A 93,578-nucleotide genomic window follows, 5' to 3' on the forward strand; every position below is an offset into this window, starting at 1 on the left:
TAACTAAGCATAAACAAGGCCTGTAACGGCAAATTTAAAAGGCCGTCAGCATACTGCGCATTGAGAAAAATACAAGTCGTTTTACGTTGTTAGCCATTTCAAATAAGTAACAAACACCATATAAAAAGAGGCGGCAAAAGCCAAATAATTTAAGGTGTTCATCAGGGTTTTAATTCGCAACGAGGTAAGCTTAGGCTCGATAAGCGAACTGTAAGATATAAAAAACAGCCCGAATAGATAAGGAAACCAATATACAACCAGCGGGGGTTTATAAAAGTAAGCATCTATATATAAAGGCTTGTTTAAACACCAAAATACCAGCCAATGGGCCCCCAGCCAGAAAGCGTACATAAATGCAGCCATCAGTACCTGAGTAAGTAAGCCAGCAATGGCAGAGGCTAAAGGTGGCAGTGGCGCTGGCGAATTATCAGGTGTGGCTTGTAAAGCCTGCTGTTGTATTAACTTAAACTGTAGCAGCATGAATAGGGCCATGATGGGGGTGAAAGCATTGAGCACATACATCCACCAGCTAACGGTTAGCTCCATTAAATCACCCTCGCGAATAGCCACTGCACATGGTTTATCAGCAGCAATATTGTTGCTATAAAGATAAATGGTGCAAAAATAAAGCCGCCAACATTCCCTTCCAGGCCATGGCGTGATGCCAGCGCCGCCAGTGTAAATGCCGTTACGATATAAGCGTACAGCCAGCTCCAGCCGGGCTGCACCAGCGCTATATCTTCGACCGTGAGCGGTTGCTCGGCTAAAGGCTGCAACAGCATAATTTTAAGCCCGATAAAAGCACTACAGGCTACAACGCAAAAGACAGCGTAAAGCACAAGGTTAATGCGTTGCGAGTTTCCACCAAGATCGTAAAATGCATTAAGTTTCACGTAGCGCAATGCACTATCTTCAGAAAAGGCAAACATGTATACCAGCAGGATGATTGGGTTTAAAAAGGTATAAGGAATTAAATTAACTAGTGTCAGGGAGTCCATACTGTGCCAGTCCAGGCTGGTGCAGAATGATTCTGACCAGCCTTAGTAACGAGTTGAGTTAGCTTACCATTTCAATTGCCTGGCGAGCCACGCGATACATGGCTTCCAGCGTAACTTTAAACACCCAGCGGATAAAGCGCACACTAAGTTCGGTAATTGTGGTTGCCACTTTACCGGCAAATACCAGCATATGGCCAAGTAAGCCCATTACCTGTGTTTCAAATTGCGGCGACATAAGCGCGATTTTCTCAATAGTGGCCGCCAGGTGATCATAAAATGTCATTACACCGCTTACGCCCATTTGCACTGATACGGCCGTTAAAAACCCTGCATCCTTTAATAAGGTTATAAGCGCATGAGTTAGTCGTTCTTGCCAGTGAGTGCTAAAACTGCATTCAAAGCGGCGGTCGTACGCTAAGCGCACTGCTTTGACAACATCGCCCCGACGTTGCAGATCTTCCCACTGTCCGCGAGATGTTGTGACATAACCCGGATTTTCCATCATTGAGTGCGATGAAAAATTAATACCGGTTGCTGCCGTTAACAGTACGCTACTACCGTTTAGCGGCGCATGATAAAACGGCCATACGGGCACCATTGGTACAGGATCATCACCATGTAAGCACCGAAATATCTTATCTATACTGCCGGACGATTTAAGTGCAAAATCATTTAACCCGACTCGTGGCGCGCCATAAGTATACAGCGCAACACGATTACCAAAATGTTGTTTAATCCAGATGGCGGCAAGGCTAGCTAATGCACCACCTAAGCTGTGGCCAGCACAATGTACTACGCCATTGCTGTTTGTATTCAGTAGCGGAGCCAACTGTTTTTCCAGCGCTGGCTGCATACTCTTAAACACTTTTTGAAACCCGGAATGCACGGCACTGTTATTGTCAGCGGTGACTAAGCTAGCATTAGCGTTACTAAACCAGTCACGGCCGCTTTTCATATTTGTGCCACGAATACCCAGTGCTACATCACCGGTAAAATGACCTTTACCTTTGCCTATAATGGCAAAGCCAGTTGTGCGATTAAACAGAGTAGAGATTACACTGCCTGAGGTGCCATGAACCACGCCTCCGGTCTGGTTAAAGTCAAAATGCTCAGTGATAAACCTTTTCCCGGCAGTGTAATTTTGTCCTGCTTTTATATCCTGAGCTTCGTAAGGGGCTCGTGCCAGCCATACTGCGGTTTTTGGGGTAATAGTCTTCATAGTCCGTCCTTGTATATGGATTTGGCGTTAAAGGCTCTCAATATTTTTTGCGTCTTCATCTATCAGCCGTTGCAACTCTTCATCTGAGAATACTGCTGTGCCAGAGTGGGTAAATCGACATTTTGATGAAAATGCGGGTGCAATGTCTGCCAGTTCAGGATTTTCCAGATACTTAAGTTGTTCTGTTTTGGTGGCGGTGGCTAATTCGCATTGCATATCACTGAGTATTAGATCGAGGCTCTTATAATTCAGGTGATTAAGGTTCGCGATACGAAAGACCAAATCTTGCTCATCTTTGCTTGGATAATCTGTAACATACAGCTCCATTGATACGCTGACATCAAATAAGACACGGCGAACTTTTTTGGTTTTCTGCGGGAAATGAAAACGTCCGTTGTCATCAGTACTTGTGCTGTCGTAACGTTCTTCACCTTCATAGTAAGATCTGCGTTTAATTTCCCTGTTTACCACAGGCTTGCCTTGCTCAGTCACTACACCATTTATTTCCGGTGACCATTTAATTTCTGTTCGTTTTAACCAATCAAACACACCTGCCTCCACGTTTGTTGCTAACACAGAAAGTACCAGCGCTACGCCAGCGGCCATCGCCTTGTTGCAAAGAGGCTGCCATCCAAGCATTACTGCAGTCCTGTTGTTTATTTGTGGCTAATATTTTAGCTATTTACTAAATGATGTCAAACTTGTTTTTTTAAAGTTAATTTTTGACAATGTATCTGACTTTTTGGAGGAACTGTTTTTCTTGATTATCTATGATCTGTTCAAGCTCCAAGCGTTGTTGCTATATTTCTTCAGCTGAGTACAAGGCAATCTCTGCGTGAGCGAAGGTGCACTTAGAGCGAATGTTAGGGGCAGAATTGCCGGGGATTTCGAGGTTTTTTAACTCATCTACTTTTGCTTCAGCTGTCAGATCACAACGTATATCAGATGTAACCAAGTCAAGACTTCTGTAATCCAGATCATTCAAAAAGCTAACATCAAAAATCATGTCCTCTTCACCAAATTTAGGAAAGTCCACAACATAAAGTTCCAACGCTATGCTGACATCAAATAGGACGCGGCGTACCTTAAGCGTTTGTTTGGAGAAGTAAAAATGACCACTGTCATCTGTTGTCGCGCTGTCGTAGCGCTCTTTGCCATCATAATAAAGGCGGCGTTTGACCTCTTTATTCGCAACCGGTTTACCGTGTTCGGCAATAACACCATGTATTTCCGGTGACCACTGAATTTCTGTTCGTTTTAACCAATCAAACACACCTGCCTCCACGTTTGTTGCTAACACAGAAAGTACCAGCGCTACGCCAGCGGCCATCGCCTTGTTGCAAAGAGGCTGCCATCCAAGCATTACTACAATCCTGTTATTTATTTGATGGCCGATATTCTAGTGTTTTACTTAATGATGTCAATTATGTTTTTTAAATGTAAAAAAGTCACCAAATCTTATCTTCTATCTTGAGCTTCATAAGGTTCTCTGGCTAACCAAACTGCTATTCTTGGTGTTAATGTATTCATGATTTACTTTCCTTGTTTTGTTCATTAAGAATACGATCCTGTTCATCAAGTTCTCGCTCACGCTCGAGGCGTTGTTCTTCTAGCTCTTCATCTGAATACACTGCAATACTGGCATGAGTGAAGGTACACTTTGCGCCAAACCAAGGTGCTGCGCCCTCGGGTGTTTCTAAGTTTCTAAGGCTAAAATTCTTTTCTTCTGCGGTCAGTTCACACTGCATATCTGACATCAATAAATTTAGCGCTTTGCCATCCAGTCGGTTACCCCAGCGGATATCAAAAAAACGGTTTTGTTCACCTGCAATGGGATGATCAGACACGGATAAAAATAACCCTATGCTGTAGTCAAATAAAACCCGACGTGTTCTTAATGTTTTGCGTGGGAAACTAAAGCGACCTTCATTATCGGTTACTGTACTGTCGTTAAATTCGTCATCTTCGTAGTAGAGTTCCCGTACTACTTTTAAACCGGAAACTGGTGTGCCATTTTCCGTAATGATCCCGCGTATTTCAGGTGACCATTGGATTTCTGTTCCTTTTAACCAATCAAACACACCTGCCTCCACGTTTGTTGCTAAAACAGAAAGTACCAGCGCTACGCCAGCGGCCATCGCCTTGTTGCAAAGAGGCTGCCATCCAAGCATTACTGCAGTTCTGTTGTTTATTTATGGCAGATATTCTAATGCTTTGCTTAATGATGTCGAATTTGTTTTTTAAATGTAAACTTAATCCTGCGGGCAGCACTAGCTCAATGCTGCTGTGGTATTCGTAAATCTTCTTTACTTACTTCGTCAGTCAGTAATATTGGCCAGGGAACTGCGCGGAAAATACAAGTATTGTTGCCACGCAGCTGGTAAAATCCGCCGCATTATTGATTTACCGCGTCTTAGGGCGCACGCAGGAAGTTTTATGTCACAACACAAAGCCAAAGGCGGCAAAGCGGCCAATCCACTGCACAAGCCCTGGACCAAAGAGATTGGCGCGAAAAACGCCAGGCCGGTAGCCAATAAAGCGAAACGCCCTGCACCTGATAAAGCGCAGCCGGTTAAAGCTGTGCGTAGCGTGCAGGAAGATGAAGGGAAGGTGTACGGCGAGAACGCTTGCCGGGTGCTGTTTAGCCAACGGCCGGATGCACTGATCCGGCTGTATGTATCTGCGCAAATGGCGCCGAAATTTGCCGATGTGATGAAATATTTAGCTGCGGCTAAAAAGGCCTACCATATTGTTGATGACGCTGAGCTGGAAAAAGTAGCCGGTAGCGGCCATCACGGCGGCGTGGTGCTGCTGGTAAAGCGCAAACCACAGCAAAGCCTTGCAGCGTATTTGCAGCAAAAAGGCCGTAAACGCGACTGTTTGCTGGCACTGGATGGCGTGGGTAACCCACACAATTTAGGCGCGATAATGCGCAGCTGCGCGCACTTTGCTGTCGGCGGCATTATTATGAAGCAACCTGAACTGCTGCAATCGGGCGCTGCCCTGCGCACGGCTGAGGGCGGCGGTGAATTTGTCGATGGCTTAAGTTGCGATAACCTGCCATTGGCATTACAGCTGTGCAAGGAAGCCGGTTATACACTAATTACCACCTCCAGCCACGCCGGCACCTCGCTGTACCAAAGCACGCTTCCGGCCAAGGTGGTGATCGTATTTGGTGAAGAGATGTTTGGCGTGTCAAAAAACGTCGCTAAAAGCGCCGATATTGCGCTGCAAATTCCGGGCTCGGGCAAGGTAGAATCGCTGAATGTCAGCGTCGCGGCCAGCCTGATCTTAGGCGAATGGTATCGCCAGCAGCTTTAGTGGTCAAAACGTTAGCGGCTAAAACGCAGTAAACTGCTGTTTCAGCTGCTGCGCCTGGCGGCGGCTGACATCTACCTGCTGGCCATCTTGCAAGATGGCAACCAAACCGCCGTCGGCTATCGCCGGCTCAATATGGCTGATGGCGCTGATGCGCACTATATCGGCACGGCTGGCTTTGAAAAACAGCGCCGGGTCGAGCTTTTGTTCAATCTTTGCCAGTGAGCTGTGAATAAAGCTTTTGCCGTAGGGCGTATACACCGCGGCATGGTTACCGATGCTTTCAAAGCGGCTGATTTCATTCAGTCGCACCACACGCTGGCTGTCGCCGAATTTAAGTAAAATGCCGTGTTGTTCAGCCAAAAAGTGCGGCGCTGCATCGGCATTTGCCGGGCGTAGCTTTTGCAGTGCTTTAGCCAGCCGCTCTGGTGCTATTGGTTTTAGCAGATAATCTACTGCGTTTAGCTCAAATGCATCCAGTGCGAAGCTATTAAAGGCGGTGCAAAAGATAAATTGAGTATTGGCCGGAATATGCTCTGCCAGTTGCAGGCCGGTTAAACCCGGCATTTGGATATCAAGAAACACCAGGTCAATTGGCATAGCAGCCAGATGCTGTAAGGCTTCTTTGCCACTACCAGCTTCTGCCACAATAACGCATTGTGGGTGAGCTTTAAGCAGGCGTTTTAATTCGCTGCGGGCCAGGCGCTCATCATCGACCAACAGGCAGTTATACATGGCCAAACTCCAACTGCGCATTAAAATGATTTTCAGCCTGCTGTAGCTGCAATACGGCTTTGCCGGCGTACATTAACTGCAGGCGCTGGCGTAAATTACTCAGCCCGGTTGCGGTGCATGCTTGCTGCGTTGCACCGGCGGTGGTGTTGGTTACGCTTAGTTGCCAGCCTTTACCGGTCGCTTTAGCGCTGATGCACAGCTTACCCGGTGCGATATTGGGCGCAATGCCATGTTTTACGGCGTTTTCTACCAAGGTTAGCAGGCTTAGCGTGGGCAGCTTGTATTGCCAGAGGCTGATATCTATATCGCAGCTAAATTGCAAACGTTGCTCCAGCCGCACTTGCTCAATAGCCAGATATTGCTCTGCTAACTGCCATTCCTGCGCCAGGGTAGACTCGGGCTGTAAATGCGCCTGCAGGTGAAAACGAAACAGTTCAGATAACCGCGTTACCGTGTCGGCGGCTTTATGCTGATCCTCAAAAATCAGCGCACGGATGCTGTTAAAAGCATTAAATAAAAAGTGCGGGCTAAGTTGGTTAGTTAGCTGTTGCAGCTGCGCCTGTTGCATCTGTTGTTGTAATGCTTTACGTGCCTGCCGACTTTGCCAGGCGATATAGCAGGCCCCCCAAACCAGATACATCACACTGAAAGAGGTCATTAGTGCCACCAACATAAAACTGGTGCTAAAGTTCATTTGTAACGGAGTATCGCTCTTGTCCGTTACTACGGTTACCTTGCTCATATCGGTATCTTTAAGTACTTCAATGCTGGATAGAAAATAGGAAACGATGGTTTGGAGTATTGCCGCTATCAGCAGCAGCAAAATAAATACTGACCAGCGCTTTAGCGTGGTGATATTGTCGGCTTTCAGCACGGGGCGCAGCAACATATGGCTTAGCAACACAAAGCAGGCGGCTTCAATGCTGTATTTTACTAAAAACAGCCAATATAAGCGGGATTGTTCAGGAGCCAGCAAGGGTAGGGTGTAGGCCACAAAGTAGCCGACATAAATCAACATTGTAAGCAGCTGCGCCCATAAATAGGCGCTGCTGCAATTGTCTGGTGCGATGCTCCGGCGAAATGTTGTGAGTGTTGTCATAGCTGCTGTTGTAATACCTGTACAAGCAAAAAGCTGAATAAACACAGTGTACTATCTATTGTGTGACTTGTTCAGCCGCTTTTTTCTGTTTGCCGGTAAAGGCCCAAACAATAAGTGCTATCCAGGCTATCAGGGAAAATCCAGCCGGTATATTCGCCAGAAATATCTTACCCAAATGCCGGCGGTTGCAAAAGCCGGCAATAATGCTGGGTAAAAAGTAAATCGCCACAAAGGCGGGTATAAAGACTACCCATAGTAACGGGTTCATCTGGCTTAATTGGTGAAAAAACTCAGTTTGTTCAAACATGTTGCTGTCCTCTTGTTGGGTTGATGTAACAAGAGTACTTGCCTGTAACACTGTGTGGATTAGAAAAGTGACAGGCGGTAAAAAACGGTGATAACAGGTTGCCGTGCAGACACTGGCGGACTATTCAGCCAGTTGTTGTGGTTCAGTTTGGCCCAGATACTGAAAGCGTGGCAGCAATTCACCGGCAATTTCAACGTTTTGAATAAACATGTCCAGGGGGCGTGCCCACAAGCCAAAATCGCCGTACAGCGCGCGGTAAATTACCAGCCACTGTTCGGTTTCGCTGTGACGGGCGCATTCAATGACCTGATAGTACGCCCCTTTATAATGCTGATAGTAACCAGGCTGAACGGTTAATTTAGGCGCGTTGTTCATACCAGCTCTCGAAGATAATTTTTGCAGATAAACTATCCACTTTGTCTTTAGCCAGATTACGGTAGCCGCCGTCGGCAAACAGCATACTGCGTGCTTCAGTGGTGGTAAGGCGTTCGTCATGCAGCTCCACCGGTAAACCAAAACGGCCATGCAGCCGGTTGGCAAACTTACGCGTGCGTACGGTAAAGGGTTGCTCGGTGCCATCCATATTCAGTGGTAAACCCACCAGCAATAACTGAGGTTTCCATTCGTTAATCAGCTTTTCCAGCAATGCCCAGTCCGGGGTGCCGTCTTGTGCCTTTAGTGCGCTAAGCAGTGAGGCGGTGCCGGTAAGTTCCTGACCTACCGCCACGCCGATGCTTTTGGTACCGTAATCAAAGGTTAAGATGGTGCGACTCATTAAGCGTGACCGGCCTCGTTAGTTAGCTGCCAGGGTTTAATGCCGATTTTAGCTGTGGCGCTTTGCCATTTTTCGGCGTGGGTTAAGTCAAAAATAATATCGCTGTCGGCCGGAATAATTAACCAGGCGTTATCAGCAATTTCCTGCTCTAGCTGGCCGGCAGTCCAGCCGGCATAACCCAGCGCCAGAATAAATTTTTCCGGCGCGTTGTCGGTCGTCAGATCAAACAGAATATCTTTTGATGTGGTTACCATCAGGCTATCGTTCAGCCGCATACTACTGGCATAGCCTTCTTTGGCTGTATGTAAGACAAAGCCTCTGTCGTGCTGCACCGGGCCGCCGGCGCAAACATGGGCCGTTGCTGCCGGGCTACTGGTGTTGTATTCAATTTGCAGTTGTTTCAGCAAATCGGCTACTTTCACATCCAGCGGGTGGTTAATCACAATACCCATTGCTCCTTCATCATTGTGCTCACAAATATAGGCGACACTGCGTTTGAACAGTGGATCATCTAATGACGGCATAGCAATTAAAAAATGATTCTGAAAACTCTGCATAGTGACCTCGTTACAACGTGGTTGTCACTGGCGGGCTGCCAGCAGCTGTTCAATTTCATCAAATAACAAACCGGTGATGCTGATTGGAAACGCCGCTTCAATTTCGCGGATACAGGTTGGGCTGGTAACGTTAATTTCAGTTAACTTGTCGCCTATTACGTCCAGACCGACAAAAATCAGGCCTTTGGCTTTTAGCGTGGGTGCTACCGCATTGGCAATGGACCAGTCAGAATCTGACAAAGATCTGGCTTCACCACGACCACCTGCTGCGAGGTTGCCACGGGTTTCACCACTTGCCGGAATGCGTGCTAAACAGTATGGCACGGGTTTACCGTTTACTACCAGTATTCGTTTATCGCCCTCGCTTATTTCGGGGATAAAGCGCTGCGCCATAGCATAGCGGCTGCCATGCTCGGTTAGCGTTTCAATGATCACACTAACATTAGCATCACCCGGCTTTAAGCGGAAAATAGAGGCGCCGCCCATGCCATCCAGCGGCTTTAAGATCACATCCTGTTCGGCCTGATAAAAAGCTTTTAAGCGTTTGGCATCGCGGCTAACCAAGGTCTTTGGCGTGTGCTGGCTAAACCAGCTGGTGTAGAGCTTTTCATTGGCATCGCGCAAACTTTGTGGTTTATTCACAATCAGCGTGCCATGATCTTCTGCTCGCTCAAGAATATAAGTAGCGTAAATGTATTCGGTATCAAACGGCGGATCTTTACGCATTAAGATCACATCCAGCTCGCTAAGGTTAATGTCCTGCTCGGTGCCAAACTGATACCAGCCGGCCAGGTCTTCTTGCACTGTCAATAATTTAGTGGTGGCGCGGGCCTGACCTTCCAGCAAATATAAATCGGCCATTTCCATATAATGAATTTGATAACCGCGTTGCTGTGCCTGCAGCAACATAGCGAAGCTGGAGTCTTTTTTAATATTAATGGCAGAAATAGGGTCCATCACTATGCCAAGTTTTATCGGTTTACTCATGCTGTATCCTCAGGCCAGATCGCCAAATTGCAGTTGTAACGCACTGATAGCGGTAAGTGCTGCCGTTTCGGTGCGCAGTACGCGTGGCCCCAACTGAATGCCGCTAAAGCCAGACGCCGTGGTGTGTGCCATTTCCTGTTCACTGAAGCCGCCTTCAGGGCCTATTACTAACCGGATATTGTGGTTGGGTATAAGCGTCTTAATGGTGTCTTTTGCCCAAGGATGCAAGGTTAGCTTTAATTCTTTTGTGCTTTGGCTAAGCCAGCTATCCAGTGAAATGGCCGGATGTACCGTTGGCACTATACTGCGGCCACTTTGCTCACAGGCACTGATGGCGATTTTTTGCCATTGCTCGTTACGTTTAGCCAGGCGCTCGCCGTCCAGCTTTACGCCGCAGCGCTCGGTAAATAGCGGGGTAATTTCAGTAACGCCAAGCTCTACCGCTTTTTGAATGGCAAAATCCATTCTGTCACCGCGCGATATACCCTGGCCCAGATGGATCTTCAGGGGCGACTCAACCGGGTTTTCCAGCTGTGCTGTGGCAATAACATTAACGCGCTTTTTGTCGCTGCTGCTGATGCGGGCAGGGTAGTTAAAGCTATCGCCGTTAAACAGCAACAGCTCGCTGCCAACCGGCATGCGCAGTACGCGGCCAACATGGTTGGCGGCATCGTCATTCAGGGCAAACTCGTGGTTAAGTGCAATAGCACCATGGTGATAAATTCTTGGGATACGCATAAAAACTTCTGCAACTAAACAATGCCGTTATGGTAGCAGGCGGCAAAGACAAGCGACAGAAAAAACAAACCCTGCCGAAGCAGGGTTGTTAAAGGCTCAAGCGGATTAGTTTACCGCCGGGTAGCTGTAACTGGCGCCAACGCCCAGTGGAATATCCAACGCCCAGAAACCGAGCAGGAAAGCAGTCCACAATACCAACATGGCGATAGAGTAAGGCAACATCAGCGCGATAAGGGTACCAATACCGGTTGATTTAACATACTTCTGGCAAAACACCACGATTAACGGGAAGTACGGCAGCAGCGGCGTAATAATATTGGTAGAAGAATCACCCACACGGTAAGCCGCCTGAGTTAAATCCGGTGATACGCCAAGCTCCATCAGCATAGGTACCATAATGGCACCAATCAGCGCCCACTTAGCTGACGCTGAGCCAACTAACAGGTTAACAAAGCCTGATAAAAACACGATACCAATCAGCGTAAAGCCCATAGGAAAGGCCATTTGCTGCAGCCAGTTTGCACCTTTAATTGCCATTAAGGCGCCAAGGTTAGACTGGCCAAAAGCATAGATAAACTGAGCACAGAAAAACGCCATAACAATGTAGTAGCCCATGCCGCTCATGGCTTTGCTCATGCCTTTGATAATGTCGCGGTGGTTTTTGGCATTACCGGATACATAGCCGTAAACCACTCCAGGGATTAAAAAGAACACAAAGATAATGCTGACAATAGATTGCATTAACGGCGCTGCGAAAACCAGCAGGTTGCTTTGACCTTCTGCCAGCACTGTGCCGGCAGGTGCGCGCCAGGCTGAGGTTTCCGGCAGGGCCGACACAATTAACAGGACTATGCTTAACAGCATGGAAAAGCTGGCCCAGCGCAAACCTTTACGCTCGTTGGGTTTTAAGTCGTCCATCTTCGGCATATCGGCCGGGTCGCCGTCTACCACAGTAGATTTAAGCCTTGGCTCAATAAACTTGTCCGTGATTATCCAACCGACAATAACCACCAAAAAGGTAGAGGCGGTAGTGAAGTAGTAGTTGTTCATCGGGCTGACAAACAGCTCAGCTGCAGCAGGGTCAGATGATAAACGCGCCGACACTTGTGTCAGGCCTGACAGCAGCGGGTCAAGGCTTGATGGCAGTATAGTGGCAGAGAAACCACCCGATACACCAGCAAAGGCTGCGGCGATACCGGCCAGCGGATGGCGGCCGGCAGCATAGAAAATAACGGCGCCCAGCGGAATAACCAGCACATAACCGGCATCTACCGCCATATGACTGGCAACACCGACAGCAATCAGTACTGGCGTTAACAGCATCTTCGGTGTAACCGACAGCACAGAGCGTAAACCGGCATTAATAAAGCCGGTATGCTCGGCGACACCTAAACCCAGCATGGCCACCAACACCACGCCAAGCGGGGCAAAGGTAACAAAGGTATTGACCATTTTGGCCATAAAGGTAGTCATGGAATCGGCGGCCAGCAGATTGTTCACCTGAATAGCGGCGCCGGTGCGCGGATCTACTTCATTAAAGCTGACACCGGCCAGAGCCCAGGATACTACCCAGACCACTACCATCAGCAGGGCAAATAATACGGCTGGGTCGGGTAATTTATTACCGACCACTTCTATGGCATTAAGCGCACGGTTAAGCCAGCCGGTTTTAGCGGCGTTGGCAGTTTGTTCAGACATATTGGTTCCTTTCTTATAGTTTTTGTTTCACTGTGCAAGGCAACACAGGACCCCGGATGTTACTTAACGGCTTATCATACACAAAAAGTGCCGGATGATAAGGCGAAATTGTCACTCTGCATGGATAACTGCAGGTGTGAAAAAGGAGAGCCGGGCTCTCCTTTTTCTATTTAACTGACCAGCGATGTTTATTTCGCGTACTGGCGCAGTAACTCCGCTTTGTCGGTTTGCTCCCACGGGAACTCATCACGGCCAAAGTGGCCATAAGCCGCAGTTGGCAGGTATATTGGCCGTTCCAGCTGTAACATTTCAATCAGGCCGTAAGGACGCAGGTCAAAATGTTCACGCACCAGCTTAATCAGCTGATCTTCACTCAGTTTGCTGGTGCCGAAGGTTTCCAGGCTGATAGAGGTAGGCTCTGCTACGCCGATAGCGTAAGACACTTGCAATTCGCAGCGATCAGCTAAACCGGCAGCTACAATGTTTTTTGCCACATAACGCGCAGCGTAAGCGGCTGAACGATCTACTTTTGACGGATCTTTACCGGAGAAAGCACCGCCGCCGTGACGCGCCATACCGCCGTATGAATCAACAATAATTTTACGGCCGGTTAAGCCGCAGTCACCCATAGGGCCGCCAATCACAAAACGTCCGGTCGGGTTGATAAAGAATTTGGTTTTAGCAGTTAACCATTCTGTCGGCAGTACCGGTTTAATAATGGTTTCCATTACCGCTTCACGCAGGTCTGCCGTGCTGATGGTGTCGCAGTGCTGGGTAGATAATACTACCGCATCAATACCCACTGGTTTGCCGTCTTCATAAATAAAGCTTAACTGGGATTTTGCATCCGGGCGCAGCCATGGCAGGGTGCCGTCTTTACGCACTTGCGCCTGGCGCTGCACCAAACGGTGTGAATAGGTAATAGGAGCTGGCATTAACACGTCAGTTTCATTACTGGCGTAACCAAACATTAAACCCTGATCGCCTGCGCCTTGCTCTTTTGGATCAGCTCGGTCTACACCCTGGTTAATATCAGGTGATTGTTTACCAATGGCATTTAATACTGCGCATGAATCGGCGTCAAAACCCATATCTGAGTGTACGTAACCAATTTCGCGCACGGTTTTACGGGTAATTTCTTCAATATCAACCCAGGCAGTAGTGGTGATTTCACCACCTACCAGCACCATACCGGTTTTGACGAAGGTTTCGCAGGCTACACGGGCTTTAGGATCTTGTTCCAGGATAGCATCCAGTACGGCGTCAGAAATCTGATCAGCAATTTTATCCGGATGTCCTTCAGATACTGACTCAGAAGTAAAAATGTGTTGTGCCATTGGTTGTATTCCAAAAATAAGGTTAATGCAGTTAAGTTCGATCTGTCTAAAAATGCCATGACGAACCCAAAAAATAGGCGGCTATTCTAGAGAAAGTACGTTGTCTTTGCCAGAAAAATCTGCCACCCAGACGTCTTTAATGCTATTTTACCTTGCCTATTACGTTAGTAAAGCAAGTTAGATCTGAGCGGCTGAAAATTGTTTCTGTCAGTGGATTTAAATTTGCCATCCAGCGGGGGCTCTGTGAAAATAGTGCTACTTTGAGCCTTAACATTTCAGCTTAACAACAATCTGCTTCGTTACAAGAAGCCGCGCAATGTCAGGAGTGAACATGCCATCTCGTAAACAACTCGCCAATGCGATCCGTGCGCTAAGCATGGATGCGGTGCAAAAAGCTAAATCAGGACACCCGGGTGCCCCTATGGGTATGGCCGACATTGCCGAAGTGTTATGGCGTGATTTTCTCCGGCATAATCCGCAGGATCCAAAGTGGCCTAACCGCGACCGTTTCATCTTATCCAACGGTCATGGCTCAATGCTGTTGTATTCTTTGTTACATTTAAGCGGTTATGACTTAAGTATTGAAGACTTAAAACAATTCCGTCAATTACACTCCAGAACGCCTGGCCACCCGGAATACGGTTATGCGCCAGGGGTAGAAACCACTACGGGCCCGCTGGGGCAGGGCATTACCAATGCAGTAGGTATGGCGATTGCTGAAAAAGCTCTGGCGGCGCAGTTTAACCAGCCGGGTTATGACATAGTTGATCATCACACTTACACCTTTTTAGGTGACGGCTGCTTGATGGAAGGTATCTCACACGAAGCCTGTTCTTTAGCTGGCACTTTAGGTTTAGGCAAGCTGATTGCTTTTTGGGACGACAATGGTATTTCTATTGACGGCCATGTTGAAGGCTGGTTCACCGATAACACTCCGGCCCGGTTTGAAGCCTACGGCTGGCATGTCATCAGTAATGTGGATGGGCACGATGCGGCAGCTGTAGAAGCGGCCATTAAACAGGCAAAAGCCGAAACCGGCAAACCTACCCTGATTTGTTGCCGTACCGTTATAGGCTATGGCGCGCCGAATAAAGGCGGCAGCCATGATAGCCACGGTGCGCCGTTGGGTGATACTGAAATTGCCGCTGCACGCGATTTCCTGCAATGGCCACATGCGCCGTTCGATATTCCTGCTGATATTTATGCTGATTGGGATACTAAAGCCAAAGGCAGCGCACAGCAGCAAGATTGGCAGCAGCTGTTTGCCCGTTACAGCGCAGCATTTCCTGAGCAAGCGGCTGAATTCAGCCGCCGTGTAGCAGGGGATTTGCCATCAGACTGGTCAGAAAAGTCTCAGGCGTATATTAACCAACTGCAAGCTAACCCGGCCAATATAGCCAGCCGTAAAGCGTCACAAAATGCATTAAATGCTTTTGGCCCTATATTGCCAGAGTTTATGGGCGGTTCGGCGGATTTAGCTGGCTCCAACCTGACTATCTGGTCTGGCTCTAAGCCACTTACCAACACAGATGCCAGCGGTAACTACATTTATTATGGTGTGCGTGAATTCGGTATGTCGGCCATTATGAATGGTATTGCACTGCATGGCGGCTTTGTACCTTACGGTGCGACCTTCCTGATGTTTATGGAATATGCCCGTAATGCGGTGCGTATGGCAGCGCTGATGAAGCAGCGGGTGATCTTCGTTTACACCCACGATTCTATCGGTTTAGGTGAAGATGGCCCAACGCACCAGCCGGTAGAGCAATTAGCTGCACTGCGCGCTACACCAAATTTAATGAACTGGCGTCCGTGCGATCAGGTCGAGTCTGCCGTAGCCTGGAAAGCGGCGATTGAGCGCACTGATGGCCCGAGTACCTTAATTTTTACCCGGCAAAATCTGGCACAGCAGCAGCGCAATACGCAGCAACTGGCCGATGTAAAACGTGGTGGTTATATCCTGCGTGACTGCAACGGTACGCCAGAATTAATTATTATTGCCACCGGCTCTGAAGTTGAACTGGCGATGCAAGCCGCAGCTAAGCTGACCGAGCAGGGTAAAGCGGTTCGGGTAGTATCTATGCCATCAACCGATGTGTTTGAGCAACAGGATGCCGCTTACCGCGAAGCGGTATTACCCGGCTCAGTAAGCAAACGGATTGCCGTAGAAGCGGGTATTACCGATTGTTGGTATAAATATGTTGGCTTAACCGGCAAAATTATCGGCATGACCAGCTTTGGCGAGTCGGCACCGGCAGAGCAGCTATTTGAGTACTTTGGTATCACCACCGCAAAAGTACTCGAAGCGGCAGAGCAGCTACTGGCGTAATAGTTAATATAATGGGACCAGGTTTGGTCCCATTTTCTTATGTCTTTTTCTATGTCATGTAGCGTGGTGTTATGGCAATCAGACTGGCAATAAACGGCTTTGGCCGTATCGGGCGTAATATTTTGCGCGCTATTTATGAAAATGGCTGGCAGCATGAACTTAATGTTGTCGCTATTAATGAGTTGGCCGATGCTAAAGGGGTCGCACATTTACTAAAGTATGATACCTCACATGGACGCTTTGGTTTCAGCGTCAGTTCATATCAGGGTGGTATTAACGTTGATGGTAAAGATATAGCGTTATTTGCAGAAGCCGATCCGCTGGCACTGCCCTGGAATGAGCTTGAAGTAGATGTGGTTTTAGAATGTACCGGGGTATTTCACAGCCGCGAGCATGCAAACTGGCATTTAGCTGCAGGCGCCAAAAAGGTGTTGTTTTCACACCCGGCAGATACCGATATTGACGCGACCATTATCTATGGTATTAACCAGAGCAGCTTAACGGCGGATATGACAGTGGTGTCGGCAGGGTCTTGTACCACTAACTGCATAGTGCCGGTTATTCAGGTGCTGGATCAGCATTTTGGCGTAGAAAGTGGCACTATTACTACTATCCACGCTTCAATGAATGATCAGCAGGTAATAGATGCTTACCATCCGGATTTGCGCCGTACCCGCGCGGCCAGCCAGTCGATAATACCGGTAGACACTAAGCTGGCACTGGGTATTGAGCGCATATTGCCGCAATTTGCCGGCCGTTTTGAGGCGATTGCAGTGCGGGTGCCAACAGTAAATGTGACGGCGATGGATTTAAGTGTGACACTGCATCAGGATGTCAGTATCAGCGCGGTGAATCAGGCGCTGCAGCAAGCCCGTTTGGGTGAGCTGGCCGGTATTCTGGATTATACCGAGGAGCCTTTGGTGTCAGTGGATTTCAACCACGATGCGCATTCATGCATTGTCGATGGCTCACAAACCCGTGTCAGCCACAAACGGCTGGTAAAATGCCTGGTGTGGTGTGACAACGAATGGGGTTTTGCCAATCGTATGCTTGATACGACGCGAGCCATGATGCAACCGACTTTATAATAAGGAGCTTGAAATGTCTGTTATTCGCATGAGCGATTTGGATCTTAACGGCAAACGCGTGCTGATCCGCGAAGATTTAAACGTACCGGTTAAAAATGGCAAAGTAACCTCGGATGCCCGTTTAAAAGCGGCAATACCTACCATTGAACTGGCACTGAGCAAAGGTGCTAAAGTGATGGTGATGTCGCATCTGGGCCGGCCAGAGGAGGGCGTGTATGACGCTGAATCATCGTTGCAACCGGTGGTCGATTATCTGACTGAGGCTTTAGCAGCTCCGGTGCGTTTAGCTGCCAATTATCTGGATGGTATCGACATCAATGCAGGTGAAGTAGTGGTGTTTGAAAACGTGCGTTTTAACAAAGGCGAAGGCAAAAACGATGATGCTTTAGCGCAAAAGCTGGCTGCACTGTGCGATGTGTTTGTCATGGATGCCTTTGGTACTGCCCACCGCGCTCAGGCCTCTACCCACGGTGTAGCCAAGTTTGCCCCGGTCGCTTGTGCTGGCCCCTTGTTAGTGGCGGAGCTGGATGCTTTAGCGGCAGCACTGAAGAACCCGAAACGGCCGTTAGTTGCTATTGTAGGCGGCTCTAAAGTGTCAACCAAACTGACAGTACTTGAGTCATTGTCGGGTATTGTCGATCAGTTAATCGTTGGCGGTGGTATTGCCAATACTTTTATTGCTGCTAATGGCAATAATGTGGGTAAATCCTTGTATGAGGCTGATTTAATCCCTGAAGCACAGCGCTTAATGGCACAAGCCAGAGCCCGGGGCGGTAATATTCCGGTACCAACCGATGTTGTCGTGGGGCAGGCATTCAGTGAAACCGCCGTTGCCACATTAAAACAGGTAGCTGCGGTAGACGATGCCGATATGATTTTTGATATCGGCCCGGATACAACAGCACAACTGGTTAAGATCTTAAAATCAGCCGGTACTATCGTTTGGAACGGCCCGGTGGGTGTGTTTGAATTCGATCAGTTTGCTGCCGGTACTAAAGATCTGGCGCAGGCAATTGCAGACAGTGATGCTTTCTCAATTGCTGGTGGTGGCGATACACTGGCAGCAATAGATAAATATAATATTGCAGACAAGATTTCATATATATCGACAGGTGGCGGGGCCTTTCTGGAGTTTTTAGAAGGCAAAACCCTGCCAGCAGTAGCTATACTGGAACAACGCGCAACCACAAAATAATAAAAATGTCATACTAAAACTGTACCCTAAAAGATTAAGAGAGGATTTCATGGCCCTTATTTCCCTACGTCAAATGCTGGATCACGCCGCTGAGTTTAGTTACGGCATACCCGCTTTTAACGTAAACAACCTTGAGCAAATGCGCGCTATTATGCTGGCTGCGGATAAAACCGACAGCCCGGTTATTGTGCAAGCTTCAGCCGGGGCCCGCAAATATGCCGGTGCACCGTTTTTGCGCCACCTTATTCTTGCTGCAGTAGAAGAGTTTCCGCATATTCCGGTAGTTATGCACCAGGATCATGGTACTTCACTGGGTGTTTGCCAACGCTCCATTCAATTGGGTTTTTCTTCTGTAATGATGGATGGCTCCTTAGGTGAAGACGGTAAAACACCAATGGATTATGCTTACAATGCCAATGTAACGCGCAAAGTTGTAGAAATAGCGCATGCTTGTGGTGTGTCTGTAGAGGGCGAGTTAGGTTGTTTAGGCTCGCTGGAAACCGGCGCTGCCGGTGAAGAAGATGGCATAGGTGCAGATTGCATACTAAGCCATGATCAAATGCTGACTGATCCGGAAGAAGCAGCACAGTTTGTGCGGGAGACCCAGGTTGATGCCTTGGCAATAGCTTGTGGCACGTCCCATGGTGCTTATAAGTTCAGCCGGCCACCGACAGGTGATATCCTGGCGATAGACCGGATTAAAGCGATCCACGAACGTATTCCGGATACGCATCTGGTGATGCATGGTTCGTCTTCAGTACCGCAGGAATGGTTGCAAATTATTAACGAAAATGGCGGTAAAATTCCGGAGACTTATGGCGTGCCGGTTGAGCAAATTCAGCAAGGCATTAAATACGGAGTGCGTAAGGTCAATATTGATACCGACTTACGGCTTGCCTCTACCGGCGCTATCCGTCGCTATATGACGCAGCACCCGGCAGAATTTGACCCGCGTAAATATTTACAGGCATCGGTAAAAGCGATGACAGAAATTTGTATTGCCCGGTATGAAGCGTTTAACGCTGCAGGCCATGGCAGTAAAATCAAAGCTATATCACTGGACGATATGGTGGCTTTATATGTGTCAGGGAAACTGACGCCGAACATAAAATAAGCTAAAAAATTAATGAACTATAGCAAATTGATTCTTATTTGTTTAATAGTGCATAAATTGGGTGCTAAGCCATATAAATAGCTGCATCAGAGCAGACATTCAGACGCCTGTGTTGTATTGACAAGGGCGTTTTTACCTGTAATGATGCTGATGGTTTACCCTCTAACCGAGGGCCTTTTCTGTCTGTAAGAACGGCAGGGTCCTTACAACTTCAGGTTACGTTAATCAGCAATAATTGGTTGGGAACTATGTTTAACAATAAAATTCGCAAGAGTCTTGTTGCAACAGCTCTGGCCGGTACTTTCGCCCTTTCGGCGAGCGCACTGGCAACAGATTTAAAAGCTTTGCACCAGGAAGGTAGTCAGATCCAGCGCGCAGCAGTGCAGTCTCAAGAAAAAATTAACACTATATATGAGCAGTCTCAGGAATTGTTAGGTGAGTACCGTCAGGTAACTGATCAAACTGAGAACCTGAAAGTTTATAACGACTTCTTAGCAACTCTGGTTACTGACCAGAAGCGTCAGATTGACTCTGTTCAGCGTCAGATTAATACTCTGGAAGATACCCGCAAAGGTACTGTTCCTTTGATGTTCCGCATGATTGATGCACTGGAAGAGTTTGTTAAAGCTGATATTCCTTTGCGAACTGAGCGTCGTATCGCCCGTGTAGAGAATTTACGCGAACTGATGGGCCGTTCAGATGTGCAATTATCTGAGCAATACCGTCAGATTCTGGAAGCTTACAGCATTGAAGTGGGCTACGGTTCAGAAGTGGCATCGTTCCAGGGCACACTGCCATTGAATGGTCAGGAAATTACTGTAGATTTCGTTCATGTTGGTCGCCTGTCATTAATGGCTTTGTCATTAGATGGTAATGCCGGCTGGGTGTGGAACAAGCAAACATCAAGCTGGGATGAGCTGCCAGGTTCTTACCTGACATCAGTATCTCAGTTTATCAAGATGGCACGTCGTGAAGCCACGCTTGAGATGGATCGCGTACCACTTATCGCAGCGGAGTAAGAACACATGAAACAAGCATTTAAGTCAATGTTAATTGCCGCAGCGGTAACTCTGTCCGCTGGTATTGCATTTAACGCATCGGCCAATACTGAGAAGTTGGACCAATTACTAGAACAACTGAAGAAAGAACGTACTGTCGAAGGTCGTGTTAATCAGGAGCGTGAGCGTGCGTTTTTGGCAGAACGTGCCGACAAGCAGGCGTTACTGAATACTGCTAAAAGACAATTCACTGAAGAAGAAAACCGTGGTAAGCGTTTACAAAAAGAATACGCTGACAACGATATTCTGATCGGTCAGAAACAGCAGGAATTAGAAAGTGCGCTGGGTACAATGGGCGAGTTGTTTGGTGTTGTTCGCCAGTCAGCTAACCAGTCTATCGGTACTATCACTGGCTCAATCGTTAGTGCGCAGTACCCTGGTCGTGATGTCCCTCTGCGTGCAATAGCGTCAGCAACAGAGTTGCCTACGCTAGGCGAAATGGAAGACTTGTGGATGGCTTTACTGACCGAGATGACTGAGTCAGGTAAAGTTGCCAAGTTTGATGCTCAGGTAGTTAAGCTGGATGGTGGTGTAGAAACGAAGCGTGTAACACGTTTTGGTACTTTCCATCTGACCACTGATTCTGAATATCTGATCCTGAACAATGATACTGATCAGGTGCAGCCATTAGGCCGTCAACCACAGTCTAAAATTCATGATTCAATTTCTGCATACCATAATGCCAACAGCGGTGAAATTACCGGCATTTACTTAGATCCAACTAAAGGTAATAGCTTACTTCGCTTAAACCAGCAGCGTTCAACTTTGTTTGAATACTATCAGGCCGGTGAAGAAGTTGGTTACATCATTACTGCAGTGTTCTTTATCGGTATGTTAATCGCTCTTGAGCGTATTATTGTTCTGAGTGTTGTTGGTGGCAAAATCCGCTCACAGCTGAAGAACCTGGCTAACCCGTCTGATAACAACCCGCTGGGCCGTATTTTGCGTGTATACCACGAGAACAAATCAGCTGATGTTGAAAACCTTGAGTTAAAACTGGACGAAGCGATTTTACGTGAAACACCAAAATTAGAGCGTGGTATTGGTTTAATTAAATTATTCTCAGCAGTTGCCCCGTTACTGGGTTTGTTAGGTACCGTTATCGGTATGATTCTGACATTCCAGCAAATTACGTTATACGGAACAGGTGATCCGAAGCTAATGGCCGGTTCAATCTCTCTGGCGCTGGTAACAACTGCTCAGGGTCTGGTTGCAGCTATACCGTTATTATTCGTTCACTCTATTGTGGCGTCAAAAGCAAAATCTATTCTGCACATTTTAGATGAGCAGGCTGCTGGCATTATTGCTGCGCATGCGGAGAAGGAGAAAGCCTAATGATACTCCAGCTAGTAGAGCTGTGGGAATCTGTTCAGGATTTTATCCATACTGGTGGCAACGTATTATACGTTGTCGCCCTGGTACTCTTCATCATGTGGGTATTGATGATAGAGCGGTTCTGGTTTCTTAAGGCTGAATATCCGAAGCTAAAAAAGGATATTATTGCCCGCTGGGATGCCAGAGCAGATACCACATCATGGTATGCGCATAAGATCCGTGATTGCTGGATTTCCGAGGCGTCAGATAAATTAGATCAGCGTATGCTGCTCATTAAAACCTTGGTTGCACTGTGTCCACTGGTTGGATTGTTGGGAACGGTTACCGGGATGATTGCTGTGTTCGATATTATGGCGACACAGGGAACTGGTAACCCAAGAACCATGGCAACAGGTATCTCTATGGCGACTATACCGACAATGTCGGGTCTGGTTGCGGCGATATCAGGTGTATTTTTCAGTGCGCGGTTAGACGTTCAGGTGAAGCGAGAAAAAGCAAGCCTGGCCGATAGCTTACCGCATCATTAAAGAGAGTTTTTTATGGCCCGCAAACGTATTCGCGAAGCTGAAACGGCAGAGATCGATATTACGCCGATGATGGATATCGTTTTCATCATGTTGATCTTCTTTATCGTTACCACGTCTTTCGTAAAAGAGGCTGGTATTGATGTAAATAAACCTGAAGCTGCTCAGGCACAGAAGAAGCCAAGCGCAACTATCTTTATTGCTATCCGTGCAAACGGAGAGATATGGATGGATAAGCGTGTAGTTGATGTTGAGCGTGTTTCAGCAAACATTGAACGGCTAAGAGCAGAATCACCAACAGATACTATTATCGTACAGGCTGATGAAGAAGCTAAACACGGTGTAGTGATGGAAGTTATGGATCAGATTAAAGCTGCTGACCCATCGCTGGTGATTAGTATAGCCGGGGAGACTAAGTAATTATGGTACGTTTCCTGACATCGTTAATAATCGGTGGTGTGGTAACGTTTCTGTTGTTCTTAATGATGGCCACTTTACTTAAGTCTAGTGGCGATCGTAAAGCGGTTGAGCAAGAGCGTATTGTTATTGAAATTAACACTACGCCGCCTGACTCAGAGACACAGACCCGGCGGCCACCACCACCACCACCACCGCCACCACCGGCTCAGCCGCCTAAAGCGCCTCAGCCAGAGCCAGATACCGCTAACGCTGCGGGTGCGATAGGTTTTAATATGCCTGGGCTTAACTTGGGTGCAGGTGCCGGTGCCTTAGGCGATCCATCCGGCATGATGCGTGATGGTGATGCAACGCCTATCGTTCGTATTGAACCGCGCTATCCGGTACAAGCTGCTCGTGATGGTTTACAAGGCTGGGTTAAACTTCGTTTCAGCATTATGGAAGACGGTAGTGTTGATGAAGTTGAAGTAATTGAAGCTGAGCCGCGCAGGGTGTTTGACCGCGAAGCTATCCGTGCACTGCGTCGCTGGAAATACAGTCCGAAAGTGGTTGACGGTAAGCCGTTAAAGCAAAGCGGCCAACAAGTTCAGCTGGACTTCACACTAGATATGGCAGGGGGTTAACATGAAGAAGTTTAAAAAACTTACCTCAGCTCTTGTCGTAATGACAGTTTTAGGGGCTTGTTTACCGGTTTCTGCAGCTGTACAGCCTAATATGGCAAAAGTAGAAGAACGTAAAGCACGTAAGACGCAAATTGTTGGCGAGCGTGTTGGTAAAGTTCTGGTTAGCGCCTTTGAGCTGTATAACGAAGAGAAATTAGACGAGGCAATTGCTTTGCTGCTTGACGCTAAGTCTAGCAACGAGTTTGATACTGCTACGCTAAATCGCTTTTTAGGTAACTTATACGCTACCAAAGACGAAAAGCAGGCGATAAAGTACCTTACTCTGGCGGTAAAGCCAGATGTACTTACTTTTGCTGATCAGTCTGCGTCTATGAAGCTGTTAGCTGACATGTTATTGCAGGATAAGCAATATCAAACGGCAATAAAGGCATATGAAGACTGGATGATGTTCACTGGTGAGCAAAATTCAGATGCTTATATGCGTATAGCTAATGCTTACTATTTAATGGACCAGCATGCTAAGGTTTTAGCACCGGCAGATGATGCAATTCGTTTTGCGCCTAAGCCAATTGAAGGGCCTTATCAGCTTAAGATGGCAGCATTGTATGAAACGAAACGCTACAAAGAATTAGTAGCAGTAGTGGAAACAATGGTGCAGCTGTTCCCGGAGAATAAGCAATTCTGGGTCTATCTGGGTAACTTTTATACCTTGACTGAAGAATTTGGCAAATCACTGTCAACATTACAACTAGCCTATTCGCAGGGGTACCTGGAAAAAGACTCTGAAATAAGAATGTTGGCGCAGATGTATGCCAATAATAACATTCCTTATAAAGCGGCTACGGTGATGGAAAAGTACATGAAGAGCGGTTTGGTTAAGAAAGACAAAACCAATCTGACTTTTATTGCTTCCAATTATCAGGCTGCACGTGAGTTTTTAAAGGCTGCTAACTACTATGGTGAAGTTGCTAAGCTGACGAATGATGCTGATTCGTACCGTCGTCAGGGTTCTGCTTATTCTGCTGTGCAGAAGTACAATGAAGCTATTGCTGCTTATGACAAAGCGTTATCAATGAATGTTGATAAACCAAGCGGTGTCTATATGAGCTTAGTGGATGCGTATTTCTATCAGAAGAAATATAAAGAAGCTTATGCTGCGTTGATGAATGCGAAGAAAGATCCTGCTATGTCGCGTCAGGTACGTGGCTGGGAATCTTACATCAAAGATAAAGCGAAGCAAAAAGGCATTACGCTGTAATAAAAAACCCCACTGAAGTGGGGTTTTTTTTAACTATCATATGCAGATTTCAGCTTCAGCAGTTCAGATTTCGGCTTCAGCATTTCTTAAATCGTGCAGGCGATACTTATCTATTAACGCATAAAGTGTTGGTCTGGTGATACCCAGTAAGTCAGATGTTTTAGATAAGTTGCCGTTCGCCAGGGTGTAAGCCTGGCGTATTGCCTGTGTTTCTGCTTGTTCTCTTACTTTACGCAGCGTGCTGGTCTTGACCATTTCTTTGCTACTAAGACCAAGATCGTCAGCAGTAATCAATTTGCTATCTGCCAAAATTACGGCTGATTTAAGTTTATTTTGCAGTTCACGAATATTACCTGGCCACGGGTGTTGCAACATAGCTTGCATAGCACAGTCTGAAAAGCCCTGAACATGGCTGTTAAACTCAATATTGAATTTTGTCAGTAAGGCTTTAGCAATAACGATAATGTCGTGGCCACGCTGGCGTAGCGGTGGGATTGCCAGGGTGATTTCACTCACCCGGTAGTATAAATCTTCGCGGAAACTTTGTGCTGCTACCATTTCAGCCAGATTTCGGTGTGTTGCACATATTACCCTGACATCGACTTCTATTTCCTGACGTCCGCCCACACGCTCAATAACCCTTTCCTGCAAAAAGCGCAGCATCTTGGCTTGCAGGCTCAGTGGCATGTCGCCGATTTCGTCCAGCAGCAGTGTACCGCCGTTAGCACATTCGATTTTGCCTAAGGTGGTTTTATTGGCGCCGGTAAATGCGCCTTTTTCATAGCCGAATAGTTCACTTTCCAGCAGATTTTCTGGTATAGATGCGCAGTTAATGGCTACAAAAGGTTTACTTATCCTTGGACTTTGTCGGTGAATCGCTCTGGCAAATACTTCTTTACCAGTACCACTTTCTCCAAGCAATAAGGTGGTAATCTCTGTCGGGGCTATTTTCTCTACTGTGCGACAGGCGCGCATAATGGCATCACTGTTGCCAATAATATCGCTGCTTGTCATTCCGGCGGCTTTTAGTGCCTGATTTTCTGTTTCTAACTGACTAAGTTTAAAAGCTCTGGTCAGAATCACATTTAACACATCGATATTAATCGGTTTTTGATAGTAGTCATAAGCACCCAGCGCGACAGCTTTAAGCGCATGATCGTTATCATTACTACCGGTGATGACAATAACTTTGCAGTTTGGCTGCATTGACAGTATTTCACTTAAGCAGGCTAAGCCCTCTGTCGCATTGGCAGGATCGGGAGGTAAGCCAAGATCGAGTGTGACAACCTCTGGCTCATATCGCCTTAGTTGTGTCAGTGCTGAAGAGCGATCCTGAGCAAACACCAGTTCATAATCCGGTAAACTCCATTTCAGCTGCTTCTGGATGCCAATATCATCTTCTATGACCAATAAGGTCTTCATAAAACAGTCCTTGTATTTACATCAATAAACGTGATTAGTGTAAAGGAAGAATAAGCGTAAAGGTAGTTCCGACACCTTCTGTACTCTCTACCTGCAATTGGCCATTATGTTGTCTGGCAAAGTGTAGCGCATCATAAGCGCCTACGCCCATACCCGCATTACCTTTTGTTGAGTCAAATGGCTTAAATAAGCGCTCGCTGATAAATTCGGCTGACATCCCGCAGCCAGTGTCCTGAATGCTGATATAGAGCTGTGAGTTATCACAATTCACATCGACCAGTATTTTACCCTCGCTGGCTGTCGCATGCTGGGCATTGTCAATCAGGTGGTAGAGCACACTGGAAAAACGTTCTTTGTTTACCAGTAACTGAGCATCACGGCTGACGGTATATTGAGGTACTGGTTGTTTGGCTGCACAGCGCTGGTTAATGACCTCGTGCACAACGGTTGAGATACTGACCATAGTATCCTGATTGGACTCTGCACGTTTGCTGCTCAGCTGTGACAGCATATTCTGTAAGCGTTGCTGCATAGCGGCGAGAGTATCGAAGCTGTCATTAATAAACTCAGGATTAGTCCGGTGCTTTATACTGTTTGTCAGCATTAAATCGATTTGTGCTTTGATATTTTTCAGATCGTGTACAACAAACGCTGACATGCGGCTAAATGCCGCGAATTGGGCGTTTTCGCTAAGTTTCTGGCTGGCTTGCATTAACTGCAGATAGCTGGATATTTGCTCTGCCACCAGCATCAGGTAATCACGCAGTTCCCAGTTGAGGAATTGGCGATCGACATCCGGTGCGTTTATCAGGCACAGACCCCAAAGTTCATTGTCGGAGTGGATGGGGATGATTAATTGGATATCAATGTCACTTAAGTTATGTTTTTGACAAAAGGGGTCTTTTCTATCTGCCAGATCGACTATCCAGTTTTTGCCGGCAAATTGCTGTACATAATGTTGCAGTAATTCCGTTTCACCGTTATTCAAAGCCGGGCGGTTGATACGGGCCAGGGTTGTCAGGGCAGAAGTTCCTTCCAGTTTGATCAGGCAGCCCCGGCTATAACTGACAGAGTTTAGCCAGGTTTGCATAATAGTTTGGTATTGATCTGACTTGGTAATATCAACCAACTGCAACTGTCTTGTCAGCTCAAGCCACTTCACACGATAATCAAACTTATTGGCAAAGAAATGTTTTTCAATAAATACTTTGAGTTTGCGTCTTACTGCACCGGAAAACAGCAAAACGGCTAACATAGCAAAACCCAGCACTAAAAAGGTAGTTTGCAGCAGGTTTGACCAGGTACCGCCGATATAACGAATATAAAAGCCTGCAACTGCGATAAGGCACAGATAGATACCTGCAGCAAGCACCAGCGAGCTTTGTAGCACAATATCGCGTGACACATAAACATTGATGCCCCAGGCTTGCACGCGTCTGACAGAAATAATCAGCAGTGGCACTATGGCAGCGTAAACAAAACCACGGGCTGACCAGAGCTGGTTATCTACCTGCCCGAATAATGCCGACTCAGCCAGCAAAACGAAGTCAAACAATGCGCAAACGGTTATGCCCAGTACCAGGGGTTTATATTGCCAGCGGTTAGCAGCGGCTTTACGGTACATTGTTTCCAGCAGTGCCAGTTGTAATACACAGATAGCCAGGCTGCCGGTAAAAATCAGGTTCATCGAGAGCAGCTGCAAATAGCTCAGTAAACCCCAACAGCTGATAATTAAGACTAGCAACTGCACAGAGCGCTTTTTTAACAGCAGGCTTAGTGATTGTTCGGCACTGCCAAGTGCCGCCAGTAAAAATAACAGCAGCACCAGGTTTCGGCTGAGCTCTAGTAGTAGCGATACAGGTGTAACGTAGGGGGCAAATCCTGTCAGCATATAATAGGCCGCCCAGACTGTGTTAAACAGTGACCAGGCAAGCAGCAAGGAGCGTGGCAGGTTTTTAATCCGGGTGGCCAGTGTCAACAGAAAGAAAAACAAGTTAGCAACGCAGGCGAAACCAAAGCCAATCCGATCCAACGCTAATTCTGTCAGTAAATCCATCTGCGTCTATCCATAAAAGCTGAAAGTGTATTTGGAGCGGCTTATTGCGTTAGCAAAGGCAGCAAAAACTTTACCGGAATAGCATAAGTAATGCCACTTGGGTCGCTCAGTACCGCTTCCCGTGTCGATTTTACATAAACCTTATTAATAATACCGATCACCTGAGCTGTATTGGCATCAAACAAAGGACTACCGCTATTGCCCGGATAAGCTGTTGCATCTAACTGATATACCATAAAAGGTTGTCGCAATTGGCGCAGCGCAGACGCTTGCAACTGACCAGAGTGATCGGCAGGGATAGCAATGGGTGTTACGGCAGAAATGATACCTCTGTGAGTAGCGGGGTATAATCCCAGTACTGCGGTAATAGGGAAACCGGTAAAGGCGATTTCAGTGCCTTCGTTGATAAAGTCAGCGTCAGCCAGAGTCGCTGCAGGCAATTTAGCTTCTATCGTCAATACCGCTAAGTCATGCACTGTTTGGGTTTTAGTGTCGGTAATCTGGTGAATTTGTATATTGTCTGCCTGGCCGGATAACACAACATAGGATTCGTTGCGTTTTACATCAGGTGCTTTAGCAATAACATGGTAATTAGTAATGATTTTACTGCCATCGGCAACAACAAAACCGGTGCCAACCAGCCGGACGCGGGGCGATGCGAGCGGGCTAAACACGCCTATAGCCACTACAGAGGGTTTTATTTTTTTGATGCTATCCTGCAACGCAGCTTGAGCCGGTAATGCCAGATGCCACAGCAGTGCAATACACAATAGTGCTTTATACATCATTCAGACATTCCTTATCTAAGTTATTGTGTTAGGGCACTATACTAGCCCAATTTATTTGAAATAGCTGCAGTGTTATATGGCAACCGGCAGAATTTGCCCCATACTAAGGAGCGGATGTTCAGGCAAAGGATGCTGTATGCCAATCAGTACAGGTAAAGAGATAGTGCCCATATTCTCAGGTGGCGGTACCCGGCTGAGTTGTTATATTGGCATATTACAGGCGTTGCAGGATATGCAATTTCGTTTCCGGCATCTGGTTGGCGTATCTGGCGGTAGTATTGTGGCGGCGCTTTATGCAACCGGCTGGGACCTTGCCAGCCTCAAAGCACTGGCATTACAAACTGATTTCAGGCAGTTCTGGAGTTTTTCAGTTACATCATTATTACGCACCGGCGGTTTATGTAACGGTGATAAATTTGAAGCCTGGTTAGACAAACAGTTACAAGGTGTAACCTTCGCTAATTTGCCATATGACTTACATGTGCTGGCGACTGATATTAACGGTGGTGGCCCCGTGGTGTTTAACCGGCTGCATACGCCGCACCTTAAAGTGTCAAAGGCCGTGCGCTTCTCTATGTCTATTCCGCTGTTTTTTTCGTTTCAGCCGTTTAAAAATCATATTATGACAGATGGGGTGATATTGTCTGAAGATGCCTTGCACCATGACTGGTCTGGCTCTGGGCTGCCGCTTATTTGCTTTCGGTTAAAAAGTGATGCCGAAGCCAGGCCTGTGCAAACCAGTCGTTATTTCCCTCTGGTATCATATATTTACATGCTGATCCGCACCTTTATGAGCGCGGTATCACGCGAGTATGTGCATGCCGAATACTGGCATAATACGATAGTGATCAATACCGGCAGCATTTCAGCAGTAGATTTTGCCCTGACGGTAGAGCAGAAGCTGGAACTGTTTAATACCGGTTATCAGACAGCCAGCACTATAGTGCCGTTAAAGTTGGCAGGGTTATTTGATACGCAATAAAAAAGCCACTGCAAAAGTGGCTTTAAGGTAGATTGCGTTGAGTGATTATTGCTTGCCGCGACGAATAATTTCCTGCGCCATTAAGTCAGCCACCAGGCTGGTAGCTTGATTTTCGGCATCAGCACGCTGGAAAATATTCAGCAGAGTATCGTAGATGGCGTTTACTTTCGCTGTGGATTCTTCAACGCTGTAACCTTGCGGCCGCATTTCAGAGGCAACATTAATAATACCACCAGCGTTAATCACATAATCCGGTGCATATAAAATACCTTTTTCGCGTAATACATCACCGTGGCGGTCTTCTTTTAACTGATTATTGGCACAACCAGCAACCACGCGAGCTTTAAGCTGCACTATGGTGTCGTCGTTAATTGTGGCACCCAAAGCGCAAGGAGCATAGATATCGGCATCCGCAGCATATATCTCATCCAGAGCTACAGCCACAGCGCCAAACTGGCTTACAGCGCGCTGTACGGCATCCTGATTAATGTCGGTAACAATTAATTTAGCGCCTTCTTTGTGCAAGTATTCACATAAATAGAAACCCACACTGCCAAGGCCCTGTACCGCGACAGTTTTACCGGTTAAATCGTCAGTACCAAACTGATGTTTTGCCGCAGCTTTAATACCACGATAGGTACCCAGAGCAGTAAACGGTGCGGGGTTGCCGCTTTTACCTTCCAGACCGGCAACATAAGGGGTTTCTTTATTGACGATCATAATGTCGCCAGTAGTGATATTGACGTCCTCTGCACTGTAGTAGCTGCCGGATAAGCGGTGGATCATACGGCCAAAAGCACGGAATAATGCTTCGGATTTGATTTTTTTTGCATCACCAATAATAACGGATTTGCCACCGCCTAAAGGTAAGCCTGCCATGGCATTTTTGTATGTCATACCGCGGGATAAACGCAGAACATCATTCAAAGCAGCTTCGTCGGATACATAGTCCCATAAGCGGCAACCGCCTACAGCCGGGCCAAGTGCAGTGCTATGCACGGCAATAATTGCTTTTAAACCGGTTTCTGCATCGCTGCAAAACACAACCTGTTCATGATGATCGAATTCAGAATGATTAAATACTGCCACGACTGATTTCTCCGTTTTTTGATAGCCTGAAATACTCAGGCCACTGTGCCTGGTTAGTGGCCGCGCTGCCGGCGGCATTTTTGCGCGGCGAAATGTAGCATTTCAACCTGGGTTTCACCAGAATCAAACCAAAAAAATATCTGGTCAGTCCAGGCGATTGTCGACAATATATGACAACACTTGATTGTCGGTGGCGAGTCACCTAAAGTAGCAAAAATTTAAAAGCAGGAAGTCTTATAATGAGCGAGCAGTTAACTCAGCAACAAATTGAACAAGCCCGCGCGGAATGGGTAAGAGCGCAGTTCCAAAAAGCCAACGAGTATTTAGCCAGCAAAGGTATTTTGCCAGACAACGTTGCAGCGTCAGAAAGCCGCTATTTGCCACCTTATATGGCGGTATGGAAGTTAAATACGAAAGATAAACAATCATATTGGGTAATAAGCGGCGACTTGCCGACTGATCATTTAGCTTTTGCTGCAGCCCCTAACGCCAGAGATGCTGTCAGAGCGTTTTCCATGCATTGGCAGCTAAAAGCCCAGCAAATTATTGATGCTGGCATCACGGATAAAACCCAGCAGGATTTTGCCAACTTACTGATTAACCGTGCGCACAACCTTTACGATATGTTCAACGAAGATCAGCTTTGGCAGGCCGAAGCTGTAAGTTAACTGTATTTATTACTTTACGAAGAATAAAAAACCGCATTATCTGCGGTTTTTTATTAGCTTTTTAAGATGCTTTGCATTTACTCGCTAAAATACCAATAGCCTTGGTTAATTAAGCTGGTCAGCAGCATCAGCCGCTCGGCTGAGTGATTAAAATGCAGGTTTTGTTCTGATTGTAACTCAGTGTAGTCGCATAGTAGCTGTGCAGTTAGCAGCTCATTTGGCGGCAAGGTGGTCTGGTCACCGTTAAGAAACAGCAGAATATCGCTATTGGTATTTTGCTGATAGTAACAGCAACGCAAGCCCCCAGTGCGGCTTAATACTGAGCCTTCTTCCAGGTATTCGCCAATTTCGTCGACGCCGTAATGTGGGTCAGGCTCGTTTAAATCCAGCTCATGTTTGGCTCGGGTAATTAAACTGCCAAACCAATGCGGTAGCATGGTTTTATCACTTACCAGCTGTTGTAATAACTGCTGCACTTTGCTCAGATCATCATCTGTAATAACACCAACCGATTGCGCACTGCTGCGCCCTGCATCGGTGAAACGCTTACCCGTGATATCATGATCAATCAGATGATCGGCCAGGCCGGTAAGCAGATCTTTTTGTGCCGGAGCACGAAAACCAACAGAATAATTCAGGCTGTTTTCAATGCTGATACCCTCATGCGGGCAGCCGGGCGGAATATACAGAATGTCGCCAGGCTCTGTAATAACGTCGATACAGGCAGTAAAAGGGCTAACCTGCAGCAAACGCGGGTGAGGGCACAATTGCTTCAGGCTGGTATCTGGCATACCAACACGCCAGTGACGTTTGCCTTCGCCCTGAATAATAAACACATCGTACTGGTCTAAGTGGGGGCCGACACCGCCGCCTGGAGCTGAAAAGCTGACCATCAGATCGTCAATACGCCAGTTGGGGATAAAACGAAACGGGTCCAGTAGCTTAGCGGCTTGTGGGTGCCAGTGATCAACGGCCTGCACCAATAAGGTCCAGTCTTTTTCGCCAAAAGCAGAGAAATCTTCAAACGGGCCGGTTTGCATATCCCATTGTTTATCAACACAGCTGACTATGCGTGACTCAATTTCTTCTTCCAGTGCCAGGCCAGCCAGTTCATCTGCTGTTAGCGGGTCGGCAAAATGTTTAAAACCGCCTTTAATCAGCAATGGTTTTTTTTGCCAGTATTCATTAAGAAATTCAGTGATGCCAAGTTCAGCCAAATTTAATTGATACATTTGATATTCCTGAGAAAAAAGGCGCTGAATTCAGCGCCTTTAGCCTGTTACTGTAGCGTGTCGGTTATTTCTACCGCAGCGCCAATATAATTGGCGGGAGTCAACTGCTTAAGTTGCTCTTTTACCTGGTCGGGCAATGCCAGCTTGTCAATAAACATATGTAAGTCTGCTTGGGTAATACGCTTGCCGCGGGTTAACTCTTTGAGCTTTTCATACGGCTGTTCAATAGCGTATTTACGCATAACAGTTTGTACCGGCTCGGCCAGTAATTCCCAGTTGGCATCCAGTTCGGCGCGCAGGTTAGCTTCGTTTACTTCCAGCTTGCTGATGCCTTTTAACGTGGCCTGATAGGCAATAACAGTATAACCAAAACCCATACCCAGATTACGCAGCACGGTAGAGTCGGTCAGGTCACGTTGCCAGCGTGACACCGGCAATTTAGCTGACAAATGATTAAACAGCGCATTCGCAATACCCAGATTACCCTCAGAGTTTTCAAAGTCGATCGGGTTGACTTTGTGCGGCATGGTAGAAGAGCCAATTTCACCGGCAATAGTGCGCTGTTTAAAGTGCCCCAGCGCAATATAACCCCAAACATCGCGATCAAAGTCGAGCAAAATGGTATTAAAACGGGCTACAGCGTCAAACAACTCGGCGATATAGTCATGCGGTTCAATCTGGGTGGTGAACGGGTTCCAGCTTAAGCCTAAACCGGTAACAAACTGCTCTGACAGTTGATGCCAGTTAAGCTGTGGGTACGCGGATAAGTGTGCATTGTAATTGCCCACTGCACCATTAAGCTTGCCAAGAATTTCTACAACGGCAATCTGATCACGCTGACGTTTTAAGCGCATATACACGTTAGCCATCTCTTTACCCATAGTAGTAGGGGAGGCTGGCTGACCATGCGTGCGCGCCATCATCGGCACCGTTTTATGCTCATTAGCTAACTGCTTAATCGCTTCTAACAGCGCATCGCATTGCGGCAGTAATACGTTGGCGCGGGCTTCGCTTAACATCAGGCCGTGTGACAAGTTGTTGATATCTTCTGAGGTACAGGCAAAGTGAATAAATTCACTGATTGCAGAGAGCTCAGCGTTTGCGGCCACTTTTTCTTTTAACAGGTACTCAACCGCTTTAACGTCATGGTTGGTTGTGCGTTCAATTTCTTTTACCCGCTCAGCGTCGCTTAAGCTGAAATTGTCGACAATGTCATTCAGGACACGGTTAGCCTCGGCAGATAAGGCGGGCACTTCAGCAATCTGGGTTGTCGCGGCAAGTTGTTGTAACCAGCGCACTTCTACCATCACGCGATACTTAATTAAGCCAAACTCACTGAAGTAGTTGCGTAAATCTACAGTTTTGCTGCCATAGCGCCCGTCAACGGGGGAAATAGCGGTTAGGGCATTCAGTTGCATACAGGCTCCTATAAGCTTGATGAGGGCAGTTGCGCAAGCATGTCTTTTGCTTGTGCGACCAGCTTGCGACGTTTAAAGATAAAATTAAGACGGCTACCACCGGCCTGGCGCCATAATACGGCTGAGCGGATGGCTGCTAGTAACAGCGCTCTCACTTTGTGCTGTACGGCAGGTAGTTTAAGTAATTCGGGTTGGCCATAGATCTGAATACGGCCACCTAAACTGCTGATGCAATCAGAGTAAATATCGGCCAGATTGGCCAGCATATTGTCATCAGTAATACTGAAATGCTGTAACTGGCGCTCTAAATGCTGCAGTTTATCGCCCAGCTTTTTTAGATTAGCCGGTGTTTTGCTCAGCTTACGCTCCAGCGCCAGTACGCCGACAATATAGCGTGTCAGCTCGACATCTTTTTGTGGTTTGTCGCCTAATTGGTCAACAATAAGCTGTAAACCGGTTTTCAGGTTGGCAGGTTGATTGCCATATATTTGCAGCGGATCTTCAGCATCGACAACGGCAACGCTGTGAAGCATGGTGCTCAGAAGCTCTTTATCTACGGTGGTGCTGCGGGCGACCGTTTGCACCAGTTTCAGCGCCTGAGTTAACCCGGCCAAAGCGATAATTTGTGTTGAAAGAGAATATTGCATATCAGTTCAGAGCCACATCAATAATGCCGCCGCCAAGGCAGACATCGTCAAGATAAAATACGGCCGACTGGCCAGGCGTTACTGCTTTTTGTGCTGCATCAAACAGTACCGTTACCGTGCCGTCGGCATTGGGAGTTAAATTGCAGGCAATATCCGTTTGGCGATAGCGGGTTTTAACCGTGCAACGCAGCACTTGCTGCGGGCCTTTACGGTCGGTCCAGTGCAGCTGGTTAGCGATTAAACCTTTAGACAATAAACCCGGATGGTCATGGCCCTGAGCCACAATTAGCTGGTTGGTATCCAGATTTTTGCCAACCACATACCAGGGTTCATCGCCACCATCGCGCAGGCCGCCGATACCCAGGCCTTTACGCTGGCCCAGGGTGTGGTACATCAGGCCTTCATGACGGCCAATAATGTCACCGTCGACCGAAACGATATCGCCCGGTTGTGCGGGCAAGTATTGCTGCAGAAAATCTTTAAATTTACGCTCGCCGATAAAACAAATACCGGTGCTATCTTTTTTATCGTGGGTAACTAAACCCTGCTGTTCGGCAATGGCGCGTACGGCGGGTTTTTCCAGTTCGCCCACCGGAAACAGCGTTTGTGCCACATGCTCTTCACCAATGGTGTAAAGGAAATAGCTTTGATCTTTATTGTTGTCCAGTCCGCGCAATAACTGCCAATGGCCATCAACATAACGCCGCTGTACATAGTGGCCGGTGGCAATATAATCTGCGCCCAGCGCTTCGGCAGCAAACTCCAGAAAGGCTTTAAATTTAATTTCTTTATTGCACATGATGTCTGGGTTAGGGGTGCGGCCGGCTTTATATTCAGCCAGAAAGTACTCAAAAACATTGTCCCAGTACTCTGCAGCAAAATTCACCTTATGCAGCACTATACCCAGTTTGTCACAAACAGCCTGTGCATCGCGCATATCTTCAGCGGCAGCACAGTATTCGTCGTTATCGTCTTCTTCCCAGTTTTTCATAAACAGGCCTTCAACCTGATAACCCTGTTGTAGCAACAGGTAGGCTGAAACGGAAGAATCTACGCCGCCGGACATGCCGACGATGACTTTTTTACTGCTGTTAGCTGAGCTGTCAGTTAAGCGGGTATTTGGCATAACACTGCACTTTTGAAGGCCGGAAAAACAAGGCGCGGATTATACATTAAATTTATCCGCTGCGCATGTTATCGCGTTGGTTGAATCAGTGACAGCGGCAGGCGTACCCCTTGTGTATATAAGCTGATAGCATCACTGACTAAACGGCTGCGCAGCGGCAATGCTGCTTGCAACAGTTCAGTTGCGCTATACCAGTGCAGAGCCAGAATATCGCTGTCTTGTGGCTGGTACTGTGCTGGCAGGTTGGTGGGCTCAAACACTATGTTCAGCCTTACATAGCGATGACCATTAGCCGCTTTTAACTGCGAAATACCCAACCAGGCTGAGGGCTCAAGCGCCAGGCCGGTTTCTTCAAACAGTTCGCGTTTTACTGCGCTAAGCAAATCTTCATCCTGCTCAACATGGCCTGCCGGCTGGTTCAGTACCCGCTGTCCGGTTAGTTTATCGCGCTCTTCTACCAGTAAAAATTTGTGCTCAAAATACACGATGGCAGCAACGGTAAGATGTAGCAGTTCTCTGCTCATGGGTTGGTGGCTATCCTTATTTAAGATCCATTACGGTAAATTGGCCTGGTGCTAACTGGTTAAGGTGCCAATCGCCAATTTGTGCGCGGATTAGGCGCAAGGTGGGAAAACCCACCGCAGCAGTCATCCGTCGTACCTGACGGTTACGGCCTTCGGTAATGGTCAGACTTATCCAGCAGGTAGGAATATTAGCGCGCTGTCGCACCGGTGGCTGACGCGGCCAGACAGCTGGCTCAGGCAAACGTAGTGCTGTTGCGGGTAAAGTGGGGCCATCATTTAACTGCACGCCTGCGCTTAACTGTGCCAGAGCGTCGTCGCTGATATTACCTTCAAGTTGTACCCAGTAGGTTTTGGCCATTTTATGTTTAGGGTCGCTAATCTGATGCTGGGTTTTGCCACAGTTAGTTAGCAGTAAAAGCCCTTCGCTGTCGCGATCAAGCCTGCCAGCCGCATACACGTCAGGTATAGTGATATAATCTGCCAGCGTAGCGCGTGGTGGCGTGCTGTTATCGGTAAACTGACACAGTACGTCAAACGGTTTGTTAAACAGTACTAATACCGGTTGTCCGACCTTGGTCGTATTGCGTTTTTTCGCATATGGATTATTTTGCAAATTCGGCCTGCTTCGCAACGGTTTCACTGTATTTTTGTCTCTGAAATTCATAGGATCCGGCTGCCTATTTTATTGAATGTCATGCTGCTATACTACCGCCGCTTAGCAACAAATGCGTTTAAAACATCAACATCGCCCGAATGAAGGTGCGAACTGGCCAGCATAAGCCAGCTGATCGCAAACACATTACAGGAACTAACATGTCAAACGAAATTGCAAAAATTATCTACACTGAAACAGACGAAGCACCAGCACTTGCCACCTATTCATTTCTACCTATCGTGCAGGCGTTTTCTGCTGCGGCCGGTATCGCGGTAGAAACCCGTGATATTTCTCTGTCTGGCCGTATTATTGCCAACTTCCCTGATTTCTTAAAACCTGAGCAACGCATTGCTGACGCCTTAACTGAGCTGGGCGAGCTGGCAAATCAGCCTGAAGCAAATATCATCAAGCTGCCGAATATCAGTGCGTCTATTCCACAGTTAAAAGCAGCGATTAAAGAATTACAGCAGCAGGGTTATGCTCTGCCGGATTATCCTGCTGAAGCCAAAACTGAACAAGAGCGTGATGTTAAAGCGCGCTACGACAAAATTAAAGGCAGTGCGGTAAACCCGGTACTGCGTGAAGGTAACTCTGATCGCCGTGCTCCTGCGTCGGTTAAGCAATATGCAAAGAAAAACCCACACAGTATGGGCGCCTGGGCGTCGGGCTCTGAATCTCATGTTGCTCATATGACACAGGGCGATTTTTACGGCAGCGAAAAGTCAGCCACTTTTGCCAATACTGATACGCTGAAAATTCAGCATGTCGCCAAAGATGGCACTGTTTCGGTATTAAAAGACAAAGTTGCCGTACTGGCCGCTGAGGTAATTGATGCTGCTACGATGAGCAAAAATGCTCTGCGCGACTTTTATCTGCGCGAAATTGCCTCGGCTAAACAGCAGAACGTGCTGTTGTCATTGCATTTAAAAGCCACCATGATGAAAGTGTCTGATCCTATTATGTTTGGCCACGCGGTAACGGTATTCTTCAAAACGGTGTTTGATAAACACGCTACGCTGTTTGCTGAGCTGGGTGTTGATGTTAACAACGGCGCCGGCGATATGTTTGCTAAGGTTGCCACGCTGCCACAGGCTAAGCAAGACGAAGTGCTGGCAGATATTAAAGCCTGTTACGCTGCACAACCTGCACTGGCGATGGTTAATTCAGATAAAGGCATCACCAACCTGCATGTACCAAGCGATATTATTATCGATGCTTCTATGCCGGCAATGATCCGCAGTTCAGGCCAGATGTGGGGCCCGGATGGTAAGTTAAAAGACACCAAAGCGATGATCCCGGATCGTTGCTACGCTGGTGTGTATCAGGAAACTATCGACTTCTGTAAGAAAAACGGTGCCTTTGATCCGCGCACCATGGGCTCTGTACCAAACGTGGGCCTGATGGCGCAAAAAGCTGAAGAATACGGCTCGCACGATAAAACCTTTGAAATTGCTGCTGACGGTAAAGTACAGGTGCTGAACAGCAAAGGTGACGTGGTGTTTGAACACAGCGTAGAGCAGGGCGATATCTGGCGTATGTGTCAGGTAAAAGATGCACCAATCCGCGATTGGGTTAAGCTGGCTGTAAATCGCGCCCGCTTAAGCAACACGCCGGCAATATTCTGGTTAGACAGCAATAGAGCGCATGATGCTCAGCTGATTACCAAGGTAAAAGCGTATCTGCAAGACCACGATACCAGTGGTCTGGATATTCAGATCCTGTCACCGGTTGAAGCAACCCGTTTGTCACTACAACGGATTAAGCAGGGGCTGGATACCATTTCAGTAACCGGTAACGTACTGCGTGATTACTTAACTGATTTATTCCCGATTTTAGAACTTGGCACCAGTGCTAAGATGTTATCGGTAGTACCTTTAATGAATGGCGGTGGTTTATTTGAAACCGGCGCTGGTGGCTCAGCTCCGAAACACGTTGAGCAGTTTATTGAAGAAGACTATTTACGCTGGGATTCGTTGGGCGAGTTTTTAGCGCTGGCGGCGTCACTGGAGCATTTAAGCCAGGTTACCGGTAACAGCAAAGCCAAAGTACTGGCTGATGCGCTGGATGCAGCAACGGCTAAGTTCCTCGATAACGATAAGTCACCACGGCGTAAGCTGGGTGAACTGGACAACCGTGGTAGCCACTTCTATCTGGCGATGTACTGGGCAGAGGCTTTAGCCGCGCAAACGGCTGACACAGAGCTGCAGGCCCGCTTTGCTAAATTGGCCACAGTCCTGCAGCAGCAGGAAGCCACAATCGTTGCAGAGCTCAATGGTGCACAAGGTAAAGCGGTAGATATTGGCGGTTACTACAAACCCAATCCGGAGCTGGCCGCTAAGGCTATGCGGCCAAGCCACACCTTTAACCAGGCACTGGCTAAAGCCTAAGTTAAACTTGTCGGATAAGCAAAAGCAGGCATGATGCCTGCTTTTTTGTTGGTCTGGGTTACAGCAAAGCAAATATATTATTCTGTCAGATCGCCGGGCAGTTTAATATTCACAGCGTGTAAGCCTTTAGGGCCTTCAGACAAGTCAAACTCAACGTCTTGTCCTGCCTTTAGCGTGCGGTAGCCATCCATACTAATGGTTGAATAATGAGCAAAGATATCTTCATCACGGCCATCTTCACGGATAAATCCAAATCCTTTGGCGTTATTGAACCATTTCACTTTACCGGTAGCCATACAACTTACTTCCTTCTCTAAGTTAGCTAAATTCTGTATTCTTAGTCTTTACGGCGGGATTGTTGTTGATCCCAACAACTAATGTAGATAATTTGACCATGTAGTCAAGTTATTTGCAAAATTAAACTAAAATTTTACCAATATTTAACCCAAAGCTCCTTTGATGGAATACGCAGGCATGGCTATAGTTTATGAGCGGAAATAAAGAAGGTAACGTACAACATGGTGGTTTAGAGGAACTGACACGGCAACGTGTGGCTCCGCCACCGATGTATAAGGTAGTACTGCATAACGACGATTACACCCCGATGGATTTTGTCATCGATGTGTTAAGCCGCTTTTTTAATATGCAGTACGAACAGGCAACGGAAGTAATGTTAAAAGTGCATTACGAAGGCAAAGGGGTATGTGGTGTTTTTACCGCAGAAATTGCGGAAACTAAAGTGCAGCAGGTGACGCAGTATGCGAAAGAGCATCAACACCCGCTGCTCTGTACCATGGAGCGCGCTTAAGGTAAGTCCTGGCATGATTCTGGTGTCGTTACTCAGGTGGATTAGGAGTGGTGTATGTTAAATAAAGATCTTGAGTTAACTCTGAATTTGGCTTTCAGGTTTGCGCGTGAGCGCCGTCATGAATATATGACGGTAGAACACTTGCTGCTGGCGTTGCTTGACAACCCGGCCGCAGGCGACGCGCTGCGATCTTGTGGCGCAAATATTGAAAAACTACGGTTGGAACTGGGCAGTTTTATTGATTCAACCACGCCAGTGTTACCTGACGGTGAAATGGAGCGTGATACCCAGCCTACATTGGGTTTTCAGCGCGTGCTGCAGCGTGCGGTGTTTCACGTGCAGTCATCCGGTAAAGCCGAGGTGACAGGTGCTAATGTGCTGGTGGCAATTTTTAGTGAGCAGGAATCACAAGCGGTATATTTACTGAAGAAAATTGATATCAGCCGTCTGGATGTGGTGAATTTTATTTCCCATGGAGTAACCAAAACTGAAAAGTTAGAGCAACATGATGAACACTCGGCAGAAGAGGCCGGCGAAACACTAAGCGACGAAAGTAAGTATCTGGAAAACTTTACCGCTAATTTGAATGTTCAGGCCAAGAACGGCCACATTGACCCATTAATTGGTCGTGAACATGAAGTTGAACGGGCCATTCAGGTATTGTGCCGGCGTAAGAAAAATAACCCGCTGCTGGTAGGGGAAGCCGGTGTAGGCAAAACCGCTATTGCCGAAGGCCTAGCGTACCGTATTGTGCACAAAGAAGTGCCGGAAGTCATTGCTAACGCCACTATTTACTCGCTGGATATGGGCGCCTTGCTGGCAGGTACCAAATACCGTGGCGACTTTGAAAAACGGCTGAAGTCTTTGCTAAAAGAGCTGGAGCGTGAAAAGGACGCGATTTTATTTATTGATGAAATTCATACCGTTATCGGCGCCGGTGCCGCTTCCGGTGGTGTGATGGATGCGAGCAACCTGATTAAACCACTCCTGTCCAGTGGCCGTTTACGTTGTATGGGCTCGACTACTTATCAGGAATTTAAAAGCATTTTTGAGAAAGACACTGCACTGGTGCGTCGTTTCCAGAAAATTGATGTGGCTGAACCCAGCGTGGAAGATACCACCCGTATTTTGCTTGGCTTAAAAGAGCGCTACGAGCAACACCACAATGTGCGCTATACACAAAAGGCAATCCGCGCGGCGGCTGAATTGTCGGCCAAATATATTAATGAGCGCCATTTACCGGACAAAGCTATCGATGTAATAGATGAAGCCGGTGCCAGCCAGCGGTTATTGCCGGTATCTAAGCGGAAAAAAGTCATCAATGTGCCGGAAATTGAGCATGTTATTGCCAAAATGGCCCGTATTCCGGAGAAGTCAGTATCGGCATCAGATAAAGATGTGCTGGCGAATTTAGACCGTAATTTAAAACTGGTGGTGTTTGGCCAGAATGAGCCAATTGAAGTGCTAACCTCGGCTATCCGCTTGTCACGCTCAGGCCTTGGCAACGAAGAAAAACCAATAGGTAACTTCCTGTTTGCCGGCCCAACCGGTGTAGGTAAAACGGAAGTAACCAAACAGCTGGCTAAAGCACTCGGTGTAGAGCTGCTGCGGTTTGATATGTCGGAGTACATGGAGCGCCATGCTATCAGCCGCTTAATTGGTGCACCACCAGGTTATGTTGGCTTTGAACAGGGCGGTTTACTGACTGATGCCGTGTCAAAACAACCGTATTCCGTGGTGTTGCTGGATGAAATCGAAAAAGCACATAGCGATATTTATAATATACTGCTGCAGGTAATGGACCACGGTACTTTAACCGACAATAACGGCCGCAAGATTGATTTTCGTAATGTTGTACTGGTAATGACCACCAATGCCGGGGTACAGGAAACCATTCGTAAATCGATTGGCTTTAAACAGCAAGACCATAGCCATGATGCCTTGTCGGAAATAAACCGGACCTTTAGTCCTGAGTTCAGAAACCGCTTAGATGGCATTATCTGGTTTCAACATCTGGGTGCGGACATTATTCTGCAAATTGTTGATAAGTTTATCTGTGACTTACAGGTACAACTGGATAAAAAGCAGGTATCAATGGAGCTCAGCAGCGCCGCAAGACAGTGGCTGGCTGATAAAGGGTACGATCATGCAATGGGTGCTCGGCCAATGGCGCGGGTTATTCAGGAGCAGCTGAAAAAGCCACTGGCGAACGAAATTCTGTTCGGCCGTTTACTGCATGGTGGTGATGTGCGGGTAGATCTGGTTGATGGTCAGCTAAGCTTTGTTTATCAGACCACTGAAGAAGCTGCACTGGCAGATTAACGCTAACGCAAATCGCTTTGCAGCAAAACAGTAAACCCGGCCAAAGCCGGGTTTGTGTTATCTGGCATAATGCAAAAAAGCCGGCTTAGCGCTGGCGGAACACGATACGGCCTTTAGTTAAGTCGTAAGGTGTTAATTCTACGGTTACTTTATCGCCGGTTAAAATACGGATATAGTTTTTACGCATTTTACCTGAGATATGAGCGATAACGACATGGCCGTTTTCCAGTTCAACTTTGAACATGGTATTTGGCAGGGTATCCAAAATGGTACCTTGCATTTCAATTACGTCTTCCTTCGCCATTCAGCGTACTTGCCTCTTAATATTGGGTGAACCATAAAAAAACTGCGCAGATTGTGCCGAAATCATCGGCATAAGTAAAGCAACAAGCGCTTTTTTAGCCAAATGAATGCCATTGTCCCTGAATAAAACGTTGTTGTGGCAAAAAAGCGGCCTTATAGGCCATTTTCTGACAGGCATTAATCTGATATCCCAGATACAACCAATTTTTTTGATCCCGTCTTGCACATTGCAATAAATACAATACGGCTAAAATACCGGGAGACAATGCACTGACATCGGGATGAAAAAAAGTGTACACCGCCGAGTATGCTTCTGCTGTTTCATCTACAATCGTTACCGCCACCAATTGCTGCTGATAATATTGTTCCAGATACCGTACTTTTAACCATGAGCAATTTAACATGGCATCCAGTTGGTCCTGTGCAGGTGGATGCATAGTGCCATCAGCATGTTTATGACAGATATAAGCGGCAAACAGCGGGAAATAATTTGTGCTGGCACGGGTACAAAGTGTGTATTGCCAATCCATGCGCTTGGCTTTGTTGAGCAAACGGCGCTGACTGCGGCTGGCAATAAAATCAATATGGCTGATGCGTACAGATTCACAGGAGCGGCATGCCGGGCAGTGTGGTGTGTAAACCTGCTCACCGCTGCGACGAAAATTAAGTTCAAGCAATTGCTGATAAAGTGCGGCGCTAACGGGCTGCTCCGGCAGCAGAAATACCAACTGCTCCTGTTGTAGGTCCAGATAGCTGCAGGGGGCAGGTGCTGTCAGGCCAAAACGTAGCTCATGCATTGGTACTGTCCAATTCGATCGTGCGTGCTTGCCAGTGAGATGGCGGCGTTAATTGCAGCCGATAGTGCTGTAACAGTTGCACATAGTCACTGCGAGGCATCTCTTTTGCCCCCAGTTGCATAAGAAACGGATTAGGTAACTGGCAGTCAATCCAGCCCGGAGCAACCTGTTGCAAATGTTGTTGCAGGGCAACTAATGCCAGTTTGGCGGTATCCGGTAAACGGTTAAACATGGATTCACCACAAAACAGGCTGCCTACCAGCACACCGTATAAACCGCCAACTAAGGTGTCTTGTTGCCACACTTCAATACTGTGGGCGTGTCCCTGCAAGTGCAATTGTAAATAAGCTTGCTGCATTTGGGGCAGGATCCAGGTTGCAGGTTGGCGTGCTCTGGGGGCCGCGCACTGAGCTACTACCTGGGGAAATGCGGTATTGATACTAAAGCTTAACTGATGGCGGTTAATTTGTTTTCTTAGTGTGCGGTTTAGTTTAAGGCTATCTGGAGCAAAAGCAGCGCGTACAGATGGGCTCCACCATAAAAGTGGATCGCCTTCACTAAACCAGGGGAAAATAGCATGCGAGTAAGCGTTGATAAGACGGGGTACAGACAAATCACCGCCCATTGCCAGCAAGCCGTCAGGCTCGGCCAGCGCACGATGCAGCGCTGGAAAGCTGACATCGTGTGCTGATAACTCCGGTAAGTAAATGGTCACAGGCGCGACCTGTTTACTTACTCAGCGCATCCAGATAACGCTCGGCATCCAGCGCGGCCATACAACCGGTACCGGCAGACGTAATGGCCTGACGGTAAATATGATCCGATACATCACCGGCAGCAAATACTCCGGCAATACTGGTTTGCGTGGCATTGCCGTCAGTACCGCTTTGTACTTTCAGGTAGCCACCATTCATTTCCAGTTGCCCGGCAAACATGTCGGTGTTGGGTTTATGGCCAATGGCAATAAATACGCCCTGTAATGCCAGATCTTTATCGGCTTCGCCTTTGGTTGATGTTAACCGCACGCCGGTCACACCCATGTCATCGCCCAGCACTTCGTCCAGTTCACAATGAGTGTGCAGCACAATATTGCCGCTGTTTACTTTGGCCATTAAACGGTCGATCAGAATTTTCTCGGCTTTAAAGCTGTCACGCCGGTGCACTAAATGCACTTCAGCAGCAATATTAGACAGGTACAATGTTTCTTCTACGGCGGTATTACCACCGCCCACTACCGCGACTTTCTGGTTACGGTAGAAAAAACCATCACAGGTGGCGCAGGCTGATACACCGCGGCCACTGAATGCCTGTTCTGACGGCAGCCCCAGGTATTTAGCTGAGGCACCGGTACAAATAATCAGCGCATCGCAGCTGTATACGGCGTTATCACCGGTAAGCGTGAAAGGCCGCTGCTGCAGGTTTACTGTATGAATATGATCAAACACAATTTCAGTATTAAAGGTTTCAGCATGTTCACGCATGCGGTCCATTAAGGCTGGGCCGGTTAAACCATGCGCATCGCCCGGCCAGTTCTCTACTTCCGTAGTGGTGGTCAGTTGGCCGCCTTGCTGCATGCCGGTAATTAAAACCGGCTTAAGGTTAGCGCGTGCAGCATAAACTGCAGCAGTATAGCCAGCAGGGCCTGAACCTAGAATAAGCAGGCGGCTGTGTTTAACATCAGACATGAATTTCTCCGAAAACTACGTAATTAACAGCGGTAATGGCGACGATTCTAAAAGAATGCAACCCCAAGCGAAAGTGGCGCCTGACATTTAATCTGCGTCGTACTGTAAAGCCTGGCTTGCTATGCTATGGTTAGTTTGCGCCGCTTACTTTAACTGCTTTAATATTAGCTGCTTGGATTGTCAGATAGTGTCGGGGGGCATTTTGCACGGTCAGAAAATAGGGATAGTTTTCATTGTGCGCTGTATGTTGGTGTTGCTGGCGTATTGCACCGGCGCATCGGCTGAACAGCACTATGTTCGCATCGGTGTTGACGATGGCCTGCCCAATGCCACTATCTACAGTGTTAAACAAGATAGCACCGGCTTCTTGTGGCTGGGTTCTACTAACTCGGGTTTACTGCGCTACGACGGCTACCGCTTTGTCGAATTTGCGGTGCTCACCGATACCGAATTACAACGTCATCAAACACCTGATGTTGGTGTTGTACTGATCGATCACGCTGATAATATCTGGGCCGGCACCTGGGGGCTGGGGCTGTCAAGGCTGGATGCCCAAACCGGGAAGTTAACCCGTTACACCAGCGATAACGGATTGGCTGGAAACCAAATTCAGGGTCTGATGCAGGACGCCGATGGCAATATCTGGGTGGGCACTACATCTGGTTTGAGCCGGATAGATGCTCAGTTTCAGATCACGAATATCGGCCAGGCAGGGCTTGAGCAATCACTGGCAGATCAGCGGATCTGGAGTTTAACCCAAACACCTGATGGCGTGATCTGGATTGGTACCTCTGCCGGTTTACACAGTTGGCAGCAAAATGACGGTTTGAGTAAGGTATATCAGTTAGTTAATCATGCAGATAAGGCACTACCCGGTAATTTTAGCCGGGATAATGAAATACGAGCGGTGTATGCCCTGGGGCAGCAGTTATGGATTGGCAGCCGCCAAGGGCTGTTTCTGTTCAACGACCAGCAACAGTTTGTGCCGGTGGCTTTATCTCAACGCGGCGAAGCCGAGCCATTGATTAACATCCTGTCATCTGACGACACAACCAACGATCTGCTGATAGGCAGTTACAGCGGCTTGTACCGTTTGTCGCCAAGTCATCAACCAGGGCATAGCGTACAAAAAGCAGAGCTGAGTAATGTCAATATACGCAGTATTTTGCATGATAGCTCCGGTGTGTTGTGGCTGGGATCGCGGGAAAGCGGTTTGTTTCGCAATATTTTATCCACTAAGGCATTTGATGATATCAGTGCCTTCTCTGCAGCGCTTGGCGCACAAAAAACATTTTCTGTTACCGCTATTTTTAAACAGCCAGATGCGCTTTGGCTTGGTAGTCCCGATGGTATATACCATGTTAACCTGCCGGAAGGAGATTTTCAGTTCTTCCGAATAGGTAGCAGAGTTAATGCTATAGCTGCCACTGCGCAAGGCGATGTTTATGTTGCCTCTGATATTGGCTTACTAAAGTATAATGGCACGGCGGAACTGGAAAAAATCGATGAGCCATTTGAATTGGCTAAAGTTGTCAACCGCAATGTAAGAGATTTACATATTGATTCTGCCGGTAGGTTTTATCTGGGTATGTGGGGAGAGGGAGTCATAGCCTGGCAGCCTGAAACTCAGCAAGCCAAACGTTGGTTAACCCGGTTGTCAGATAATATGGTGGGCAATACAGTACAAAAACTGTTTATTGGTTCTTCGCAGCAGCTATGGGTGGCAACACGTTACAGCGGGCTGTTTCAGATAGATCTGGCTACAAATAAAGTCACACAGCACAGCACAACGGCTACATCAGGCATAAAGCTGCCGCACAATGATATTCACTGTGTTAGTGAATATGCTGAGCAACTGGCGGTTTGTACCCGTGAGGGGTTATTGCTGGTAAACCTGGCGACAGATGAGCAGAAGTTGCTGACAACACAGGACAGTTTACCGGACAATGATATTCTGGGGGTGTTGCAGCAAGAACAAAAACTGTGGGTTATGACGCCGAAAGGTTTGGCGTTAAGGCCGGCCGGACAGCAGCATTTTATTCACTATAACCGCAATGATGGCATGGTAAGCTCTGAGCTAAATACCAGCGCGGTATTTGCCGACGACAGCAGTATTTTATTTGGTGCTATTGCCGGGTTAGTAGTGGTAAAACCTGATCAGTTGCAGAGCAACCAGAGAATACCAAATCCGGTGCTATCAGCGTTGGTGATTGACTACCAGCTATTGCAAACAAAACCGCATAAGCAACCTTGGGATATCATAAGTTTGTCGCCGGATCAGCATACGATGAACTTTGAATTCAGCGCTCTGGACTATCAGGACCCACAGCGTAACCAGTTTCAATATCAGCTTGAGGGTATTGATAAAGGCTGGGTTGTTACTAATGAACGCAATAGTGCATTTTACGCTAACCTGCCGGTGGGCACTTATCCGTTGTGGCTTAAAGCGTCCAATAACCATGGTGTTTTCAGCGAGCCCGTTAAAGTGGCAACCTTAAGTGTTATGCCGCACTGGTGGCAGCAAAACTGGGTGATTTATTCGCTTGTGGCACTGGTAAGCCTGCTGCTGTGGTTGATGCATCAATATCGTTTACGCCACGTGCGGCAAATAAACCGCTTGCTTCAGGCCGCAGTAGAGAATAAAGCTAAAGCACAAACCGTGTTAGAAACCCGTGTTACTGAACGAACCCAGGCACTGGAGGAAAGCTCTGTTACGCTGTCGCTGCGCACACGGCAGCTGGAGCGTAGTCTGGATGAGCTGGCTAAAACCAATCAGGAGCTGAAACGGCTGGATAAACTAAAAGATGAGTTTATTGCCACCGTAAGCCATGAATTACGCACACCGCTTACTGCGATACGGGGCGCTATAGGGCTGATAGCGCAAAAGGTGGTCGCTGCCGATTCTGCGCTTTACCAGGACATGCTGCAAACTGCCCAAACCAACAGTGAGCGGCTGGCTCAGTTGATTAACGACTTACTGGATTTACAAAAATTTGCTGCAGGCACCTTCACGCTGAATATCACCCGGCTTGATATTAGCGCGCTAACCCGGCACGCCGTCAATGCTATGCAGCCTTATGCCAGCCGGTATCAGGTTGAACTGCAACTGGCATCAGAGCCCGAGCAACCTTTGTGGGTAGAAGCCGACGCATTAAGGCTCCGGCAGGTAATTGACAACCTTATTTCTAATGCGGTGAAGTTCTCACCTGTGTTAGGTGTGGTAATGGTGCGCCTGATTGAGGTGCAGCAAAACATACGGTTTGAAGTTGAAGATTTTGGCAATGGTATTCCTATAGAATTTCAAAAGCATATCTTTGGTAAATTTTCTCAGGCAGATTCCTCTGACAGCCGGGCAAAAGAAGGCTCAGGGCTTGGCCTGGCTATTTGTAAAAAAATTATCGAAAATCATCATGGTCAGATTGGCTTTACCTCTTCAGCCGGGCAAGGCAGTGTGTTTTGGTTTAAATTAGCCCAGCAGCATCAACCAGTGTTAACAGACTAAACTATTAACAAACGTATTTATCACTGTTCTTCACTTTATAGCTGTACCCCAAAAAACCATTTTGTTTCTGATAGTTGTCTATTTTTTCTGGAATGGGTTTATCTCATACATTTGTAAATTATTTATAAGACCTTTGTAATGGTGACAACGGCGGTTATCTGGTTAATTGCTAAGCAGCAGGATGCGGAACGTACAACATGGACCTTAACTTATAATCCAAGGGTACTATAATGAAAAACACGATGAAAAAAATGACAACTATACTGGCAGTCGCGTCTGCTGGTTGTTTTGCACTTAGCCTGACGTCGGTAGCGGTAGCAGAAGGTATAAAAAAAGCAGAGCCGGCAACAGAGCGTGAGTTTAGCCTTGCTGAGCTGACTGAAGATAAATCCAACCGTTACATTATTAAATTTAAAGAACCAGTGGCACAAATGAGTGCCACCGGCACAGAGCAGCGTGCTGAATTTTCAGTGCAACGCGCACAACAAGTATTACAAAAAGCCAACGTCAATGCACTGTCGCATTTAAAATCAGTGCACGCCAGTGTGGCCGAGCTGACACCTAAACAGCTAAAGCTGCTGCAGGCAAATCCTGACGTTGAATACATTGAAGAGGATCATAAACGTTATCTGATGGATGTGATCACGCCTATGGCTCAAACCACGCCTTATGGTATTACCATGGTGCAGGCCAATCAGGTTAGTGATGGCAGCGCTGGCAATATTAAATCGTGTGTTATTGATACCGGCTGGACCTCGGGCCATGAGGATTTACAAAGCTCAGGCGTGACGGGGTATTCGTTTTCTGGCCATGGTAACTGGTATCAGGACGGTAATGGCCACGGCACTCACGTTGCCGGTACTATGGTGGCATTAAACAATAACAGCGGCGTAGTCGGTGTTATTGGCTCAGGTCAGGCTGGTGTGCACATTGTTAAAATCTTCAATAACTCTGGCAACTGGACCACAGCGTCAAACCTGATCACGGCTATTCAGTCTTGTAAAGATGCTGGTGCGAAAGTGGTAAATATGAGCCTGGGTGGCGGTTCGTCTAACCAGACTGAAAATACGGCCATGAACAACTTCTACAATGGCGGTATGTTGTTAGTGGCAGCGGCAGGTAATGATGGCAATACCAGTTTCTCATACCCGGCGTCTTATAATGCTGTGGTATCTGTTGCAGCGGTAAACTCCAGTGGTGTCTTAGCCAGCTTTTCGCAGCGTAACTCTCAGGTAGAAATTTCCGGCCCGGGCGTTGGCGTTAACTCTACCTGGAACAACGGTGGTTATAACAGCATCAGCGGCACTTCTATGGCATCGCCCCACGTAGCGGGTGTTGCGGCTTTGGTGTGGAGTAATCACCCGCAATGTACACCGGCACAAATTCGTAATGCGCTTAATGCTACTGCAGAAGACCGTGGGGCAGCCGGGCGTGATACCTCTTATGGTTGGGGTATTGTTAAAGCGAAAACTGCGCATGATTACCTGACTAACAATGGCTGTGACGGCTCAGGTGGCGGCGAACCGCCTGAAGGCGGTGGTGCAACTTTCCCTAATTTGTCTGCAGCAAGTGGCCAGTGGTTAAGAGGCAGTTATCAGATCCCGTCAGGCGTATCTGCGGTAACCTTCCAGATCTCCGGTGGCACAGGTGATGCAGATTTGTATGTGCGTTATGGCAGCGAGCCTACCACAACAGCGTACACATGCCGGCCTTATCTGACCGGCAACAATGAAGTCTGTACCATTAATAATCCACAAGCCGGTACCTGGCATGTGGGGGTCCGTGCGTACACGGCCTTTAGTGGTGTAACTTTCAGTTACCAGTACTGATAAAAGCAAACAGGCCGGTTTGGTTCCGGCCTGTTTTTTTACACTGGTAGTACGTAATAATACACCGCGAAAAAATGCAGTACGCTGCCACCTAGCACAAATAAGTGCCAGATAGCATGGTGCATAAAAAGACGTTTCCAAGCGTAAAATATAACGCCAAAAGAGTAACTTAAACCTCCGGCAAGTAATAATAATAAGCCACCGGTCTCAACGTGGTTCAGCATCGGCTGTATGGCAATAATCACCAGCCAACCCATACCCAGATACAGGCCTAATGACAATTTTTTGTATTTTAGTGCAGTAGCCAGCTCTATTATTACCCCCACTAATGCCACCAGCCAGATCAGGCCAAACAGCGGCAGGCCCCAGTTATCACGTAAATTCACCAGTGTAAAAGGGGTGTAGGTGCCGGCAATCAGAATAAAGATTGCTGCATGGTCAAGCTGCCGCAGACGACGTTTAATTTCAATACGGTGAATAGAGTGGTATAGCGTGGAGCTGCTGTACAGCAGGATCAGGCTACCGCCATAAACAACACTGCTAAACAGACGCCAGTTGTCATTGGCCTGCACAGATAACTGCCACATTAATATCAGCGCAACAACGCTGAGTAGTGCCCCAATACCGTGGCTTATGGCATGTAAGTGTTCTTCAATTGGAGAGTAGTGAGTGGTTGTCATATCAGGTTACCAGCGAAAGCATGCTGCATCTTAGCATGACATAGCCCGCTGCCAAGCTGTTACCGGGCAACAATTGCCGTTAGAATGCCAGTTTTATCCGGAGGAGCTATGCCCCTTAGTAAGGTGCCATTATTAATTATAATTGGTTATGTCTGGCCTGAACCAAACTCGTCTGCAGCCGGTTACCGTATGCTGAGTTTAATTAAGCTGTTTTTGGCCAGGGGCTGGCAAGTGACCTTTGCCAGCGCGGCCGAGCCGGGGCAGCATCGTTATCCGCTGGCAGAGCTGGGCGTAACTGAGCGTAGTATCAGTTTAAACGACAGTAGCTTTGATCAGTGGATAAGCCAGAGCATGCCTGCGGCCGTGATGTTTGATCGCTTTATGCTTGAAGAGCAATTTGGCTGGCGGGTAGAGCAGGCCTGCGCACAGGCGCTGCGTATTCTGGATATGGAAGATTGTCACGCGCTGCGTGATGCCCGTCAGCACAGTTCTAATGCCGGTAAAGAAATGGCTGCAGAGGATTTAAATTCAGAACTGGCGCTGCGTGAAATAGCCGCTATTTATCGCTGTGATATAACATTGGTCATTTCAGAGTTTGAACTGCAGTTATTGCAGCAACATTATCAGGTGTCACCGGCGTTGCTGTGTTACTGCCCGTTTTTGCTTGATGAATTGCCATTAACACCCGGGCCGGATTTTGCCGCAAGGCAACACTTTATTGCCATCGGCAACTTTCGCCATGCACCCAACTGGCACTCTGTATTGTGGTTAAAGCAGGAAATCTGGCCGTTAGTCCGCCAGCAGCTGCCGCAGGCTGAGCTGCATATTTATGGTGCTTATCCGCCGCCCAAAGCCACAGCGTTGCACAACGCAAAGCAGGGCTTTTTAATCAAAGGCTGGGCCGATGATGCCTTAGCGGTAATGCAGCACGCCCGGGTGTGTTTGGCGCCACTGGCATTTGGTGCCGGTTTAAAAGGTAAGTTGCTGGATGCTATGCGTTGCGGCACGCCCAATGTTACCACCGCGGTGGGGGCTGAGGGTATGACACTTGAAGGCGACTGGGGCGGTGTTATTGCACAAGACAGCAATACTATTGCTCAGGCGGCAGTAGCATTGTATCAACAGCCAGAATTGTGGCACCGTTTACAAACAAAAGGCTTTGATATAGTACAAAAAAAATTTAGCCTGGCTCAGCATGAATCGCGTATTTGGCACCAGCTTAATGTGGTTATGCAGGATTTACAGCGGCACCGTCAGGCGAATTTCACCGGACTTATGCTCAGACACCATAACTACCGCAGTACTAAATTTATGGGGCAGTGGATTGAAGTAAAAACGCGTCTGGCTGCATTAACACAGCCAGACTAACGCTGTTTAACGATAGCCTCGGGGCTGGCGTTGTTTGTCATCTAACTGTGCTGCCCAGATATCAGCCGCAGACTGGCCATTACCACTTTTAGTCTTGGCTGCTTTTGCGGGCTTGGCGGCAGCTTTTTTAGCCGGCTTTTTAGCTGGTTTGGCTGCGGCTTTGGCCGGTGCAGCTTTTTTCTCTGCTGCCGGTTTGGCTTTAGCGGTACTTTTGGTTGCACTTTGAGCTGCACCTTTGTCGGCACTGTAACTTGCACCTAATTCAGCCAGCTCTGCCAGACGGAGATTCTTACCACCATCTACGCTAAACCAGCCGGGTTTTTGTTCCAGTTGCGGCGCTTTACCAAATGCAGCTTTATAAGCAGCGGTAAACTCGGCAACAACCTGATCTTTGTCCAATTTACTCATACGGATCCTTAACAGACGTTATTTAAGCAACTAGCTCGCTATTTATACAACATTTTGCCACTGTTAGACAAATGTGCCTGATTTTTTTACCTGTTGCAGTACAATGCGGCTATTAACAGCAGCGGAAAACCAGTTGATGATAGATCGCGACCAGTTAGTTAAATTTCTGAACAACGAATTACAAAGTGAAAAAATCCGGGATTATTGCCCCAATGGTTTACAGGTTGAGGGTAAAGCTAATATTAGCCGTATTGTCACCGGGGTTACCGCCAGCCAGGCGTTACTTGATGCTGCGGTTGCGGTTAATGCCGATGCAATACTGGTGCACCACGGTTATTTTTGGAAAAACGAAACTGCCCAGGTAACCGGCATCAAGAAAAAACGTCTGCAAACGCTGCTATGTCATGATATCAATTTACTGGCCTATCATTTACCGCTGGATGTGCACCCGTCACTTGGCAATAACGCGCAGTTAGGTTTGTTACTTAGCGCGCAAAATATCACGGCTGTTGCCGCAGCCGAGCCAAACGGTGTGCTGATGCAGGGCGAGCTGGCGGCCGGGTTAAGTGCAAAGCATATAGCAAAGCAACTGGAAAACACCTTAGGTCGCAAGGTATTGCTGCACGCCATTGACAATAATGCGGCTGTCAGCAAACTTGCCTGGTGTACCGGTGGTGGCCAGGGCTATATTGAACAGGCAGCCGCTGCTGGTGCCCAGTTGTTTATCAGCGGTGAAGTGTCGGAGCAAACGATTCATTTATCGCGTGAGCTGGGCATTCATTTTATTGCCGCCGGCCATCATGCGACAGAGCGGTATGGCGTAAAAGCGCTGGGCGAATTTATCGCCCGCCAATTGGGGCTTGAAGTGCAATTTATTGATATTGATAACCCGGCATGAAGCAAAAAACCGATCGTAGCTTTGATGGCATAGCCGCCAAATTTAGCCGCAACATCTATAGCAGTACCAAAGGTAAGCTGCGCCAGTTGGTGCTGTTGCGTGATTTAGCAGAACTTGATGTATTGCACCAGCCTTGTCAAATCCTTGATGTTGGGGCGGGCCAGGGCCAGTTAGCGCTGGCATTAGCCGGGCAGGGGCATAGCGTGCATCTGACCGATATTTCTGCCGAGATGCTGCAACTGGCGCAGCAGCAAGCCATAGAACAGGGAATGGCGCAGTTAACATTTAGTCAGATAGGGCTGGCTGAGCTGGCGGCAACGCACAAGCAGCAGTATAAGCTGGTGTTGTGTCATGCCATGCTGGAGTGGCTGGCCCAGCCACAGTTGGCCATTGCCCAGCTCCGGCAGTTGGTAACACCGGGCGGGATATTATCGTTGATGTTTTACAACAAAGATGCCAAGCGCTTTGGCAATATCTTGTTTGGTAATTTTGATTATGTTGCAGCAGATTTTCAGGTAAAGAAAAAGGTCAGTTTAAACCCGCAGCATCCGTTGGCGCCGCAGGACGTATTGCATTGGTGTACACAGGCCGGTTTTAGCGTGCTGGGTAAAACCGGCGTGCGTTGTTTTCATGATTACCTGCTGGATCGCACTTTGCAGCAGAGCCAGTTTGAACAACTGCTGACACTGGAGCTACAGTACAACCGCACTGAGCCCTATGCCTCGCTGGGACGCTATCAGCATTTATTGCTCAGGGCCGATTAGTCAAATTCAAATTTGTACAGTAAATCAACGGCGTTATCCAGACTGGTGACGGCTTCCAGATACAAGCTGCGCATCAGCCGGTAGCGTAGGGTAAATTCACCGATGGCATTAAAAATGCCATAGCCGTATTTTATTTGCAGATCGCGTGACAAATAACCACTCACTGTTACCTGAGAGTTATCGCCTGCACCAGCAGTATCAAGAGTCAGGTCGCGCACGCCAAAGGCCTCGCCTAGTTCGCCCACTAAAGCACCGGTAGACGAGATAGACATACCAATCAGGCTGGTGGTCAGTGCTGAACTGGTACTGCCGGAGTCACTGCCGATGTCGCGGCCCATTAGCAAATAGGCCAGCGCATTAGCCTGAGGTTTTGCCGGCTCAGAGAATATCGTGATGGTGGGCTCATCTGCCGGGCCGGTAACCCGAATACCGGCAATGACAGCATCCTCCATGTTGTCAGGGTTGCGGATAGCCTCAACATTTAAAAAGGGCTGGTCTGATGGGCCATTAAAATTCATTTTGCCCTGACGGATCAGCAAATCCTGGCCATACGCACGAAAGGTGCCGTTTTGCAGGTTTACATCACCATTTACCGTAGGTTGCTGGTTAGGCTGCTGGCGTACGCGTAAATTACCGCTGAGGCGGGTTTCCAGACCAAAAGCCGATAAGTGCACTCTTTTGCCAAGTACGACATTAATATCGGTTTGCAGCGCAAAGGCGGCTTTTTCTTCTGTCGGTATTGGTTGTAGCTCTTCATCCAGCAACACCGTATCGTCCGATAACCCAACCGCAGTTTGCGGCAGGCTGTCAATGCTGATCCGCGCAAAAGGAATTTGCACTGTACCTTTAACTGATGTCAGGCCGGGTTTGGCGCTCAGCGTTAAGTCTGGCGCTATTTGCAGCCGTGCCTGAGGAATTTGCAGGCTCAGCTCATCACCTTTCACTTTAAGTGCTGCTTGCCAGTTATCCAGTTGTGGCCATTGTGCATCGCCATTGAGGTTAATCTCGCCTTTGCTGGTACTCACCAGGCCATCGATTGTGGCTTGTTGCCCGGCAAACTTCAGTTCTATGTTGGCATCAGTGACATCCAGCGGCGCCTGTCTGCCAGAGAGTTTAAACCCGCTAAGTGCCAGGTTGCCGTTAATGGCCGGGTTGGTTAAGTCGCCATTAAAGCGCAGGTCGCTGTTAAGCATGCCGGCAAGCTCACTGCTTTGATCCAGCAGGGGTTGTAAAAAAGCCAGGCTGAATTGTTGCAGCAGCAGTCTGCCTTCTACATTACGCGAGGATGATTGTACGTCGGTGATGGTGGCTTCAGTTTGCAAGCTGGCGTTGTTATCAAGCTGCAATTGCAAAGTACTGGTTAAGGTATCTTTGGCCAGTGCGGCTTCCAGTTTCCAGTTTTGCCAGCCCAGTGTCAGTGGTTGTTCAATCTGATATTGCCAGTTGCCACTGCTGCCACTGAGTTTAACCTGTGCTTGTGGCTGTTTGCCTTGCTGCCAGTTGGCACTGACTTGTGCATCGGCACTGCCTTGTAGTGCCATCTGTTCAGGTAAAAAGCCATCCAGTGCCGACAGGGCAAACTGCTGTAGCGCAAGGTCCAGCTCTATATGCTCCGCACTGAGTTTTAGTGGTTTAACAGCACATAAATTTGCCGGTTTCTGTTGCCAGCAGTGCGGCTGTACTGTTAAGCGCGCACTGGCAAAGCGGTAATCCAGAGCTGTACTGTCAACCAGTTGCCAGGGCCCCAGCAGGCTGTCCAGTTGCGCAGATACCAGTTTGCCTTGCCAGTACTCGCCGGCTTTTAAGCTGCCGCTCATTTCAATGCTGGCGTTGTGCTGCGGGCCGGTCAGTTCCAGCGTTAGTTGATGGCGTAACTCTGTGCCGTTAAGTGTCAGGTTTAACTGGTCAACACTTTGCTGCTGATATGTGCCGTTAATAGCCTGTAGTGACAGCGCCGTCGTCAGGTTATGCTCGCTGCTTAAACTAAGATCCGTATCCAGAGTTAACTGCTCCAGGCTGGCTTCCTGCCAGTGCAAGTCGCGGGCATTAAGCTTACCTGTAAGCTGCGGTGTTTCACGCCTACCGCTTAGTTGGAAATTTGCACTGATATCGCCGCTGGCACCGCTTATGGTTTGCTCCAGTGTTGGGATGGCAATATCCATTGCCAGTTGCCAGTCTTTATCCAGCGAGCCTGTCAATTGGATCTGGTTTTGCGCATGGCGCAGTGTCAGGCCGGGGGTATTTATCTGGTAGTCGCCTTGTCCGCTGCTGTCTGCAGCAGTGAGGCTGCCTTCAAGCAACAGTTTATAATCACGTAAAGTGCCATTAAGCTTAAATTCGGGCAGTGCCAGTTGCCAACCACCTTGCTCAGTCAGGTTACCGTTAAACTGCATATTGCCATTTAGCTCACCGCTATAATCCGGCCAGAACTGGCCCGGTTGGATCTGCGTTAATTGTAAGTTGCCCAGCCAGGTTAATTGCTGCTGCCAGCTAAGCTCTGCCGCAGCGCGAAGCTCACCGCCAAGGGTGTTAACAGTCAGGCTTTCCAGCGTCGCGCCAGTTAAGGTGCTGTGGCCGTTTAATTGCACTGTAGTTTGTGGTAGCTGCTTACCGTTTAATGCTAACTGGCCGGAAAACAGCAGTTGCTTCAGGCTGCCGTTTGCCATCATTTCCAGTTGGCTTAACTGTATATCTGCTTTCCCCGACAGCGGCCATTGTAACTGTTCGGCATTTAAGCTGGCGCGCAGCGGCAGTGTATTATCCAGCAGGTTAAACCATAAAGATAAGTCAGCTTCAAGCAACTCAGTGGCATAGGCTTGCAGCTGCAAATCGGCCAGCGTGCCATCCAGTGTTACGCGCAGCTGTTGTCCTGCCAGTTGTGTATCTTGCATCCGCAATCTGATATCGGCTTTGAGCGGATAATTACCGCTGGGCTGAATACTGGCAGACGCATTAAGGGTGGCCAGCGGGTGGTTTATATCCAGTTGGGTCAGGTTTATTTGCTCAGGTGATACTTGCAGGCTGAACGCCAGCTCACTAATGGTTTGCGGCTCTGGCTGTTGCAACGTGAAATCCGTCAGGCGAAAACGGTCGACAAACAAACTCAGTGGCAGCGTAATGTCATTTAGCTCAGGCGCCCGATAAACAAAAGGTTCACTTGTTGCTGTATCGGCAGTTTGTGGCAGTGACAGTGTGACCTTATGCCAGTGTGGCTGGTTAAGTTGTACTTTATTGCCCCACAGTTGTGCGCCGGTGCTAAATTGTTGCCAGTTCAATCTTGTATCACCTACTGCCACGCTGGCGTTGTTCAGTTGTAACTGTGTAACCTCAATAGCAAACGGCAGCCAAAAACCGCTTGTAGGGGCAGGATCTTCTGCTGGAGCAGGCGTATCGGTAGCAGTAATCTCAAGCTGCATGCCTTGCAACGCCAGTTGTTCGACACAGAGCGTTAAGCGCAAAAAGCAGCCATTGTTAATTTTCAGCGTGCTTTGTTCAAGAGTCATTGTGGTGGTGTCATCTTGCCAGCGCAGGCCATGCAAAGTGTTGGCGCCCAGTACGCTGCCTTCGCTACGCTCTACACTGAAGCCACTAACAAAATGCTGCGCCAGCCAGAGGTTAAAACTTAAACCGGCAGAGGTGTAAAGCAAAGTAAAAAGTAACATGGTTAATACAGCACACGGGATTAACAGTGTCCAGTTCAGCCATTTTAAGCCACGTTTTGCCCAACGCTTCGTTGTTTGTCGGCTCATAATTCAGGCCCTAAAGCAAAATGCAGCTGGAAACCCTTGCCCGGGTCGTCCAGGCCCCAGGCAAAATCAATACGAATAGGCCCCACCGGCGATGCCCAGCGCACTCCCATACCCACGCCCTGCACCCAATCGGGGCTATCATCCCAGGCGCTGCCATAATCACTGAATGCTGCCAGCCACCAGTTGCCTTTAACGCGGTACTGGTATTCCAGTGTGCTGGTTACCATGTAGCGGCCACCGGTCAGCTCATCGTCGTTGTTGCGCGGTGATACGGTTTCATAACCATAACCACGGATACTATTATCACCGCCAGCAAAAAAACGCAGTGATGGTGGCAGTTGCGACAAGCTTTCCATCAGAATGGCACCAGCATCAACGCGGGTAACAAAACGGTGGTTATTGCCGGCGCTGCCTATCCAGCCGGCACGGCCACGCAAACGAACAAAACTGGCATCCGAGCCCCAGGCTTCGTCTGATACTTCAACACCCAATAATAAGCGGTTGGCCGAGGAGGGCATCGAACCTTCCGACTGTTTGGTGCGGCTGTAGCTTAAACCCGGCATAATCAGGCTGATAGCGTCATTTTGATCAGCCTGAACAAAGTCTTCATATAACCAGCGTACCGAGGCGACGCGGTACCAATCACTGTCCAGCAACCAGTGGCGCTCCAGCACCAGGTTTGATTCACGGCTTTTGGTATCCTGATTATCACGGTTACGAAAACCAAGTTGTACCTGATAAAAATCCTCGGCAACACTGGCCAGCGGCAATTTATATGCGGCTTCTACACTTTGTTCTATTTCAGATAACGCCAGCTTGCTGCTCAGGCTGTGGCCAGCGCGGTTAAGCCAGGGCTTATTCCAGTTTAATTTCAGCCGGGTTTTTACGTCCGTGGAATAACCAATACCGGTCTCTATAATATTGCGCCGTTCAGGTTCCAGCGCCACGTTAATTGGTAGGGTGAAATCCTGCATCTGCGAGGTATCGCCTTCCACCAGTATGGAAGAAAACCAACCGGTAGCTGCCAATGCCTGGTTAAACTCACCCAGCTCAGTGGCCAGATAGTAGTCGTTTTCGGCAAAGGGCACTAAAGATTGCAACCTCGGTTCGTCTATCTGATTACCACTAAAGCTAACTTCACCAAATTTGTAGCGCTTACCAGCATTAAAATGCAGATGCACAAAGGCTTGCTTTAACTCTGGTGCAACCTCAAGCCGCGCCAGTTCAAAATCGGCATCAAAGTAGCCTTTACGCATCGCCAGGCTTTTTAACGCGTTTTTAAAACCATCATAAGCACCATGGTGCAATATCTGGCCTTGCTTGGGGCCCTGCGCAGTCAGCAGGGCTTTAAAGTCTGCATCTGTTTTGGCGTCGCCAGACAATTGAATATCACTTTTCGCAATACGCACCGGTTCACCGGTTTTAACATTCACTTGCAACAACCTGGGTTTGTCGGCGTTATGAGTAACGGTAACCTGACTGTCGTAATAACCCAGCGCTTGCAAAGCGGTATGCACTTCCTGCTCTACGGTAGCCTGAAAACGCACGCCGGGCATATTGTCTGCGTCACTGTATTTTTGCAGGTAAATGGCCACATTGTCATGTAAAGAGCCGCTAATGCCGTTGATTTTAAATTGATATGATGACTCCGCGTAAGCGGTTGAATTAATGCCTAGCGTGGCTGCCAGCACTGCGGTGATCAGTAAGCCTGGGTTTTGCATCCGCCTTGAGAAATCCCGTATTAAAATAAGTAAAATAATGAAAGATATGTGAATACTGGCGCTATTATGGCTTACAGTCATTGTCAATGTACACCGCGCTGCATAAATCGCGACTGAATAAGCCGGTAATATAACGCCAGGGTACAACTGAGAGCCTAACTTCAGTTATACTGACTGCACTTTTAAAACGGTAGTAAAACCGTTATCAGACAAGGTTAGTATTATGAAAAGTGTTGTGATCAGTGGCTCTGGCTTGTTTACGCCAGAGCAGGTTATTACTAACGAAGAACTCGTCGCCAGTTATAACCAGTATGTTGACCAGTTTAATGCGCAGCAGTCTGTTGCTATTGCCAACGGCGACGTTACCGCGCTGGAGCATTCCAGTTGTGAGTTTATTGAAAAAGCCTCTGGTATTAAAGCGCGCCATGTGTTGTACAAAGACGGTATTTTAGACCCTGCCATTATGCAGCCGGTGCTGCCAAGGCGTGGCGAAGAACAATTGCCGGAAATGGTAGAAATGGCCGTTGTTGCCGCCCGTGAAGCGATGGCGCAAGCGAACAAAACCGCCGCCGATATTGACCTGATTATTTGCGCCGCATCGAATATGCAACGCTCTTACCCGGCGTTGTCGATTGAGTTGCAACAACAACTGGGTGCCGCGGGTTATGCTTTTGATATGAATGTGGCGTGCTCTTCCGCGACTTTTGCTATCAGTAATGCGGTAAATGCTATTCGCGGCGGCACGGCCAAAGTGGTGCTGGTGGTTAACCCGGAGTTTGCTTCGCCACAGGTAAATTATCGTAGCCGCGACAGCCATTTTATTTTTGGTGACGTTTGCACCGCCACTATTATTGAAGCTGAAGACAGTTGCACTAGCAACAATGCCTGGCGCATTAATGGTATGAGGCTTAAAACCGAGTTTTCTAATAATATCCGTTGCGATGTCGGTTATACCGAGCATTGTCTGGAGCCGGATCCGCTGGCGCCGTTTTTTAAACAGCAAGGCCGCAAAGTATTTAAGGAGCTGCTACCGATAGTGGCTGATGTAATACTGGCTGAAATGGCCGAACAACAGATAGCGCCAGAACAGTTAAAGCGTTTGTGGCTGCATCAGGCCAATATTAATATGAATATCTTTGCTGCAAAGAAAATTCTTGGCCGCGATCCGTTGCCGGAGGAAGCGCCGCTGGTGCTGGATACTTACGCCAACACAGCGTCAGCTGGTTCAGTTATTGCGTTTCATAAATACAAGCAGGGCTTGCAGCAAGGAGACCATGCTATTTTATGCTCGTTTGGTGCAGGTTATTCAGTAGGCTGTTTAGTATTACAAAAGTGCTGAGCATTAAAAAGCGCTGAGGGCAAAAATGACACAGGCCGCACGGCGGCCTGACGTCATCTAAGCAATAAATTACAGCCTTACCACCGAGTTATTGTCATAAGACACCGGCGAAGGCTGATAGCAGTCTGCGGCTTCATCATTTAGCCAGGTACCGCCATTAATCAGGTAGCGGAACTGATATTCCTTATTTTTCTCCAGATTGACTGTTGCAGTAAAATCACCGCTTTTACTTTTTTTCATCGGCAGCGCTACCGGATCCCAGTCATTAAATTCTCCCAGCAGTGCCACTTGTTCAGCCGAAATGCCGCGGTGGGCTGGTAACGTAAAAGTAACTTTGCATAGTGGTTTGGTTTTCAAATATTGCTTACTGATGCTCATAGATTGCCCTCAAATTGTGACGGATTATGCTTAATAAAACTGTTTTAGCCGGCCATTATTATTCAGTGTTGCCAGCCTTATGGTTAATTAATGATCAGAACAGCTATAGCGCCAACATAGAAAATTTTTCGTTGTACGGCAAATAACTATTTTGCAGGTGGTTATAACTATTTTTTTACTTCTGCCCGTACAGCAGTAAAGCACCGCAGTTGTAACAAGATATTACACTGCAGCAGGTGTGATTTGCCTGAGCTGGCAGCATCGATATGGCTAAAATTGGTCGCCATGCCACAATGCATAAGGCTTTGGTATGAGAACTAATGTAGCCAGGTTACAGAATAATTTATCTGCTGCAGCCTGATATTGCGGCTACTGATACAAAGCGTAACATTCGTAAGGTTACTTTATTGTGCTGGCGTTTTAGTATGGCGTTAGTAAAACAGCATCGTGGGAAACAACATGGCAGCAAAAATTATAAAAATCATTGTTCCGGTGGCCGTTATCGTACTGGCTGTCGTTGCGGCAATAGGTCTGGCAAGTATGCGAAAACCGCCTGAGAAAAAAGAAGAGCAACGCCCGGGCATTTTAGTTAATGCGCAGCAAATAGCCTCGCAAGACCTGATTTACCGTATTCAGTCGCAAGGTACAGTGCGGCCGAAACTGGAAACCAATTTAAGTTCTGAAGTAAATGGCCGTATTGTTGAAGTGGCTGAAAACTTTGTTGAAGGTGGCTTTTTTAATCAGGGCGATTTACTGGTGCGGGTTGAACAAGCCGACTATCTGACCAACGTTAAAGCGGCAGAGGCCAGTTTAGCCAATGCTCAGTCGGCACTGGAAGAAGAAAAAGCCCGCGGCCGGGTAGCCGAAGAAGAATGGCGCTCTTTTACCGCCGGTAAAGCCCCTGAGCTGGGTTTGCGCCGGCCGCAACTGGCAGGAGCGCTGGCAACAGTGCGTTCGGCAGAAGCAGAACTTGAACGCGCTAACCGCGATCTGGCCCGTACCGAAATCCGTGCGCCATACTCTGGTATGGTTAAAAGCCGTGATGCCAACCTGGGGCAGTTTATCAGCCGTGGTACCAGTGTTGGTATGATTTACGGCACTGACATCGCTGAAATCAGGTTACCACTGACCGACAACGATTTAGCCTTTTTAGAAATTCCTGATTTTACGCAAAACAGCAATGAGCCTGAAGTTGTGCTGACCGCTGCCGTGGCCGGCCAAATTATGCAATGGCCAGCCCGGTTGGTACGCACTGAAGGTGTGCTGGATGAGCGCAGCCGGGTAATTTACGCCGTTGCTGAAGTTATCGACCCTTATCAGCGGGTTAGCCGCAAGCAGGCTCCGTTGCGGTTTGGTCGCTTTGTGCAGGCGCAAATTTTAGGTGACGCCACTGAGCAAGTGGTGGTTATTCCACGGCATTTGTTATTGGCGCAACAACAGGTACTGGTGGTAGATAAAGACAGCCAGCTACAATTTAGAACAGTGATTGTTGAGCGTTCTGATGAAAATTCAGCTTATATCCGCTCTGGTTTTACCGACGGTGACCGCCTGGCTACGTCGGCTATTGCTAACCCGCTGGCGGGTACTGTAGTGCGGGTTGCATCTGATGTAGAAGAGCAGGTGGCAGAAAGCACTGCCAAGCCAGAAGTTGCCGCTGTAGCCAGCCAGGGCAAGGAGTAAAGTATGGATACCAACAAGGGCTTGATATCCTGGTTTGCCCGCAACAGTGTGGCCGCTAACCTGCTGATGGCGATTATACTGGTTGCCGGTGTCGCTTCTCTCTTTACCATTAAAAAACAGATATTTCCTGAGATCGTATTAGAGCAGGTTAATATTCGTGTGCCTTATCTTGGCGCAGCACCACAGGAAGTAGAAAGTGGTGTTATCGATAAAATTGAAGAGAGCCTGCGCGGTGTTAACGGCATTAAGCGCATTCGGTCAACGGCAGTTGAAGGCCTGGCGACAGTGCGTGCTGAAATTGCCAATAACTACAACGTGCAAGAGGTTATGGATGAAATTAAAACTCAGGTTTCTGCCATTTCATCGTTGCCGGAGCAAACCGAAAAGCCGGTAGTGTACCGGGTACGTTTTGAAAGCGATGTTATGTGGCTGTCGTTGTATGGTGATGCCACCGAGCGTACGTTAAAAGAGCTGTCTAAAGATATCCGCGATGAACTGCGCAAGCTACCGGGTGTCAGCAAAGTGGAAGTGGTGGGCGCGCGTGACTATGAAGTGTCGATTGAACTGTCTGAATTAAAGCTAAAAGAATACGGTTTAACTTTTGATCAGGTTGTCAGCGCTATTCGTGGCAGCTCTGTCGATTTACCCGGCGGAGCTATTAAATCTGACAGCGGCAATATATTGCTGCGCACCAAAGGCCAGGCTTACTTTTTACAAGATTTCGAAGATATTGTGCTGCTGACCTTTGCTGATGGTACGCGCTTATCGTTAAAAGACATTGCCACTATTAATGATGGTTTTATCGAACGGGAAGACTTATCTACCTTTGATGGTAAAAATTCAGTGTCTATCCGGGTTGGTGCCGTGGGGGATGACAACACGCTGAAAATTGCCGAACAGGTAAAGGCTTACGTTGAACGTAAGCAAACGCAATTGCCGTCTTCGGTGTCTATAGCGCATTGGGGCGATTCCAGTTACTACCTGCAAGGCCGGCTCGATTTGATGAGCAACAACCTGGTGATGGGCGCGTTTTTGGTGCTACTGGCACTTACCTTATTTTTGGAATTTCGCATCGCATTTTGGGTAATGGTGGGTATTCCGGTGTGCTTCCTTGGTGCCATGGCGATGTTGCCGCTACCGATGTTTAATGTGTCAATAAATATGATTAGCTTATTCGGCTTCATCCTGGTACTGGGTATAGTGGTCGACGATGCGATTATCATCGGTGAAAGTGCTTATAGTGAAATCGAAAAGCGCGGTAAATCAGTTGATTCAGTTATTGCCGGGGCGAAAAAAGTGGCCATGCCGGCAACCTTTGGGGTGTTAACTACGATAGCTGCTTTTGTGCCAATGCTGATGGTAGGTGGGGCTCAGGCGCCTATTTGGGGCTCTATTGCCTGGGTAGTGGTGCTGTGTCTGATTTTTTCACTGGTAGAATCTAAGTTAATTTTGCCATCGCATATTATCAATATGGATACCAAACCATGGGATCCGGATAAAAAAGGCATTTTTTACAGCAGCGGCCGTGCGTGCAGTAACGCACTAAAAGCCGTGCGAATGAAGGTGATGTCGGGCCTGAACCACTTTATAGGTAAATGGTATCAGCCCTTCGTTGAGCGCTGTATTCATTATCGTTATGTCACTATGGCCGCTTTTATGGCGATGTTGATCCTGATGTTTGGTGTGCTTGGTGGTGGCTTTGTGCGCTGGGTGTTTTTCCCGGATATCCCCAGTGACTTTATCAACGCTAATTTAACTATGCAGGAAGGCTCATCAAATCAGGCTACGGTCAATGCGTTACGCGAGGCAGAAGCCGCGCTGGTGCGGGCAAACGATAAACTTAATGCAGAATTTAACGACAGCATTATCAAGCACCGTTTAGTGTTTTTAAACAATGATACCTCTGGCCAGTTGGTGGTTGAGCTGGAAAAAAGTGAAGGCCGCGAAATTGACGGGTTTGAAATTGCAAACCGCTGGCGCGCCGAAATGCCGGATATTCCAGGTGTAAAAGCGTTTAAAATTAATGCCTCTACCGCCGGTGGTGGCGGTGCCGATATCGCATTACAACTGCGCGGTACCAACCTGGATAACCTGAAGCTGGCTACCGAAGAGCTAAAAAGCCGTTTAGCGCAATACGCCGGTGTTTATGACATTGAGGATAATTTACTCGGCGGTAATGATGAAATTGTTCTGCAGTTAAAACCCGAAGCGCATTTATTGGGGTTAACTCTGGCTGATGTTGCACGCCAGGTACGCTATGGCTTTTATGGTGCTGAAGCACAGCGGGTGCAGCGTGACGGCGAAGAAGTAAAAGTGATGGTGCGCTATCCGCGTACTGATCGCAGCTCTGTTGGCAGCCTGGAAAACATCCGTATTCGCACAGCTGATGGCGGTGAAGTGCCGTTTAATCAGGTAGCCAGCTACACCATGCAGCCCAGTTTTAGCGCTATCAACCGGGTAAATGGTGAGCGTGCGGTAACTATCACTGCGGCGGCTGATAAATCGACCATTGAACCTGGAAAAGTAGTAGGCGAAATGCGCAGCAAGGTTATCGCCGAGGTTACAGCTAAATATGAAGGCGTAACCGGCGAGCTTGACGGTGCCAGCCAGGATGAAATGGATGCTCAGGCTGATTTATTAAAAGCCGGGGTGTTCGCGCTGTTCTGTATTTATGCACTTATGGCCATACCGCTGAAATCTTACAGCCAGCCGCTGGTTATTATGAGTGTGATCCCGTTTGGTTTAGTCGGTGCGGTAGTAGGGCATATGGTGCTTGGCCTGAGTATGAGCATTATGTCTATCTTCGGTTTGGTGGCGCTTGCTGGGGTTGTAGTAAACGATTCGCTGGTCATGGTCGACTTTGTTAACCGTGCCCGCGAAGAGGGGTTATCGCTCCGCCAGGCTGTGTCGCAAGCCGGTGCGCAGCGTTTTCGGGCGATATTGCTCACCTCACTTACCACCTTTGTCGGCCTGGCACCGATAGTGCTGGAAAGGAGCTTACAGGCAAAAATTGTCGTGCCGATGGCCGTATCACTGGCGTTTGGTATTTTATTTGCTACCATTATTACCCTGCTATTAATACCGGCTCTGTATGTAATACTCGAGGATATTAAAGATAAGTTCCCTAAAGCTATCCGTTATTACTTAGGTACTTTCGCCAAGGCTTATCAGTTTACAGGTCGTGCATTAAGGCGTGAATACTGGTCGTTTTGGGTAATACACTTGTTTTTTGCCTCACTGATTATCGGTATCATTGATGCAGTTTTATTTATTGTCTTAGGCGATCTTTACCCCAAGCAAATTTTAAGTATTGCTTATGGTTTATTTAGCCTTCTACCCATGGTTTCATTAGTTGTTAGGCGGTTACATGATATAGGTTACAGTGGGCATCTAGCTTGGATATTGTTAATTCCTGTAGTTAACTTACTATTTATAATTGTGATCGGTTGTATTGGAACTAAGGCTGCTGGCGATAAGTATGGTGAGAATCCTAAGTTTCTTACTTACGCGTGACAGATAGAAGTTTGAATGTAAAAGGCCACGCAATTGCGTGGCCTTTTTATATTTGCTTATCGCTTAATAAGCTTGAGTGTGCACATCGCGTACGGCACGGCCGGACGGATCGGTCATTTGCGCCATTTTTGCATCCCAGGCCAGTGCTTCGGGCGTGGAACAGGCAACAGACTTACCACCCGGTACACAGGCAATAGCGCCGGCATGCGGGAAGTGCTCTTCAAAGATCACCCGGTAGTAATAAGCTTCTTTGCTGTCTGGCGTGTTCACCGGGAAGCGGAAGCTGGCGGTGGCCATTTGCTGATCAGTCACTTCTTTTTCGGCATGGGCTTTTAAGCTGTCAATCCAGCTGTAGCCAACACCGTCAGAAAACTGCTCTTTCTGGCGCCATAAAATTTCATTTGGCAGCAGGCCATCAAATGCCTGACGCAGAATATGTTTTTCCATTTTGCCGCCACCACACATTTTTTGTTGTGGGTTTAAACGCATGGCTACATCCATAAAGTCTTTGTCAAGAAACGGCACCCGTGCTTCAATACCCCAGGCCGACATGGCTTTGTTAGCACGGTTGCAGTCAAACATATGCAGCCGGTCCAGTTTACGTAAGGTTTCTTCATGAAACTCTTTGGCATTGGGGGCTTTATGGAAATACAAATAGCCGCCAAATAGCTCATCTGAACCTTCACCCGACAACACCATTTTAATACCGGTGGCTTTAATTTTGCGCGCCATCAAATACATCGGCGTTGAGGCACGAATGGTGGTGACATCATAGGTTTCAAGGAAGTACACCACATCACGTAGCGCGTCTAAGCCTTCTTGAACAGTAAAGTGCACTGTGTGATGCACAGTACCGATAGCATCAGCCACTTTTTGCGCGGCTATTAAATCCGGCGAACCAGCCAGGCCCACTGCAAAAGAGTGCAAGCGTGGCCACCATGCTTCAGATTCGTCGTTATCTTCAACGCGGCGTTTGGCAAATTGCTGGGCAATGGCCGAAATAAGCGACGAATCCAGCCCGCCGGACAGTAACACGCCATAAGGCACGTCAGACATTAAGTGGCTTTTTACGCTGTGCTCCAGCGCAGCTTTTAGCTCAGTTAAACTGGCAGGGTTATCTTTTACTGCATCATAGCTTTGCCAGTCACGCTGATAGTATTTGCGCAGCTCGCCAATTTTACTGTCAAAGTAATGGCCCGGCGGAAACTCTTTAATTTGCTTACATACCGGCACCAGTGCTTTTAGCTCAGACGCAACAAACAGCTGGCCGTGCTCGTCGTAACCGTAGTACAGCGGAATAATACCAATGTGATCACGGGCAATCAGGTAACGGTTTTGCTCGGCATCATACAAAATAAAGGCAAACATGCCTTGCAGCTGATCAATAAAATCGCTGCCGTGTTCCAGGTATAACGGTAATATTACTTCACAGTCTGACTTGGTTTTGAATGGATAAGGGCTTGCCAGCTCTTTTTCGAGCTGCTTATGATTGTAGATCTCACCATTCACTGCCAGAATGTGATTTCGATTATCATTAATCAGGGGCTGGGCGCCATTTTCAGTATCTACAATCGCCAGGCGCTCGTGCACTAAAATGGCATTGTCGTTATTCCACACGCCAGACCAGTCTGGCCCGCGGTGACGTAATAACTTGGATAACTGCAGCGCCTGCTGGCGCAAGGCTTTAACATCAGTTTTGATGTCAAGCACCCCGAATATCGAACACATGATAACCTCTATTAATTAATTTTGTGTAAACACATTTTGTACCCTATAGATTTCAACTTACACGTAGGCGGCAAGACAATTCATCCCTTGAGCTTAGTTAAACTAAGTGATAGGGGGCATTGTCGCAGCCAACACCCGTGTATGTTGAAAGATGACGGGTGGTTTTGGCAGTATGTACGTCTAAACGCACCCGTTGAATGTGCCACGCCATGCTAAAATTGCAAGCGCTTTTTCGCGCTTTTCGTAAGTAATTGATGCTGATGGTTTTCAGCGACAGCAACAAACAAGACGGCTTATGCAAAAAACAGAAGTAAAAACCCGCTTTACGCCACCGGCAGACTGGAACACCGCGTTGCTGCTTGGCAACCCGATATTTGCTGATTTATGTCAGCGTTTCCGCTTTGATCAGCTAACAGATTACCCTGATATTGGCTGGCTTAATCAGTGCTTACCGCACTCTGGTGTGAGCTTTGTTGATAATGACACGCTTAGCGCCGATGGCCGCTACTATGAAGAATATATTTATGCCACGCAGTGTATACCTACCCGCAAGGACAACTGGCACGACTTTTTTGGTGCGCTGATCTGGTGTTTATACCCAAAAACTAAAGCGCTGTTAAATCAGCTGCATATGGCAGAAATTGCTCAGCACGGCCTGAAACAGCGCAGTAAGCTACGGAATAAACTAACGCTGTTCGATGAATGCGGCGTAGTGGTTTGCCTTGAACCTGATGCATTTGAGCATGCTGAACTGCTGCGCCAGCATCAGTGGCAGCAAAGCTTTGTAACAAAACGCAGTGACTGGTGGCAAGGCATACGGCCAATGATTTTTGGCCATGCCATGTACGAAATGGCAACGGCGCCTTTTATTGGTTTAACGGCTAAAGCGTTATTTGTTAATGTGCCTGATGGTTTTAGCCAATGGCCTTTAACCGCAGCGTATCAGTATTTAGATAACCAACTGCTTTTGCAGATAAAAAACGACGTGTTGTTAAGCTCGGAGCAATTAACACCATTACCGCTGCTAGGGGTACCTGGGTGGTATGCGGCTAGCCACCAGCCGCAGTTTTATGCTAATCAGGATTATTTTCGCCCCAGGCGTAATAAACCGATGTTAACTTAACACCAGTTATGTCTGGGGCAACTGCTCTATTTGGCTGCTTTTAGAGTGCCGCTCCATGATTTACTGATAACCCGCCACTGGCCGTCGATTTTGGTCATGGCCAGATAATCTATTCCTAGCCATTGTGGGTAATCCAGCATCACTTTCACCACAGCGCCGGTGTCAGTGATATCCAAAATTTGATACTGACGGTGGCGCTGATCTTCATCTGGGGCAGGTTGAAAACCTTTAGCCCATTCCTCACCGGAGACACTGACAACTTTTTGTTGCTTGCCAGAGTAGCCGACTACTACTGTGTCTTTTAGGATCACCCGAAAGGCGGTTGGTGCACTGCCTTGTTCAAAAGCTTGCATCATGGTTTGCATGGCGCTGTCGATGGCTGCATATTCGGCATGTTGTTGCACAGAAACTTGTGCACTGACATTCGTGTTTGCAACGGCAGACACACTCCAGCCAAAGCTCAGGCAAGTTACAATTAAAGTTTTTGCAAATGTGTTCATAAAACGGTTTTCCTTTTAGATGAAATAAACGATTAAGGTTGGGTAACGGTTGGCTTCTGCTTTTGCAGAATGTTTACAACGGCGCTGGCAACTAAAGGTGCAGACGGATAGTTCTGGCCAGTGACTAAACGGCCATCCACTTCGATATAGGGTTTTTCCGGATCCGGCGCTTTAAACAAGCCACCATGCTCTTCAATGGTCTGGCGCATTAGAAACGGCAAGTGCTTAAAATAAGCGGCTGACTGGTCTTCATAGTCTTCCGGGTAGCCAGTGACACGTTTACCTGCCAGTAAATACTGGCCGTTGCTGAGTTTGAGACGGACAATACCTGCAGTGCCATGGCATACAGCCGAAATCACGCCACCATTTTTCTCATAAATATGCCGGGAGATGTCTTGCAGCCGGACGTCATCCACCACCTGATACATGGCGTTACTACCCCCGACGTAATACACAGCCTGGTAACGACTGGCATCAATCTCGTCCGGTGTATGAGTTTGGGTCAGACCCGCCATAATGCGCTGATCTTTCAATCGTTCGATTAAGCGTGGACCCAGCACGGTCGGGTCTATCGGCACTGCGCCGCCGGTAGGGGACACAAAGTCGATGGTATAACCTGCGTTATGGAAGGTATCCCAGGCATTCACCACTTCGCCAAAGCTGATGCTGGCAGGCACAGTGGAGTTACCGTGGAATTTACTGCTGGACAACACAAACAACACATGACCAGCTGGGATTGCTACTGTGTCGGTTTGGGCGTTGCTGGCTTGCACTGACGTTATAAAGCCACTAAACAGCAAGCACAGCAGCAGGTGATAACATTTTTTCCAAATCATAGTGAAAAGCTCCGTATCAGTTAAAGGAGCATTCACCTTAAGCGAAAATGATTTAAATCAAAGTCTTGTTAGCTGTTCCCGCACTACTGAAACCTGTTTCCGTAGTGTTCGAACGCTCGCGGAACAAGGCAGGTGTACAACCATTGGCCTTTTTAAAGGCAGCGTAGAAGGTCGACATCGACTGAAAACCAGCAGCCTCAGCAATAGCCTCCAGCGTTTGAGCAGGTTGCTGCAGCAACAGGCGTTGGGTTTCGACCACCCGCAATTGTGCAACATAGTGTTTAAACGGCGTGCCGTTATTGTCATTTAGCAACTGCGACAAGCGGGCCTGAGGAATGCCCAAACGCCGCGACACCCGGGCAAGCGTCAGGCTTGGGTCAAGATACAGCCGTTCACCTGACATTAAATTAGCCAGCTGCTGCAACTCAGCGGCCGCTTCAGCTGCGGGAATTCGCCTGTCCTGATAAGGTTCAACCGGCGCCTGACCTTGCCGCAAGCCCCAGGCGACGGCCCCACAAAGGTAAAGCACAAAGGAAAACGACAAAGCCCCAACAATATAAGAGGTAAAACCTGAGGTTAAATACGCCAGCCAGATCAGCCAAAGCCCGGCGGTGACACCAAGCAGCAACAGCCTGGCGCTGCCTGCGGGCAAACGATGGCGCTGCTGCACCAGCAAAGCCGTGCTTATCAGCAGATAAATGAGCCAGAGCCAATTGCCAGTGCTGACAATAGCGCTATGCCAGAGTGAGGCATAGTCAGCATAAGGAAAAAACAGATTCAGACTAACGGCCACTATGGTCAGCAGGCTGCCATGCACCAGCTCAAAGCGCCCCCATTCGCCGGAGGTACAGAGGTTGGTGCGGGTGAAAAAATACAACGAAGGGCCAATCAACAAACAAGCGGTCAAACCGGCCTGCATCACCGAAGCCGGTGTATCGGGCAGGAAATAAAAGGCTACTGATTTACCGGTGCGCACGCTGACCATTAAAATCAGCACGGCAAGAGCGCGTTGTGCCACAGATGCTTTACCGGCAAACCAGAGATACAGCGCCAACGCCAGGCCATTAAATGCACCAAGCGCAGAGAAAAAAAACAACAGGTGTTCGCTTAACATTTAGTCCACTCCGCGGGGCAACACTTCGCTGCCGAATCATCCTGTGATTCGGGTTAATCTGCAATGGGTTTTTACCACTAACAAACAGGGCCTGGTTTAATATGATGACTCGCCATTTCGTGGCGGAGATCTGTGCGCTTTAACAGCTGCTTACAGTTTTGTTGATGCTAAATTGCACGAACAAATTGCTAACGAGGCAGTACTTCTTGATAATCAACAGCTAACGCCTTTGCCATTACTGGGCGTACCGCGCTGGTATAACGACAATGAAACAGCGGGGTTTTACCACAATACTGACTATTTCCGGCCAAAGCGACAGCGCTAAAGCCCCGACAACAGGACAGTTGCATGATTGATATTCAGGATTTAGCCAAGGCGTTTGCACTTGGTAAAAGCAGCAAGTTATCGGATACTGAAAAACAAGACGTACGTTACAGCAAAGAGGCGTTTCACTCGGTGCGCAATGTCAGCTTTAGCTGCGGCGCAGGTGAAGTGTTGGGGTTGCTGGGGCCAAATGGCGCAGGTAAAACCACCACGTTACGTATGTTATCTACCGCATTAAAACCCGACGCCGGCTCAGTGCTGTTAAATGGCGTTGATGTATTAAAACAGCCGGTAAAAGCCCGACAGCAAATCGGCTTTTTATCGGCCGATACCGGCCTGTACGGCAAACTAACCGCCTTTGAAAATATCGCCTATTTTGGCCGTTTGCACGGCATGAAAGAGAGCGCCTTAAAACAGCGCATCGACGAGCTGTTTACGCTGTTAAATATGCACGACTTTGCCAACCGCCGAGCGGACAATATGTCGACCGGTATGAAGCAAAAAACCGCTATTGCCCGTGCAGTAGTGCACAGCCCCAAGGTGGTGATTCTGGATGAACCCACCACCGGTCTGGATATTATGACCGTGCAAACGGTGCTGGATTTTATCAAAGGCTTAAAGCAAGCCGGTACACCGGTTATTTTCTCTACCCACCATCTGGACGAAGTGGCATCACTTTGTGACAGAGTGGTAGTAATTGATAAAGGCATCAGCGCTTTTTCCGGTGATATCAGCCAGTTCAGGGCGTTATCTGCCAACGGTGATTTACGCGATGCGTTTTTAAGCGTGTTAAATGGTGCAACAAACCAGCAGGGAGCAGCATAAATGTGGCAGGTCTATTTTAAAGAACTTACTGAGTTAATGCGCGATAAGAAAACGCTGATTTTTGTTATTTTACTGCCGATTTTTATTTTCCCGGTGATTTTTGGTGTAATGGGGCTGGTGTTATCCAGCACCACAAATACCGCCATGCAGGCAGAGCACCGCTATGTCATCGTTAACGCAGAGCAGGCACCGCAGTTTGCTGATGCGCTGTTTTATCATAAAAATTTTGCGCAAATTAAAACGGATAAAACCGCTGAAGCAGATTTAGTTGCGGCTATCCGCAATGATGAGTTTGATGTAGCGATAGTGATCCCGGCCGATTTCTCTGCTAAACGCCAGGCTGCAGAGCAATCTCAGTGGCAGATTATTTATAACCAGTCATCACAATTTGATTTTATGTACCGCTACTTCTCTGAGCTAATGACCAATTTTAATGAGCAGTTACAGCGTGATACGCTAACGCAGCTGAATGTCGACCCGGCAAAACTGGCCGCTATTATTAAACCGGTCGATGTCCAAAAGGTGGATACTGCCGCTAAGCGGGAGAATATCGGTGAAAAATTCGGTGCGGTAATTGCCTATATTCTTATTCCATTGTGTTTGCTGGGCGCGTCTTACCCGGCGATAGATATGGGCGCCGGTGAAAAAGAGCGTGGTACGTTGGAAACCCTGCTAATTTGCCCGATAAGCCGGGTTAGCATAGTGCTGGGTAAGTTTTTCACGGTACTGACAACCGGTCTGATAGGCGCATTGATCACCGTAGGCAGTTTTGGCATCTGGGGCGCGATTATCGGCTCTTTCGCCGGTATGGCGGTGGTGCAGGAAGCGATGTCGGCTATCGCTATTACCGAACTTATACTTATTTTTTCTTTGCTGCTGCCTATCTCTGCTGTGTTTGCTGCATTGCTGCTGGCGATATCGATATACGCCCGTACCTTTAAAGAAGCACAGAACTATATCAGCCCGCTGTCGATCATGATTTTCCTGCCATTGGTGGCCGCTATGATGCCGGGTGTTGAGTTAACCAGCAAAACCGCCCTGGTGCCTATAATGAACGTAGCACTGGCGATAAAAGAGCTGATTAAAGGCACCGCCGATTATGGTTTACTGGCGTTAATTTTTGGCTCTACATTGCTGTTAGCCAGCATTGCTATTGGTTTTTGCGTACATTGGTTTCAACAGGAAAAAGTGCTGTTTCGCTAATACTGCCAAGGCTTTAGCACCCTAACAACGCCGGCTTTTGCCGGCGTTGTTATTACGACAGATTCCATTTTACAAATACTATTGATAATGGTTCTTAATAATATTAAAATGGCGGCGTTATGTTAGCGGAGTACTGTTATGTACGTGTGTTTATGCAAAGCTGTTACCGATAAAGCCATTAAACAAAAAGTGGCGCAAGGCGTATCCACTATGCGTGAACTGAAAATGTGCACCGGTGTGGGCAGCCAATGTGGTAAGTGCACCTGTCAGGCGCAGCAAATTCTGCATAACGAACTGGTTCGTATTTCCGACTCATCTTTAGAACTGGCACAGCCAGCCGCTTAATCTGCATTTATATGCTTATTTCAGGCATTTAAATTCTGTATCTATTCTTTTTCCGCTTTGCACTGGTCATAATAACGCTATTGATTTAGGCTAAGCTCAGGCTTGGGGTAACCGCAGCAGTTATGGAAAAACTATGGATAAAATTAATCAGGTTGCCATCGTTGGTGGTGTGCATGGCAATGAATTTTCGGGTATTTATTTAGTTAAGCAGTATCAGGCTAAACCAGATTTGGTCAGCCGCGCCAGTTTTAATACCGAACTGGTATGGGCCAACCCAGAAGCGCATTATGCCAACAAACGTTATCTGCACAGTGATTTAAACCGCCAGTTTAAAAATACCGATTTAGCCAACCCCGAGCTTGCCAATTACGAGCAAAACCGGGCCAAGGTGCTTAATGCCCGGCTTGGTCCTAAGGGCAACGCCAAAACCGATTTACTGATTGATTTACACAACACAACCAGCAATATGGGCGCCTGTTTAATACTGACCCAGGCCGGGCCGTTTTATAATCAGCTGGCCGCCTATGTAAAAATGGTGATGCCCGAAGCGATTATTTCCCGTGACGAAGATCACTTTGCTGCCGAAGATCACGCGCTGATGTGTACTGTTGGCCGTTACGGTGTGCTGGTAGAAGTAGGGCCCCAGCCACAATCAGTATTACGCCAGGACGTGCTGGAGCTGATGGATACCATGACGCGGCATATTCTTGATTTTGTTCAGCTGTATAACAGCAATACTTTGCCGGCATTGCCAAAACAGACAGAAGCCTTTCGTTATCTGCACAGCATTAAACTGCCAATGAATGAAAAAGGCGAGCGCCTGGGCATGGTGCATAAGAATGTGCAGGACAAAGATTATCAGCCGATTAACCCCGGCGATCCGATCTTTACCCTGTTTGATGGCAGCGAGATTTATTACGATGGCGATGTGACGGTATACCCAACCTTTATTAACGAAGCCGCTTATTACGACAATAATCTGGCGATGTCATTAAATGAAAAAGTCGTTATTACTCTCGAGTAACCTGGCTTGGTCTGACATCTGTATCATGATGATTATTTAGGTTTTATTTTGGCAATCGCTGTGTTATTAAACTGTTATTAATGATTCAGTCTGGTTATGTCAAGGGTACCGAATGAACGCTAAATTAAGCTGCGTTATCTGGTTATTTAGCTTGGGGTTGGTGGTATCAGGTAGTGTTGTAAAAGCACAGCCACTGCGTTTTCTTACCGAGCATAACCCGCCGGGAGAGTATCTGAACGAGCAAGGCGAGGTCAGCGGCGTAACAGCCAGCCTGGTGCTTATACTGCAGCAACAGCTGAACGAGCCCGGTGATATTGAGCTGATGCCCTGGGGCAGGGCGCTGAGTATTGCCAGGGCAGAGCCGGATATAGTGTTGTTTGAAACGGTACGTACAGCCGAGCGCGAAGGCTGGTTTAAGTGGGTTGGGCCGCTTAAGCATTATCAAATGGCTTTATACGGTTTAAGACACCGGGTAGGGGATACACCGTCACTGGCCGCACTACCAAGAAACTATATCGCCTGTAATTACCGTAATTCTGCCACCGTAGGTGAAATTAAAGCGCTGGGTTTTACCGAAGGAAAAAACCTGATACTCACCAGTAAATCAGGCGATTGTCTGGATATGCTGTTGTTAGGCCGGGCCGATTTAATGGCGGTTAGCGAGCTGTCGGTGCCAGAGTTTTCAGCCAATGCCGAGGAAGCAGGCAGTCAGCTGGTAATGGTGAAATACCTTAGCGAGCGTAAACGCTACCTGGCGTTTTCCCGCAATGTGTCAGACGAGCGTATTGCCCGCTGGCAGGCAGCACTGGAGCAAAGCTACAGCGATGGCACTATGCGCAAGCTATATCAGCCCGTATATAGCGAGCAGATTATCCGGCGGCTGGAAGACTTTGCCGCTCAGCCCAAATACTAAAGCCAGCTTACGCTGGCTTTATGCTGTTCACGCCTGAGTAAACTTAAAGCGTGTCGTAACTGTCTTTTTTCTGGATCAGTTCTATAGCGTAGTTATCCGGATCGCGTACAAAGGCAATTTCAGTGGTGCCGCCTTTTACCGGGCCGGGTTCACGGCTTATTACGCCACCTTTAGCGCGTATTTTATCGCAGGCGTCGTATACGTTTTCTACTTCCAGTGCGATATGGCCATAGGCATTACCTAAATCGTAGCTGTCGGTACCCCAGTTATAAGTCAGCTCTAACACAGTATTTTCGCTCTCGTCACCGTAGCCAACAAACGCCAGCGTATATTCATACTCGGTGTTTTCTGACTGACGCAGCAGTTTCATGCCCAGTACTTCAGTATAAAACGCCAGTGATTTTTCCAGGTTACCCACGCGCAGCATGGTATGTAGCATTCTCATACAAACTCCTAATCGGTTTGGTGTTTAAACTCGCAGTGCAGGGGGCAATGGTAACATATTCTGTTGTCTTGGAAGGCAACTCAGTACCTGACGCTGACGTATAGCTTAATTTTGTTCTGATCTTAAAATTCATGGACGCACTCAGAAATTTACATGTGGGGGCATAAATAAATAGCTGAGCGGGTAAAGCCTGGCCTGAGCTTTGGCTGCATGACAGAGATACAAGAACCACTGGAGCATGTACAAATTTTCCTTAGCCCAGTATGCTGAAATTTGTGTTTATATAGAAAGGATTAATTTGTGGCTGCAGCTAACCTTCTGGCGCTTATTGATGATATAGCCAGCCTGCTTGATGATGTCGCTTTACTCTCGAAAGTAGCAGTTAAGAAAACGGCAGGTGTGTTGGGCGACGATCTGGCGTTAAATGCCAATCAGGTCACAGGTGTTAGACCTGAGCGTGAAATTCCGGTGGTATGGGCGGTGGCGAAGGGCTCTTTTGTCAACAAACTCATTTTAGTACCGGCAGCACTGCTGATAAGCGCTTTTTTACCTGTACTCATCACCGTATTGCTTATTCTGGGTGGCTTATATCTATGTTACGAAGGGGCAGAAAAAGTATTCCACCGCTTTTTCTTGCATCAGTCGCCAGTAGAGCGTGAAACGCGGCTTAAGGCTCTGGCAGATGAAAGTATCGACATTGTTGCGCTGGAAAAAGAAAAAATAAAAGGCGCAATTCGTACCGACTTTATTCTTTCTGCCGAGATTGTGGTTATTGCACTTGGCAGTGTGACACAGGCTGATTTTATTACTCAGGTCGGCGTGCTAAGTGCGGTTTGTATTACTATCACTATTGGCGTTTACGGTTTGGTAGCGGCAATAGTGAAAATGGATGACGCCGGTTTATATATGCTTAGAAAAGCAGTAACTGGCAATTGGAATGGCCTGCAGCGGATGCTGGGGCGCGGATTACTTATAGCGGCGCCATTACTGATGAAGGCGCTGGGTATTATAGGTACTCTGGCGATGTTTTTGGTAGGTGGCGGCATACTTAGCCATAACATTACAGTACTTCACCATCTGTCATTGGCTGTGCAGCAAGCCGCCCCGGCGCTCAGCATGTTTACGTCGTTGTTATTTGATGGTTTAGCAGGGTTTATCGCCGGTGCAATTGTCGTCGCCAGCTGGAGCTTGATTGGCCGCTGGCGAAAAGATTAATATCTAAACCGCCTAGCCGGGATACTCTGTTTGTGAGCACCAGCGCGGTTTACACGCGCCGCAGGTGTAGCCGGCCGTGCAGGATAAGCCAGTAGAACACAAATTGCTTAAACTCGTTGGGCACGACTTTAAGCAATTTGTGTTCTACCTCGTCGACATTTTACCCGGTGCCAGTTTAGTGCGGTTGGATACGCAGAAAATATGGGTATCTACTGCTACGGTAGGCACGTCAGCAACTGTAAAAGGTTATTGCACGAGCCGTAATTTAGCTTTGATGATTGTCGCGATATCTTATGGCTTCTACAAACGCCATAAAAGCTGGTGAAGCCTGTCTGCGATTGGGATAGTACAAATGGAAACCCTGAAAATAGGGGCTCCAGTCAGTGATTACTGCTTTAAGTCTGCCATCGGCCAGATAAGGTGCAGCCAGCGGTTCAGGCACATAAGCCAGTCCGATGCCATCCAGTGCAGCATTAAGCACATGCATAATGCTATTGAACACGAGTTGGCCTTCAACTTTAACCGTAAAGGCTCGTCCTTGTTTTTCAAATTCCCACGCATAAATGGCGCCTGCTACGCGGTGACGAATATTAATACACGAATGCTCTGTTAACTCATAAGGAGTGGCGGGTTCTGCTTGTCGCGCAAAGTAAGCCGGCGAGCCAACTACGATAAGCCGCCAGTCCGGGCCAATGCGCACTGCAATCATATCTTTGCTGATATCTTCCCCTAAACGAATACCGGCATCAAAACGCGCTTCAACCACATTGGTAAAGCCATAATCGACGTACAGCTCCAGCTTGATATCAGGGTAGTCCTGTAAAAACGTTGTCAGCTTTGGGCGCAGATGCAGTTCTATCTGATCATCAGTGCAGCTAATGCGCAGTGTTCCTTTAGGTTTATCGCGTAATTCACCCAAGGCATCCAGCTCTGCGTCGATCTGTTCAAACAGCGGTGCTACCGATTCAAACAAACGCACACCCGCTTCTGTCATAGACACATTACGTGTAGTTCGGGTTAATAACCGAACCCCGAGTTTTTCTTCCAGGTTACGGATGGTGTGGCTTAGTGCAGATGGGGTAACGCGCAACCCGGCCGCCGCTTTGGTAAAGCTCTGGTGTTGTGCTACGGCCAGAAAAGCCTGCAGGTCATTCATTTTGCTGTTTGCCATTGCTGAATTTTTCTCACAACTACATCAATATTATGCCTACTAATCAAATAGTCAGCTGTCTGTCAATATAACAAGGTGTTTTTAGCCATGAAAAGTGTAATTCGATGACGGTTGCTGTAACTGATATGCCACGAGATAACGCGCAACCCGCTTACTGGAGCGGTGTATTTGCTATGACATTATGTGTGTTCGCGCTGATTGCCTCAGAGTTTCTGCCGGTTAGCTTGCTTACGCCTTTGGCAGCCGACTTAAGCGTAACCGAAGGCATGGCCGGACAGGGTATCGCTATTTCCGGCGCTTTTGCTGTATTAACCAGCCTGTTTATTCCACTGCTGGCAGGCAATTTAGATCGCAAAACTCTGCTGCTGGTACTGACGGCGTTAATGGGGGCATCCGGAGCTATTGTTGCCATGGCTCCGGGTTATGGTATTTACATGTTGGGGCGGGCACTGCTTGGCGTTGTGATAGGTGGATTTTGGTCGATGTCGGCGGCCACAGCTATCCGGCTGGTGCCGTCTGAAAAAGTGCCCCGCGCTCTGGCGATTTTTAACAGTGGTAATGCGTTAGCCGCCGTAATTGCTGTGCCGTTGGGAGCCTATTTAGGCGCGGTGATAGGCTGGCGCGGTGCCTTTCTCTGTCTGGTGCCGGTTGCGGCCATCGCTTTTGTCTGGCAATGGCTTAGTTTACCAGCCATGCCGGTAGCATCAGCTGTTCGCGGGCCTGCTAATGTATTTAGGCTGTTGAAACAGCCTTTGCATCTGCTTGGTATGCTGGCGGTTGGCATATTCTTTATGGGCCAGTTTGCTTTGTTCACTTTTATTCGTCCCTTTCTGGAAACGGTTACCGCAGTCACTGTGCCAACACTGTCAGCCATGTTCTTCGTGCTGGGTATTGCAGGCTTAATTGGCACCGCGTTTATCGGTGGATTGCTGCAGCGCAATCTGTACCGGATGTTGATCGTGATGCCGTTATTAATGGCAGTAACCGCCTTAGCGCTGATCGCTTTTGGAAGCTCAGTGGCTGCAGTGTTCGTCCTGCTGGGATTTTGGGGCTTGGTCGCCACCGCCGCACCTGTCGGGTGGTGGGCCTGGTTGGCTAAATCGGTGCCACAAAACGCCGAAGCAGGCGGCGGCCTGATGGTTGCCGTGATCCAATTAGCCATTGCTGTGGGTTCAACTCTGGGTGGGGTGCTTTTTGATGCCGGTGGTTATCAAATCGCATTTGTGGCAAGTGCACTGCTATTACTGCTCGCTGCTGTACTGACTGCGCTAACTGCGCGCAGAGCTGTCACTTTGCAATAAACGGCTGAGGAATAATCCATGAGCAACAGAAAGTGGTTTACGTTGATTTTGGCATTAGGTTCGGTCGCGCTGACCGTGGCGCAGGCTGGCGCTACTCCTGCTAAGCATAAGGGGAATAACATGTATCAAATAAACATTACATTGGATGATGCCGTTATTACGGCCAGGCTTGATGACACCCCGACCGTGCGGGATTTTATTGCCAGGTTGCCAATGACGGTAAAACTTGAAGATTACGCCGCAACGGAAAAAATTACTTATCTGCCCCATAAGCTGACCACTGAGGGCGCACCGGCCGGCGTTGATCCAGCTATAGGTGACATCGCCTACTACGCCCCCTGGGGCAATATTGCCATTTACTACAAAGATTTTGGTTACTCGCCCGGCCTTATCAAACTGGGTGAGATCACCAGTGGCATGGCACACCTTAAGTTTAGTGGTGCCAAACAGGCGACTATTGAACTTATCCACACTAACTGACAAATGAGGAACACCGCATGAACACCTATGCAGAAGCCGTAACCAATAATAGCCGCCGCACGCTACTAAAAATGACCAGTCTGGGGTTAGCCATGGTCAGTGTTTTATCCGCTACAACATTAGCCTCACCGGTAAATGCCGAACCTTCTACACAGTTGCAACTTGTTAGCGAGTGGGACAAAACCTTTGCCAAAAGCGACAAGGTTGACCATAAAAAAGTGACCTTTAAAAACCGCTATGGCATTACCTTGGCCGCAGATCTTTATGTGCCGAAAAATGCCAGCGGCAAACTGGCTGCCATTGTTGTTGGTGGCCCTTTTGGCGCAGTAAAAGAGCAGTCATCAGGTTTATATGCGCAAATTATGGCAGAGCGCGGTTTTATAACATTGGCGTTTGATCCGTCTTACACCGGTGAAAGTGGCGGCGAACCGCGCAATGTGGCCTCACCAGACATCAATACTGAAGATTTTAGCGCAGCCGTTGATTTCATCGGCCTGTTACAAAATGTTGATCGTGAGCGTATTGGTATCATTGGTATTTGCGGTTGGGGTGGTATGGCATTAAATGCCGTAGCGGCCGACAAGCGCGTTAAAGCCGTCGTCGCCAGCACCATGTACGATATGACGCGGGTAATGTCCAAGGGGTATAACGACAGCGTGACCCCTGAGCAACGCGCCCAGACGCTGGAGCAACTAAGCCGGCAGCGCTGGGAAGATGCTGCAAACGGGAAGCCGGCTTATCAGCCGGACTACAACACCCCTCCAGAGGACGGCGCACCTCAGTTCATGCTCGACTACCACGACTACTATGGCACGCCGCGCGGCTATCATAAGCGGGCGGTCAATTCCGGCAATGCCTGGACGCTCACTACGCCGCTGTCGTTTATGAATATGCCGATCCTGAGCTACATTGATGAAATATCGCCCCGGCCGATCTTATTTGTCCATGGTGAAAAGGCTCATTCGCGTTATTTTGCCGAAACAGCTTATGCTGCAGCGGCACAACCGAAAGAGCTAATGATTATCGAAGGTGCCAGCCATGTTGATTTGTACGACCAAGTGAACAAAATCCCGTTTGACAAGCTGACGGATTTCTTCCGGAAAAATCTGTAAAGCAAATTGAGGCCAGGGCAGGTGGGGCGCTTTTCCATTTCACCGCACGATGGGAACAAGCCGTGCACGTGTATTGGAGCTTCGCAGTGCGGTAGTGGATGGCAACATATGATGCGGCTCTAACATCTCTGATATGGCTGACACAGGGGCAAAACGTAGTTTACCCCTTCCCTGATAACGAAATTTACGCGTCAGCGCCGCCTAAAACATTTTCCAGTTGCATTTCTTTCAACACACGGTCTTGAATGGGTTGCTTGGCTGCGTTAATTTCATCAACACCCCAAACCATGCCGACAGCTGTGCGTGTAGGGCGTTTGCCAGCAGGCATATCTGCTAGCGCTAAGTAAGCATCTACGACCATCTGTGGGTCAGGTGCTTGCTCACTTTGCATAAATTTACCGAATTCCTCAAACATAGCGGTAGGGATCTTTGCCAGTTCACCGTAGCTGTCTAGTATGTTTGTGCGTGCAGGTTGTTGCCCTGCTGCAGTAAGACCTGTCGGGAATGGCCCTGGCTGCACTATGGTAACATCAATACCGAAGGGGGCCACTTCGTAGCGTAAGCCTTGAAGGTAGCCTTCTAAAGCATGTTTGGTGGCGGCGTAGGTAGAGAAATACGGTGCTGAAATCTGGCCAACCATGGATGAAGTGTTAATGATCAGGCCGGATCCGGCCTCACGCATAGCGGGTAAAACAGCCTGTATAGTGCGTATAGCGCCATAGTAGTTGGTTTCCATCTGCTCTTTGGCTTGGGTAATGCTAAATGCCTCCGTAATACCAAGGTACATTACACCTGCATTGTTAAGCAAAATATCAATTTTGCCCGTTTTAGCCAGCACACTTGCAATGGCAGTTTTGACAGATTCGTCATTGGTGACATCCATATCGACAACATGGATGAAATCGCTATACGCTTCCAGCTCGGCCCTAACTGCGGCGTTCTTACCTTCCGGGCCGCGCATGGTGGCGAACACTTGGTAGCCTCTATCAGCAAAATCTTTTACCGATTTTTGGCCAAATCCACTGCTGCTACCTGTGATGACTACGTTTCTTTTTGCTGCACTCATATTTTCTTCCTATCAGGTTGTTAATTAAATACCAGCTGGTACAATAATGATTGAAATGTTGTTTGTCAAATTAAAATACCGGGCGGTATTAAAATGAATTCAAATTCAACCAAACCTTCAAGGGGGCGACCCAAGACCCTAGATCGTGAGCACGTTTTGGATGTGGCAATGGATGCCTATTGGAAAGAGGATATCGGCAACTTATCCCTGAATGAAATTTGCAGGAGATCTGGTGTATCGAAGCCAGGGCTTTATCGTGAATTTTCGAATGAAGATGGTTTGATGAAAGCGGTAATTATGAGATATCAGGAACAAGTACTAAATCCTGTACAACAGATGTTGAACAGTGAAACTTCGTTTCGGGAGGCGCTTGACAGCCTCGTATCATTTGCCACTTCAGCTAGTTGTCACCATGAGTCCCCAATGGGATGTCTTTTTATAAAAATGCGTGAATCACGAATGCACTTGGGTGAAGCAACACGAGCGCAAGTTGATTTCCTTGAGGAGCAAGGATTAGCTACTTTCAGGAAATGGGTGGAGCGTGCAAAGGTTAAGGGGGAGTTTTCTGCAGACATGTCATCAGAGTTTGCAGCCGCCTATATTGATGCACAGCTAAGTAATGCTTCGTCACAGCTCACTCGTGGTGAAGATCAGAAAATTGTGAAGAAGATGCTGTTAATCGCTTTTTCTATGTTGGGATGAGTATGCCTGTCAGTTCAGTTAATATCCGTTAATTGCTCAAATCAGCCATTTAACTAGTCGGTTTTGTCTTTAAACTCACACAAATCTTCAATCAAACAGCTGCCACAGCGCGGTTTACGCGCTACGCAGGTGTAGCGGCCGTGCAGGATAAGCCAGTGGTGCACGTCGAGTTTAAACTCGTTTGGTACCACCTTAAGTAATTTGTGTTCGACCTCGTCGACATTTTTACCCGGTGCCAACTTGGTCCGGTTGGATACGCGGAAAATGTGGGTGTCTACCGCTATGGTAGGCCAGCCAAAGGCGGTGTTTAGCACCACATTGGCGGTTTTACGGCCCACGCCGGGTAGGGCTTCTAAGGCTTCGCGGTTTTCCGGCACTTCACCATTATGCAGCTCTACCAGTATACGGCAGGTTTTAATCACGTTTTCGGCTTTGGTATTAAACAACCCGATGGTTTTAATGTAGTGCTTTACGCCGTTTACGCCTAAATCCAGCATTTGCTGCGGCGTGCGGGCAACCGGGAAAAAATGTTTGGTAGCTTTATTCACCCCCACATCGGTGGCCTGGGCGGATAACAGCACCGCTATCAGCAGCTCAAACGGTGAGCTGTATTCCAGCTCGGTGGTGGGTGTTGGGTTAGCGGCGCGCAGGCGGCTGAGTATTTCAATGCGTTTTTGTTTATTCATCTGTTTTTTTACTGCGCCGCGCCGGTAACACGGGCACGGGCAATACTGCCTTTTTCCACCGCCTGGCGTTGTTTAAGTTTATTATCAATAACGTTTTTCAGTGCAATTAGCAGCCCCATACCAAGGAATGCACCGGGTGGCAGCATAGCCAGCAGAAAATGGCTGTCGGCGTGGAATACTTCTACCCGTAATGCTTTGGCCCAGTCACCCAGTAATAAGTCGGCACCGTCAAACAAAGTGCCCTGGCCAAGTACTTCGCGCATGGCGCCCAATACCAGTAATACCAGCATAAAACCTAAGCCCATCATAATGGCGTCGATGGCAGAGGGCAGCACCGGGTTTTTTGAGGCAAAGGCCTCAGCCCGGCCGATAATGGCGCAGTTAGTGACAATTAAGGGAATAAAAATACCCAAAGACAAGTACAAGTCATAGGTATAGGCATTCATCAGCAGTTGTACGGCGGTAACCAGGCTGGCAATAATTAACACAAACACCGGAATACGAATTTCGCTGGCAACATGGTTACGCACTAAGGATACCGCGATATTGGAACCGAGCAGCACCAGCAGAGTTGCGGCCCCCAGCCCCAGCGCATTGGTAACGGTGGCGGTAACGGCCAGCAGCGGGCACAGGCCCAGCAGCTGCACCAGCCCTGGGTTGTTTTTCCATAAACCCTGCAGGGTTAATTCTTTAAACTGACTCATTGTGGCCTCGTTATAGGGCGCAGTTGGCCGGGATATCGGCAAGTTCAGGCTGTTGTTGTATCAGCAGTGCGGCATTACGTACCGCCTGTATTACTGCGCGTGGTGTAATAGTGGCGCCGGTAAACTGATCAAAATCACCACCATCTTTGCGCACTGCCCATTTACTGGCATTGTCGTCGGTTACCGTTTTACCGCTAAAACTGAAAATCCATGGCGAGCGGCGGGCTTCTATTTTGTCACCCAGGCCCGGTGTTTCTTTATGATCCAGCACCCGGCTGCCTAAAATAGTGCCATCCGGGGTTAAGGCGACTATTAAATCAATATTACCGCTGTAGCCATTTGGTGCTGTGGTTTCAACAATAAAACCGGCCAGCTCGCCATTCTGGCGCCAGCGATACACTGCTTGCGCGCTGCTGCGGCCCAGCAGTGCCTCATTGGTTACCAACAGGCAATCCTGCAGTAAAGACTGGCTGGCGTCTACGCCGGGCAGTACTTCAGACAAAATAGCCAGCTTACTGGCCAGCAGTTGCTCACTGATACGGGGGGCAGTTTGCTGGTTTACCAGGCTGAGTATTGCTACACAAAATACGGCTGCGGCGCCCAGCGCCAGGGCATTTTTGCTGATGGCTCGGATCATTTTAGTTCGCTCCGCGGCCGGTGGCCGTAAGTACGGGGCCGGGTGTAGTAATCAATTAACGGCACCGCCATATTGGCCAGTAATACGGCAAAGGCATAGGCGTCAGGGTAGCCACCAAAATTGCGGATTAAAAATACCAGCAGGCCAATCAGGGCGCCGTAGACCAAGCGACCTTTGTTGGTGGTAGAGGCCGACACAGGATCGGTAGCAATAAAAAACGCCGCCAGCATGGTGCCGCCACTAAACAGATGAAATAGCGGCCCGGCGATAGTATCCGGCGCTGCCAGAGTAGCAATGGCAGATAACACAAACAGGCTGGCGATAACGGCCAGTGGAATACGCCAACTGATAATTTTCTGTTGAATAAGCAATAAACCACCGGCCAGATAGGCCAGGTTTAGCCACAACCATCCGGTACCGGCAAAGGCAAAAAACACCGGCCGGCTCAGGCTTTCATCCAGTGTCAGGCCCCGGCTAAGGTCAGTGCGCAAGGTGTCCAGCGGCGTGGCCATGGTAATACCATCAATATTGGCTTGCAGCTGTGGCAGGCTAAAACCACTGCAGCTGTAGTGCGTGAAGATACTGCAGACAGCGTCCAGCGGGGTTAAATCAACACTTTGCAAAGACAGTGGCGGCAGCCATTGCGTCATTTGCAGCGGGAATGACACCAGCAGCAATACATAAGCCGCCATCGCCGGGTTAAACAGATTATTGCCCAGGCCGCCGTAAAGTTGTTTAACCATAATAATGGCAAAAGCGGTGCCAATAACAATGATCCACCAGGGGGCATAGGGCGGTATGGCTATCGCCAGTAATACGGCGGTAAGCAAGGCGCTGTTGTCTTTTAAGCGGGACAATACCGGCTTGCCGCGTAATTTTAAGATCAGCGCTTCGCTTAGCCAGGCGGTAACGATTGCCAGTACTAACTGGATAAGTACACCATAGCCAAATAATACCGCTTGCACGGCAATACCGGGTAAACACGCCAGTGCTACCAGCCGCATGATATGCGCGGTGCTGCGTTGGTTATGCTGATGTGGCGAGCTGGCGATTTTAAAACTCATGAGTTCTCACTGTCGGCTTGTTTACGTGCTTTGGCGCGGGCAATGGCTGCAGCAATGGCAGCTTTGCGCGGATCTTCTGTCACAACCGCATCTGCCACAACCTTATCTGCTATAACAGCCTCTGTTGCAAGGGGGGCGGTTTGCTCTGTTGCTTCAGCACTGGCCTGTTTTTTAGCTTTGGCACGAGCCAGCGCTGCGGCGACAGCAGCCTTGCGCGGATCTTCTGGTGCAGCAGAATTAGATTCTGCGGTTGGTTTATCTACTGTACCGGCGGCAGCGGGTGGTGCACTGGTTTCATTTTCAGTTTGCGTCTGTTGTTTCGCTTTAGCCCTGGCGATAGCGGCAGCAATAGCGGCTTTACGTGGATCAGCTTCTGCTGAGACTACTGCCTCGTTACCTTTGCCGGTGTCTGGTGTCGGCATTACTTGCTGTTCTGTCGTATGTTGCTCTGTTGCCTGGGCGGCTTTTTTGGCCTGAGCGCGGGCAATAGCTGCGGCTACGGCGGCTGCTTTGCTGTCGGTATTTACAGTTGCAGCCGTTTGCTCTGGCTGCCCGCTGTGTGGCTCAGTGGCCTGATGTGCTTGTTGCTGCTGGGCTTTTTGTTGCTGATAGTCCCGCGCCTGCTGTTTTTTCAGCTCACGTTCGGCCAGAATCTGCTCTTTATTGCGCTCATCTGCTGGTGCCGTCTGGGCCTGTTTGGCTTTAATGCGTGCCAGGGCGTCGGCCACAGCGGTATTGGCGCCACTGGCCAGTTGCTGTTGCTGCCGGGCAGCTGCCAGCTGCTGGTTGCGTTGCTGCCGTTCTTGTTTTTCTTGCTCTAACCTGGCGTTGCGGGCCTCAAAGCGGGCTTTGGCCTGTTCGGCTTTTAACGCCTCGCGCTGTTGCTCACGAATATCGGCTTTGGCCACACGGTAATACTGCACCAGTGGAATTTCACTCGGGCAGACATAAGCACAGGCGCCACATTCAATGCAGTCGGCCAGGTTGTATTCGTTAAGTTTATCGCTGTCTTTAGCTTTGCTGTACCACAGCAATTGCTGCGGTAATAAGCTGGCCGGGCAGGCATCGGCGCAGGCACTGCAGCGGATACAGTCCATTTCTGTGCTGGCTGCCGGTAGCTCTTGTGCAGTGGGGGCCAGTACACAGTTGGTGGTTTTAACTACCGGTACGCTTAAATCGGGCAGGGTAAAGCCCATCATAGGCCCGCCCATTATAACCCGCTGTTGTGGCTGGCTTTGAAAGCCACAGGCATCGAGCAGTGCCGATACCGGCGTACCCAGTAGTGCCAGCACATTTTGTGGCTGGTTTAAGGTGTCGCCGGCAACGGTAACAATGCGTGACAGCAACGGGTGATCGTCCAGCACGGCCTGGGCAATAGCAAAGGCGGTGCCGACGTTTTGCATTACGATGCCAATATCGGCCGGGCGGCGGCCATTAGGCACTTCTTTATTGGTTAACAGCTGAATAAGCTGTTTTTCACCACCAGACGGATATTTAGTTGGCACTACGCGCACATAATAGTGCTCACGCTGGCTGCAGGCGGCCATCATTGCCGCAGCGGCTATAGGTTTGTCATCTTCAATGCCAATTAATACCGCTTTGGGGTTAAGCAAGCGGCACAGAATATCAATGCCCTTGACGATGGTGGTGGCGGCTTCCTGCATCAGTAAATCATCGGCGCTGATGTAGGGTTCGCATTCAACCGCGTTAATAATCAGATAATCGACCGGTTGGGTAAGTCCGGCTTTAATATGGGTAGGAAAACCGGCGCCGCCCATACCGGCTATGCCGCTGTCCTGAATACGGCTGAGCAGGGTGAGATTGTCGCAGGTTAAAAAATTCAGCGGCTCGCGCTGGCGCCATTCGTCCAGGCCATCGGGTTCCAGCACCAGGGTCAGTTCCGGCAATGCTGAAGGGTGCGGGCTGGTATGCGGCGTTATACTCAATACTGTGCCTGAGGTGGGCGCATGTACCGGCACCGCCATAGAATTATCTGCGCCGGTGAGTTGCTGGCCTTTTAATACTCTATCTCCAACCTTTACCAGTAACTGGCCAGCTACACCAATATGCTGACGTAACGGTAAATACAGCCGGTCGGGTATCGGTAATACGGCGATCGGTTTTTGATTCGTTTGTTCTTTGCGGCCAGGTGGGTGAATGCCGCCATGGAAATCCCATAGCTTACCGGCCTGAATTTGCTGAAATAAACCTGGCATGGCGTTACTCCACCATCCGAACCGGAATTGCCGCTAAATCCCACTTCCAGCGATCTGGCGTGGTGGCAACCGGTATCATATCAATACAATCTACCGGGCAGGGTTCAACACAGAGATCGCAACCTGTGCATTCGTCCGCCAGTACTGTGTGCATCAGTTTGGATGCGCCAACAATGGCATCAACCGGGCACGCCTGAATACATTTAGTGCAGCCTATACACTCATCTTCACGAATATAGGCAACACGTTTTACGCTTTCGGTCTGCGCTTCATTCAGGGGTTTGGCTTCAACGCCCATTAAATCGGCCAGTTTACGAATAGTGGTTTCACCGCCCGGTGGGCATTTGTTAATGTCATCGCCATTGGCGATGGCTTGCGCATAAGGCCGGCAACCAGGGTAACCACACTGGCCGCACTGGGTTTGCGGCAGTATGTCGTCAATTTGCTCTACCAGCGGATCGCTTTCTACTTTAAAGCGAATAGCGGCATAACCCAGCACAGCACCAAATATCAGTGCCAGTGTACCTAAAGCAATCAGGGCAGTGAGTAAAGTCATCAGGCTTTTACCAGGCCGGTAAAGCCCATAAAGGCCAGCGACATTAAACCGGCAGTGATCATGGCAATAGCCGCGCCTTTAAACGGTAAGGGTACATCGGCAGCTGCCAGCCGTTCACGCATGGCGGCAAACAGGATTAATACCAAAGAGAAACCCACCGCAGCGCCAAAGCCATAAACAACGGAATTGATAAAGTTATGTCGTTCATTTACGTTTAACAGTGCCACGCCAAGCACGGCGCAGTTTGTGGTAATAAGCGGCAGAAAAATACCTAATAAGCGATACAGTGTGGGGCTGGTTTTGTGCACGACCATTTCAGTAAACTGCACTACTACCGCTATAACCAGAATAAACGCCAACGTACGCAGATAAAGTAAATCCAGCGGCGCTAACAGATAGTGATCAACCAGATAACTGCATAATGAAGCCAGGGTAAGCACAAAGGTAGTTGCCAGCGACATACCAATGGCCGTTTCCAGTTTGCCGGACACGCCCATAAAAGGGCACAAGCCAAGAAACTTTACCAGTACAAAGTTATTTACCAGCACAGTACTGATTAACAACAGCAGAAATTCAGTCATCGTATCGCTCAGGCAAAAATCAGGCGCATATTATGCAATTAAGCGGCTTGTGACACAACCAGACAAAGCGTAGGGGCTTGGCGGCTGGTATTTAAGCACAGCCGCCGTCGTGGTATTAAATAGGCGCGGGTTTACCGATGTAATAACCCTGGTTACCATCGATAAACAGTGATTCTAACATATGTTTTTCTTCTTGTGTTTCAACGCTTTCAGCAAAAACACCAACACCAATACGATGGGCTAAATCTATCATCAGGCGCATAAAGTACTGGTTGTTTTTATCATCATTAATATGGCGGGTGTAGCTGCCGTCCATTTTGACGTAATCAGGTTTCAGATCGCGGAAAAATTTAAATGAGGTAATACCGACACCAAATTTTTCTACGGTGACGCGCGCGCCGGCACGGTGCACCATATCAATAAAGCGTTTGCTGGTTTTCAGGTTCTGCTGCAAACCAAACTCAGTGACTTCAAATATCAGTTTGGCAGCGATATGGGCATCTTTTAATAAACGCCGCTCCAGCCAGATAATAAACTGGTCGTCGTGCACACAACGGGCAGACAGGTTTAAACCAAAATATTGATCCTGCAGGTTTTTATTTTTAATAGTGGTTAACGCCGTTTCAATGATCAGCCGGTCAACCTGTACTATGCGGTCCAGTTTTTCTGCCATGGCCAAAAACGAGGCGGTAGGCAGTACCTGATTTTCCTGAGTTTTAAACCGTACCAGAATTTCAGAGTAAGCTTTGGCTGAACGGTTAGCCGGTTGAATAAGCTGCACCAGCAGGGCGATGCGGTGGTTGGTCAGTACGTCATCAATAACATTGCGCCAATTCTGGTTACCGTAACTGCCATTGGTCATATCTAAACCGGACGATTCTTTTTGCAGATGCCAGGCATTAGGTTGTTTGGTTTGTGCCAGACTGATAGAGGTATCGGCTACGGCCAGCAGCTCACCCAGAGCTTTACCTGATTCATAACTGACCAGGCCTGTGTAAGCAACTGAATCCAGCTCAGCCATTTTTTGATATTCATTCAGCCTGCTTTGCAGTTGCAGGGCAAAGTTTTCTGCTTCTTTGGGCGTGACTCTTGGCAGCAAAATGCCAAAGTCGGAGCTATTTAGCCGGTAAACGCGGTTGTCTTTATAATTGTCGGCCAGTTTCTTAACGATAGTGGCTACTTCACGAATATAGCTGTCACCTTCCTGATAGCCTCGGGTTTGGTTTAATGCCTGCAGCTCGGTACAGCGGGTAATAGCAAAAACACCAAAATCGTTTTGCTCGTTCTGGCGGATATTTTCTTCATAATATTGCACAAAGCGGTTACGGTTTGGTAAATCAGTAACCGGATCTTTATAAGCTTCTTCAGCAATCTGATGCGCATTGCTGGTCATTTCGTTGTACTGGCTGCGGGTGTAATGCGCCAGCTTTTGTAAAGCGACATTAATATCAGCAAATTCCGGCGGAATTTTATTCCAGTCGGGCTCACTTTTTTGTGGATCAACAATAAAGCGGTCAATTAAATCGTTAACTGCAGCGGTGGTACGCTTATAGCTGCGGTTAATGCTGCTTTTGCTCATCAGCACCGGCAACCAGCCGATAACAAAAGGCGCTAATATCAGTAGTAACACTAATTGCAAAAATGCTTGTAAGCGCTGGCTGAAATCCAGCTGATAGCTGATTTGGATATTTTGATCCTGATTGCGCACAGTTTGCTGTTTAAACTCACTGCCAAACAGTTTCAGTACGGCAGTAGCAACAGCCGCATTATTGTTGTTCTGGTTTTGTTCATGCAATACAGTGCCATCCAACTGGCTGATGCGTAAGCTTTTTAAGGTGAAGCTACGATCAAGCTGGCGGCTGAGTATTTTGCCGTCGCCACTAAGGTGATGGCTGAGAATTTGCTCAATGGCGACGCTGGCGTGTTGTTGATCGTTATCCAGCTGTTGTTGGGTATACAGCACCAATGAGGTCAGTGCGATGGCCGCTAACAAAAACGCAGACAGCAGTTGGCTGATAAGCAAAGTACGGAATATTCTCATAAGCAATGACCACCAGATAAACTGTTTCCTTGTCCTAACGCTTAATATAGGTTTAGGCAGGCGCAATAGAAAGCTAATTAAATCAAAAAAATAGTGGGAAATAAACAAATAGCGACAGACGCAGGGAAAACAGTAGTTGAGTTTGGCTCCCCAGACTGGACTCGAACCAGTGACCTACGGATTAACAGTCCGCCGCTCTAACCAACTGAGCTACTAGGG

The 93,578-nt window shown here is 48.1% G+C and carries 88 protein-coding genes, 1 tRNA gene and 1 pseudogene (1 of these 90 running past the window's edge); 36 read left to right on the forward strand and 54 right to left on the reverse strand.

Annotated features, from left to right (window positions below; genetic code table 11):
• The 7 genes from MJX74_RS04555 to MJX74_RS04585 form a co-directional block, all read right to left on the reverse strand.
• On the reverse strand, positions 1 to 11 hold the start of the coding sequence (locus MJX74_RS04555; protein ID WP_240221257.1) for a 23S rRNA (adenine(2030)-N(6))-methyltransferase RlmJ. It extends 826 nt beyond the left edge of the window; only the first 11 of its 837 coding nucleotides appear in the window; the start codon lies at positions 9 to 11; its stop codon lies beyond the left edge, outside the window.
• 70 nt (positions 12 to 81) lie between these two features.
• Positions 82 to 522: a hypothetical protein gene (locus MJX74_RS04560; protein ID WP_240221258.1), complete on the reverse strand. Its 441-nt coding sequence runs from the start codon at positions 520 to 522 to the stop codon at positions 82 to 84.
• A gap of 23 nt (positions 523 to 545) precedes the next feature.
• On the reverse strand, positions 546 to 782 hold the full coding sequence (locus MJX74_RS04565; protein WP_240221259.1) for a hypothetical protein: 237 nt from the start codon (positions 780 to 782) through the stop codon (positions 546 to 548).
• A gap of 274 nt (positions 783 to 1,056) precedes the next feature.
• Positions 1,057 to 2,217 carry a lipase family protein gene (locus MJX74_RS04570; RefSeq protein WP_240221261.1) on the reverse strand — a complete coding sequence of 387 codons (1,161 nt, stop codon included), beginning with the start codon at positions 2,215 to 2,217 and terminating at the stop codon, positions 1,057 to 1,059.
• A gap of 27 nt (positions 2,218 to 2,244) precedes the next feature.
• Positions 2,245 to 2,856 (reverse strand): DUF6795 domain-containing protein, encoded by a 612-nt coding sequence (locus MJX74_RS04575; protein WP_240221263.1) that lies wholly within the window; start codon positions 2,854 to 2,856, stop codon positions 2,245 to 2,247.
• A gap of 160 nt (positions 2,857 to 3,016) precedes the next feature.
• Positions 3,017 to 3,580, reverse strand: a complete 564-nt coding sequence (locus MJX74_RS04580; protein ID WP_240221265.1) for a transthyretin-like family protein — start codon at positions 3,578 to 3,580, stop codon at positions 3,017 to 3,019.
• Positions 3,581 to 3,743: 163 nt separating this feature from the next.
• Positions 3,744 to 4,388, reverse strand: coding sequence for a carboxypeptidase-like regulatory domain-containing protein (locus MJX74_RS04585; RefSeq protein ID WP_240221267.1), 645 nt, complete (start codon positions 4,386 to 4,388; stop codon positions 3,744 to 3,746).
• A 265-nt stretch (positions 4,389 to 4,653) separates the two neighbouring features.
• Here MJX74_RS04585 and MJX74_RS04590 point away from each other — a divergent pair, with 265 nt between their 5' ends.
• Complete coding sequence (locus tag MJX74_RS04590; protein WP_240221269.1) at positions 4,654 to 5,538, forward strand: tRNA/rRNA methyltransferase; 885 nt, start codon at positions 4,654 to 4,656, stop codon at positions 5,536 to 5,538.
• Between the two features lie 18 nt (positions 5,539 to 5,556).
• On the opposite strand, the gene MJX74_RS04595 is transcribed toward MJX74_RS04590, so the two are convergent.
• The 10 genes from MJX74_RS04595 to metK form a co-directional block, all read right to left on the reverse strand.
• Positions 5,557 to 6,270 (reverse strand): LytR/AlgR family response regulator transcription factor, encoded by a 714-nt coding sequence (locus MJX74_RS04595; RefSeq protein WP_240221271.1) that lies wholly within the window; start codon positions 6,268 to 6,270, stop codon positions 5,557 to 5,559.
• The gene (locus MJX74_RS04600) at positions 6,263 to 7,288 is read right to left on the reverse strand and encodes a sensor histidine kinase (RefSeq protein ID WP_240221273.1); all 1,026 of its coding nucleotides are present in this window, start codon (positions 7,286 to 7,288) and stop codon (positions 6,263 to 6,265) included. The genes MJX74_RS04595 and MJX74_RS04600 overlap by 8 nt, the downstream gene beginning before the upstream one ends.
• A gap of 136 nt (positions 7,289 to 7,424) precedes the next feature.
• A complete protein-coding gene (locus MJX74_RS04605; RefSeq protein ID WP_240221276.1) occupies positions 7,425 to 7,676 on the reverse strand; it encodes a superinfection immunity protein in 252 nt (83 codons plus the stop codon).
• 120 nt (positions 7,677 to 7,796) lie between these two features.
• Complete coding sequence (locus MJX74_RS04610; protein WP_240221278.1) at positions 7,797 to 8,051, reverse strand: DUF1653 domain-containing protein; 255 nt, start codon at positions 8,049 to 8,051, stop codon at positions 7,797 to 7,799.
• Entirely contained in the window at positions 8,035 to 8,451 is a 417-nt protein-coding gene (ruvX, locus tag MJX74_RS04615) for a Holliday junction resolvase RuvX (RefSeq protein WP_240221280.1), read from the reverse strand. Before ruvX ends, MJX74_RS04610 begins: the two co-directional genes overlap by 17 nt.
• The gene (locus MJX74_RS04620) at positions 8,451 to 9,008 is read right to left on the reverse strand and encodes a YqgE/AlgH family protein (protein WP_240221283.1); all 558 of its coding nucleotides are present in this window, start codon (positions 9,006 to 9,008) and stop codon (positions 8,451 to 8,453) included. The genes ruvX and MJX74_RS04620 overlap by 1 nt, the downstream gene beginning before the upstream one ends.
• A 24-nt stretch (positions 9,009 to 9,032) precedes the next feature.
• On the reverse strand, positions 9,033 to 9,995 hold the full coding sequence (gene gshB, locus MJX74_RS04625) for a glutathione synthase (protein WP_240221285.1): 963 nt from the start codon (positions 9,993 to 9,995) through the stop codon (positions 9,033 to 9,035).
• 9 nt (positions 9,996 to 10,004) lie between these two features.
• The gene (rsmE, locus tag MJX74_RS04630; RefSeq protein WP_240221288.1) at positions 10,005 to 10,733 is read right to left on the reverse strand and encodes a 16S rRNA (uracil(1498)-N(3))-methyltransferase; all 729 of its coding nucleotides are present in this window, start codon (positions 10,731 to 10,733) and stop codon (positions 10,005 to 10,007) included.
• A gap of 105 nt (positions 10,734 to 10,838) precedes the next feature.
• The gene (locus tag MJX74_RS04635) at positions 10,839 to 12,431 is read right to left on the reverse strand and encodes an AbgT family transporter (RefSeq protein WP_240221290.1); all 1,593 of its coding nucleotides are present in this window, start codon (positions 12,429 to 12,431) and stop codon (positions 10,839 to 10,841) included.
• Positions 12,432 to 12,619: 188 nt separating this feature from the next.
• The gene (gene metK, locus MJX74_RS04640; protein ID WP_240221292.1) at positions 12,620 to 13,768 is read right to left on the reverse strand and encodes a methionine adenosyltransferase; all 1,149 of its coding nucleotides are present in this window, start codon (positions 13,766 to 13,768) and stop codon (positions 12,620 to 12,622) included.
• Between the two features lie 331 nt (positions 13,769 to 14,099).
• On the opposite strand from metK, the gene tkt reads away from it, so the two are divergent.
• From tkt to MJX74_RS04690, 10 genes are all read left to right on the forward strand, one after another.
• Positions 14,100 to 16,097, forward strand: a complete 1,998-nt coding sequence (gene tkt, locus MJX74_RS04645; RefSeq protein WP_240221295.1) for a transketolase — start codon at positions 14,100 to 14,102, stop codon at positions 16,095 to 16,097.
• 71 nt (positions 16,098 to 16,168) lie between these two features.
• Entirely contained in the window at positions 16,169 to 17,185 is a 1,017-nt protein-coding gene (gene epd / locus MJX74_RS04650) for an erythrose-4-phosphate dehydrogenase (protein ID WP_240221297.1), read from the forward strand.
• Positions 17,186 to 17,198: 13 nt separating this feature from the next.
• Positions 17,199 to 18,380, forward strand: a complete 1,182-nt coding sequence (locus MJX74_RS04655) for a phosphoglycerate kinase (RefSeq protein ID WP_240221300.1) — start codon at positions 17,199 to 17,201, stop codon at positions 18,378 to 18,380.
• 49 nt (positions 18,381 to 18,429) lie between these two features.
• A complete protein-coding gene (fba, locus tag MJX74_RS04660) occupies positions 18,430 to 19,494 on the forward strand; it encodes a class II fructose-bisphosphate aldolase (protein ID WP_240221302.1) in 1,065 nt (354 codons plus the stop codon).
• A 248-nt stretch (positions 19,495 to 19,742) separates the two neighbouring features.
• The gene (locus tag MJX74_RS04665; RefSeq protein WP_240221304.1) at positions 19,743 to 20,513 is read left to right on the forward strand and encodes a DUF3450 domain-containing protein; all 771 of its coding nucleotides are present in this window, start codon (positions 19,743 to 19,745) and stop codon (positions 20,511 to 20,513) included.
• A 6-nt stretch (positions 20,514 to 20,519) separates the two neighbouring features.
• Positions 20,520 to 21,887, forward strand: coding sequence for a MotA/TolQ/ExbB proton channel family protein (locus MJX74_RS04670; RefSeq protein WP_240221307.1), 1,368 nt, complete (start codon positions 20,520 to 20,522; stop codon positions 21,885 to 21,887).
• Positions 21,887 to 22,414: a MotA/TolQ/ExbB proton channel family protein gene (locus MJX74_RS04675; RefSeq protein WP_231731979.1), complete on the forward strand. Its 528-nt coding sequence runs from the start codon at positions 21,887 to 21,889 to the stop codon at positions 22,412 to 22,414. Before MJX74_RS04670 ends, MJX74_RS04675 begins: the two co-directional genes overlap by 1 nt.
• A gap of 12 nt (positions 22,415 to 22,426) precedes the next feature.
• Complete coding sequence (locus MJX74_RS04680; protein WP_240221309.1) at positions 22,427 to 22,831, forward strand: ExbD/TolR family protein; 405 nt, start codon at positions 22,427 to 22,429, stop codon at positions 22,829 to 22,831.
• A 2-nt stretch (positions 22,832 to 22,833) separates the two neighbouring features.
• Complete coding sequence (locus tag MJX74_RS04685; protein WP_240221311.1) at positions 22,834 to 23,451, forward strand: energy transducer TonB; 618 nt, start codon at positions 22,834 to 22,836, stop codon at positions 23,449 to 23,451.
• A gap of 1 nt (position 23,452) precedes the next feature.
• The gene (locus tag MJX74_RS04690) at positions 23,453 to 24,709 is read left to right on the forward strand and encodes a tetratricopeptide repeat protein (RefSeq protein WP_240221313.1); all 1,257 of its coding nucleotides are present in this window, start codon (positions 23,453 to 23,455) and stop codon (positions 24,707 to 24,709) included.
• A gap of 63 nt (positions 24,710 to 24,772) precedes the next feature.
• On the opposite strand, the gene prsR is transcribed toward MJX74_RS04690, so the two are convergent.
• From prsR to MJX74_RS04705, 3 genes are read right to left on the reverse strand one after another with little or no spacing between them, the layout of a single operon-like run.
• Positions 24,773 to 26,131, reverse strand: a complete 1,359-nt coding sequence (gene prsR, locus MJX74_RS04695) for a PEP-CTERM-box response regulator transcription factor (protein WP_240221315.1) — start codon at positions 26,129 to 26,131, stop codon at positions 24,773 to 24,775.
• 34 nt (positions 26,132 to 26,165) lie between these two features.
• Positions 26,166 to 28,187: an XrtA/PEP-CTERM system histidine kinase PrsK gene (gene prsK, locus MJX74_RS04700; RefSeq protein ID WP_240221317.1), complete on the reverse strand. Its 2,022-nt coding sequence runs from the start codon at positions 28,185 to 28,187 to the stop codon at positions 26,166 to 26,168.
• A 41-nt stretch (positions 28,188 to 28,228) separates the two neighbouring features.
• Positions 28,229 to 28,975 carry a S1 family peptidase gene (locus MJX74_RS04705; protein WP_240221319.1) on the reverse strand — a complete coding sequence of 249 codons (747 nt, stop codon included), beginning with the start codon at positions 28,973 to 28,975 and terminating at the stop codon, positions 28,229 to 28,231.
• Positions 28,976 to 29,111: 136 nt separating this feature from the next.
• Here MJX74_RS04705 and MJX74_RS04710 point away from each other — a divergent pair, with 136 nt between their 5' ends.
• Positions 29,112 to 29,957 carry a patatin-like phospholipase family protein gene (locus MJX74_RS04710; RefSeq protein ID WP_240221321.1) on the forward strand — a complete coding sequence of 282 codons (846 nt, stop codon included), beginning with the start codon at positions 29,112 to 29,114 and terminating at the stop codon, positions 29,955 to 29,957.
• A 45-nt stretch (positions 29,958 to 30,002) separates the two neighbouring features.
• Here MJX74_RS04710 and MJX74_RS04715 read toward each other — a convergent pair whose 3' ends face one another.
• Positions 30,003 to 31,046: a Leu/Phe/Val dehydrogenase gene (locus MJX74_RS04715; RefSeq protein ID WP_240221323.1), complete on the reverse strand. Its 1,044-nt coding sequence runs from the start codon at positions 31,044 to 31,046 to the stop codon at positions 30,003 to 30,005.
• 239 nt (positions 31,047 to 31,285) lie between these two features.
• Here MJX74_RS04715 and MJX74_RS04720 point away from each other — a divergent pair, with 239 nt between their 5' ends.
• On the forward strand, positions 31,286 to 31,714 hold the full coding sequence (locus tag MJX74_RS04720) for a DUF4826 family protein (RefSeq protein ID WP_240221325.1): 429 nt from the start codon (positions 31,286 to 31,288) through the stop codon (positions 31,712 to 31,714).
• Positions 31,715 to 31,791: 77 nt separating this feature from the next.
• Here the strand turns inward: MJX74_RS04720 and MJX74_RS04725 are convergent, their stop codons facing one another.
• From MJX74_RS04725 to MJX74_RS04750, 6 genes are all read right to left on the reverse strand, one after another.
• Entirely contained in the window at positions 31,792 to 32,946 is a 1,155-nt protein-coding gene (locus MJX74_RS04725) for a ribosomal protein uL16 3-hydroxylase (RefSeq protein ID WP_240221326.1), read from the reverse strand.
• A 47-nt stretch (positions 32,947 to 32,993) separates the two neighbouring features.
• Entirely contained in the window at positions 32,994 to 34,364 is a 1,371-nt protein-coding gene (purB, locus tag MJX74_RS04730) for an adenylosuccinate lyase (protein ID WP_240221327.1), read from the reverse strand.
• Between the two features lie 8 nt (positions 34,365 to 34,372).
• On the reverse strand, positions 34,373 to 35,011 hold the full coding sequence (gene hflD, locus MJX74_RS04735; protein WP_092792024.1) for a high frequency lysogenization protein HflD: 639 nt from the start codon (positions 35,009 to 35,011) through the stop codon (positions 34,373 to 34,375).
• A 1-nt stretch (position 35,012) separates the two neighbouring features.
• Positions 35,013 to 36,137: a tRNA 2-thiouridine(34) synthase MnmA gene (gene mnmA / locus MJX74_RS04740; RefSeq protein WP_240221328.1), complete on the reverse strand. Its 1,125-nt coding sequence runs from the start codon at positions 36,135 to 36,137 to the stop codon at positions 35,013 to 35,015.
• 68 nt (positions 36,138 to 36,205) lie between these two features.
• A complete protein-coding gene (locus MJX74_RS04745) occupies positions 36,206 to 36,661 on the reverse strand; it encodes an NUDIX domain-containing protein (protein ID WP_240221329.1) in 456 nt (151 codons plus the stop codon).
• Between the two features lie 16 nt (positions 36,662 to 36,677).
• Positions 36,678 to 37,274 carry a pseudouridine synthase gene (locus MJX74_RS04750; RefSeq protein ID WP_240221330.1) on the reverse strand — a complete coding sequence of 199 codons (597 nt, stop codon included), beginning with the start codon at positions 37,272 to 37,274 and terminating at the stop codon, positions 36,678 to 36,680.
• A 200-nt stretch (positions 37,275 to 37,474) separates the two neighbouring features.
• Between MJX74_RS04750 and MJX74_RS04755 the strand changes: the two genes are divergently transcribed.
• Complete coding sequence (locus MJX74_RS04755) at positions 37,475 to 39,703, forward strand: NADP-dependent isocitrate dehydrogenase (RefSeq protein ID WP_240221331.1); 2,229 nt, start codon at positions 37,475 to 37,477, stop codon at positions 39,701 to 39,703.
• Positions 39,704 to 39,780: 77 nt separating this feature from the next.
• Here the strand turns inward: MJX74_RS04755 and cspD are convergent, their stop codons facing one another.
• On the reverse strand, positions 39,781 to 39,999 hold the full coding sequence (cspD, locus tag MJX74_RS04760) for a cold shock domain-containing protein CspD (RefSeq protein WP_068230786.1): 219 nt from the start codon (positions 39,997 to 39,999) through the stop codon (positions 39,781 to 39,783).
• Between the two features lie 191 nt (positions 40,000 to 40,190).
• Here cspD and clpS point away from each other — a divergent pair, with 191 nt between their 5' ends.
• Together clpS and clpA are read left to right on the forward strand one after the other, a co-directional pair.
• Entirely contained in the window at positions 40,191 to 40,511 is a 321-nt protein-coding gene (clpS, locus tag MJX74_RS04765; RefSeq protein WP_068230788.1) for an ATP-dependent Clp protease adapter ClpS, read from the forward strand.
• A gap of 54 nt (positions 40,512 to 40,565) precedes the next feature.
• On the forward strand, positions 40,566 to 42,833 hold the full coding sequence (gene clpA / locus MJX74_RS04770) for an ATP-dependent Clp protease ATP-binding subunit ClpA (RefSeq protein ID WP_240221332.1): 2,268 nt from the start codon (positions 40,566 to 40,568) through the stop codon (positions 42,831 to 42,833).
• A gap of 85 nt (positions 42,834 to 42,918) precedes the next feature.
• Here clpA and infA read toward each other — a convergent pair whose 3' ends face one another.
• The 4 genes from infA to trxB all read right to left on the reverse strand — a co-directional run bounded on the left by infA (position 42,919) and on the right by trxB (position 45,618).
• Complete coding sequence (gene infA / locus MJX74_RS04775) at positions 42,919 to 43,137, reverse strand: translation initiation factor IF-1 (RefSeq protein ID WP_008610216.1); 219 nt, start codon at positions 43,135 to 43,137, stop codon at positions 42,919 to 42,921.
• A gap of 94 nt (positions 43,138 to 43,231) precedes the next feature.
• Positions 43,232 to 43,933 (reverse strand): arginyltransferase, encoded by a 702-nt coding sequence (locus MJX74_RS04780; protein ID WP_240221333.1) that lies wholly within the window; start codon positions 43,931 to 43,933, stop codon positions 43,232 to 43,234.
• Positions 43,926 to 44,648 carry a leucyl/phenylalanyl-tRNA--protein transferase gene (gene aat / locus MJX74_RS04785; RefSeq protein ID WP_240221336.1) on the reverse strand — a complete coding sequence of 241 codons (723 nt, stop codon included), beginning with the start codon at positions 44,646 to 44,648 and terminating at the stop codon, positions 43,926 to 43,928. Before aat ends, MJX74_RS04780 begins: the two co-directional genes overlap by 8 nt.
• A 13-nt stretch (positions 44,649 to 44,661) precedes the next feature.
• Positions 44,662 to 45,618, reverse strand: a complete 957-nt coding sequence (gene trxB / locus MJX74_RS04790; protein ID WP_240221338.1) for a thioredoxin-disulfide reductase — start codon at positions 45,616 to 45,618, stop codon at positions 44,662 to 44,664.
• Positions 45,619 to 45,862: 244 nt separating this feature from the next.
• On the opposite strand from trxB, the gene MJX74_RS04795 reads away from it, so the two are divergent.
• Both MJX74_RS04795 and MJX74_RS04800 read left to right on the forward strand, forming a co-directional pair.
• On the forward strand, positions 45,863 to 49,120 hold the full coding sequence (locus tag MJX74_RS04795; RefSeq protein ID WP_240221608.1) for a sensor histidine kinase: 3,258 nt from the start codon (positions 45,863 to 45,865) through the stop codon (positions 49,118 to 49,120).
• Between the two features lie 242 nt (positions 49,121 to 49,362).
• On the forward strand, positions 49,363 to 50,949 hold the full coding sequence (locus MJX74_RS04800) for a S8 family serine peptidase (protein WP_240221339.1): 1,587 nt from the start codon (positions 49,363 to 49,365) through the stop codon (positions 50,947 to 50,949).
• Between the two features lie 38 nt (positions 50,950 to 50,987).
• On the opposite strand, the gene trhA is transcribed toward MJX74_RS04800, so the two are convergent.
• Positions 50,988 to 51,629 carry a PAQR family membrane homeostasis protein TrhA gene (gene trhA / locus MJX74_RS04805; RefSeq protein ID WP_240221340.1) on the reverse strand — a complete coding sequence of 214 codons (642 nt, stop codon included), beginning with the start codon at positions 51,627 to 51,629 and terminating at the stop codon, positions 50,988 to 50,990.
• 108 nt (positions 51,630 to 51,737) lie between these two features.
• Between trhA and MJX74_RS04810 the strand changes: the two genes are divergently transcribed.
• A complete protein-coding gene (locus tag MJX74_RS04810) occupies positions 51,738 to 52,997 on the forward strand; it encodes a glycosyltransferase family 4 protein (RefSeq protein WP_240221341.1) in 1,260 nt (419 codons plus the stop codon).
• Positions 52,998 to 53,003: 6 nt separating this feature from the next.
• On the opposite strand, the gene MJX74_RS04815 is transcribed toward MJX74_RS04810, so the two are convergent.
• Positions 53,004 to 53,405 (reverse strand): hypothetical protein, encoded by a 402-nt coding sequence (locus MJX74_RS04815; protein WP_240221342.1) that lies wholly within the window; start codon positions 53,403 to 53,405, stop codon positions 53,004 to 53,006.
• Between the two features lie 136 nt (positions 53,406 to 53,541).
• On the opposite strand from MJX74_RS04815, the gene MJX74_RS04820 reads away from it, so the two are divergent.
• A complete protein-coding gene (locus tag MJX74_RS04820) occupies positions 53,542 to 54,303 on the forward strand; it encodes a Nif3-like dinuclear metal center hexameric protein (protein WP_275692664.1) in 762 nt (253 codons plus the stop codon).
• Positions 54,300 to 55,067 carry a methyltransferase domain-containing protein gene (locus MJX74_RS04825; RefSeq protein WP_240221343.1) on the forward strand — a complete coding sequence of 256 codons (768 nt, stop codon included), beginning with the start codon at positions 54,300 to 54,302 and terminating at the stop codon, positions 55,065 to 55,067. Before MJX74_RS04820 ends, MJX74_RS04825 begins: the two co-directional genes overlap by 4 nt.
• Here the strand turns inward: MJX74_RS04825 and tamB are convergent.
• Both tamB and tamA read right to left on the reverse strand, forming a co-directional pair.
• A complete protein-coding gene (tamB, locus tag MJX74_RS04830; protein WP_240221344.1) occupies positions 55,064 to 58,816 on the reverse strand; it encodes an autotransporter assembly complex protein TamB in 3,753 nt (1,250 codons plus the stop codon). The two genes, MJX74_RS04825 and tamB, sit on opposite strands and share 4 nt — an antisense overlap.
• Positions 58,813 to 60,537, reverse strand: coding sequence for an autotransporter assembly complex protein TamA (gene tamA / locus MJX74_RS04835; protein WP_240221345.1), 1,725 nt, complete (start codon positions 60,535 to 60,537; stop codon positions 58,813 to 58,815). The genes tamB and tamA overlap by 4 nt, the downstream gene beginning before the upstream one ends.
• A gap of 223 nt (positions 60,538 to 60,760) precedes the next feature.
• Here tamA and MJX74_RS04840 point away from each other — a divergent pair, with 223 nt between their 5' ends.
• Positions 60,761 to 61,876 (forward strand): beta-ketoacyl-ACP synthase III, encoded by a 1,116-nt coding sequence (locus tag MJX74_RS04840; protein ID WP_240221346.1) that lies wholly within the window; start codon positions 60,761 to 60,763, stop codon positions 61,874 to 61,876.
• 69 nt (positions 61,877 to 61,945) lie between these two features.
• On the opposite strand, the gene MJX74_RS04845 is transcribed toward MJX74_RS04840, so the two are convergent.
• The gene (locus MJX74_RS04845) at positions 61,946 to 62,254 is read right to left on the reverse strand and encodes an isoamylase early set domain-containing protein (protein ID WP_240221347.1); all 309 of its coding nucleotides are present in this window, start codon (positions 62,252 to 62,254) and stop codon (positions 61,946 to 61,948) included.
• A 459-nt stretch (positions 62,255 to 62,713) separates the two neighbouring features.
• Here MJX74_RS04845 and MJX74_RS04850 point away from each other — a divergent pair, with 459 nt between their 5' ends.
• Together MJX74_RS04850 and MJX74_RS04855 are read left to right on the forward strand one after the other, a co-directional pair.
• Positions 62,714 to 63,934: an efflux RND transporter periplasmic adaptor subunit gene (locus tag MJX74_RS04850; protein ID WP_240221348.1), complete on the forward strand. Its 1,221-nt coding sequence runs from the start codon at positions 62,714 to 62,716 to the stop codon at positions 63,932 to 63,934.
• 3 nt (positions 63,935 to 63,937) lie between these two features.
• Positions 63,938 to 67,447 carry an efflux RND transporter permease subunit gene (locus MJX74_RS04855; protein ID WP_240221349.1) on the forward strand — a complete coding sequence of 1,170 codons (3,510 nt, stop codon included), beginning with the start codon at positions 63,938 to 63,940 and terminating at the stop codon, positions 67,445 to 67,447.
• Positions 67,448 to 67,510: 63 nt separating this feature from the next.
• Here the strand turns inward: MJX74_RS04855 and asnB are convergent, their stop codons facing one another.
• Positions 67,511 to 69,175, reverse strand: coding sequence for an asparagine synthase B (gene asnB / locus MJX74_RS04860; RefSeq protein ID WP_240221350.1), 1,665 nt, complete (start codon positions 69,173 to 69,175; stop codon positions 67,511 to 67,513).
• Positions 69,176 to 69,470: 295 nt separating this feature from the next.
• On the opposite strand from asnB, the gene MJX74_RS04865 reads away from it, so the two are divergent.
• Positions 69,471 to 70,298 carry a DUF3025 domain-containing protein gene (locus MJX74_RS04865; protein ID WP_240221351.1) on the forward strand — a complete coding sequence of 276 codons (828 nt, stop codon included), beginning with the start codon at positions 69,471 to 69,473 and terminating at the stop codon, positions 70,296 to 70,298.
• Positions 70,299 to 70,324: 26 nt separating this feature from the next.
• Here MJX74_RS04865 and MJX74_RS04870 read toward each other — a convergent pair whose 3' ends face one another.
• From MJX74_RS04870 to MJX74_RS04880, 3 genes are read right to left on the reverse strand one after another with little or no spacing between them, the layout of a single operon-like run.
• Positions 70,325 to 70,798 carry a nuclear transport factor 2 family protein gene (locus MJX74_RS04870; RefSeq protein ID WP_240221353.1) on the reverse strand — a complete coding sequence of 158 codons (474 nt, stop codon included), beginning with the start codon at positions 70,796 to 70,798 and terminating at the stop codon, positions 70,325 to 70,327.
• Between the two features lie 32 nt (positions 70,799 to 70,830).
• Positions 70,831 to 71,634 carry a type 1 glutamine amidotransferase domain-containing protein gene (locus MJX74_RS04875; RefSeq protein ID WP_240221355.1) on the reverse strand — a complete coding sequence of 268 codons (804 nt, stop codon included), beginning with the start codon at positions 71,632 to 71,634 and terminating at the stop codon, positions 70,831 to 70,833.
• A 52-nt stretch (positions 71,635 to 71,686) separates the two neighbouring features.
• Positions 71,687 to 72,748 (reverse strand): AraC family transcriptional regulator, encoded by a 1,062-nt coding sequence (locus tag MJX74_RS04880; protein WP_240221357.1) that lies wholly within the window; start codon positions 72,746 to 72,748, stop codon positions 71,687 to 71,689.
• 130 nt (positions 72,749 to 72,878) lie between these two features.
• Between MJX74_RS04880 and MJX74_RS04885 the strand changes: the two genes are divergently transcribed.
• The 6 genes from MJX74_RS04885 to MJX74_RS04910 all read left to right on the forward strand — a co-directional run bounded on the left by MJX74_RS04885 (position 72,879) and on the right by MJX74_RS04910 (position 77,382).
• Positions 72,879 to 73,073 (forward strand): DUF3025 domain-containing protein, encoded by a 195-nt coding sequence (locus tag MJX74_RS04885; protein ID WP_275692681.1) that lies wholly within the window; start codon positions 72,879 to 72,881, stop codon positions 73,071 to 73,073.
• A 23-nt stretch (positions 73,074 to 73,096) separates the two neighbouring features.
• Complete coding sequence (locus tag MJX74_RS04890) at positions 73,097 to 73,897, forward strand: ABC transporter ATP-binding protein (RefSeq protein ID WP_240221361.1); 801 nt, start codon at positions 73,097 to 73,099, stop codon at positions 73,895 to 73,897.
• Positions 73,898 to 75,100 carry an ABC transporter permease gene (locus MJX74_RS04895; protein ID WP_240221363.1) on the forward strand — a complete coding sequence of 401 codons (1,203 nt, stop codon included), beginning with the start codon at positions 73,898 to 73,900 and terminating at the stop codon, positions 75,098 to 75,100.
• Positions 75,101 to 75,238: 138 nt separating this feature from the next.
• Positions 75,239 to 75,445: a bacterioferritin-associated ferredoxin gene (locus tag MJX74_RS04900; RefSeq protein ID WP_240221365.1), complete on the forward strand. Its 207-nt coding sequence runs from the start codon at positions 75,239 to 75,241 to the stop codon at positions 75,443 to 75,445.
• 133 nt (positions 75,446 to 75,578) lie between these two features.
• Complete coding sequence (locus MJX74_RS04905; protein ID WP_240221367.1) at positions 75,579 to 76,469, forward strand: aspartoacylase; 891 nt, start codon at positions 75,579 to 75,581, stop codon at positions 76,467 to 76,469.
• A 112-nt stretch (positions 76,470 to 76,581) separates the two neighbouring features.
• A complete protein-coding gene (locus tag MJX74_RS04910) occupies positions 76,582 to 77,382 on the forward strand; it encodes a substrate-binding periplasmic protein (RefSeq protein WP_240221369.1) in 801 nt (266 codons plus the stop codon).
• Between the two features lie 43 nt (positions 77,383 to 77,425).
• On the opposite strand, the gene gloA is transcribed toward MJX74_RS04910, so the two are convergent.
• Positions 77,426 to 77,827, reverse strand: coding sequence for a lactoylglutathione lyase (gene gloA / locus MJX74_RS04915; RefSeq protein ID WP_240221371.1), 402 nt, complete (start codon positions 77,825 to 77,827; stop codon positions 77,426 to 77,428).
• Positions 77,828 to 78,127: 300 nt separating this feature from the next.
• Between gloA and MJX74_RS04920 the strand changes: the two genes are divergently transcribed.
• Positions 78,128 to 79,042, forward strand: a complete 915-nt coding sequence (locus MJX74_RS04920) for a DUF808 domain-containing protein (protein ID WP_240221373.1) — start codon at positions 78,128 to 78,130, stop codon at positions 79,040 to 79,042.
• A gap of 12 nt (positions 79,043 to 79,054) precedes the next feature.
• Here the strand turns inward: MJX74_RS04920 and MJX74_RS04925 are convergent.
• A pseudogene (locus MJX74_RS04925) lies at positions 79,055 to 79,267 on the reverse strand (hypothetical protein); the annotation flags it as partial.
• Positions 79,268 to 79,307: 40 nt separating this feature from the next.
• Positions 79,308 to 80,213, reverse strand: a complete 906-nt coding sequence (locus MJX74_RS04930) for a LysR family transcriptional regulator (RefSeq protein WP_240221375.1) — start codon at positions 80,211 to 80,213, stop codon at positions 79,308 to 79,310.
• A gap of 104 nt (positions 80,214 to 80,317) precedes the next feature.
• Between MJX74_RS04930 and MJX74_RS04935 the strand changes: the two genes are divergently transcribed.
• Genes MJX74_RS04935 through MJX74_RS04945 form a run of 3 tightly spaced genes read left to right on the forward strand, consistent with a single transcriptional unit; the run spans position 80,318 to position 83,106 of the window.
• Complete coding sequence (locus MJX74_RS04935; protein ID WP_240221377.1) at positions 80,318 to 81,514, forward strand: MFS transporter; 1,197 nt, start codon at positions 80,318 to 80,320, stop codon at positions 81,512 to 81,514.
• Positions 81,515 to 81,532: 18 nt separating this feature from the next.
• Entirely contained in the window at positions 81,533 to 81,994 is a 462-nt protein-coding gene (locus MJX74_RS04940; protein WP_240221379.1) for a cyclophilin-like fold protein, read from the forward strand.
• A 17-nt stretch (positions 81,995 to 82,011) separates the two neighbouring features.
• Positions 82,012 to 83,106, forward strand: a complete 1,095-nt coding sequence (locus tag MJX74_RS04945) for an alpha/beta hydrolase (protein ID WP_240221381.1) — start codon at positions 82,012 to 82,014, stop codon at positions 83,104 to 83,106.
• A gap of 184 nt (positions 83,107 to 83,290) precedes the next feature.
• Here the strand turns inward: MJX74_RS04945 and MJX74_RS04950 are convergent, their stop codons facing one another.
• Positions 83,291 to 84,172 (reverse strand): SDR family oxidoreductase, encoded by an 882-nt coding sequence (locus MJX74_RS04950; protein ID WP_240221383.1) that lies wholly within the window; start codon positions 84,170 to 84,172, stop codon positions 83,291 to 83,293.
• A gap of 93 nt (positions 84,173 to 84,265) precedes the next feature.
• Here MJX74_RS04950 and MJX74_RS04955 point away from each other — a divergent pair, with 93 nt between their 5' ends.
• The gene (locus MJX74_RS04955) at positions 84,266 to 84,874 is read left to right on the forward strand and encodes a TetR/AcrR family transcriptional regulator (RefSeq protein ID WP_240221385.1); all 609 of its coding nucleotides are present in this window, start codon (positions 84,266 to 84,268) and stop codon (positions 84,872 to 84,874) included.
• A gap of 53 nt (positions 84,875 to 84,927) precedes the next feature.
• Here the strand turns inward: MJX74_RS04955 and nth are convergent, their stop codons facing one another.
• From nth to MJX74_RS05000, 9 genes are all read right to left on the reverse strand, one after another.
• A complete protein-coding gene (gene nth, locus MJX74_RS04960; RefSeq protein ID WP_240221387.1) occupies positions 84,928 to 85,560 on the reverse strand; it encodes an endonuclease III in 633 nt (210 codons plus the stop codon).
• An 8-nt stretch (positions 85,561 to 85,568) separates the two neighbouring features.
• Positions 85,569 to 86,264 (reverse strand): electron transport complex subunit E, encoded by a 696-nt coding sequence (locus tag MJX74_RS04965; protein WP_068230879.1) that lies wholly within the window; start codon positions 86,262 to 86,264, stop codon positions 85,569 to 85,571.
• A gap of 10 nt (positions 86,265 to 86,274) precedes the next feature.
• On the reverse strand, positions 86,275 to 86,901 hold the full coding sequence (rsxG, locus tag MJX74_RS04970; protein ID WP_240221389.1) for an electron transport complex subunit RsxG: 627 nt from the start codon (positions 86,899 to 86,901) through the stop codon (positions 86,275 to 86,277).
• Positions 86,898 to 87,965, reverse strand: a complete 1,068-nt coding sequence (gene rsxD, locus MJX74_RS04975; protein WP_240221391.1) for an electron transport complex subunit RsxD — start codon at positions 87,963 to 87,965, stop codon at positions 86,898 to 86,900. Before rsxD ends, rsxG begins: the two co-directional genes overlap by 4 nt.
• Entirely contained in the window at positions 87,962 to 90,181 is a 2,220-nt protein-coding gene (gene rsxC / locus MJX74_RS04980) for an electron transport complex subunit RsxC (protein WP_240221393.1), read from the reverse strand. The genes rsxD and rsxC overlap by 4 nt, the downstream gene beginning before the upstream one ends.
• Positions 90,182 to 90,185: 4 nt before the next feature.
• Positions 90,186 to 90,737, reverse strand: coding sequence for an electron transport complex subunit RsxB (gene rsxB, locus MJX74_RS04985; protein ID WP_240221395.1), 552 nt, complete (start codon positions 90,735 to 90,737; stop codon positions 90,186 to 90,188).
• Complete coding sequence (gene rsxA / locus MJX74_RS04990; RefSeq protein WP_068230892.1) at positions 90,737 to 91,318, reverse strand: electron transport complex subunit RsxA; 582 nt, start codon at positions 91,316 to 91,318, stop codon at positions 90,737 to 90,739. The genes rsxB and rsxA overlap by 1 nt, the downstream gene beginning before the upstream one ends.
• Positions 91,319 to 91,433: 115 nt before the next feature.
• Positions 91,434 to 93,359: an EAL domain-containing protein gene (locus tag MJX74_RS04995; protein WP_240221397.1), complete on the reverse strand. Its 1,926-nt coding sequence runs from the start codon at positions 93,357 to 93,359 to the stop codon at positions 91,434 to 91,436.
• 143 nt (positions 93,360 to 93,502) lie between these two features.
• Positions 93,503 to 93,578, reverse strand: a tRNA-Asn gene (locus tag MJX74_RS05000).

This window comes from Rheinheimera hassiensis, assembly GCF_022436675.1.
Taxonomy (GTDB): Bacteria; Pseudomonadota; Gammaproteobacteria; order Enterobacterales; family Alteromonadaceae; genus Alishewanella; species Alishewanella hassiensis.

What these genes read in the sequence shown, in the direction of transcription:
- rsxB (WP_240221395.1), bottom strand. Translation starts at nt 90,737, where the DNA reads ATGACTTTACTCACTGCCCTGATTGCTTTAGGTACACTGGCACTGATA.
- nth (WP_240221387.1), bottom strand. Translation starts at nt 85,560, where the DNA reads ATGAATAAACAAAAACGCATTGAAATACTCAGCCGCCTGCGCGCCGCT.
- MJX74_RS04595 (WP_240221271.1), bottom strand. Translation starts at nt 6,270, where the DNA reads ATGTATAACTGCCTGTTGGTCGATGATGAGCGCCTGGCCCGCAGCGAA.
- tkt (WP_240221295.1), top strand. Translation starts at nt 14,100, where the DNA reads ATGCCATCTCGTAAACAACTCGCCAATGCGATCCGTGCGCTAAGCATG.
- MJX74_RS04950 (WP_240221383.1), bottom strand. Translation starts at nt 84,172, where the DNA reads ATGAGTGCAGCAAAAAGAAACGTAGTCATCACAGGTAGCAGCAGTGGA.
- MJX74_RS04705 (WP_240221319.1), bottom strand. Translation starts at nt 28,975, where the DNA reads ATGATGTATAAAGCACTATTGTGTATTGCACTGCTGTGGCATCTGGCA.
- prsR (WP_240221315.1), bottom strand. Translation starts at nt 26,131, where the DNA reads ATGAAGACCTTATTGGTCATAGAAGATGATATTGGCATCCAGAAGCAG.
- MJX74_RS04685 (WP_240221311.1), top strand. Translation starts at nt 22,834, where the DNA reads ATGGTACGTTTCCTGACATCGTTAATAATCGGTGGTGTGGTAACGTTT.
- infA (WP_008610216.1), bottom strand. Translation starts at nt 43,137, where the DNA reads ATGGCGAAGGAAGACGTAATTGAAATGCAAGGTACCATTTTGGATACC.
- MJX74_RS04940 (WP_240221379.1), top strand. Translation starts at nt 81,533, where the DNA reads ATGAGCAACAGAAAGTGGTTTACGTTGATTTTGGCATTAGGTTCGGTC.
- MJX74_RS04725 (WP_240221326.1), bottom strand. Translation starts at nt 32,946, where the DNA reads ATGTATCAATTAAATTTGGCTGAACTTGGCATCACTGAATTTCTTAAT.
- MJX74_RS04635 (WP_240221290.1), bottom strand. Translation starts at nt 12,431, where the DNA reads ATGTCTGAACAAACTGCCAACGCCGCTAAAACCGGCTGGCTTAACCGT.
- MJX74_RS04905 (WP_240221367.1), top strand. Translation starts at nt 75,579, where the DNA reads ATGGATAAAATTAATCAGGTTGCCATCGTTGGTGGTGTGCATGGCAAT.
- hflD (WP_092792024.1), bottom strand. Translation starts at nt 35,011, where the DNA reads ATGCAATATTCTCTTTCAACACAAATTATCGCTTTGGCCGGGTTAACT.
- tamA (WP_240221345.1), bottom strand. Translation starts at nt 60,537, where the DNA reads ATGCAAAACCCAGGCTTACTGATCACCGCAGTGCTGGCAGCCACGCTA.
- MJX74_RS04710 (WP_240221321.1), top strand. Translation starts at nt 29,112, where the DNA reads ATGCCAATCAGTACAGGTAAAGAGATAGTGCCCATATTCTCAGGTGGC.
- MJX74_RS04810 (WP_240221341.1), top strand. Translation starts at nt 51,738, where the DNA reads ATGCCCCTTAGTAAGGTGCCATTATTAATTATAATTGGTTATGTCTGG.
- MJX74_RS04605 (WP_240221276.1), bottom strand. Translation starts at nt 7,676, where the DNA reads ATGTTTGAACAAACTGAGTTTTTTCACCAATTAAGCCAGATGAACCCG.
- ruvX (WP_240221280.1), bottom strand. Translation starts at nt 8,451, where the DNA reads ATGAGTCGCACCATCTTAACCTTTGATTACGGTACCAAAAGCATCGGC.
- epd (WP_240221297.1), top strand. Translation starts at nt 16,169, where the DNA reads ATGGCAATCAGACTGGCAATAAACGGCTTTGGCCGTATCGGGCGTAAT.
- prsK (WP_240221317.1), bottom strand. Translation starts at nt 28,187, where the DNA reads ATGGATTTACTGACAGAATTAGCGTTGGATCGGATTGGCTTTGGTTTC.
- rsxG (WP_240221389.1), bottom strand. Translation starts at nt 86,901, where the DNA reads ATGATCCGAGCCATCAGCAAAAATGCCCTGGCGCTGGGCGCCGCAGCC.
- MJX74_RS04900 (WP_240221365.1), top strand. Translation starts at nt 75,239, where the DNA reads ATGTACGTGTGTTTATGCAAAGCTGTTACCGATAAAGCCATTAAACAA.
- clpS (WP_068230788.1), top strand. Translation starts at nt 40,191, where the DNA reads ATGAGCGGAAATAAAGAAGGTAACGTACAACATGGTGGTTTAGAGGAA.
- MJX74_RS04865 (WP_240221351.1), top strand. Translation starts at nt 69,471, where the DNA reads ATGCAAAAAACAGAAGTAAAAACCCGCTTTACGCCACCGGCAGACTGG.
- MJX74_RS04610 (WP_240221278.1), bottom strand. Translation starts at nt 8,051, where the DNA reads ATGAACAACGCGCCTAAATTAACCGTTCAGCCTGGTTACTATCAGCAT.
- MJX74_RS04820 (WP_275692664.1), top strand. Translation starts at nt 53,542, where the DNA reads ATGATAGATCGCGACCAGTTAGTTAAATTTCTGAACAACGAATTACAA.
- fba (WP_240221302.1), top strand. Translation starts at nt 18,430, where the DNA reads ATGGCCCTTATTTCCCTACGTCAAATGCTGGATCACGCCGCTGAGTTT.
- MJX74_RS04875 (WP_240221355.1), bottom strand. Translation starts at nt 71,634, where the DNA reads ATGATTTGGAAAAAATGTTATCACCTGCTGCTGTGCTTGCTGTTTAGT.
- MJX74_RS04825 (WP_240221343.1), top strand. Translation starts at nt 54,300, where the DNA reads ATGAAGCAAAAAACCGATCGTAGCTTTGATGGCATAGCCGCCAAATTT.
- purB (WP_240221327.1), bottom strand. Translation starts at nt 34,364, where the DNA reads ATGCAACTGAATGCCCTAACCGCTATTTCCCCCGTTGACGGGCGCTAT.
- MJX74_RS04690 (WP_240221313.1), top strand. Translation starts at nt 23,453, where the DNA reads ATGAAGAAGTTTAAAAAACTTACCTCAGCTCTTGTCGTAATGACAGTT.
- MJX74_RS04670 (WP_240221307.1), top strand. Translation starts at nt 20,520, where the DNA reads ATGAAACAAGCATTTAAGTCAATGTTAATTGCCGCAGCGGTAACTCTG.
- MJX74_RS04995 (WP_240221397.1), bottom strand. Translation starts at nt 93,359, where the DNA reads ATGAGAATATTCCGTACTTTGCTTATCAGCCAACTGCTGTCTGCGTTT.
- MJX74_RS04840 (WP_240221346.1), top strand. Translation starts at nt 60,761, where the DNA reads ATGAAAAGTGTTGTGATCAGTGGCTCTGGCTTGTTTACGCCAGAGCAG.
- trhA (WP_240221340.1), bottom strand. Translation starts at nt 51,629, where the DNA reads ATGACAACCACTCACTACTCTCCAATTGAAGAACACTTACATGCCATA.
- MJX74_RS04930 (WP_240221375.1), bottom strand. Translation starts at nt 80,213, where the DNA reads ATGGCAAACAGCAAAATGAATGACCTGCAGGCTTTTCTGGCCGTAGCA.
- MJX74_RS04850 (WP_240221348.1), top strand. Translation starts at nt 62,714, where the DNA reads ATGGCAGCAAAAATTATAAAAATCATTGTTCCGGTGGCCGTTATCGTA.
- MJX74_RS04845 (WP_240221347.1), bottom strand. Translation starts at nt 62,254, where the DNA reads ATGAGCATCAGTAAGCAATATTTGAAAACCAAACCACTATGCAAAGTT.
- MJX74_RS04955 (WP_240221385.1), top strand. Translation starts at nt 84,266, where the DNA reads ATGAATTCAAATTCAACCAAACCTTCAAGGGGGCGACCCAAGACCCTA.
- cspD (WP_068230786.1), bottom strand. Translation starts at nt 39,999, where the DNA reads ATGGCTACCGGTAAAGTGAAATGGTTCAATAACGCCAAAGGATTTGGA.
- MJX74_RS04620 (WP_240221283.1), bottom strand. Translation starts at nt 9,008, where the DNA reads ATGCAGAGTTTTCAGAATCATTTTTTAATTGCTATGCCGTCATTAGAT.
- gloA (WP_240221371.1), bottom strand. Translation starts at nt 77,827, where the DNA reads ATGAGAATGCTACATACCATGCTGCGCGTGGGTAACCTGGAAAAATCA.
- tamB (WP_240221344.1), bottom strand. Translation starts at nt 58,816, where the DNA reads ATGAGCCGACAAACAACGAAGCGTTGGGCAAAACGTGGCTTAAAATGG.
- MJX74_RS04910 (WP_240221369.1), top strand. Translation starts at nt 76,582, where the DNA reads ATGAACGCTAAATTAAGCTGCGTTATCTGGTTATTTAGCTTGGGGTTG.
- MJX74_RS04560 (WP_240221258.1), bottom strand. Translation starts at nt 522, where the DNA reads ATGTATGTGCTCAATGCTTTCACCCCCATCATGGCCCTATTCATGCTG.
- MJX74_RS04945 (WP_240221381.1), top strand. Translation starts at nt 82,012, where the DNA reads ATGAACACCTATGCAGAAGCCGTAACCAATAATAGCCGCCGCACGCTA.
- mnmA (WP_240221328.1), bottom strand. Translation starts at nt 36,137, where the DNA reads ATGCCAAATACCCGCTTAACTGACAGCTCAGCTAACAGCAGTAAAAAA.
- MJX74_RS04895 (WP_240221363.1), top strand. Translation starts at nt 73,898, where the DNA reads ATGTGGCAGGTCTATTTTAAAGAACTTACTGAGTTAATGCGCGATAAG.
- MJX74_RS04935 (WP_240221377.1), top strand. Translation starts at nt 80,318, where the DNA reads ATGACGGTTGCTGTAACTGATATGCCACGAGATAACGCGCAACCCGCT.
- MJX74_RS04800 (WP_240221339.1), top strand. Translation starts at nt 49,363, where the DNA reads ATGAAAAAAATGACAACTATACTGGCAGTCGCGTCTGCTGGTTGTTTT.
- asnB (WP_240221350.1), bottom strand. Translation starts at nt 69,175, where the DNA reads ATGTGTTCGATATTCGGGGTGCTTGACATCAAAACTGATGTTAAAGCC.
- MJX74_RS04880 (WP_240221357.1), bottom strand. Translation starts at nt 72,748, where the DNA reads ATGTTAAGCGAACACCTGTTGTTTTTTTTCTCTGCGCTTGGTGCATTT.
- MJX74_RS04815 (WP_240221342.1), bottom strand. Translation starts at nt 53,405, where the DNA reads ATGAGTAAATTGGACAAAGATCAGGTTGTTGCCGAGTTTACCGCTGCT.
- MJX74_RS04795 (WP_240221608.1), top strand. Translation starts at nt 45,863, where the DNA reads ATGTTGGTGTTGCTGGCGTATTGCACCGGCGCATCGGCTGAACAGCAC.
- MJX74_RS04755 (WP_240221331.1), top strand. Translation starts at nt 37,475, where the DNA reads ATGTCAAACGAAATTGCAAAAATTATCTACACTGAAACAGACGAAGCA.
- MJX74_RS04890 (WP_240221361.1), top strand. Translation starts at nt 73,097, where the DNA reads ATGATTGATATTCAGGATTTAGCCAAGGCGTTTGCACTTGGTAAAAGC.
- MJX74_RS04590 (WP_240221269.1), top strand. Translation starts at nt 4,654, where the DNA reads ATGTCACAACACAAAGCCAAAGGCGGCAAAGCGGCCAATCCACTGCAC.
- rsxC (WP_240221393.1), bottom strand. Translation starts at nt 90,181, where the DNA reads ATGCCAGGTTTATTTCAGCAAATTCAGGCCGGTAAGCTATGGGATTTC.
- MJX74_RS04575 (WP_240221263.1), bottom strand. Translation starts at nt 2,856, where the DNA reads ATGCTTGGATGGCAGCCTCTTTGCAACAAGGCGATGGCCGCTGGCGTA.
- rsxA (WP_068230892.1), bottom strand. Translation starts at nt 91,318, where the DNA reads ATGACTGAATTTCTGCTGTTGTTAATCAGTACTGTGCTGGTAAATAAC.
- trxB (WP_240221338.1), bottom strand. Translation starts at nt 45,618, where the DNA reads ATGTCTGATGTTAAACACAGCCGCCTGCTTATTCTAGGTTCAGGCCCT.
- MJX74_RS04720 (WP_240221325.1), top strand. Translation starts at nt 31,286, where the DNA reads ATGAGCGAGCAGTTAACTCAGCAACAAATTGAACAAGCCCGCGCGGAA.
- MJX74_RS04780 (WP_240221333.1), bottom strand. Translation starts at nt 43,933, where the DNA reads ATGCATGAGCTACGTTTTGGCCTGACAGCACCTGCCCCCTGCAGCTAT.
- MJX74_RS04600 (WP_240221273.1), bottom strand. Translation starts at nt 7,288, where the DNA reads ATGTTGATTTATGTCGGCTACTTTGTGGCCTACACCCTACCCTTGCTG.
- MJX74_RS04580 (WP_240221265.1), bottom strand. Translation starts at nt 3,580, where the DNA reads ATGCTTGGATGGCAGCCTCTTTGCAACAAGGCGATGGCCGCTGGCGTA.
- metK (WP_240221292.1), bottom strand. Translation starts at nt 13,768, where the DNA reads ATGGCACAACACATTTTTACTTCTGAGTCAGTATCTGAAGGACATCCG.
- MJX74_RS04680 (WP_240221309.1), top strand. Translation starts at nt 22,427, where the DNA reads ATGGCCCGCAAACGTATTCGCGAAGCTGAAACGGCAGAGATCGATATT.
- MJX74_RS04665 (WP_240221304.1), top strand. Translation starts at nt 19,743, where the DNA reads ATGTTTAACAATAAAATTCGCAAGAGTCTTGTTGCAACAGCTCTGGCC.
- MJX74_RS04965 (WP_068230879.1), bottom strand. Translation starts at nt 86,264, where the DNA reads ATGAGTCAGTTTAAAGAATTAACCCTGCAGGGTTTATGGAAAAACAAC.
- MJX74_RS04655 (WP_240221300.1), top strand. Translation starts at nt 17,199, where the DNA reads ATGTCTGTTATTCGCATGAGCGATTTGGATCTTAACGGCAAACGCGTG.
- MJX74_RS04585 (WP_240221267.1), bottom strand. Translation starts at nt 4,388, where the DNA reads ATGCTTGGATGGCAGCCTCTTTGCAACAAGGCGATGGCCGCTGGCGTA.
- gshB (WP_240221285.1), bottom strand. Translation starts at nt 9,995, where the DNA reads ATGAGTAAACCGATAAAACTTGGCATAGTGATGGACCCTATTTCTGCC.
- MJX74_RS04675 (WP_231731979.1), top strand. Translation starts at nt 21,887, where the DNA reads ATGATACTCCAGCTAGTAGAGCTGTGGGAATCTGTTCAGGATTTTATC.
- MJX74_RS04570 (WP_240221261.1), bottom strand. Translation starts at nt 2,217, where the DNA reads ATGAAGACTATTACCCCAAAAACCGCAGTATGGCTGGCACGAGCCCCT.
- rsmE (WP_240221288.1), bottom strand. Translation starts at nt 10,733, where the DNA reads ATGCGTATCCCAAGAATTTATCACCATGGTGCTATTGCACTTAACCAC.
- MJX74_RS04870 (WP_240221353.1), bottom strand. Translation starts at nt 70,798, where the DNA reads ATGAACACATTTGCAAAAACTTTAATTGTAACTTGCCTGAGCTTTGGC.
- MJX74_RS04855 (WP_240221349.1), top strand. Translation starts at nt 63,938, where the DNA reads ATGGATACCAACAAGGGCTTGATATCCTGGTTTGCCCGCAACAGTGTG.
- rsxD (WP_240221391.1), bottom strand. Translation starts at nt 87,965, where the DNA reads ATGAGTTTTAAAATCGCCAGCTCGCCACATCAGCATAACCAACGCAGC.
- clpA (WP_240221332.1), top strand. Translation starts at nt 40,566, where the DNA reads ATGTTAAATAAAGATCTTGAGTTAACTCTGAATTTGGCTTTCAGGTTT.
- MJX74_RS04565 (WP_240221259.1), bottom strand. Translation starts at nt 782, where the DNA reads ATGCTGTTGCAGCCTTTAGCCGAGCAACCGCTCACGGTCGAAGATATA.
- MJX74_RS04745 (WP_240221329.1), bottom strand. Translation starts at nt 36,661, where the DNA reads ATGAGCAGAGAACTGCTACATCTTACCGTTGCTGCCATCGTGTATTTT.